General features: G+C 42.3%; 89 protein-coding genes (2 of these 89 running past the window's edge). 30 read left to right on the forward strand and 59 right to left on the reverse strand.

Annotated elements, in window-relative coordinates; translation table 11 throughout:
* The 8 genes from BM176_RS04520 to BM176_RS04555 all read right to left on the reverse strand — a co-directional run.
* Positions 1–4039, reverse strand: partial view of a CheR family methyltransferase gene (locus BM176_RS04520; protein ID WP_090099970.1) — the 5' portion only. It extends 446 nt beyond the left edge of the window; the window shows 4039 of its 4485 coding nt (coding positions 1–4039); the start codon lies at positions 4037–4039; its stop codon lies off the left edge, out of view.
* 129 nt (positions 4040–4168) lie between these two features.
* Positions 4169–4741 (reverse strand): biliverdin-producing heme oxygenase, encoded by a 573-nt coding sequence (locus BM176_RS04525; protein WP_090099972.1) that lies wholly within the window; start codon positions 4739–4741, stop codon positions 4169–4171.
* A 68-nt stretch (positions 4742–4809) separates the two neighbouring features.
* Complete coding sequence (locus BM176_RS04530) at positions 4810–5259, reverse strand: response regulator (RefSeq protein WP_090099974.1); 450 nt, start codon at positions 5257–5259, stop codon at positions 4810–4812.
* Between the two features lie 288 nt (positions 5260–5547).
* Positions 5548–7044, reverse strand: a complete 1497-nt coding sequence (locus BM176_RS04535; protein WP_143097707.1) for a S41 family peptidase — start codon at positions 7042–7044, stop codon at positions 5548–5550.
* A gap of 205 nt (positions 7045–7249) precedes the next feature.
* Positions 7250–8278 (reverse strand): HmuY family protein, encoded by a 1029-nt coding sequence (locus tag BM176_RS04540; protein ID WP_090099977.1) that lies wholly within the window; start codon positions 8276–8278, stop codon positions 7250–7252.
* 35 nt (positions 8279–8313) lie between these two features.
* Complete coding sequence (locus BM176_RS04545) at positions 8314–10368, reverse strand: TonB-dependent receptor plug domain-containing protein (protein WP_090099979.1); 2055 nt, start codon at positions 10366–10368, stop codon at positions 8314–8316.
* Positions 10369–10610: 242 nt separating this feature from the next.
* The gene (locus BM176_RS04550; protein WP_218162145.1) at positions 10611–10928 is read right to left on the reverse strand and encodes a DUF6686 family protein; all 318 of its coding nucleotides are present in this window, start codon (positions 10926–10928) and stop codon (positions 10611–10613) included.
* Positions 10929–11339: 411 nt separating this feature from the next.
* Positions 11340–13283, reverse strand: coding sequence for a glycoside hydrolase family 76 protein (locus BM176_RS04555; RefSeq protein ID WP_090099983.1), 1944 nt, complete (start codon positions 13281–13283; stop codon positions 11340–11342).
* A 199-nt stretch (positions 13284–13482) separates the two neighbouring features.
* On the opposite strand from BM176_RS04555, the gene BM176_RS04560 reads away from it, so the two are divergent.
* Complete coding sequence (locus BM176_RS04560) at positions 13483–14412, forward strand: glycoside hydrolase family 16 protein (RefSeq protein ID WP_090099985.1); 930 nt, start codon at positions 13483–13485, stop codon at positions 14410–14412.
* Positions 14413–14490: 78 nt separating this feature from the next.
* On the opposite strand, the gene BM176_RS04565 is transcribed toward BM176_RS04560, so the two are convergent.
* The 4 genes from BM176_RS04565 to BM176_RS04580 are packed head-to-tail and all read right to left on the reverse strand — an operon-like array spanning position 14491 to position 18237.
* Positions 14491–15522, reverse strand: coding sequence for a hemin-degrading factor (locus BM176_RS04565; RefSeq protein WP_090099987.1), 1032 nt, complete (start codon positions 15520–15522; stop codon positions 14491–14493).
* A gap of 2 nt (positions 15523–15524) precedes the next feature.
* Complete coding sequence (locus tag BM176_RS04570) at positions 15525–16370, reverse strand: heme ABC transporter ATP-binding protein (RefSeq protein ID WP_090099990.1); 846 nt, start codon at positions 16368–16370, stop codon at positions 15525–15527.
* Positions 16370–17413, reverse strand: coding sequence for a FecCD family ABC transporter permease (locus BM176_RS04575; RefSeq protein WP_090099993.1), 1044 nt, complete (start codon positions 17411–17413; stop codon positions 16370–16372). Before BM176_RS04575 ends, BM176_RS04570 begins: the two co-directional genes overlap by 1 nt.
* Positions 17410–18237, reverse strand: a complete 828-nt coding sequence (locus BM176_RS04580) for a heme/hemin ABC transporter substrate-binding protein (protein WP_090099995.1) — start codon at positions 18235–18237, stop codon at positions 17410–17412. The genes BM176_RS04575 and BM176_RS04580 overlap by 4 nt, the downstream gene beginning before the upstream one ends.
* 491 nt (positions 18238–18728) lie before the next feature.
* Between BM176_RS04580 and BM176_RS04585 the strand changes: the two genes are divergently transcribed.
* On the forward strand, positions 18729–18980 hold the full coding sequence (locus BM176_RS04585) for a hypothetical protein (protein ID WP_090099997.1): 252 nt from the start codon (positions 18729–18731) through the stop codon (positions 18978–18980).
* Between the two features lie 6 nt (positions 18981–18986).
* On the opposite strand, the gene BM176_RS04590 is transcribed toward BM176_RS04585, so the two are convergent.
* From BM176_RS04590 to BM176_RS04600, 3 genes are all read right to left on the reverse strand, one after another.
* Positions 18987–19862: a DUF4249 domain-containing protein gene (locus tag BM176_RS04590; RefSeq protein ID WP_090099999.1), complete on the reverse strand. Its 876-nt coding sequence runs from the start codon at positions 19860–19862 to the stop codon at positions 18987–18989.
* A gap of 4 nt (positions 19863–19866) precedes the next feature.
* A complete protein-coding gene (locus BM176_RS04595) occupies positions 19867–22497 on the reverse strand; it encodes a TonB-dependent receptor (protein ID WP_177230295.1) in 2631 nt (876 codons plus the stop codon).
* 90 nt (positions 22498–22587) lie between these two features.
* Positions 22588–22833, reverse strand: coding sequence for a hypothetical protein (locus tag BM176_RS04600; RefSeq protein ID WP_090100004.1), 246 nt, complete (start codon positions 22831–22833; stop codon positions 22588–22590).
* Between the two features lie 19 nt (positions 22834–22852).
* Between BM176_RS04600 and BM176_RS04605 the strand changes: the two genes are divergently transcribed.
* Positions 22853–23944, forward strand: coding sequence for a quinone-dependent dihydroorotate dehydrogenase (locus tag BM176_RS04605; RefSeq protein ID WP_255373435.1), 1092 nt, complete (start codon positions 22853–22855; stop codon positions 23942–23944).
* Here BM176_RS04605 and BM176_RS04610 read toward each other — a convergent pair.
* The 3 genes from BM176_RS04610 to dnaB all read right to left on the reverse strand — a co-directional run bounded on the left by BM176_RS04610 (position 23937) and on the right by dnaB (position 27631).
* Positions 23937–24638, reverse strand: coding sequence for an RsmE family RNA methyltransferase (locus BM176_RS04610; protein WP_090100006.1), 702 nt, complete (start codon positions 24636–24638; stop codon positions 23937–23939). The two genes, BM176_RS04605 and BM176_RS04610, sit on opposite strands and share 8 nt — an antisense overlap.
* A 4-nt stretch (positions 24639–24642) precedes the next feature.
* A complete protein-coding gene (locus BM176_RS04615; protein WP_090100008.1) occupies positions 24643–25998 on the reverse strand; it encodes an MATE family efflux transporter in 1356 nt (451 codons plus the stop codon).
* Between the two features lie 70 nt (positions 25999–26068).
* Positions 26069–27631, reverse strand: a complete 1563-nt coding sequence (gene dnaB, locus BM176_RS04620; RefSeq protein WP_090100010.1) for a replicative DNA helicase — start codon at positions 27629–27631, stop codon at positions 26069–26071.
* 430 nt (positions 27632–28061) lie between these two features.
* On the opposite strand from dnaB, the gene pheT reads away from it, so the two are divergent.
* From pheT to BM176_RS04650, 6 genes are all read left to right on the forward strand, one after another.
* Positions 28062–30485, forward strand: a complete 2424-nt coding sequence (pheT, locus tag BM176_RS04625) for a phenylalanine--tRNA ligase subunit beta (RefSeq protein ID WP_090100012.1) — start codon at positions 28062–28064, stop codon at positions 30483–30485.
* A 5-nt stretch (positions 30486–30490) separates the two neighbouring features.
* The gene (locus BM176_RS04630; protein ID WP_090100015.1) at positions 30491–30799 is read left to right on the forward strand and encodes a hypothetical protein; all 309 of its coding nucleotides are present in this window, start codon (positions 30491–30493) and stop codon (positions 30797–30799) included.
* Positions 30800–30825: 26 nt separating this feature from the next.
* Positions 30826–31119 (forward strand): cell division protein ZapA, encoded by a 294-nt coding sequence (locus BM176_RS04635; RefSeq protein ID WP_090100017.1) that lies wholly within the window; start codon positions 30826–30828, stop codon positions 31117–31119.
* Between the two features lie 137 nt (positions 31120–31256).
* Entirely contained in the window at positions 31257–32822 is a 1566-nt protein-coding gene (rny, locus tag BM176_RS04640; protein WP_090100019.1) for a ribonuclease Y, read from the forward strand.
* Positions 32823–33216: 394 nt separating this feature from the next.
* On the forward strand, positions 33217–33822 hold the full coding sequence (locus tag BM176_RS04645) for a 3-keto-disaccharide hydrolase (RefSeq protein ID WP_177230296.1): 606 nt from the start codon (positions 33217–33219) through the stop codon (positions 33820–33822).
* A 2-nt stretch (positions 33823–33824) separates the two neighbouring features.
* Entirely contained in the window at positions 33825–34649 is an 825-nt protein-coding gene (locus BM176_RS04650) for a purine-nucleoside phosphorylase (RefSeq protein ID WP_090100023.1), read from the forward strand.
* 139 nt (positions 34650–34788) lie between these two features.
* Here the strand turns inward: BM176_RS04650 and scpB are convergent, their stop codons facing one another.
* From scpB to BM176_RS04680, 6 genes are all read right to left on the reverse strand, one after another.
* A complete protein-coding gene (gene scpB / locus BM176_RS04655; RefSeq protein WP_090101639.1) occupies positions 34789–35895 on the reverse strand; it encodes an SMC-Scp complex subunit ScpB in 1107 nt (368 codons plus the stop codon).
* Positions 35896–36046: 151 nt separating this feature from the next.
* Complete coding sequence (atpG, locus tag BM176_RS04660) at positions 36047–36934, reverse strand: ATP synthase F1 subunit gamma (RefSeq protein WP_090100025.1); 888 nt, start codon at positions 36932–36934, stop codon at positions 36047–36049.
* A gap of 103 nt (positions 36935–37037) precedes the next feature.
* A complete protein-coding gene (locus BM176_RS04665; protein WP_090100038.1) occupies positions 37038–37931 on the reverse strand; it encodes a WG repeat-containing protein in 894 nt (297 codons plus the stop codon).
* Positions 37932–37979: 48 nt separating this feature from the next.
* Complete coding sequence (locus tag BM176_RS04670; RefSeq protein WP_090100040.1) at positions 37980–38561, reverse strand: DJ-1/PfpI family protein; 582 nt, start codon at positions 38559–38561, stop codon at positions 37980–37982.
* 149 nt (positions 38562–38710) lie between these two features.
* Entirely contained in the window at positions 38711–40315 is a 1605-nt protein-coding gene (locus BM176_RS04675) for a RagB/SusD family nutrient uptake outer membrane protein (protein WP_090101641.1), read from the reverse strand.
* A gap of 24 nt (positions 40316–40339) precedes the next feature.
* A complete protein-coding gene (locus BM176_RS04680; RefSeq protein ID WP_090100042.1) occupies positions 40340–43333 on the reverse strand; it encodes a SusC/RagA family TonB-linked outer membrane protein in 2994 nt (997 codons plus the stop codon).
* A 242-nt stretch (positions 43334–43575) separates the two neighbouring features.
* On the opposite strand from BM176_RS04680, the gene BM176_RS04685 reads away from it, so the two are divergent.
* The 3 genes from BM176_RS04685 to BM176_RS04695 all read left to right on the forward strand — a co-directional run bounded on the left by BM176_RS04685 (position 43576) and on the right by BM176_RS04695 (position 47645).
* Entirely contained in the window at positions 43576–44940 is a 1365-nt protein-coding gene (locus BM176_RS04685; RefSeq protein WP_177230297.1) for a 3-keto-disaccharide hydrolase, read from the forward strand.
* A 336-nt stretch (positions 44941–45276) separates the two neighbouring features.
* Entirely contained in the window at positions 45277–47046 is a 1770-nt protein-coding gene (locus tag BM176_RS04690) for a DUF885 domain-containing protein (protein WP_090100044.1), read from the forward strand.
* Between the two features lie 248 nt (positions 47047–47294).
* Positions 47295–47645 (forward strand): MmcQ/YjbR family DNA-binding protein, encoded by a 351-nt coding sequence (locus BM176_RS04695; RefSeq protein ID WP_090100046.1) that lies wholly within the window; start codon positions 47295–47297, stop codon positions 47643–47645.
* A 74-nt stretch (positions 47646–47719) separates the two neighbouring features.
* Here the strand turns inward: BM176_RS04695 and BM176_RS04700 are convergent, their stop codons facing one another.
* The 14 genes from BM176_RS04700 to BM176_RS04760 form a co-directional block, all read right to left on the reverse strand.
* Positions 47720–48514, reverse strand: a complete 795-nt coding sequence (locus BM176_RS04700) for a sulfite exporter TauE/SafE family protein (protein WP_090100048.1) — start codon at positions 48512–48514, stop codon at positions 47720–47722.
* 346 nt (positions 48515–48860) lie between these two features.
* Complete coding sequence (locus tag BM176_RS04705; RefSeq protein WP_090100050.1) at positions 48861–50231, reverse strand: alkaline phosphatase family protein; 1371 nt, start codon at positions 50229–50231, stop codon at positions 48861–48863.
* 47 nt (positions 50232–50278) lie between these two features.
* Complete coding sequence (gene eboE / locus BM176_RS04710) at positions 50279–51490, reverse strand: metabolite traffic protein EboE (RefSeq protein WP_090100052.1); 1212 nt, start codon at positions 51488–51490, stop codon at positions 50279–50281.
* Positions 51477–52640, reverse strand: coding sequence for a 3-dehydroquinate synthase (locus BM176_RS04715; RefSeq protein WP_090100053.1), 1164 nt, complete (start codon positions 52638–52640; stop codon positions 51477–51479). Before BM176_RS04715 ends, eboE begins: the two co-directional genes overlap by 14 nt.
* A gap of 102 nt (positions 52641–52742) precedes the next feature.
* A complete protein-coding gene (gene eboC / locus BM176_RS04720) occupies positions 52743–53645 on the reverse strand; it encodes a UbiA-like protein EboC (RefSeq protein WP_218162146.1) in 903 nt (300 codons plus the stop codon).
* A gap of 105 nt (positions 53646–53750) precedes the next feature.
* Positions 53751–54737 carry a TatD family hydrolase gene (locus tag BM176_RS04725; protein ID WP_090100057.1) on the reverse strand — a complete coding sequence of 329 codons (987 nt, stop codon included), beginning with the start codon at positions 54735–54737 and terminating at the stop codon, positions 53751–53753.
* A gap of 84 nt (positions 54738–54821) precedes the next feature.
* Positions 54822–55712, reverse strand: a complete 891-nt coding sequence (locus BM176_RS04730) for an EboA domain-containing protein (RefSeq protein ID WP_090101646.1) — start codon at positions 55710–55712, stop codon at positions 54822–54824.
* Positions 55713–56077: 365 nt separating this feature from the next.
* On the reverse strand, positions 56078–57556 hold the full coding sequence (locus BM176_RS04735) for an FG-GAP repeat domain-containing protein (protein WP_218162147.1): 1479 nt from the start codon (positions 57554–57556) through the stop codon (positions 56078–56080).
* A gap of 70 nt (positions 57557–57626) precedes the next feature.
* A complete protein-coding gene (locus BM176_RS32100) occupies positions 57627–57806 on the reverse strand; it encodes a hypothetical protein (protein WP_143097708.1) in 180 nt (59 codons plus the stop codon).
* The gene (locus BM176_RS04740; RefSeq protein WP_090100061.1) at positions 57796–58377 is read right to left on the reverse strand and encodes a zeta toxin family protein; all 582 of its coding nucleotides are present in this window, start codon (positions 58375–58377) and stop codon (positions 57796–57798) included. The genes BM176_RS32100 and BM176_RS04740 overlap by 11 nt, the downstream gene beginning before the upstream one ends.
* Positions 58378–58461: 84 nt before the next feature.
* The gene (locus tag BM176_RS04745) at positions 58462–60258 is read right to left on the reverse strand and encodes a RagB/SusD family nutrient uptake outer membrane protein (protein ID WP_090100063.1); all 1797 of its coding nucleotides are present in this window, start codon (positions 60256–60258) and stop codon (positions 58462–58464) included.
* A 30-nt stretch (positions 60259–60288) separates the two neighbouring features.
* Positions 60289–63543: a SusC/RagA family TonB-linked outer membrane protein gene (locus tag BM176_RS04750; RefSeq protein WP_090100065.1), complete on the reverse strand. Its 3255-nt coding sequence runs from the start codon at positions 63541–63543 to the stop codon at positions 60289–60291.
* 657 nt (positions 63544–64200) lie between these two features.
* The gene (prfH, locus tag BM176_RS04755) at positions 64201–64815 is read right to left on the reverse strand and encodes a peptide chain release factor H (RefSeq protein ID WP_090100066.1); all 615 of its coding nucleotides are present in this window, start codon (positions 64813–64815) and stop codon (positions 64201–64203) included.
* Between the two features lie 3 nt (positions 64816–64818).
* Positions 64819–66219 carry an RtcB family protein gene (locus BM176_RS04760; RefSeq protein WP_090100068.1) on the reverse strand — a complete coding sequence of 467 codons (1401 nt, stop codon included), beginning with the start codon at positions 66217–66219 and terminating at the stop codon, positions 64819–64821.
* 330 nt (positions 66220–66549) lie between these two features.
* Here BM176_RS04760 and BM176_RS04765 point away from each other — a divergent pair, with 330 nt between their 5' ends.
* Both BM176_RS04765 and BM176_RS04770 read left to right on the forward strand, forming a co-directional pair.
* Positions 66550–66927, forward strand: a complete 378-nt coding sequence (locus BM176_RS04765) for a transmembrane 220 family protein (RefSeq protein WP_090100070.1) — start codon at positions 66550–66552, stop codon at positions 66925–66927.
* A gap of 224 nt (positions 66928–67151) precedes the next feature.
* Positions 67152–67511, forward strand: a complete 360-nt coding sequence (locus BM176_RS04770) for a hypothetical protein (protein ID WP_143097709.1) — start codon at positions 67152–67154, stop codon at positions 67509–67511.
* Between the two features lie 160 nt (positions 67512–67671).
* Here the strand turns inward: BM176_RS04770 and BM176_RS04775 are convergent, their stop codons facing one another.
* From BM176_RS04775 to BM176_RS04800, 6 genes are all read right to left on the reverse strand, one after another.
* Positions 67672–71088, reverse strand: a complete 3417-nt coding sequence (locus BM176_RS04775; RefSeq protein WP_090100074.1) for a ThuA domain-containing protein — start codon at positions 71086–71088, stop codon at positions 67672–67674.
* A gap of 17 nt (positions 71089–71105) precedes the next feature.
* Complete coding sequence (locus BM176_RS04780; protein WP_090100076.1) at positions 71106–71867, reverse strand: ThuA domain-containing protein; 762 nt, start codon at positions 71865–71867, stop codon at positions 71106–71108.
* Between the two features lie 15 nt (positions 71868–71882).
* The gene (locus BM176_RS04785) at positions 71883–72596 is read right to left on the reverse strand and encodes a 3-keto-disaccharide hydrolase (protein ID WP_090100078.1); all 714 of its coding nucleotides are present in this window, start codon (positions 72594–72596) and stop codon (positions 71883–71885) included.
* A 77-nt stretch (positions 72597–72673) separates the two neighbouring features.
* Positions 72674–73087, reverse strand: coding sequence for a c-type cytochrome (locus tag BM176_RS04790; protein ID WP_090101649.1), 414 nt, complete (start codon positions 73085–73087; stop codon positions 72674–72676).
* A 126-nt stretch (positions 73088–73213) separates the two neighbouring features.
* Positions 73214–74266, reverse strand: coding sequence for a sugar phosphate isomerase/epimerase family protein (locus BM176_RS04795; protein WP_090100080.1), 1053 nt, complete (start codon positions 74264–74266; stop codon positions 73214–73216).
* Positions 74266–75429 carry a Gfo/Idh/MocA family protein gene (locus BM176_RS04800; protein WP_090100082.1) on the reverse strand — a complete coding sequence of 388 codons (1164 nt, stop codon included), beginning with the start codon at positions 75427–75429 and terminating at the stop codon, positions 74266–74268. Before BM176_RS04800 ends, BM176_RS04795 begins: the two co-directional genes overlap by 1 nt.
* An 883-nt stretch (positions 75430–76312) precedes the next feature.
* On the opposite strand from BM176_RS04800, the gene BM176_RS04805 reads away from it, so the two are divergent.
* The 6 genes from BM176_RS04805 (at position 76313) to BM176_RS04830 (ending at position 85471) form a co-directional block, all read left to right on the forward strand.
* A complete protein-coding gene (locus tag BM176_RS04805; protein WP_090100084.1) occupies positions 76313–77062 on the forward strand; it encodes a glycosyltransferase family 2 protein in 750 nt (249 codons plus the stop codon).
* Positions 77063–77068: 6 nt separating this feature from the next.
* Entirely contained in the window at positions 77069–78748 is a 1680-nt protein-coding gene (locus BM176_RS04810; protein ID WP_090100086.1) for an LIC_10190 family membrane protein, read from the forward strand.
* 905 nt (positions 78749–79653) lie between these two features.
* Positions 79654–82980 (forward strand): preprotein translocase subunit SecA, encoded by a 3327-nt coding sequence (secA, locus tag BM176_RS04815; RefSeq protein ID WP_090100088.1) that lies wholly within the window; start codon positions 79654–79656, stop codon positions 82978–82980.
* Positions 82981–83201: 221 nt separating this feature from the next.
* The gene (gene deoC, locus BM176_RS04820) at positions 83202–83855 is read left to right on the forward strand and encodes a deoxyribose-phosphate aldolase (RefSeq protein WP_090100090.1); all 654 of its coding nucleotides are present in this window, start codon (positions 83202–83204) and stop codon (positions 83853–83855) included.
* A gap of 10 nt (positions 83856–83865) precedes the next feature.
* A complete protein-coding gene (locus tag BM176_RS04825; RefSeq protein WP_177230298.1) occupies positions 83866–84312 on the forward strand; it encodes an SPOR domain-containing protein in 447 nt (148 codons plus the stop codon).
* Entirely contained in the window at positions 84296–85471 is a 1176-nt protein-coding gene (locus BM176_RS04830; protein ID WP_090100094.1) for a M20 metallopeptidase family protein, read from the forward strand. The genes BM176_RS04825 and BM176_RS04830 overlap by 17 nt, the downstream gene beginning before the upstream one ends.
* Before the next feature lie 191 nt (positions 85472–85662).
* Here BM176_RS04830 and BM176_RS04835 read toward each other — a convergent pair whose 3' ends face one another.
* From BM176_RS04835 to BM176_RS04850, 4 genes are read right to left on the reverse strand one after another with little or no spacing between them, the layout of a single operon-like run.
* Positions 85663–86328, reverse strand: a complete 666-nt coding sequence (locus BM176_RS04835; protein WP_090100105.1) for a hypothetical protein — start codon at positions 86326–86328, stop codon at positions 85663–85665.
* Positions 86329–86334: 6 nt separating this feature from the next.
* On the reverse strand, positions 86335–86706 hold the full coding sequence (locus BM176_RS04840; protein ID WP_090100107.1) for a GntR family transcriptional regulator: 372 nt from the start codon (positions 86704–86706) through the stop codon (positions 86335–86337).
* 31 nt (positions 86707–86737) lie between these two features.
* On the reverse strand, positions 86738–87580 hold the full coding sequence (locus BM176_RS04845) for a hypothetical protein (RefSeq protein WP_090100109.1): 843 nt from the start codon (positions 87578–87580) through the stop codon (positions 86738–86740).
* Positions 87581–88414: an ABC transporter ATP-binding protein gene (locus BM176_RS04850; protein WP_090100111.1), complete on the reverse strand. Its 834-nt coding sequence runs from the start codon at positions 88412–88414 to the stop codon at positions 87581–87583.
* Positions 88415–88668: 254 nt separating this feature from the next.
* Between BM176_RS04850 and BM176_RS04855 the strand changes: the two genes are divergently transcribed.
* Positions 88669–89613, forward strand: a complete 945-nt coding sequence (locus BM176_RS04855) for an NAD(P)H-dependent flavin oxidoreductase (protein WP_090101651.1) — start codon at positions 88669–88671, stop codon at positions 89611–89613.
* 208 nt (positions 89614–89821) lie between these two features.
* On the opposite strand, the gene BM176_RS04860 is transcribed toward BM176_RS04855, so the two are convergent.
* Both BM176_RS04860 and BM176_RS04865 read right to left on the reverse strand, forming a co-directional pair.
* Positions 89822–90862 carry a hypothetical protein gene (locus tag BM176_RS04860; protein ID WP_090100113.1) on the reverse strand — a complete coding sequence of 347 codons (1041 nt, stop codon included), beginning with the start codon at positions 90860–90862 and terminating at the stop codon, positions 89822–89824.
* Positions 90863–90988: 126 nt separating this feature from the next.
* Positions 90989–91981 (reverse strand): sugar phosphate nucleotidyltransferase, encoded by a 993-nt coding sequence (locus BM176_RS04865; protein WP_090100114.1) that lies wholly within the window; start codon positions 91979–91981, stop codon positions 90989–90991.
* 271 nt (positions 91982–92252) lie between these two features.
* On the opposite strand from BM176_RS04865, the gene glyA reads away from it, so the two are divergent.
* Positions 92253–93530: a serine hydroxymethyltransferase gene (glyA, locus tag BM176_RS04870; RefSeq protein ID WP_090100116.1), complete on the forward strand. Its 1278-nt coding sequence runs from the start codon at positions 92253–92255 to the stop codon at positions 93528–93530.
* A 140-nt stretch (positions 93531–93670) separates the two neighbouring features.
* On the opposite strand, the gene BM176_RS04875 is transcribed toward glyA, so the two are convergent.
* From BM176_RS04875 to BM176_RS04900, 6 genes are all read right to left on the reverse strand, one after another.
* A complete protein-coding gene (locus BM176_RS04875; RefSeq protein WP_090100118.1) occupies positions 93671–94975 on the reverse strand; it encodes an ABC transporter permease in 1305 nt (434 codons plus the stop codon).
* Between the two features lie 4 nt (positions 94976–94979).
* Positions 94980–95900 carry an ABC transporter ATP-binding protein gene (locus tag BM176_RS04880; protein WP_090100120.1) on the reverse strand — a complete coding sequence of 307 codons (921 nt, stop codon included), beginning with the start codon at positions 95898–95900 and terminating at the stop codon, positions 94980–94982.
* A gap of 155 nt (positions 95901–96055) precedes the next feature.
* Complete coding sequence (locus BM176_RS04885) at positions 96056–96751, reverse strand: LytR/AlgR family response regulator transcription factor (RefSeq protein WP_090100122.1); 696 nt, start codon at positions 96749–96751, stop codon at positions 96056–96058.
* Positions 96748–98247, reverse strand: a complete 1500-nt coding sequence (locus BM176_RS04890; RefSeq protein WP_218162148.1) for a sensor histidine kinase — start codon at positions 98245–98247, stop codon at positions 96748–96750. Before BM176_RS04890 ends, BM176_RS04885 begins: the two co-directional genes overlap by 4 nt.
* Before the next feature lie 69 nt (positions 98248–98316).
* The gene (locus BM176_RS04895; RefSeq protein WP_090100124.1) at positions 98317–99879 is read right to left on the reverse strand and encodes an NAD(P)/FAD-dependent oxidoreductase; all 1563 of its coding nucleotides are present in this window, start codon (positions 99877–99879) and stop codon (positions 98317–98319) included.
* A 332-nt stretch (positions 99880–100211) separates the two neighbouring features.
* Entirely contained in the window at positions 100212–100601 is a 390-nt protein-coding gene (locus BM176_RS04900) for a DUF3127 domain-containing protein (protein WP_090100126.1), read from the reverse strand.
* A gap of 588 nt (positions 100602–101189) precedes the next feature.
* Between BM176_RS04900 and dnaA the strand changes: the two genes are divergently transcribed.
* From dnaA to BM176_RS04930, 6 genes are all read left to right on the forward strand, one after another.
* The gene (gene dnaA, locus BM176_RS04905) at positions 101190–102623 is read left to right on the forward strand and encodes a chromosomal replication initiator protein DnaA (protein ID WP_090100128.1); all 1434 of its coding nucleotides are present in this window, start codon (positions 101190–101192) and stop codon (positions 102621–102623) included.
* 173 nt (positions 102624–102796) lie between these two features.
* Positions 102797–103363 carry an RNA polymerase sigma factor gene (locus tag BM176_RS04910; RefSeq protein ID WP_090100130.1) on the forward strand — a complete coding sequence of 189 codons (567 nt, stop codon included), beginning with the start codon at positions 102797–102799 and terminating at the stop codon, positions 103361–103363.
* A gap of 139 nt (positions 103364–103502) precedes the next feature.
* A complete protein-coding gene (locus tag BM176_RS04915; RefSeq protein ID WP_090100142.1) occupies positions 103503–104465 on the forward strand; it encodes a FecR family protein in 963 nt (320 codons plus the stop codon).
* Positions 104466–104565: 100 nt separating this feature from the next.
* Positions 104566–107949 (forward strand): SusC/RagA family TonB-linked outer membrane protein, encoded by a 3384-nt coding sequence (locus tag BM176_RS04920; protein WP_090100144.1) that lies wholly within the window; start codon positions 104566–104568, stop codon positions 107947–107949.
* Between the two features lie 22 nt (positions 107950–107971).
* The gene (locus BM176_RS04925; RefSeq protein WP_090100146.1) at positions 107972–109483 is read left to right on the forward strand and encodes a RagB/SusD family nutrient uptake outer membrane protein; all 1512 of its coding nucleotides are present in this window, start codon (positions 107972–107974) and stop codon (positions 109481–109483) included.
* 256 nt (positions 109484–109739) lie between these two features.
* Positions 109740–111569, forward strand: a complete 1830-nt coding sequence (locus BM176_RS04930; RefSeq protein WP_090100148.1) for an alkaline phosphatase — start codon at positions 109740–109742, stop codon at positions 111567–111569.
* Here the strand turns inward: BM176_RS04930 and BM176_RS04935 are convergent, their stop codons facing one another.
* Positions 111570–112160 carry a 2OG-Fe(II) oxygenase gene (locus tag BM176_RS04935; protein WP_090100150.1) on the reverse strand — a complete coding sequence of 197 codons (591 nt, stop codon included), beginning with the start codon at positions 112158–112160 and terminating at the stop codon, positions 111570–111572. It abuts the gene before it with no gap.
* Positions 112161–112293: 133 nt separating this feature from the next.
* Between BM176_RS04935 and BM176_RS04940 the strand changes: the two genes are divergently transcribed.
* Complete coding sequence (locus BM176_RS04940; protein ID WP_090100153.1) at positions 112294–113076, forward strand: fatty acid desaturase family protein; 783 nt, start codon at positions 112294–112296, stop codon at positions 113074–113076.
* Positions 113077–113209: 133 nt separating this feature from the next.
* Here BM176_RS04940 and BM176_RS04945 read toward each other — a convergent pair whose 3' ends face one another.
* Complete coding sequence (locus tag BM176_RS04945; RefSeq protein WP_090100155.1) at positions 113210–113932, reverse strand: HNH endonuclease; 723 nt, start codon at positions 113930–113932, stop codon at positions 113210–113212.
* Between the two features lie 406 nt (positions 113933–114338).
* On the opposite strand from BM176_RS04945, the gene BM176_RS04950 reads away from it, so the two are divergent.
* Positions 114339–114932 (forward strand): DUF6624 domain-containing protein, encoded by a 594-nt coding sequence (locus tag BM176_RS04950; protein ID WP_143097710.1) that lies wholly within the window; start codon positions 114339–114341, stop codon positions 114930–114932.
* A 213-nt stretch (positions 114933–115145) separates the two neighbouring features.
* Here the strand turns inward: BM176_RS04950 and BM176_RS04955 are convergent, their stop codons facing one another.
* Positions 115146–115343, reverse strand: partial view of a M28 family metallopeptidase gene (locus BM176_RS04955; RefSeq protein WP_090100159.1) — the final stretch only. It continues 1434 nt past the right edge of the window; the window shows 198 of its 1632 coding nt (coding positions 1435–1632); its start codon lies beyond the right edge, outside the window — the gene reads right to left on this strand; it ends in the stop codon at positions 115146–115148.

Raw genomic sequence — 115343 nt, forward strand, 5'->3', positions numbered from 1 at the left:
TTATTTCAAGGTCAGATAAGATCTCTTTAATGATCACTTCCAGGTTTACCTGCTCAAAGAAATTCACCTGTGATAACCGGGAAAATTTTAACAAATCATTAATGAGGCTGGTCATACGGGAAGATGAATTAATAATGCGATCCAGATAGTCCATCGCCTTATCTTCCATATTATCCTGATACCGTTCCCTCAGCATATTACCGAACATATGGATCTTACGCAGCGGCTCTTTCAGGTCGTGCGAAGCTACAAATGCATATTGTTGCAGTTCCGTATTGCTGGATTCCAGTTCCTGGTTCGCCTTCTGTAAAGCAGTAGTACGCTCCATCACCCGTTGTTCCATCAGTTCTGCCAGCGTTTTTTGTTCATGGATATCTGTGCTGGTACCTACCCATAAAATAGCCACCCCACTCATATCTTTCTGTGCGCGGCCCCTCATCAGGAACCAGTTATACAGGTTATCATAGCGTTTAAGACGCAATTCCGTAGAAAAATCTTCTTTACTTTTTACTGCAGTATTCCAGGTATCATTCCATACGGACAGATCATCCTGATGAATAATGTCATTCCATCTTTTCTCTTTGATAGATTCGAATGAAAGTCCTGTATAGGTAATGAACTGCTGATTCACGAAATTGATCTCACCATTGGGCATGGCCGTCCACAGGATGAGTGGCATAGATTCAGCCAGGAATCGTTTTTCTTCCATATTAACGATTGCCAGCTCCTCCGCTTCACGGAGGATGGTCACATCCATCATAGACCCCAGCATACGGTAAGGGGTGGCGTATTCGTCCAGCATCAGGTAGCCCCTGTCCAGCACATGCGCATAGGATCCATCTGATCTGCGCAGGCGATACCCTTCAGACCATTGGCTTTGTTTTGTACTGACAGCACGGGTAATACTTTCATGTATCCGGTCGCGGTCATCGGGATGAATGTTTTCCAGCCAGAAACTGCGACCGGATGTTTTATTATCCCTGGAATATCCGTAAACGCTGTAAAAGTTATCACTCCACCATACCTCATTATTGGTAAGGTTCCAATCCCAGATAGTATCGTTGGTGGCCTGGGATACCATACGGAAACGTTCTTCGCTTTGTGTGAGTTCGTGCGTTCTTTCCAGTACTTTATCTTCCAGTGCCGCATTCAGGATGCGTAGACTTTCCCTTGCCTGTACCAGCTCATTGTAATTCCTGCGCAAACGGTCTTCTGTATCTTTCTTCTCTGTAAGGTCATTACAGGTGATCACAATACCATCCTGTGTTTTAACGGCTGCCAGTTCAAACCAGGCATCCTGTCTGTTCAGTTCTGTTTTAAATTCTGTATGCAGCATCCTGCCTTTACCCGCTACCTGTACATATTTTTCAAACAATCCCTGTTGCGTCAACTGGGGCAATGATTCTAACATAGAAACATCCCTGGGCATGTTTTTACCCAATAAACGGGACGCTGCTTTATTAGCAGTTAGCAACCTGAAATCAGTCACAATACCTTTAGCTGATGTAATTGCCTTAAAGGCCATGATCACACTGGTACTGGCATTAAATACGCCTTTTAGCAGCATGTCCAGTTCCTTAATGGCAGTGATATCTACAAAGGTGATCACTACGCCGTCCGTTTGTTTATCCTGACGGATATAAGGCATGATCTTCATCAGGTGTATATTGCCATTGCTCAGCACCATTTCTTTTTCCAGGGTATCCTTATTCAGTATCACCGTATTAATATCATCAATGAGGCTATCCTGCTGAATATTTGTGGAAATATGATTAATAGGACGACCTATATCCGTAGGAATAAGATTGATCATTTTTACTGCAGCAGGATTAAACTTGCGGATGCGGAGCCTTGCATCTACAAATACCTGTCCTATATCCGTGCTACGGAAATAGTTATTCATATCGTCGTTCAACTCTATCAGTTCTTTTATTTTCAGCTGATGTTCGGTGTTCAACGTATGAAGCTCTTCGTTCAATGATTGCAGTTCTTCATTGCTGGATTGCAGTTCCTCATTGGCAGAGAGTAGTTCTTCATTGCTCGACTGTAACTCTTCATTGGAGGTTTCCAATCCTTCGATAGCCATTTGCAGGTTGGTTCTTGTTTCGCCCAGTTCTGCCTCCAATAATAAAATATGCTCGTTTACTCCCCCGGTATGTATATCAGAGATATCTGTATGATCAAATACAATAGTCTTCTCCGGTTCTTCACCAAATACGATAAGTGTGTTAACTCCTGGTTTGATCAGCATATTCACTACCCGTAAGCCTTCTTTTGTATTCAGTTTCACTCCTTTGACGGGCACTTTCTGTTCTGTTTTCCAGGCCTGCCGCAATGCCATATTCAATGTCATAGCAAGATCTGCAGGGACCATTTTCAGCAAATTCAGGTTCAGCTTCTTTTCCGGGAGGGAAAGATATTTTTTATAATTTCCTATTGCTTCGCGGATCTCGTAATTCTTATCTATATAAACGGCGGCATAACCGTAGTCATCTGCCATCACCTGGCGGAACTCTTCAAGCAGTTCAGCAGCTACCCGCTTTTCGGGTGCTACCATTCCATTGGCACTGGTCCGCATTTCACGCGCCTTCCGGATGTATTCTAACGGGCTATACAGATTTTCCGGTGGTGCCCCCCGTAAGTTCTCACTCTTTCTGTAGATCTTCCATTTAGAGCTCACTTCTTCCAGTCCGCCACGAATTACTGTCGCAGACTCGCTGGGACCTAGAAACAGGTAGCCACCGGTATTCAATGCAAAATGAAGAGATGCTAATACCTGGCGTTGCAGCACATTGTCCATATAAATAAGCATATTCCGGCAGGTGACCAGGTCATTTTTTATAAATGGAGGATCTTTCAGGATATTATGCCGGGCAAATACAATCTGTTTACGCAGGCGCGGAACGATCTGATATTTATTTTCTTCTTTCAGGAAGTATTTTTTGAGGATGGCTGGGTCTAACACATTTACCGCAGCTGCCGGATAAGAACCTCTCGCTGCATATTCAATGGCATTACTGTCTATATCCGTAGCAAAGATTTTTATATCCAACCATTTGTTCCGTTTTTGCAAACACTGATCCAGAAGGATGGCAATAGAATATACTTCTTCACCGGTACTACAGGCAGTCACCCATATTTTCAGGATGGCACCTTCTTCTTTCTCCTCTATCAGTTTACTCAGGATCTGATCTTTTATTACCTCAAAGGCACCTTTATCCCGGAAAAAGCGGGTCACGCCAATCAGGAAATCCTGTGCCAGCAGTTTATTTTCTTCAGGATTCTGGCGCAGTACCTGCAGATAATCTTCCAGTGTATTTAAATTAAACTGGGTCATACGCCGGGCAATGCGCCGTGTAATAGTAGGCGATTTATAATGATGAAAATCCTGTCCGCTATTCTCTCTTACAAGTTGGAATACTTCGGGTAACAATTCTTCATCTATTTTTCCATTAAATACCTGTACAGGCATATCCTGGATTAAGTTATAGATCTCTCCGGGCATAAATTCCGGAGCCAGCACATAATCTATATTTTCAGAATTGATAGCACTCCTGGGCATCCCATCAAACCGGGCTGATTCTGGATCCTGCACCATCACCATACCACCGGCTTTTTTTATGGCTCCCGCACCGCGGGTACCATCAGTTCCCGTACCAGACAGGATAATACAGATGGCATAACGACCCTTATCTTTAGCGAGAGAAAATAAAAAAGTATCTATGGCAGTGTTAGGTCTTTTTCCGGCAGGCTTTTGCTGGAGTTGCAAACGGCCCTGGTCAATGATGATTTCTTTATTGTTGGGAATAACATATACACAATCGCTCTCAACAGGCATATCCTTCTCTACTTCCCGTACTTTCATATTCGTATGCTTGGACACCAGTTCCACCAGCAGGCTCTTATAGTCCGGGGATAGGTGCTGTATGATCACGAAAGAAAGATTGCCGTACTCCGGCATATTATCAAAAAATTCATGAATCGCTTCCAATCCCCCGGCTGAGGCCCCAATTGCTATTATGTAGTTAGCTTTTTTCATCAAGGGTTATTTATCCTATTAACCATTTTCATACCAAAAAAACTACTGGTATGAGCATGTATTAATTCAATTATTCCAGGATAAAATTGCGGAGATGTACGGCTATTCTCATTGCCGGGGGATTGCACTCTAGATATTGGATTGTGCCCAGAGTTTAAATTTGAGGAAAGTATCTTCAACTGTCCCGATTAATCTTGCCTTTTGTGCATCGGTACCGTTATAGCCGTCCAGGTAATGAACAAGACTATCCCACATGGTTTGGGTATTGCTGCTATATCCCTCAAAGAAGGTTATGGCCTTGGGTAATTCAGGTATTAACAGGTTATCAGTAAGTATCCGGGCTATCGCTTGTCCACCCAGGGCAAATCGTTCCAGTGCATATAAAGCACCCAAAGCCTGGCAGGCATCAGTTATTTCGGGAATTCCGGTACATAAATGTGATGGTTCAACAGGAGATCCGCTAATAACAGCCATATCCTGCAGCAAGAGGGGAGCCTTTCGCCGGTGCTCAAAGCCTACAGAGAAACTGGTATCCAGATGGGCTGCAATATGCTGCTCTAACGGGTAGTAATATCCGTAAAACAATTGCAGCAGACTCATATATTCAGAAGGTGTACTTACTTGTTTAATTCTGGAAATGAATATGTTTTCCAGTTCCTGGTAAAGCGTTTCAGTGCTTTCCCTTATGTATTTAATCATCATCAAATATAGGTTTAGTACTGATGATTAAAATTACGATGAATAAATATGCTGACGGTGTGGAATAATTTCTACGGGAGTTGTACCACTGTGAACCAGTATGTATGAAGCATGCGGGTGAATGCTACCAGGTCTGAAAAATTTGCGGGTTTAATCGAGTAACTGTTCACGCCAAGTTCATAACATTTAGTGATGTCCTTTGCTTCTGTTGAAGTAGTGAGAATAATGATAGGTACCCATTTCAGGTTGATATGTTCTTTGATTTCACGTAGTGCTTCACGCCCGTCTTTACGGGGCATATTCAGGTCAAGTAATATAATATTGGGGAAGGGATATTTTTCTTCATCAGAATACTTACCATGTCTGTTCAGATAATACATTAACTCTTCTCCGTTCTCCACAAAATGTAATTCTGCTTCAGCACCACTTTCTTCAAATGCAACTTTAATCAGTTCCCTGTCATCTGCGTCGTCATCTGCCACGAGTATACATTTCCTGGTACGTTGCACCTTTCTGATCATCCAATTCTAAAATTTAACGGCTAAATTTACTTAAATAATGTCGCAAAATAGCACGTAAGTGTGAAATTGTGCCTTCGCAGTCCCGGGATATAAATCCCAGGACTACTTTGAAGGACTTTACACTTTTAAGAATGATATTATTGAAGTCAAAATCGGGGGTAACAAGTGTTGTTATTTAAGGAAGCTAAGCAAAGCTACCATCCCTGATTTCAAAAAGCAGATCGGATCGGGAAAAAACATTACGCAATAAGGAAATCCCATGTTTAACAGGGGATTGATAATGATTGCTTAACGGAACTTCGCCCTATTCTCTATCATCCCATTAAAAGAAGACGGTCCCATGTGAATAAGCGGACTGGATTCCACATTTCCTGTACGACCGGAAGGATTCCCACTGATATAAGAAAGGGCCGCAGCCAGACAGTTTTCTGAAGGATCTCCGAAATCATGGGTTATATCATCATTGGCAGAGATATCAGGCGTCATACCATGAAAATAATCTCCTTCACCGCTGGAATTCTGCATGGTAAAACTAGACATGTAAACGGTATAGGCATCTATCTTAATACCAAAGAAACCTACCGGTTTCCCATAGGTTTGCTGTCCTACCAGCTTCACAGGCATATAAGGTTTCAAACTGTTGATAGTGAGTTCACTGGCAGATGCCGTGCCCCCGCTTACAATAAATACCACCTGTTTTACAGTTTGCAATGTGCCTTCTTTTTTAAACGTATAAGTGTTTCCGGACACAGAATAATCTATATCAGCATAAGTAGCATTACGCCCCTGGTAAGTAACTGGTTTACCATTTGCATCCAGGTAAAGTTGTTGCTTCAGAATAGGAGCCTTCCCATTCTGCAGTAATGTGTTGAAATACTCTGTGTACATCACCTTTCCGTTCAGGGCGGAAGGCGCTACCAGATTCACCAGGTCTTCTGCCGCCTGGGTGTACCCTCCCCCATTATACCTGAGGTCTATTACCAATGCCGTAACACCTGCTGTTGCAAAAGTGCTGAACACTTCTTTCAATGCCGGTGTAAAACTGGCAGGTGCAGAAAATCTGCTTACGGCCACATATCCTACCTTTTGTGTACCAGCAGTTAATACCGTATCCTTAAATACAGGATTAGTGGTATAATCATGTTGTGTCAATGTTACATTACTTGTTGTTCCATTGCCCTTCTTTACCGAAAGAGTAACAGTCGATTGCGCCAATGCTGCATCAACATATGAAGATGAACTGGACGAGATTGTATTGCCATTTACAGCCAGGATCTGATCTCCTCTTACCAGGCCGGCATCATCGGCTGCGGAAACCGGATTTACATAACGTATCCGGATATCAGAAGCCGATACAGCCGTCAGTGCAAGACCAAAATCATCTCCCTTATCAGCCAGAGATACAGAACCTGAGGTACCGGTAGTGGGACTTCCCTCTTCCATAAAGGAATACTTGGGCCTACCAGGATACCCTGAATACTCATAAGGATTACCGGTGGAAGGGTTAATTTTATATTGGGTGATGAGGAAAAGTTCTTTCTCATAATTACTCAATACATCCCCACCGGTAGCATACTGCCGTGGGTTAAAGGTGGCGTAATCCGGCAAGGCATCATACCAGAGATACATCTCTTTAGCATAGAGAAAAAGGGAATCCAGTGTAAGCTGTTCCCTGCTACCTTCCGCAGGTGTTACAGGAGCATCATCGGTCTTATTGTCTTTCCTGCAAGCCATGAATGTAGAGGCAAGGAAAATTACTAGTATGAGGGAATAAATCGTTTTCACGGGAATGTATTTAAATGAATCTGGAAATTACGATTATTTACCATGTTATTACAGCAGTTAATATGAATATACAAAAAACCCCGGCAATAATACCGGGGTTTCTGGTGTAGTTAACTGTATCTATACGAAGCAGTTGATCTCAACATTAACTAATCTTCTTATAGTTGAAATGTAAATAGTGATAGTTACCCAGGGTACAGTCACATCAACTGGCTGCCTTTACCAACTTGTATTCAACCACAGGTACGCCTCTGGTTCCTCCATCATTTAATCCCATGCTTACAAATTTCAGTTTGTAATAATTACCGGCAGGATCTTTTACAACAAAGAAATAATTGTAGTAAATCCCTGCGGTAGCTGCAGGACTGGTTGCTCTCCAACTGCTGCCAATAGCATCGCGTGTAGAAGAAAATGTAAGTCCCGATAGATTTGCCGCTGCAAAATTGGTATAACTAATAGTTGTAGTATCTACTTTTACTGCCTGTACACCCGCCAGGTTATTAATCACCACAAAGTCTGAGAAGAAATAAGGGAAAGTAGCTGTATAATATGCTGCATAAGACCATGCAAAATCCCACTCAGCTTTCCTGGGTTCAACTGTTACATTCGCTCCGCTTTCAAGTGAATAAAATACAAAGTTGTAATCAGAAGCCTTTGCAATTGTTGCTGTTTTGATAGTTGTTTCAGCAAGTTTGGCGTACTGCAGTGTATAACCTGTGCTGCTGCGTGAAACACGGATTTTGTACCATGTAGTACCATCAGTAGCACTGGCTGTTTCCGGTTTTACCAGGTATACTTTATTATCAGCATCGGTAGCAGATACTTCTGCAATTACTGTTTTAGTTAAATCTCCGAATACATCATCTATCATGCTCAATGTACCCGCACCCTGACCAATAGCAAGGCTCACACCCGCTGTATCTGCAATACCTACCTGTGTGATATCTGTTTTAGTTAGTGCAACAGCACTCATACTACTAAAGCCATTCAGAATAACCCGGTAAGTGGATCCGCTGTAAAAACCGAGTGACCAGCTGGCACGGGCAACATCCGTCTGTTTATCTGCACTCATATCTGCATACACCGTATTGGGAGCGCCCGTACCACCACCGCCTTCCAGTGTTAGTTGCGATCCGTCTGAAGGTGGTATTACAACTGTTGTATCATCATCATTTGAACATGCACTAAATAATGCGGCAGTAGAAAGTACAAGGAAAAGTCTGCTTAATTTCATAAAATCCTCTTTAAAATTATATGTATGTTTAGTGTTTATTTATTCCAGTTAAAACTTAATCCCAGGAAGTAGGAACGGCCATACCACATAGGTTGCAGGCTTCCTTCGCTATGCGCCTGACCGCTGTTCAATGTTGTATTTTTTAAATTGGTTGTATTAAACAGGTTCCGGGCACCTCCATTAACAGTAACATATTTTGTTACTTTTTTTGTGGCAGTTATTTCCGCATTATGAAATGCGGATGTTTTGGCCAGATGAATATATGTGCTGCCATCAACATTCGTCACCTCCTCATATACAGGTCTGGTTCCATTGTATTTATAAGACAAGTTGAGAGTAGCACCTATTCGGGTAAAACGGTAACTGATATTGCTGTTTACTTCCGGAGTCCATACCAGTTGCGGAGTTGGATAACTTTTATCATAAGCAGCATCATCCGCAAAAGCATTATACCGGCCTATATAAGAAAAGCCAAGTCCAGCCTGGATATTTTTCCAGTTAAGCGTACCGTTCAATGTTCCCCCGGTAGTTTTAAATTTATTGATGTTCACATAAGTAGCAGTATCTGAATTTGCAGGATAAGCAATATCTATCCGGTTATTGAACTGGTTATAAAAACCAGTGGCAGTTAATCCGATCCGCAGATTGTTTGTTTGCAATGCCTGCCATGAAAGCGATCCTGTAAAGCTGTTGGAATATTCCGCTTTCAGATCACGGTTTCCTTTAATAGAATGACTGGCATCAAAGAAATAGAAATACAATTCGCGCAAGGCAGGAGCTCTGAAGCCCCTGGCATAAGACAGACGGAGATCCAGATTTTTCGATAATGAAAATTTTGTATTGAGAGATGGTATAACAGGAGGCGCATCATACAAAGAGTTTTTATTAATCCTCACTCCCGGACGAATATTAATACCTGCAACAGGTTTGATCTCTGATGATATAAATACAGAATAATCGTTGATGACCGGTGTGCCTTCTATACGCTGTCCCGTAGAGGCATCGCGCCGGAATTCAATACCGGGCTGAAATGAAACTGCAGAAGATAATGTGTACTGTGCAGTTCCACGAAAGAAAAGCGTATTGAAAGAAGAAACGTCCTGCGCACCATCATCTGTAGAAAGTACTTCAGCACCTGTATCAAGAGACTTGATAGTTGTTCGGGTACGGCGCTGGTATTGCTGGTAAGAGGCCGTGCCATTAAGGCTCAGATCATTATTCAATTGCCATACTGCCTGCGCCTGATGAGTATACCGTTCCGTGAAGTAATGCTGATCAGTAGCTTTTGCATTGTTATAGTTTATATCTCCCCTGCTGATCAGATCTTCGTTCAGGTAATCAAGACGATACCATACTTTAAAGTTGTTTTTACCATAACCAAATGTTGCATTGGTCATTAGTTGCTCTTTAGGTTTCCAGGCTTTTTTACGGCCAGTAAGTGTATCCGCCCATCCTCCAAAATCATTACGGGTAATACCTCCACCAGCAAAAAAACCTTTCTGTGACCAGTTGACATTCAAATTTTCATTATGTAATCCTTTGCCGCTGAAGGCTGCATATTCCTTTCCCACGGTTTCTTCCTGTACCCTTGCCGCTACAGCAAGTGTATTGCCAGTATTCTTTTTGGTGATGATATTAATAACCCCCGCCAGGGCATCTGTACCATACACCACAGACATTGGGCCTTCCACTATTTCAATACGTTCTATTGTGTTGATATCTATCTGTGTAAGACTCTGGCGGGTACTGCCCCTGTCTACCAGCGGTACGCCATCCAGTAATACTTTCACACTGGCACCGGACATGCCCATCAGTTCCACATCTGTTTCTCCAAGTGTGGCATCTGCAGAGAAGCGCACACCCAGCTCATAATCCAGCACACCAAGTACGCTGGTTGCAGCCCGTTGTTGAATATATGCTGCGGTGATAGTCCGGATCTGGTATACGGAATTCTTTAAAGACTGCGGCTTGTATTGTCCTGTTACAACAACATCATGCAGTAGCACGGAATCCATCTTCACGACAGACTGTGCCCATGTATTGCCGGATACAGCAATAGCAAAGATCAGCACACTAACATGTAACTTCATAAGTATAACGCTGTGATATAGTGCATGCGCAGGCGTTACTACTGTGCTGAAAAAGCACGGCAGCAAAGGCTGTCATAGCCTGTGTCAATAAATATTATTTCCGTATTGTACTGACTGTTTCGGAGTTAACAGCTGTTATACAATACAGGATATTGGCGGAGTAAATTGTACATGCAAAGAAAGCATGTTATGAGCAATTGGCTTTATCCAATCAGGAAAATGATTTACGCGAAAGGGAAAAACTATTTAATCAGTTCATAGACTTCCTTCATCAGGAAAGATTCATCCATGGCTTCTTTGAGATCTATCCATTCTTCACGGGTAAAGGTAAAACTGATATCTTTCCAGGGTGCGTGGACAATTACCCGTTCTTCACCATCAGGGAATAACACACAGCAATCATAAAAATTCTGACGGTTCAGCATCTCTCTGAAAAGTTCGAAATCGTCGGGTGTAAAATTTAGCAACAGGTTATTATGCCAGATATGCATGGTCTGGCAATGGGTACAATGACTGATGTGGGTCTGATTTTTAATACACAATGTTCTGATCTCGCACATAAATTTTGTTTTTGTGACTACCTTATTATGATACCCTGCCTTGTTTGCCAGTCAGCTTTTTTCGCTGCTGGCAAATAAGGCAGTATGGCTTTATTCTAACAGGTATTCATGGATAGTGAATACTTTTTTGGGGGAAACAAGCAATGCATGTTTACAACCGGTATATCAAAAGTAATAAGAACAAATGTGTTGAGATATTCGAATCAGGAAAACGATTTTACTATATGGGAAAAAGATTCTGCTGTAGCTTTGGGTCCAGGTGGGCAATGTCGGGGCTGTACCCATTAATTCCATGACGGAATAATTAAGGGTTAACTGAGTATGTATTCTCCTGCTAATTATATAAAACAGGAATATTACTTCCTACAATTGAAAATCAATCAAAGAAGTAATATTCCTAAAATAGTTTTCTTACTTAACAAAACGTTTAACTGATTGCTCACCATTATGGGTAATCACCAGATTATAAACTCCGGAAGGAAGATGAGAAACATCAATACTACCTGTAGTTGAACGGGGTAACAATACCACTTTCCCCAGCATATCCACGATCTGTATTTTTGCTTCAGACAGATTAAATGATGCTTTCACTGTCAGTACATCGTGTACAGGATTAGGATACAGCGTAAGTGATACCGCATTTTTTGCCGGTGTACTCACATTGGCCAGCCAGGCAGCATTCGCTACTTTTGTGATCCTTATCCAGTTAATATTCCAGCCGCCGGTCTGTGAATATACACCCAGATTATAAGTGCCTGCTGTAACAGTTACATTATGAGAGATGGTGGTCCAGTTTTGCCAGCCGCCGGTAGAAGGAATATCCATGTATCCGAGGATAGTACTCCCTGCATTTAAGTCAAGCGATAACCTACCACCGCCACTTAAACTGGACACCCGGTATTCAACCTTATACGTACCGGAAGTAGGGAAATAAATGCTGTTATAAGCCATCCAGTCGCCAGTATCAATAGCACCTACATTCTGTCCGCCATTTGCATCTGTGGTTGTTTCTGTAATAATGCCTGACATAGAGCTATAGTTCTCTGCCTGGATTAATGTGCTGGAACTTCCTACAGGACTAACAATCAGTGAAGATATACTGTCGTTCCATTCATTACCTATCCATGAATTATTTCCTGTTACTGTTATACTACCACCAGAAAAATTATCATTCTTGTAGAAAGTAACCTGGTAACCCGCAGGGATGGTATAGGAAGTAATATCATTATTCTTTATCCCTTTTGCTACCATCGCAGCGGTATTGTAACTACCTTCTGGCAGTCCCCAGTAAGCACCACCATAATTGATATCCTTATAAAAGAATGACTGATCCAGTGTAGCAGCTGCTTCAATCAACATAACTCCACTTAATTGAGTAGCATAATCTGTTGCCCCTGGAGGAACCGTCCAGTTAGTCCCTACCAGCCCTGCACTACTAATACCACTTGTCCTTAGCCTTTCCGCATTAAATCTGATCGCTTCATTATACCGGGCTCTTGTATCTGCAGGAATATTTCCTTCTCTTGCCAGCAGGGAAAAATAACGGACAAATATACCATTGAACAATCCGCCGTCGCCCGTGCCTGTTGCATTCAAAAAGAACATCCCGTTGGTAATTCTGGATGTCATTACATATTCGGCACTTTTAACAGCATCATTCAGATAGGTAATATCCCCGGTTGCTTTATATAATTCCAGACCAGCGCCAATATAAGTACCTACGTTATAAGAAAAAACAGCATAACCAATGTTCCCAGAGATAGTACTATAATTATCCCATACTGCACCGGTAGCAGCATCTACCAGATGAGCCTTTACAAAACTGTAAATATCTTTTGCCCTTTGCAGATTGGCAGCAACACCAGTGGTACGGTATAACCTCACTCCCATGATAACGGCCGGGGTATTGGCACAGGTGTTTTTACATCCCGGGCAAGCCTTATTCCAGTTAATGGCACCATCGGAATACCCGGTTTGTATATCCGTCCACAATTGGTTGGCAACTGTAAGATACTCAGCATCTCCTGTACTCTGATATGCCCGGAGGCTGGCAATGCCCAGCCATTCCATATCATCATAAAAGTGATTGATGTAAGTATTCCCGTTGAAACTTTTAATGCCGTAAAGCAGGGTCTTCATCCGGGTTTTGTAGATATCCTGCCGGGTGCGCTGATATCCATCTACCAATACATCTACACCGTGTGCACACCACCAATAATTAGCTGTTGGAACACCATATGTATTAATAGTACTTGTTTGTAAGTTTTCAGCTACCGGACCGAAAACATTGAGTTGTCCAAAACTGCGCAACTGCAGGAGGACCATGATCATGGTTAATTTGATGAGGGACTTCATGATATTGGGTTTATGATAAAAAAACTAACAAGATGACGTGGAAATGAATCAAATGTACCATCCATCGGGGGCAATTAAAAAAATTAAAAAAATATTTACCCGGCATCAAAGTTTGACCTTTTTGAGATGTCTTTATGATAGGCAACATAAAATGCGCATTTAACAGAAGCCAGAATTAGATCTTTAAAAACCATTTTTTATGAGAAAAACGATAGCTGTAAGCATTTTATCTTGTTCAGTAACAGCGATGCTGGGAATGACAAGTTGCACCAAAGACAACAAAATTGAACAAAAACTGACTTTACCCACAACTGGCATTGTGAAAGTAAATGCTGTAGGGATCTGTGAGTATGATCAGACTGATGCATCTATACTGGCACAAGGTTATACCAAAGTATATGGCGAAGAATTCTCTACTAACCTGAATAACTGGGAAATATGGAACAGTGGCGCTTACAATGAAGAGTTACAAATGTACAAACCAGCTAACGTTACTTTAGCAGATGGTAAATTAGTACTTACCGCTAAAAAGGAAACAGTTACAGGTGCTACAGATCCTGACAATTCTACCAAAAAGACGTTTAACTATACTTCTGGAAGAATTGAAAGCAATCAGTATTTTTCTGCGTCAACAACTACTCCTAAAGTACGTTTTTCTGCACGTATCAAGCTGGCTGCCGGTTACGGCATGTGGCCTGCCTTCTGGACATATGGCGATACCTGGCCTACAAATGGTGAAATCGATATCCTTGAATCCCAGGGCCAGTATCCTAACGTGTATACTACTGACTACTGGTACGGGTCTAAACCTGAAATTCCAGAAGCTATCACTGCAAAAGATGGTGCTATAATTACATCTTCAGTAAATCTTACCACCTGCTATCATGTATATGAAGCAATCTGGCAGAAAGATACACTCACCTTCTTACTGGACGGTAAAGTAGTGAATACCAAATATAAAAATGATACTACCGGTGGTGGTGGATTTATTCCAAGCTTTTTCGGGAAGAAACAGCGTATAGCATTGAATGCGGCTGTAGGTGGGGCTAACTTCAGCAATCTGGATCCTTCCAAGATTGTAGTTGGAACTACTTATGTTGACTGGGTAAGAGTTTATACTTCTAAATAATCAAAGATACTTTAATAGTTCATGTTAAGGTTAAGGTAGACAAGGCTCGCTCCGTGGTTGGAGCGAGCCTCTTATTTTTTATAACTTCGCTGTTAACGTACGCCAGTCCTCCAGTTCAGGAGATCCCGGTTTACGCTTTCCGAAAAATTGTACAATCATTTCTCCTGTTGCATCAAAAACTTCTACTGAAGTTATCACTCCATCTGCAGAAGGTTTTTCCACTACCCAACATTGGGCAATACCATCTGTTTTTAAATGCAGATTAAAATCAGGATCCATCACATTTATCCAGGAAGGAATTTCAAGAATCTTCTGCACCGGGCCAGTATGAATTTCAATATTACCGGGATTGCCTACAAATACCATGATCTCTAATCCACTCTGAGCAGCATCTTGCAGAATAGTTTTTACACAATCATTTTCAACACGACGGGCAAACTTGCCGGCAGCAATCTCCAATGCATGTACGCGGGATAATTTATACTTCATCAGTAAAGGGAAGAAGTCATGTGTATCCTGCAACACAGACCACTCCTGAAGGAAAGCAGCCGTATCTGCTTCCTGAGCAAACACCTTTGGTTCCGGTGCCGGGCTTACTGTAATAACATTCAGTTGTTCAGCTGTCACAAAATCCCGTTCTAATTGATCCCATGCAGCCAGGTTTGTCAGATCTGTCGGATATATTTTAACAATTGCAGTTCCTTGTGCATCGAAGATCTGCCAGGATCTTTTGAAACCGGTAGCGGCATCATCTCCAACAGAAAAACCAAATTTCCAACGGGAAAAGAACATCCGCAGATCAATATCTTTACCTAATACTGTACCTACATGTTTATTCTCAGTATTGATCATTTCGAATACCCCTTTCCGCTCTATCACACAATTTTCATTGCGGGTAAGCACCATTACTTTTCCGAGCTCCGGCATACGCTGAACGAATGCAGGAAATTCATTTCTGATATGCTTTACAGCTGATCCTGTGCAGGCAGCCACCAGTTCACCTTCGCTCACCTTTAGCTGATTCGCCGCATCACGTATTCTTGTTTTAGGGTTTTGTTCCCTGAAGGCGATCCATCGATCTTTTAATGTTTGTGTTGCAGTTGCGTTCATGTTTACAATTCATTTATTGCCATAGCGGCTGGTGATTGAAATATCCCGGCGGCAGCGGCGGTAACTACCAGCGGATAATTGCAGTGTGGATGTTGCAACACAGCAACATCCACACCAAAACAATGTTTTATGTGTTGTGGAGTAAATACAGTTGCTACTGTACCATTGGCATACATTGTTCCATCCTTCAATAAAAAAAGGCGATGGGCATATGCAGCGGCCAGTTGAAAATCATGCAATACAGCTATTACCAGTACGCCCTGTGCCGCCAGTGTGGCTGCTAGTTGCAGGGATAACTGCTGATGAAGAATATCCATTCCCGTTACTGGTTCATCCAGCAATAACATTTTTTTACCTGCGTAATCTTTTGCATAAAGATCCGGTGCTTCCAGCAACTGTGCCAGCACACGCGCCATCTGTACACGCTGTTTTTGTCCGCCGGATAAAGTAGGATAAGTACGATGTCGCAGGTTATATACCTGCATGGTCTTTAATGCACAGGAAACGATCTCCCGATCAAGAGTTGATAAATGGGAGTCATAAACATAACGTCCCATGTTCACCACATCTATTACGGGAAATGATTGATTCAAGGTAAGCTGCTGAGACAGCACCGCTCGTTTACGAGCCTGTTCTGCCACTGATATATTACGCAGTTCACTGCCAGCAAGGGTCACACTACCTCCGTATTGCAGATACTCTCCTGCAATCACTTTGAGCAGGGAGGATTTACCTGCTCCATTGGCCCCCATGATCACACAAAGCTCTCCTGCACAGGCATTCAGGCTTACCTTGTCCAGTATAGTGGATTTTCCCAATGTGAGCGATAGATCTTTTACATGCAGCATTATGCTAAGATTGTTCGTTTTTCTTTTAAGATCAGCCAGATGAAAAAAGGCGCACCTATAATAGCGGTGATAATGCCCACCGGTAATTCTGCAGGGGCCACTATAGTGCGACACAACAGGTCTGCAACAGAGAGCAGTACGGCGCCCGACAAAGCGGCTCCAGGTACCAGCATCCGGTAATCCGGACCTGTGAACTGCCGTACAATATGTGGTACTATTAACCCGATAAAACCGATGATCCCCGCCACTGCAACTCCTGCCGCTACGGCCATTGTAGCCAGGATGATCAGCTGTATTTTCAACCGTTGTACTTTCACTCCGCTGTGCATAGCTTCCCGCTCTCCCAGTGATAACAGGTTTAGGGCGGGCGCCAGGCGTGGCAGTAAAATCAGAGGAATAACGATGAATGGTAATACCCCCAGAACGGTTTGCCAGCTGGCTCCTCCCAGGCTACCCAGCGACCAGAAAGTAATGCTGCGCAGTTGTTCATTATTCGCCATATAAGTCATCAGTCCCGTTACAGATTCACATAATGCCCTGACTGCGATACCTGCCAGTAGCATAGTAGATATGGCTGCCTGGCCGCCGGTACGGGCAATACGGAAAATGAACAACGTAGTAATGACAGCTCCGGCAAAGGCTGCCAGGTTCAATGCATAAAAATTCAAAGCGGGAAAGTCATGAAATACGGGCAATGCATTCTGTACAATAATCATCACCACAGCCGCCATCGAAGCACCTGAACTGATGCCTATCAATCCCGGGTCGGCCAGCGGATTGCGGAAGAGGCCCTGTAATGCAGCCCCCGCCACTCCCAGGCCAGCGCCAATAAGTACTCCCAATACCACACGAGGCAAACGGATCATCCATAATACGCCGGCCATATTCTCCTCATATGCTACCGGCAAATGAATACCAGCGCGTTCCAATAAGATAGCAATTACCTGTAAAGGTGACATATGCATGGCTCCGGTTCCTGTAGCAATCAGGATAACCAGCACCAACAGGATACTCAAAAAAGTAATACTCAGACTTTTAATCACGCTTCTGCCTTCAGTTTCTCAGATAATTCCTTTACGGCCTGGATTACCCTGGGTCCAAAACCTGTGAGTAATTGTCCGTCCATCACGATCACTTTCTTTTCTTTTCCGGCAGTGGTTTGCGGAACGCCCTGCACTTTCAGCAAACCATCTACCCCACCCATACTTTTCAGTCCTTCATCAAACATCAGGATCACATCCGGGTTGGCTGTTACCAGTGCTTCCGGCGTAAGTGGTTTAAAATCACTGAAACCGGTAGCAGCATTCTGTGCACCTGCCAGACTGATGATCTTATCCAATGGAGTTTCTTTACCGGCTACCATCATGGTGCCAGCTCCACGGGCATATATAAACAACACTTTCTTGCCTTTTGCAACAATATGCAGTTCCTTTTGTTCTTTATCAAGTTGTTTACACAGCGCAATTCCTTTTGCAGGCACCTGTAATGCAGCGGCCACTTCGGTGATTAACTTTTTGGTGCCTTCCACAGAAAATTCCTGTTTCAACAACACTGTTTTCACACCCACATTTTTAAATTGTTCAATAACTGTTGGCTGAATGAAATTATCTGTTGCCAGTATCAGATCCGGTTGTAAGGCCAGTACCGGTTCAGCAGAAATATTACGGTTATGCCCTACTTTAGGAACCTTTTGCATAGTTACCGGGTAAGTACTGGTCACATCCGTACCTACCAGTGTTTTTTCAAAGCCCAGGGCACAAACAATTTCTGTTATAGCGCCATTGAGCGATACTATACGTTTTTGAGCATGCACACTGGCCGATTGCAGAAAGCCTGCAATAAATAATATAATCAGGGAACGTTTCATTATTAATGTGGTATTGAAAGAATGATAAAAATAATGGCTGACCCTACCCGGGGTTTGGGTCAACCATCGCTTACCGGGAGCACTTTACTCCGCCATGCTCCGGCAAGTATCTTAATAAGGTAACAAAAGGTCATAAAGTGCAGCAATGGCACATAAAAATCCCTTACGGAACTTTATGACATTCCGGTGTACGTGTTGAGTTGTAAATAAATGGATCAGTTATCTCATAGAGGTATGCGGATCATACCCTGCAAGCTACTGACAGGTGTGGCGGAGTAATTGAGTGATGCGAAGCTACGTCATAGAAGTGTAAAGTATTGATCAAATCGGGAAATTTTCATGACAATCTTTACGCAAAACGAAATATTCAAATTTCTCAATATTTATGGATTTTCTCAAATTCCACTTTTTATCCTGTGGTTTAAACCAAATACTTTTAAGGATTGTTAACTAATAAAGCCACCTATCATTTGAATAAAAAACATCTGCCCATGGATTGGGATGAATTACTAAATCCACTATCGCCACTTTATCAGGATGCGATGCGCGAGCAACAAAGACTGGTCAACCTGCAGGATGGATTGATTACCGCTACCAAGCGATTGGTTTCTTCTATATACCCACAGATTTATCACCTCGAATCTGCCGGGTATACGGAATTAGATACTACTATTATTGCAGAATGTGTGAAGCTGTCGTGTAGACTAAATGAGATTATTGCGAAACATTATGTTGAAGAGTGAACTGGATTATTCTATATTAAAGTTGAGTACCGTTGCATTTATACCAGCTACAATACCATACCCATTCTGCACATTAGAGTAGATATTTACCGGATTTAACACAAAATCAATATCATCATCCTGCCACTGATCATTAGCAGCAAGCAGATATTTGTACGCCCCTTTTGTTAAACCACATACTTCTATAATGAGATGTGGTGAAACTGATATATCCTTTTCTGTTTGCATAATAAAGATCGCCTCTTTTCCATTCAGCAATACATCTGAAATAATGATATCGCTATAATAAGCGTCTCCTATTATATCGATAAAACTATTCGTAAATGAAGGATCGGGACGACACTTTATTGTATCTTTTTTATTTTTCACCAGTTCTCCATTGATGCTGTCTGCTTTATAAAAACGGATTCGGTAATAATTAGTTTCAGCAGCATTATCAATTAATGTGAAACGGATACGATTAGTATTAGCTTGTGCATGCACATCTTTTATTACCGGACGTGCGGGTGTACTGTCTATAGCAGTAACACTATCCAATCCTTTATACGTTACGCCAATAGTATATTTTTTCCCCTTTAGGGCAACGCTCTCCGATACGTAATAACCATGGCCATTAATCACCTGCCAGTGTGGTGCAGGTAATGCGACTCCATCTTCTTCCAACGTTACAGCAGCACCCTTTAATTCAGGGAATTGCAGATTTCCAGATTCGCGGACCGGCTTGCTCAGCGTAGCACGGATATAAATCAGGCTATCCGGCTGGATCAGACTGTTGAGCACGATTTTATCTCCCTCGTAAGGAATATTAATTTTAGATTCCTTTTGACAACCTGCACATAACAGGATCAGCAATACAACATAAACTAAGTATGTACGTACCATTATTCTAAAATTTTAGAGAGTAAGTTACACTTGGTAAAAGCGGTAACAGACTTATCTCTGAAAGATAACGTTCCTGCTTTGCCCTGTCTGTTACGATACTATAGAACTGAGGATTTCTTTGATTGTAGGCGTTATATAAACTAAAAGTCCAGCTCTTCACCCAATACTTTTTCTTTTTTGTATAAGTAGCACTCAGATCCAGACGGTGCTGATTCCTGCCGCGAAACTGATTACGATTACTTACACGATCCAGAATAGGGACATTTGACGGAGTATCCCACGGCGATGGATTATTGATCCCTTCATAACTGGCTACCGGTAATGTTAATGGCAAACCAGAAGTATATTCCCAGCTGGCAGACATTTCCCAGCATTTACCCAACCGTTGTATAATCACGATTTCCACATCATGACGACGATCATATTTATAAGGAAACGGTTTGCCTTTATTTACTTTTTTGAATTGCCTGTCCGACCAAGCCAGTGTATACCCTATCCATCCTCTTGTAGTTCCGGTCTTCTTTTCCAGTAATACTTCACCGCCATAACTCCGACCAATACCTGTTACTACCTGTTCATCCCAATTTGTATTACCTGTACTAAAAAGAGCTGCATTTTCTTTGTACTCAATCACATTATCCATGGTCTTATAATAAGTCTCTACAGAATACGCAAACATATTATTCCTGCTCATTTTACTAACTCCCAGGGATACCTGACGGGAAAACATAGGGTTTACCCTACTTGTAGAAGGTACCCACAAATCTGTAGGCAAACTGGTACCACCATCAGTCAGCAGATGCAGGTATTGATTCATATGTGTGTAAGACATTTTCAGTGCCCAGTTATGCGGTAATTTATACCTCACTCCCAACCTGGGCTGAATGGAATTATACCAGACTTTATCTATTAAGAATCCTGAAATATGCAGGCCGGCATTCAGATGCAGTGATGATGAGATATCCCAGTCATCTTCTCCATATAAAGCAACTTCTGCCCCCCACGTAGCTTTCTTATTGTAAGCAGTATCTATAGGTGGCCGTTCATTATAATAATTTTTCAGGATAGATACACCAGGATTAAAAATGTGGGAGATTCCACTCATTCCAAATTTAACAGTGTGCTGAGGATTGGGACGATATTCAAAATCAAGTTTTGCTAATCCATCTCTGATCTTTGAATAATACTTCCCATACAAATGGGATGCATCAGCAATACGAACTGAATTATAATTATAACTGAAATCAGTGGAAAAAGAATAGCGGGAAAAATTTAATGTAACATTGGCAAATAACTGTGGATTAAATATATGGTTCCATCGTAAAGTAGCGGCAACATTTCCCCATCCCATACGCGTAAGCTCATTCTCTTTATAATAATCGGAGCCATCAGAATAAGCAACACTTTTCTCGCTCTTCACTGAAAAGTGATCATCACCTATATATCCACTGAAATAAATACGGTTTTCAGGAGAAAAAATATGATTGATTTTTACATTAGCATCATAGAAATAAACAGATGCGGAGTTTCCCGTATTATTATCATCATCGCTGTTAATATCAAGCTCATTGATCAGCAGATCTGTATAAGAACGTCGTGCAGATACGAGGAACGATGTTTTATTTTTTACGATAGGGCCTTCTACCATAAACTTGGCAGCAATCAGGCCTATCGCAGCTTCACCATGATAGTGCTGCATGTCTCCGTCTTTCATGGAAACATCTACAATAGAAGATAACCGTCCGCCATAGCGTGCAGGAAAAGCACCTTTATAAAAATCTGTATTCTTCACAATATCAGGATTGAATACTGAAAAAATACCCAGTAAATGAGAGGCATTAAATACCGGCGTTCCATCAAGCAGAATAAGATTCTGATCAGGGCTGCCACCTCTTACATTCAAAGAACCTCCACCATCCATCCCTCCTGATACTCCTGGCTGTGCTGCAAGGGTTCGCATCAGATCAGCTTCACCCAACAGCCGTGGCATTGATTTTACATCTGCCATCGAAACATTGAGCCGGCTCATCTGCATTTGTGTGGCCTGATGATTAAGGTATGATTCTGATACCACTACTTCCTGTAAACTGTTCAATGGCTGCAATGGAACAATCACCTGTTTCTTGCTGATTCCTGTAACCGGCAACCGTACAGGCGTATAGCCAATGTATGTTACCTGCAGACTGCTGGTATCTTTCGGTAGGGTAAGACTGAAAAAACCGTACTGATTGGTGATGGTACCTGTTTGTTGTGCAGGCGAATAAATAGTAGCGCCTATCAGTCTTTCGCCGGTGCGTAAATCCTGTACATAACCACTCACTGTATACTGTGCATCCTTTTTAACAGTGAGCACAATCTGCTCTCCTATACGGGCAAAACGAATATTGTAGGGGGAAAAAAGATCCTCCAGTAATTTCTTCAGGGGCTTGTCATGTACATTCAACGTTATCCTTCGCGAGAGGTTAACAATATCCCTGCTATAGGAAAAATGAATATTATACTGCTGCTCAAGTAATTCACATACTGCCAGCAACGGTTGATCATGAATTGAGACAGTTACTTTTGTTTGCCAGTCCCACCCAAACACCTGCCCGGGAATGCATATCATTAACATTCCCAACAGTACTTTTCCCATCAGCGACATACTTTATTTTTATTCTTCATGCTACTTTAATTCAATTCCTGTTGTATGCTGTACAACAGGAATACTTAATCATATAGGTAATTACTTCCAGTACATTTCAAACCAGTTCTCCCATAAAAGTGGACGGTTACCTCCTACCCAGTACAGTTGCACAATAAACGGATGAACAGCGCCTGGGGTTACATCAAACATTGCTTTTCCTTCCAGTTTTACCTTATGGTGACGACTTCCAATACCTTCAGATATAATTCGGCAGCCATCAACCAGGTCAGCATGGTTATGAGTGCAAAAATAATACTCCGGCGTAAAGATCAATACCTTAATCAATAATAAAAGTTACTATTTTATGCATGTGGCAACAGGTAACGCTTTTTTTCATACCCCCAAACGTTCTGTATATTATCTTTGTGCCCGCATGTACAATCTTATCAAAAAAATATTGTTCCGCTTCCCGCCGGAACAAATTCACTACCAGGTAATGAAAGGACTGCAGGTGTTACATCATCTGCCGATGGGGAAAAAGCTCGTGCACACTTTTTGTATGCCGGCAAATAAAAGACTGGAAAGACAACTATGGGGACTAACATTTAAAAACCCTGTAGGACTGGCGGCGGGCTTCGACAAAGATGCTAAATACACTGACGAACTGGCCAGCCTGGGATTCGGATTTGTGGAAATTGGAACGGTTACACCAATTGCTCAACCGGGGAACGATCAGCCCCGCTTATTCCGTCTTCCGGCAGATAAAGCCCTCATTAACAGGATGGGCTTTAATAACGGGGGGGCTGTGGCTGCAGCTAAACGACTGCAAAAACGACGGTCGGATATTATCATAGGCGGTAATATTGGCAAGAACAAACTTACACCTAACGATGAAGCGATCAGCGATTACGAAAAATGCTTCCATTCCCTATTTGATGTGGTAGACTACTTCGTTGTAAATGTAAGCTCTCCCAATACACCCAACCTGCGGGCATTACAGGAAAAAGAACCATTGAAACAATTGTTGCATCATCTGCAAACATTGAATTCTCTTAAGTCCAAACCTAAACCTATCCTGCTGAAAATAGCACCGGATCTTACCAACAGTCAGCTGGATGATATCATAGAGATAATCCAGGAAACTAAACTGGCTGGTATTGTAGCCACCAATACCACCATCAGCCGGGAAGGTTTGAAAACACCTGAAAGTGAAGTGACAGCTATCGGTGCCGGCGGATTAAGTGGCCTGCCTGTAAAGGAAAGGGCAACGGAAGTAATTCGCTACATTCATCAGCATACCGGTGGCAATGTTCCTATCATCGCCGTAGGCGGCATCTTCACAGCTGCAGATGCACAGGAAAAACTGGATGCGGGCGCATCACTGGTACAGGTGTATACCGGCTTTATATATGAAGGCCCTACTATTGTGAAGAAGATCTGTGAAGGACTTAAATAACATTTATTGCATTCATCATAGTACACGCTACTACCCCGGCTGTTTCCGTACGCAGCCGGGTATTTCCCAGTGATACCGGCCGGAAACCCTGTTGCAGGGCGCCTGTAATTTCCTCCGGCGTAAAATCACCTTCTGGGCCTATCAACATTAATGTATCTTTTCCTGCCTGCATGGCCTGCCACAAATGGGCCTTTTCTTCCGGTAAACAATGTGCTATAAATAACTGGCTGGCGCCGGGTTGCTGAATCAGTTTATCAAAAGTGGCAGGTGCCGCCAGTTCAGGTAAATAGTATTGTTGCGATTGCAGCATGGCTGCTACCAGGATATTCTCAAAGCGATCTGCCCGGAATTTTTCCTTTTCCGTACGCTGACTGATCAATGGAATCACTGTCTGCACCCCTATCTCCGTTGCCTTTTCCAGGAACCACTCTATACGTGATGTATTTTTGGTAAAAGAAATGGCAATACGTACCGGATTTGTTACCGGCGGGATTAACGTATACAGCGTAATCTTCAGTACACATTTCTTCCTGTTATCATCTGTAATCACTGCTGTATAACGGCCACCACGACCGTCTGTAAGCAATACTTCTTCTCCGGCGGTATGCCGTAATACCTGGATGCAATATTTGGATGTTGGCTCATCCATTGTATAGGTGCCTGCCTGCGGAGAAATATCTTTTGCGTAAAACATATCCTTACACGTTAATTGCTGCAAAATTATCATTTTCAAGGATAGCCTTCTTTGTCTTATGCTGGAACCTGAAAAACAATAGGATTGATGCCGTAAGCAATCCCAGTAATAATCCCCACCAGATACCCTGGACGCCAAAATTTAAGTAGATGCCAAAGAAATAACCTACCGGCAATCCTAATCCCCAGTAAGCCAGAAAGGTAATAATGGTAGGCACCTTCACATCTCCCATTCCGCGTAAAATACCAAGCCCAACTACCTGCGTACCATCGAACAGCTGGAAAAAGGCAGCGATAATGATCAGGTGTGCAGCAATGTCCACCACTGCGGAATCACTGATATACATCAAGGGTAGCAGCCGGCAACTCAGCATAAAGATAAATGCTGTAGTACTCATCATTGCTAATACCATATGATAACTGGCAATGGCAGACAAGCGCAGCTCTTTAAACTGCATGGCACCAAAGTGATTCCCGCTTTTAATACCCGCTGCCGCAGAAATGCCGCTCGCCATCATATAAGTGATGGAAGCCAGGTTGATAGCTATCTGGTGTGCCGCCTGTTCTTTCGCACCTATCCATCCTGCCATAATAATAGCACCACTAAAGGCACTGATTTCAAAAATATATTGCAAGGCTACAGGGGTACCGATGCCCAGTATTTTTTTTATGGCCTCGCCGGATAATTGCCAGTGTCCAAACTGCCGGATATACTGGCGGAAGCGGGGGCTTTTCAGTACATACCAGGCCATGGCAATACCCATTAGTGAACGGTCGGTAAGTGTGGCAATACCTACTCCAACCACTCCCATATTAAATCCGTATACCAATATAATTCCTAAAACGATGTTGAGTACATTTCCCACAATGCTGATATTCATGGCCTGGCGCGTGAATCCTAATCCTTCTGCAAACTGCTTGAAGCTGAGAAAAACCATCAACGGAAAAAACGAAGCACCCAGGAATTGCAGGAAAGGGCGTGCCTGTTCCTGTACATCGGCTTCCTGATGAAGCAGATGCAGATAATTACTACCGATAATAATAGTGGTAGAGAGAACTAATCCCAATATAAGGTTAATGACTAAGCTATGCCGCAGCAGGGAACCACAGGCATCAATATTACCACGACCATGTTCCTGTGCAATAAGTGGTGTAAGTCCGTAGGACATGCCAATTCCCATCACCATAAATACAGAGAACAAACTACTACCCAATGCTACAGCGGCAAGCGGTACGTCACCTTTATGGCCAATGATTATTGTATCTGACAAAGCCACAAGAGTATGCCCTAGTTGGGAGATGACCACAGGGTAGGCTAAACGGAAATTATCTTTATAATACTGTTGATATTTCTTCCACATAGTTATTCAGGGAAAGTAAAAAGGGTGTCCCGTTTAAGCGTGACACCCTTTTTACCTTTTAATTATTTTATTAAAAAGGTGCGTCTTCTTCGAATTCCATGTCATTCATTTTGGAACCCTTCTGGATAAAGAATTTCGCTTCATTATTGGCGCCATCGTTAGGGCTTGGGAAACCAGCATAGGAGTTTCCACCACCGCCACTACCGGGGTTATCTACACTTCCATCATCTTCAAAACGCTGGAACTCCAGTACTGCACGCAGCTTGATAGTATCCAGCTGACCATTACGGTGTTTAGCTATACGCACGTGGGTTTCACCTTTATTGGATTCTCCCATTTCGTTAGTGTTGATCTCATAATATTCAGGACGGTACAGGAACAATACCATATCCGCATCCTGCTCAATCGCACCAGACTCACGAAGGTCACTCAACTGTGGCATCTTATTACCGTCCTTACGTTTTTCCACATCACGGCTTAACTGAGACAGTGCAATGATAGGCACACCTAATTCCTTTGCCATCCCTTTCAGATCCCTGGAGATCTTACTGATTTCCTGTTCACGATTACTTCCTTTTCCATCAGCAGAACCACTCATCAGCTGCAGGTAATCGATTATAATCAGACCCACACCGTGGTTATGTACCAGCCTTCTGGCTTTTGCACGTAATTCGAAGATGTTCAGTGCCGGAGTATCATCTATAAAGATGGGAGCTTTTGCCAAACGTTCAATACCGTGGGTCATCAGCTTCTTCATCTCATATTCTTCCAGCTTACCACGGGAAATCTTTTCCAGTTTTATTTCAGACTCCGCAGACAAGATACGTTGCACGATCTGTCCGGACGACATTTCAAGTGAGAACAGGGCAGCACCTTTCGGGAACCGGGGATGCAGGGCTGCATTCCTGGCAAGGTTCAGTGCGAATGCCGTCTTACCCACCGCAGGACGAGCCGCGAGAATAATAAGATCCGTTGCCTGCCAGCCGTAAGTTACTTTATCCAGGGAAGGGAATCCGGAAGGGACCCCGGTAATATCATCTCCTCTGTTACGCAGGTCTTCAATCCGCTTCATGGTGTTTACCAGAATACGGTCTATACTATCATAGTTCTTGCGAAGGTGATTATTGGTAACCTCAAACAGTTTGCTTTCTGCAGAATCCAGGAGATCGAATACATCCGCAGTATCCTCATAAGATTCACTAAGAATTTCGCCGGAAATGCGGATCAGTTCACGCTGGATAAATTTCTGGAGGATAATACGGGCATGGGCCGCGATATTGGCAGAAGACACCACCATGTTGGTGAGTCTTGTTATATAATATGGACCTCCCACCATTTCGAGTTCGCCCAGGGATTTGAGCTCCTCTACTACAGTAAGGATATCTATAGGCATGGATTTACCTGCCAGTTTGGCCATGGCCGAATAGATCTTCTGGTGTGCCTCTACGTAGAAACACTCCCCTTTCAATATTTCTATTACAGAATCAAACGCCCCCTTCTCCAGCATGATAGCACCTAACACCGCCTCTTCCATTTCTTTTGCTTGTGGCGGTATTTTGCCGTACATCATAGATGAGATGTCAACGGACGGCTTACGACGCACATTGCGGTCCTTCTTTAGATTAAGATCCATTTATCGTTAATTCCTATTAAAAAAGTTAATCAAATAAAGTTATGTCATGGCAATTCCTCGGTTCTTTACAATTCTTTTTGTACCAGTCTTTGAACAAATTGTAAACTTTTCAGGGCTTGAAAAACTAAGGTAACCGCATTTTCCCATTTATTAAGGATTGATTCCTGATATAGTTTATAAGACCACATCCACAGGTTATCCACCAGCAATTTGTCAGTTATCCACTGACTGACTCATACTTATTCACCAAATGCACACTCAATCCCCAGGCAAAGGTCCGCATATTCACAAACTTTGTGCAAAAAGATTTTCCACATAAGTTTTGGGAAAGACGGACAGTGTATTTTTGAACGTTATTCACATTCCATACTTTTCTCCTTTTCACCCTTTGTCCTTATTTATTAACTTTACGCCACTTATAAACATACAAATGACTATTTCGTACAATTGGCTGTGTGACTATTTGCCGGTAAAACCATCACCGGAGGAACTATCTGTTATCCTGACGCGTATAGGCCTGGAGGTGGAAAGCCTGGAACAATTTGAATCCGTAAAAGGTAGCCTGGAAGGGCTTATCATAGGAGAAGTGCTCACCGTAGCACAACATCCCAATGCAGACAAACTAAGGCTGACTACCGTAAATACCGGCAACGGCGAGCCCCTCAATATCGTTTGCGGAGCACCGAACGTGGCTGTAGGTCAGAAAGTAGTGGTTGCTCCTATCGGCGCTACCATCTATCCTGCCAGCGGAGAACCCCTAACCATGAAAAAGGCCAAAATCCGTGGGGAAGAAAGTCATGGGATGCTATGTGCAGAAGATGAGATCGGTCTGGGTGGCAGTCATGAGGGTATCCTGGTACTGGATCCTGCCCTGCAACCGGGTACACCGGCAAGAGAGATCTTTAACCCTGTACAGGACTGGATCTACGAAATAGGATTAACGCCTAACAGGATGGACGCTATGAGCCACCTGGGTGTAGTGAAAGACGTATGTGCCTACCTGAATAATGCAGAGAATACTCTGCAACACAAGGCATTAATACCGGAAATATCCCCTCTGCCCCAGGCAACAGAAGCATTTCCAATTACTGTTACAATAGAAAATACAGATGCTTGTCCACGTTACTCCGGAGTTACCATCTCCGGTGTAAAGATCCAGCCTTCGCCCGACTGGTTGAAGAACAAGCTGCTGGCAATCGGGGTAAGACCTATTAACAACATAGTAGACATTACCAATTTCATCCTGCACGAAACGGGGCAACCCCTGCACGCTTTTGATGCAAAAGCCATCAAAGGCCAAAAGGTGATCGTAAAGAATCTGCCACAAAACACCACTTTTGTTACACTGGATGAAAAGGAAAGGAAACTGGATGCTGCCGATCTCATGATCTGCAATGCTGAAGGTGAGCCAATGGCAATAGCCGGCGTATTTGGAGGCCTCCATTCAGGAGTTACAGCAGATACTCAACATATATTTCTGGAAAGTGCCTGCTTCAGCCCGGCAAGTATCCGCCCCACCTCTTTCAGGCATGGTCTCCGTACAGATGCAGCTGCCCGTTTTGAAAAAGGAGTGGATATATCAGGTACTGTATACGTATTACAGCGTGCAGCAGCACTGATCTGCGAACTGGCCGGCGGACAGATAGCATCTCCCATCATTGATGTATATCCTTTTCCAAAGCCACAAACAGAGGTAGAAACTACCTGGGCATATATTAAAAAGCTAAGTGGTAAAGTATATCCTGCTGATAAAATAGAACGCATCCTCACCAGTCTGGGTTTCACCATGATGTCCAAAACAGCAGAAAAGTTCCGCGTAGCGGTGCCTTACAGCAAGCCCGACATCAGCCTGGCACCGGATATCGTAGAAGAGATCATGCGTATTGACGGACTGGATAACATCGAAATACCGTCCCAGGTAACGATCACTCCTGCCCCGGCACAACGCCCAGACAAGGAAAAGATCCGGGAAAAGGCAGCTAACTATCTCGCCTCCAACGGTTTCAATGAAATTTTTACCAATTCTATCACTAACAGCAAGTATTTTACACCTGAAGTACTGGCCTATTCAGTGAGGATGATCAACAGTCTGAGTGCCGACCTGGATATAATGCGCCCTTCCATGCTGGAAACCGGTCTGGAAAGCGTTTCTCATAACCTGAACAGGCGGAACGAGAACCTGTTGTTCTTCGAATTCGGCAATACCTATGCTACTTATAAGCCAAACGAATACGAAGAAACACCTCATCTGTGCCTGTACCTCACAGGATCCAAAAAAACAGAAAGCTGGCTGCATAAAGCTCAACCGGTAGATTTCTATTTCCTGAAAGGTTATGTACAGAACGTATTACAATTGCTGGGTTTAACCGGCCTCCAATGGAGTGAACCTGAAACCGGTGGTTTCTGGAAGATCAGTATCCGTAACAAGGAGGTGGTAAGCCTGGGAGCGGTGCCTGCACAGAAGCTTAAACAGTTTGATATCAAACAACCAGTATGGTTTGCCGACTTCAACTGGACGAATGTGTTGGGATTACTGCAAAAAAGCAATAACTTTTACAAGGAAATACCAAAGTTCCCGGCCGTACGTCGCGATCTGGCACTGGTACTGGACAGGAAAATACAGTTTGTAGCGGTGGAAGCAGCCGCCAAAACGGTGAAATCACCTTTGCTGCAACAACTGAACCTGTTTGACGTTTTTGAAAGTGAGAAGCTGGGTGCTGATAAAAAGTCATATGCAGTGAGCTTTACATTCCAGGATGCCCAAAAGACCCTTACGGATAAGGAAATTGACGGTGTAATGGAAAAACTGGTAAAAGCATTTGAAGGACAATTGAATGCTGAAATCAGGAAATAAAAAATATGGCTTTAGAGCAATACATACAACGCATTGAGGATAAACTGCAGCTGCTGGTAAGAAAGTTACAGCAGGTGCAGGGGGAAAATGTATTGTTGAAAGAGCAGATCCGTTTAAATGAAGAAGAACTGAGCGCGCAGAACGACGCCATCGCTACCCTGTCGAACAAACTGCAAATGACCAAAATTGCAGGTAATACCCAGGGAGCCCCGTCAAATAAAGAAGATGATGATGAGTTCAAAAAGGAGATGCGGAGCAAGATCAATGACTATATCCGGGAAATTGACCGCTGCATCGCCTTGCTGAACAGCTAGTTAAGCCGCCTACAACTAAAAACAACATGGAAAATCTCATCCCTATTAATATTGTAGTGGCCGATCGCTCCTACCGCATTAAGATTAATCCGGAGGAAGAGGAGGAAGTGCGCCGCACCATGAAGGAAGTCAACGAAAAGATCATTGAGTTCAAAACCGCTTATGCCGGCAAAGATCTCCAGGATTATATCGCTATGGCCCTTATCATGTATTCCACCCATCCTGTTACCAGCGGAGGAAAGGAGCAAGCCGGAATGGCTCCCTTTTTACAGGAAAAATTGCAACATCTGGAAACATTGTTGGACGAACATCTGAAATAATCTGCTTCTCAGCGCATTATCTCATCATTTCACACATCATTTTTGTATTTTCGCAAATCAAGTTCTCACCCTCTACCTTTTCCACGGAATGGGAATGTGGCTAGGAATGCAACATAAATCAAGTTTAAATTTTTTGTATGGATGGTACCTTAATAACGACAATAGCCGCAGTGGTGGCTTTGATCATAGGCATTTTGTTAGGTAAAGTGATTTTTGCCAAAAGCACACAGCAAAAGATACAGGATGCAGAATTACAAGCTCAAAAGATAATAGCAGAAGGACAAACAACCGCAGAGAACCTTAAGAAAGACAGGTTACTGGAAGCCAAAGAGAAATTCCTGCAACTGAAGAGTGAACATGAGAAGGAAACAATGCAGCGGAACCAGAAACTGGCAGATGCGGAGAACAGGATCAAACAGAAAGAACAGGGCGTAACCCTTAAAACTGAAAGTCTTCAGAAGCAAATGCAGGAAAATGAGGCGATTAAGGAGAATCTGAACCGCCAGATGGAATTAGTAGCTGTGAAGCGTACAGAACTGGAAAAACACCAGGAAGAACATATCCGCCGCCTTGAAAAAGTAGCGGCCCTTACAGCAGAAGAAGCACGTCATCAGTTAATTGAAAGTCTGAAAGATGAAGCCCGTAACCAGGCATTATCACATATCCAGGAGATCATTGAAGATGCCAAGCTGAAAGCAAACAAAGAAGCTAAAAAGATCATTATCCAGTCTATCCAGCGTACAGCAGCAGAGCATACCATTGAAAATGCAATCACTGTATTTAACCTGGAAAGCGACGAAATCAAAGGCCAGATCATTGGCCGCGAAGGTCGTAACATCCGCGCTATTGAAGCAGCTACCGGTGTTGACCTGATTGTAGATGATACCCCTGAAGCAATTGTATTATCTTCCTTTGACCCATTACGCCGTGAAATTGCACGTTTATCACTTCAGCGCCTGGTACAGGACGGACGTATTCACCCTGCCCGTATTGAGGAAGTAGTTGAAAAGACCAAGAAGCAACTGGAAGAACAGGTAATGGACATTGGTGAAAGAACTGTAATAGAACTGGGTATCCACGGTTTGCATAAAGAACTGGTTCGCCTGGTAGGTAAGATGCGTTTCCGCTCTTCTTATGGTCAGAACCTGCTGATGCACTCTAAAGAAACTGCCAACCTTTGTGGTGTGATGGCTGCCGAATTGGGATTAAATCCTAAACTGGCAAAACGTGCAGGTCTGTTGCATGACATTGGTAAAGTACCCGATGAAGAAACAGAACTGAGCCACGCCCTGCTGGGAGCCAAACTGGCTGAGAGATATGGTGAACATGCTGCGGTGGTAAATGCCATCGGTGCCCACCATGATGAAATGGAAATGCAATACGTGATCTCCCCAATCATTCAGGCCTGTGATGCCATCAGTGGTGCACGTCCCGGCGCCCGTCGTGAGATCATGCAAAGCTACCTGCAACGTATCAAAGACCTGGAGAACCTGGCACTTGCACATGAAGGTGTGGAAAAAGCCTACGCTATCCAGGCGGGTCGTGAACTGCGCGTGATTGTAGAAAGCGATAAGGTAACTGATAGCGATGCAGACCGTCTTTCTTTTGAGATTGCGACCAAAATACAGAATGATATGCAATACCCCGGTCAGATCAAAGTAACAGTAATACGTGAAAAACGTGCTGTGAACGTTGCCAGGTAAAAGCATAAGCAATAACATATTTGATTAAAAAGAGGCATCCTGAACGGTGTCTCTTTTTAGTTTTTAAGGGCTTACCTTTTAAACCTTTTCCAGGCGACTCCGTAGTGAGTCTATATACTGGACAGACGTTGAACAGACGTTAGACACACGTTGGACACCCTTAGTTCGCATATAGACAATCTAAGAGTGTCCAATGTATGTTCAACGTATGAAGCAACTATAGACTCACTATTAACTTGCTATCAACTTGTTACCTACTTCAAATCTCTTTAACCAGCGCATCTTTTTAACATCTTGCAGATACTCATTTTTAATTATCTTTTATATTTACTCCCGTAATAAAAGCTCTTTAAATTCTTTATTGTTGTATTTTTTGGTATAAAATCTCCAGATTATGAAGAAACTCACTTGGATAATTGCTGCCAGCTTGTTAATTACAACGGCCCCCACTTTTGCTCAGAAAGCACAATCTCTCTTTAACGGGAAAAACCTGGATGGCTGGAAAATATACGGTACCGAGAAATGGTATGCAGATAATGGCACCCTGGTATGCGAAAGCGGTCCGGATAAAGAATATGGTTACCTGGGAACCGACAAGGAGTTTAAAAACTTCGAACTGACCGTAGAATTTAAACAGGAAGCCAATGGAAATAGTGGTGTGTTTTTTCATTCATCTATAGAAGGAACCAAAATAGCCGGCTGGCAGGCAGAAGTAGCTCCTCCCGGACAGCATACAGGAGGTATTTATGAGTCTTATGGCCGTGGATGGCTGATACAGCCGGATTCAACAAAAGAGCAATACCTTAAAATGGGAGAATGGAATACTATGAAAGTACGTGTGAATGGCGATGATGTAACTACCTGGCTGAATGGCCACGAAATGATCAACCTTAAAGATGCGAAAATCGGAGAGAAAACAGGACAGATAGCTTTACAGATTCACTCTGGCGGCGGTATTAAAGTGAGATGGAAAAACATTAAGATTACACAACTCAAATAAAGATGCATAAACTGGAAGAACAGATCAACACAGCAGTTTCGTACTTAAAAGGATTCAACTATGATCGGGCCCGTGTAGGTATTGTATTAGGTACCGGACTCGGTCAGCTGATAAGCCATATACAGGTAGAAAAAAGTATTCCTTATAATCAGATTCCTCACTTCGCGGAAAGCACCGTGGAATCACACAAAGGGCAGCTCATCTATGGTAAAATCGGGGATACACCTGTTATTGCCATGCAGGGACGCTTTCATTATTATGAAGGTTACTCCATGCAGGAGATCACCTTTCCGGTTCGGGTAATGAAAGCCCTTGGTATTCAGCAGCTATTGCTGAGCAATGCGGCTGGTGGTATGAACCCTTCTTACAAGAAAGGCGATATAGTGTTGCTGGATGATCATATCAACCTGCAGCCTGAAAATCCTCTGCGTGGTTTGAACTCGGCTTTTTTCGGTACCCGTTTCCCGGATATGAGCCAGCCTTATGATCTGCAACTGGGAAAGCTGTTAAAGACAGCGGCAGCAGATAAAGGATTAACCCTGCATACAGGAGGAGTATATGTATCTGTAACGGGACCTAACCTGGAAACAAGAGCCGAATACCGTTTCCTGCGCCTTATAGGTGCTGATATAGTAGGGATGAGCACTGTCCCTGAAGTTATAGTTGCTAACCAGTTACAACTCCCCTGTGCGGCTGTATCCGTTATTACTGACGAATGTGATCCTGATAATCTGAAACCGGTATCACTCGAAGAGATCATTGCAGTTGCCGGTACAGCAGATAAAAAGCTGAGTGAGCTTTTTGTAGCTGTGATAAAACAGCTCTGATTAAAATGTAATGGCTACGGTATAATCTTTGCCGACCCTCTTTTTATCACAACAAATTGCACTTTAAATACAAAAGCCGCCCGCATATCATTCAGTTTTACAACTGATGGTTTGCGGGCGGCAAATATTTTACTTATAATTATTTTTTCGTTTCGTCGTTATCATCATCTTCATCACTTTCTTCATCGTCTTCCTCCTCATCATCATCACTGTCATCATCATCTTCGTCTTCGTCTTCGCTATCATCATCATTGTCCCCATCTTCGTCTTCGTCGTCTTCGTCATCATCATCACTATCATCATCATCATCTTCGTCTTCGTCATCGTCCTCTTCTTCATCTTCTTCCTCAGGATCAACTTCTGTATTATCTGTGGCGGCTTCGGGTATTTCTACAGTCGTAATTTCTTCTTCCTCCACAACCAGCTCATCAATAACATCCCCTTCATTATCCACAGTCGCTTCCAGCACCACATCATCTGTAGCTTCCAGGATCTCTCCTTCTTCTGCCAGTTTTTCCAATGTTTCATCTGTTACCACACCTGCTATTACCGGGGATAATGTCTCTTCTATTAAGTCCGTTTGTTCTACCAGTTCACCGGTTTCAGAAACGATCATGTTCAGTGGTTCATCTGTCAGCAGCTCTTCTTCGGAATGACCGTTTCCTTCCAGATCCAGCATCAGTGTAGGAGCAACATCTTCATCAAATACTTCTTTCAGCTTAGGAAGATCTTTGGGAGAGTTTAACCCGAAGTAATCCATAAATGCTTTGGAAGTAGTATATAATAATGGCTTACCCGGTAAATTCTCGCTACGGCCGGAGATGACAATCAGTTCCTTTTCCAGTAACTTCTGGATGGAATAATCGGTACTTACCCCACGGATATGTTCTATTTCCCCTTTGGAAATGGGTTGTTTATAAGCTATGATAGCTAAGGTTTCCAGCGCAGCAGTAGACAAGCGTTTCAGGAACTTCTCCCCGTTCAGTTGTGCCACTGTCTGGTAATAATCCTTTTTGGTAAGGAACTGGTAACCACCTCCGCTTTCTCTTACTTCAAAAGCGTAGAATTCAGAGCTATATTTCTCCCTGACAGCTTCCAGTGCTGTTTCAACCTGGTCCAGCGTGGCCCTGTCTTCCAGGAAGGCCATTGCGTTATTTAACAGATCTGTTATTTCCAGAACAGGAAGTGGCCTGTCTGCTGCAAATATCAACGATTCAACATGCGGTATTATCTGTGAGATTTCCATTGTCCGATTTTCAATTGCAGGAATTTCCTGGCCTGCAGCCATTACTATACCCCTGTAAACAAAAAAGTCAAAGGCCGAAAATACAGCCTTTGACCCTTATGAAGAAATCAAAATATTTTGATGTTAATTTGATGTGTATAAGTTCCTGGAATTATCCGTTCAAGGCAGCTGCACCACTCACAATCTCAGTCAGTTCGGTCGTAATTGCTGCCTGACGAGCACGGTTGTAGCTAATCTTATAACCACGTAACAGTTCATTCGCATTCTCAGTAGCCTTATCCATTGCCGTCATACGAGCACCATGTTCGGAAGCGCTGGCATCCAGCATAGCCTTGAACAACTGCGTATTCAGGATCTTAGGCATCAGTTCTGCAATGAGGGCCTGTTTTTCAGGTTCAAAGATAAAATCTGCACGGGTTTCCTTTTTACCTTCAGCTGTTTCCACTTTAGCAATAGGCAGGAACTGCTCAGCTACAAAACGCTGGGTAGCAGCATTTTTGAATTCGCTGTATATGATTTCCACTGCATCAAAATCACCTTTGGTAAAACCATCCAGTGCTACAGCTGCAGCTTCTTTAACATTTTCAAAATCAAGACGGGTAAACAGGTTCCAATATGTTTCGTTCTGTTTGTAACCGCTCTTGGCAAAGAATTCCCATCCTTTTTTACCAATAGGCAGAATCTCTACCTGTCCCTTCGCAAACTGTTCCGCATATTTTTCACGGATCACCTGCTTTGCCAGCTTAATAATGTTGGAGTTATAAGCACCACACAATCCTCTGTCGGAAGTAATCACGATGATCAGCACCTTTTCTACCGGACGCTGGGCTGCCAGTGCCAGTTCAATGCTACCTTCACTGTTAGAAACAATATTCTGTAACATTTCCTGCAGTTTAACGGCATAAGGACGCATGAGCAGGATAGCATCCTGTGCACGACGCAGCTTAGCAGCACTCACCATTTTCATGGCTTTCGTGATCTGAAGGTTGGACTGTGTAGACTTTATACGGTTGCGAACTTCTTTAAGCTGACCGGACATAATGTTTTATGTATTACTTTATATTTGTATAACAATAAAGCCTGTAGGGCCCTTTAAATTTGGGTGCAAAGGTAAAGAATTTCTTGTTAAGTAAGAATCAATACTACTTATTCCCTCCAGATGGGACTGCCGCAACTGTTGTTCCGGGAACCGATTCTGTCCATGACTCATTGCCCTGTTTATCTACATAACCTACTCTACCATTGAGTTTTATCAGCCCTTTGCCCTCAGAGAAAACAAAGGCATCATCATATTTTTGTGGGATCACCATATGATTGGATTTATCTATAAAACCAAATTTCCCTCCAGTACCAACCGCTGCTAATCCTTCATTGAAATCCCGGGCATTATCATATGAAACCGGAATCACCAGGTCGCCTTTTGTATTAATAAACCCAAATTTCTTATCCAAGCGCACCCAGGCCAATCCATCTTTAAATGTACCTACCTTATCATAAATCGTCATCACCACCTTTCCTTTTTTCAGATCTGCACGGCCGCATTTTCCATCTATGTATACTATTACAGAGCCATTATCCACAATACCAACCATATCATAGATGGGCTTCAATATTGCCTTTCCTTTTTCGTTAACCACACCATACTTATCTTCCAGCTCTACAGTGGCATACCCCTGCCTGAAATGTCTCACCTCATCATACAAAGGCGGAACGATTTCCCTGCCGGTAGTATCCAGCGCTCCTTTCTTCCCCTTCAGCCCTATTGACGGATGTAAAGGATCTGTTGCCCATACAGTATCATATTTCACAGCGGAAACATGCCCGTTCTTAAAAGCATAACCAAACTTATGTTTAAGTCTTACTACGGTATAACCGTTCCTGAAAGTACCTACAGAGTCGTACTTTGCCGGAATTACTACCTTTCCCGCAGCATCACTGAATCCGTATTTCCCGTTTTTTTCGATCTTTATTAACTGAGCGTTGGCTATGCCTGCCAGGAGAAGCAGGCAAATGGATAATAAATAACTCTTTTTCATAGGAAGCTGATTATTATACCAAAAATAACAAAAAACCGGGGTATTTCCCTATAGCTCGATCTTTGTTCCCAGTACTTTCAAAAAAGCAGCTATCCACTGAGGATGAGCTGGCCAGGCGGGTGCTGTTACCAGATTACCGTCCGTAACGGCTTCATACACATTCACTGCTTCAAAATGCCCTCCGGCAATGGCTACTTCCGGTCCTACAGCAGGATAGGCTGTTAGTCTTTTTCCCCTTACTACGTCTGCGGCGGTCAGGATCTGGATACCATGACAAACAGCAGCAATGGGTTTGTTTGCAGTTGCAAAGTGTTTCACAATCTCAATCACCTTTGGATTTAAACGCAGGTACTCTGGCGCTCTCCCTCCTGCAATCATCAGGGCATCATAAGAAGTTACCTGTACATCGGCAAAAGATGCATTCAATACAAAATAATGCCCCCGTTTTTCGCTGTATGTCTGATCGCCTTCAAAATCGTGAATGGCTGTGATTATTTTATCACCTGCTACTTTTTCAGGACAAACAGCATGCACAATATGTCCTACCATTTGTAGCATCTGAAATGGAACCATTGTTTCGTAATCTTCCGCGTAATCGCCTGTAAGAAAGAGAATTTTCTTCTGTGCCATGGGGGTTATGTTTTTTTTGGGTGAATATTAAAGTTACAGATTTTAGGTGGGGTTTTGTATATGATGAATTCTGAAAATGAAACAGGATGTATGAAGTACGGTGGCATCGTACTTCATACATCCTGTTGTTTTGATGGAATTTCTATTTATCAATAGCCCGGGTTCTGCAAAAATTCATTACTTGTCCTGTCAATCTGATCCTGTGGAATTGGCCGTAACTCATGCTTACCTTCAATATTTGGTCCACCTTGCGGATTATGTAACCGTACACGTTCCACCAGTTTGTGGGTACGCACCAGATCAAACCATTGCTGCTGTTCTCCTACCAGTTCACGTCCGCGTTCATCCAGGATAAAGTCCGTAGTAAGCTGGGCTTCTGAGATCTTCATTGCTTCCCTGTATGCGGTAGTTTCCGCCTCGTTAGCGCCTACTCTCGCAGCACGCATACGCAGGGTGTTGATATACCCTATGGCGTCCGTTTTCTTACCGGTCATCATCAATGCTTCCGCAGCAATCAGGTAATCTTCAGCCAGGCGGAATGCAATGAATGGCCTTACACCCGAAGCCTGGTTGTCCGGACGAAGTGCATCAGCAAATTTGTTGAGTGAAGGGTATAACTTTTCAGTGTACTTATCGGGAGTTACCAGTAAATAATTTTTAACTGTATCCGTTGTTTTATAACCTGGCATCCATACGGATGTATCTCCAACTTTCAGTTTAGCAGTAGCAACATTAGCAAACCAGACAGTCGTGAAAAATTTCTCATAACGTGTGTCATTTACCCTATCTGCAAAGAGTGTATCTAACAGGAATTTTGTAGGGCGAAAACGTTTCCAGGGTGTACCATTTGCCAGATCGCGCTTCATACCGGCAAGCACGTCGTACTGCATCAGGAAGAAGCGGCAGGCATTATTATCAGTTGAATTATATAATGCATCGGTAGTATATTGTACTGCAAATACTGTCTCTGTATTATTCTCTTTCCCCTGCTCCCATACCTTTCCAACATCTGTTAACAACTGAAATCCATACTGACTAATTACACGGGTAGAATAAGTAGCAGCACTGTCATAATCTCCGGCAACGGCCACTGCAGATGAAGCTCTGGTTAAGAACACACGGGCCAGCAGATGTTCTGCTGCAGGTTTTGTAGCGCGTCCCCATTCTATTTGTGTAGCTGGTAACGTTTGTACAGCATAGCGCAGGTCTGCTATAATAGTATTGTAAATAAGGTCAACAGGATCACGATGTGATTCCGTTACGATCTCCTTATTTTCATTTAACTGTAATGGAATAGCACCAAACAGCTGTACTAAAATGAAATAATAATTTGCACGGCAAAAACGGGCCTGTGCTATACCCAAATGTTTGACGGTACTATCCAGTCCGGGAATGAGATCAGCTCTGTCCTCTACAACATTACAGGTATTAATCGTCTGATAAAAACTATTCCATAGATCTCTCAGATGTATATATCGCGGATCAAATTGCGAAGTGTACTGATTCGCAAATTTAAAATCGCCGTCTGAGCCATTGGTATAAGTATCTGTACCAAATACAGAAAGACTCATACCTCGTTCAGTACTGTAAAAGCTGCGCAGCCCCAGGTAACTGGCAGTTACGGCACTCTGGAAACCACCAGGTGTATTATAGAAATCGTCTACAGCAGAAGATACTACCTTTTCATCCAGCATTTTATTACAACTACTGCTCACACACAGGCAAAACAGCAGGCACCATAATATGTTTTTCATCGTCTCTTTTTTAATGATCATAAATTAAAATGTAGCATTGATACCGAATTGCAGCATCCATGTAGCAGGAGCATCTACAGCTATCGTATTCACATCTTCCGGATCAATTCCTTTATATTTCTGACGGTAAGGCGCCAGGATCAGAGGTTGCTTAACGTCTACAGAAAAACGTAATGCTTCCATTTTCCAGCGTTCCATCATATGCTTGGGCATTGAATACCCCAGGGTGATATTGCGGATCTTGAAGTAAGAACCATCAAAATAACTCAGCGTATTATAGTTGTTAGGACGCTCCTGGTTAGAGTTAGGACGAGGGAAATCGTTTGTCGGATTCGAAGGTGTAAAGTAATGTATGTCCAGATTATTATAACGGCCTTGCAGCGTGTTAAAAGTAGAATAGAAATCACTCTTGACCGTACTACCGAAACGGGCAAACGCTACTACAGACAGATCAATGTTTTTATAAGAGAACCGCTGTGTCATACCACCAGACCATGTTGGCTGAGGAGTGCCCAGGATACTCCTGTCCTTATCATCTATCTTCTTATCATTGTTGAGATCAGCCAGCCTTATCTCTCCCATATGTTGTTTATATACCTGCGCTTCCGCTTCCGTTTGCCAGATACCCACCTTTTTGTAGTCATAGTATACATAAGTAGGCGAACCAACAAACCAGCCATTACCCACATCCTGTTTTTTGCCTTCTCCCAATGCCAGTATCTTTTCACTATTCTTAAATGCATTCACATCCATCGTCCAGCTAAAGTTTTTCGTTTCAACGATTACGCCGGAGAGACCAATCTCAATACCTTTGTTCTGTGTAACACCTGTGTTTTCCAGGACATAGTCGAATCCGTTACTGAATGGCAGGAAACGCTGTAATAACAGGTCAGTTGTTTTTTGCTTATAAACATCTATCGTACCTGTAATACGTCCTTTCAGGAAGCTGAAATCAACACCGATATTGGTAGAAGATGTTGTTTCCCATGTGAGGTTAGGATTATGTAATAATAGTGGTTGATAACCGATAGATCCTTTGTTACCGAATGAATAAGGTGAACGGGACAGCAACCCCTGTGTAGCATAGGGAGGAATACCTGTGTTACCTATTTTACCATAGCTGCCGCGTAGTTTCAGGTTGTCGACAAATGATACGTTCTGCATAAAACGTTCGCTGGTAATGTTCCAGCCCAATGCTACGGAAGGGAAATACCCCCATTTATGTCCGGGAGCAAAACGGGAAGATCCATCTGCTCTCAGGGTCAATGTAATCAGGTAGCGATCGTCATATCCATAATTCACACGCCCCATATAAGAGAGGATTGTCCATGTACCTAACTGACTACCGAGTGCTGTAACATTTGCAGCCTGCCCCAGATTATAATATTGCTGCTGTTCTATAGAGATACCTCTTACACTTGCCGTAGAACTATCCTCACGTTGCCGTTGCACACTATACAGTCCTGTGAAATTAAATGCATGTTTTTTCCTGAAAATTTTATTGTAGGTAAGCAGGTTCTCCACCGTATAGGCCCATACGAATTGACCCTCTTTTTTAGCTGTAGCATCTCCTCCACCTATCAGCAGGTTAGTATTATTTTTCCCCTGGAAAAGGCCATTGTTATTCTGCATCAGGTCACCACCCAGGTTCAGCCTGTATTTGAGTCCATCTGTAATGCTCACTTCTCCATACACGCTATTGAAGAATCGGATGTGACTGAGATTCTCAATGCGGTTGCCAGGTACATAATCCAGCAGGGGATTAGGCTGCTGATTATCACCGGTAGGATAAGTGACCAGTTTACCAGTAGAATCGTAAGGTGTTCCGATAGGTAACATTTTCAGTGCAGCATCCATCCCATTGTAGGTGGCACCTTTTCTCATACTGTAGGTGGCCAGTGTAGAAGCTCCTACATGAACCCGCTTGCCAATCTGCTGATCGATACTTACATGAAGGTTATACCTTTCATAGCTTTGCGGTTTCAGCACACCCTGGTCTTTAAAATATCCTCCGCTCAGTGCATATTTAGTTTTATCACTACCACCACTTACACCCAGAGAATGCCTTGTTTGCCAGCCCGGGCTAATCATCAGGCTTTGCCAGTCGGTATTCACACCTTTTTGAATGTTTGCCAGTTCTGTAGAGTTGAATATCTTGATATCGGAAGCAGCGGGGTTACTGTCGTCATATATACCGGAGGTGCGAAAGGCTTCGCGTTTCATGGCCAGGTATTGCTGACTGTCCATCATATCGGTACGGCCCAGGTTATGTACAGAACCATATACACCGTTATAGGTTACCACTGCACGACCATTTTTTCCTTTCCGGGTAGAAACCAGTACTACACCATTGGCACCACGGGAACCATAGATGGCGGTAGCAGAAGCATCTTTGAGGATGTCCATGGAAGCAATATCCTGGGGATTGATATCATTAAGGTTGCCTGCGAAAGGTATCCCATCCACTACATACAGCGGATCATTACCGGCAGATAAGGAGCGTGTACCCCTTACTCTCACGCGAGGCTCATCACCTGGTTTGTTACTGTTGTTAATCACCTCTATACCAGGCGTTCTGCCCTGCAGAGCCTGTTGCGCATTAGTAACAGGCACCTCCATAATGGATTTACCGCTGAGAGAGGAAATGGCGCCTGTTATATCTTTTTTCTTTTGTTGCCCATATCCGACTACCACTACTTCGTCCAGTTTTTTCTGGTCTGGGGATAGTTGAATATTGATTACACCACGGCCATTAACCGGCACTTCCTGTGATAAAAAACCAATAAAAGAAACGATCAGTACGCTATTACGGTCAGCGTCCAGTTTGTAATTGCCCGAAATATCTGAGGCTGTCCCTGTTTTTTGTCCTTTTACCGCAATGGTGGCCCCAATAACCGGCGTACCATCTGAGGCTGTAACTTTCCCCTTAATTGTCATAGATGATTGTGCCCGGATGAGCGTTCCGGATAATAGCAGGCATAGAAGCATGGCTCCTGCTCTTGATAACGTGTTTTTCATTCGTGAAATTTTTTTTCGTAACGGAATACCTCCTGCCCACGTGATTTAATAGCTACTTCCTAAGGTTTTATCACAATATTCGGGGCAGGGAACGATACAAGTTAAGTAGATTCGTTATAAATTGCAAACGATTGCATAAATTCGAAAAAAAGAAATTATGCCGCTCATCACAAAATGATGCAATCGGTTGAATAAGTTCTAGGCATTTTTATATTTTTAGAAAATACATTAGATCTATTGTTATGAAAAACACGTTATTATGCGGTGTCATGCTCATCAGCAGCCTGACAATGGCACAAAGTAAAAAAGCTCAATGGCAACCACTTTTTAATGGTAAAAACCTTGATGGGTGGAAAGAAGTGAATGGGACAGCACTCTATGAGGCAAAAAACAATGAAATAATAGGGACGTCTGTACCTCAGAGCCCGAATTCTTTCCTTGCTACAACAAAGGATTATGGTGATTTTATCCTGGAACTGGAACTGAAACTGGATGCTGCAATGAACTATGGTATACAGTTCCGCAGTGAGAGTAAACCGGACTATAACAACGGCCGTGTGCATGGTTATCAGATGGAAGTAGATCCCAGCGACCGTGCCTGGAGTGGTGGTATTTACGATGAGGCTCGCCGTGGCTGGTTATATCCACTGGAATTAAATCCGGCAGCTAAACCTGCTTTTAAAAAGAGCGACTGGAATAAATACCGTATAGAATGCAGGGGCTCAGAAATACGCACCTGGGTAAACGGAGTGCCGGCGGCTCACCTGATTGATGATCTGACATTGAAAGGGTTTATTGCCCTGCAGGTACACCAGATTTACAAACCGGAAGATAAGGGTAAGACGATTCACTGGCGTAATATCCGGATCCTTGAAAATCCGGCACCGGAGCAATATTCACCTTACGATAAGATCTATGTTGTAAATGATATTCCCAACGATGTATCTACCCAGGAAAAGAACAACGGCTTCCAACTGCTGTGGGATGGGAAAACAACCACCGGATGGAGACGTGTGAATCAAGATAAGTTCCCGGACAAAGGATGGGGCATCGAAAACGGGGAACTCACTATTCACCAGTCAAACGGGGATGAAATGGGTTCCGGTGGAGACATTGTTACAACTAAAGAATATGGGGCTTTTGAGCTGGAATTCGATTTCAAACTGACTGAAGGCGCTAACAGTGGTGTTAAATACTTCGTAAAGGAAGATTATGATACCAAAGGTAAATCAGCCATCGGACTGGAATACCAGGTATTGGATGATGAACGCCATCCGGATGCCAAACTGGGTCGCGATGGAGACAGGACACTGTCATCTGTATACGATCTTATTACCCGGAAAGATAATAAGATGGCTATCAAGAAGATAGGAGAATGGAATAAAGGGCGGATTATTGTATATCCCAATAATCATGTAGAACATTGGCTCAATGGATTCAAAATGGTGGAATACGAAAGAGGGTCAAAAGAATTTAATGACCTGGTGGCTATTAGTAAATACAAAAATTGGAATAACTTTGGACTTTGGCCAGAAGGACACATTCTACTTCAAGACCATGGGAATACTGTATCATTCCGTAGCATAAAGATTAAAAATTTAAAATAGGTTAACAGTTTAACTTTATAGAATAAATTAACTTAGAGCCTTTAAAATGATGGCTCCTAACGGACCGTCAGATAATAATTCCAACAGGGAGTTATTATCACACACCATGTTATAACAATACAACAGACTCCGTTATGAGTAGGAAAACGAGCCATGGCGGCTAGTTCACTATGCCGGGAGTTAATCATTTGTACATGTTATAGCACTTAAAAAGTTTTCATTGTTCACTGTTCTATATAAAACATTCCGATTCTTCGGAGTGTTTTTTTTATTTTCAACTGTTGTTACACCTGTTAATAACATCTTAATTTATCAACAAAATCACCTTAACCAAACATGAGCTTTCCAAAGAACCGTCTTTTTCTGCTGGCTATCGCTTTGTTCGCTGCCGCCTGTACCCGTACAGGTAAGCAGACTGGTAATAGTACGGACTCCTTACATCACCTTGTTCAGCATTATTATGATGAAAAAATGCTCCTGTTCCCGCTGGATGCTACTATGAATGGGGAACATCAATATGATGGGCTATTGCAGATCGATATCAGCGAGCATTTCCGTGAAAGGCTTGATAGCTTTTATTCCCGCTACCAGGAATCTTTACAGGGGGTAGATACAGCTTCTCTGGCGCCGAATGACCTTATCAGCTATTCCATGCTGTTACGGGAGGTATCTATTGGCAAAGAAGGTCTCCAATTTCCGGATCACCTGATGCCCATTCAACAGTTCTGGGGACTTACACTTACCCTGCCCCAACTGGGTTCCGGGACCAGTGCACAGCCCTTCAAGAACAAAGAAGATTATGAAAAATTCATGCACCGCATGAAAACCTTTGCAGAATGGACAGATACTGCCATCGTAAATATGCGTAAAGGAATGGCTACCGGCTATGTACTCCCGCGGGCACTGGCGGTAAAAGTCATCCCCCAACTGGCAGACCTGTCTAAAAAGGACACCGGGAACATTTTCTATGCTCCTCTTAAAACATTGCCCGCAGAGCTGGACAGTAACGCACGTGTGCAACTCAAGGATGCATATACGGCTACCATTGAACAATATGTATTGCCATCATACACCAAACTACACAAGTTCTTCCTGGAAGAATACCTGCCTAAAGCACGTAATAGTAGTGGATATGACAGCCTCCCTCATGGAAAGGAGTGGTACGCATACCTGATCAGATCATGGACTACCACCCACCTCACTCCGGATGAGATCTTTGCCATTGGCGAAAAAGAAGTGGCCCGCATAAGAGAAGAAATGGAAACCGTGAAAGCAAGCACCGGTTTTAAAGGTGACTTGCCCGCTTTCTTCAAGTTCCTGCGCACAGATAAACAATTCAAAATATTCTCTACCCCTGGTCAGGTACTGGACTCCTTCCGGGCCATAAAGGATAAAATTATGCCGGCTGTAAAACAGCTCTATGGCCACCTGCCCAAAACTGGATTTGAGGTACGGCAAACGGAAGCCTTCAGGGCTGCTTCTGCCAGTGCAGAATATCTACAGGGCAGCGCAGATGGTACCCGCCCCGGCGTTTTCTATGTACCTATTCTCAATCCAAAGGAATTTGGATATACCGGTATGGAATGCCTGTTTCTACATGAGGCTATTCCGGGACACCACTTCCAGATTTCTATTCAGCAGGAAAACGATTCTTTGCCTAAATTTCGCCGCTTCTGCTGGATAGGAGCCTATGGCGAAGGGTATGCACTATATTGTGAAAGTCTGGGTAAGGAGCTGGGCTTATACACTAATCCTTATATGTACTTCGGACGGCTGGGCGACGAGATCCATCGTGCTATCCGGCTGGTAGTTGATGTAGCTATGCACAATAAAGGCTGGACCCGCGAACAGGCTATCAAATATATGATGGACAATGAGCCGGTAAGCGAGCAGGAAGCTACTGCAGAGATAGAACGTTATATGGCAATACCTGGTCAGGCGCTTTCTTATAAATTAGGAGAGATGAAAATCAGGGAATTACGCAATAAATATTCCCAACAACTGGGAAGTAAATTCAACATTAAGGACTTCCATGATGAACTACTGGGTGATGGCTGTGTACCGTTAGATGTACTCGAAGAAAAAATGGCAAGAAGATTTAAATAAGAAACCTGATTAAAGGGTCCATAGAAATGCAACGTTCGCTTGCTTTTCTATGGACCCTTTTTCTTTGCCTGTTTAACAATTAATACACATGCTTTTTGCTAAAAGATACTTAAATTTATAGTGGAGATAAATATTCAGGGAACTCTAAGGGTTAAGTTGCCATATAGTTAATCTTAGCCATACGTATATTGATGCTTTTATATATTCCACCAAGCAACTAATTTGTTCACTTTTAAGCTGCCAGTATTATGTTTGACATGACCCTTAATTACTGCCTCTCTTTTCCTGCGGTGACAAAAGAGGAAAAGTGGGACGATGAACTCCGGTTCTTTGTAGGAGAGAAATTATTCTGCATGGTGTCCAAAACACATCCACATCAGGTATCTATTAAATGCCGGCTGGAAGATTTCCACCGTCTTATTTCCCATCCGGGCATTGTTCCTGCTCCTTATCTGGCCCGCTACCACTGGATCCAGATCAAACAACTGGATACATTGCCTCTGATCGAATTACAATCATTACTTCAACATGCATATGACCTGGTAGTAAGCACATTGCCACCGGAAGAACAGGCGCAAATATTAAAAGCACGGGTGTGATCCTGAATTTCACACAACACAAGAAACTGTAACTCATAACGCCAGGCAGCGTGTAGTTATCTTATGCCTATTGATTACCCCCAAACAGTATAGATAATATCATAGATTCCAAATAGTACCAACGTACAGGCAAAAATCTTTTCCAATAACGGTGATTTCATTTTAATGGCAGTCTTGGCCCCAAGGTAAGAAGATGGGATAGCTGTTAATGACAATAACAACGCTATATTCCAATCGATATGCCCTAACCACCAATGGATCAATGCACCGGGTACAGATAATAAGGCAGATAATACGATGGAGCAGGCGAGCGCTTGCTTGATGGGCATTTTAAGCCTTTTGATAAAGAATGAACTGAACAACACCCCTCCTGCATTTGCCAGCAATCCTGACAAAAGCCCGATACCCAGCGCAGCACCTATAATCAGGCGATTATCAAATACAGTATTACAAACAGCCAGCGCTTCAGACTCCTGCCTGTTTTTTTTCAGAAAAGAAAACAGCAAAGTGCCTCCAATAGAAACAATGAAGACTGCTGTTAGAATCATCAGCGTTTTGCCAGGCAGATAACGGCTCAGATAAGCACCGGCAACAGTTGCCGGGACGCCAAACAAGGCGCCCATGATTATCACGCGCCTGTCGAATAACTTTTCACGGCTATATACAGTGGTAGCAGATATTGTACTGGTAATAGCTGCCGGCAGTGGTGATGCCAGAGCAAAGAATGGATTTACTCCGGCAAAAATCTGCAGAGCAGGTGTACTAACAGCACTTCCTCCTTTACCCAGGAGACCGGACAGGTATCCTACTATCAGGCCAATAAACAAAATGGCCATGTAATTGGTGTTCTCTAATAATAATGCGGTCATAATAGACTATAGCAGCAAGTACTCCGGGTGCGGCGGGTATTTGTATGGTTGGTGAAAATTGGTTGCAGACTGTCAGGTATTGCCGGCAACGGGAATTACGTGAATTACAGGTGTCCTGCTTTTTTACATCGATGTTTATAAAAGGACAATTCAAAAGTACAGAGATCACACTGGGTCAACAAATAAACAGGATATAACAAACGATCACTTAAAGTTATGCTGGATAACCTAAGGTTATAGATTGGCCAGGCCTGGGTAAAACCTTCCTATAGCCTATAAAGCCTACTAAATCTACTAAATCTATGTTTTGGATACTCCGAAGGATTTTTGAGTTAAAAAGATAAATCTATACTTTCGTCAGTGCATTCCATATCACACGGTATACATCAGTTGCCTTCACCTGTGGAGTAACCTGTACCGTGCTGGTGATCAATACAGGATGATATGCTGAGTTTTCGGTCATACGTCCGTGTGAGCCTTTGATAAGGGTAGCATCCAGTGGTATCACATTCATCAGATAACGGAAGCCCAGTTTTTTCTTTAGCAGCTTAAAGCCAGCCTTCATTTTTATCAACGGATCTGCGGGGTTCATGAACATTTCCACAGGATCATAACCTGGCTTGCGGTGAATATCCACCAGCCGTGCAAAGTCGGGCGCTTTGGCATCATCCAGCCAGTAATAGTAAGTAAACCAGCTGTCTGCATCTGCTACCAGGATCAGTTCCCCACTACGGGAATGATGCATATTATGCTGGCGTTTGCCTTCCCGGTCAAGGACCAGTTGCACACCAGGCGTATTCTCTGCAATGCTGCGCACTTTCTTATAACTGGCAGGATCGTTCACATATACATGTGCTATCTGATGATCTGCTACTACAAATGCTTTGGATGCACCTGCATCCAGCAATTCTAATCCTCTCTCCTCACGGATCTGGATCAATCCTTCCTGCTTGAAAATGCGGTTTAGGTGAATAGGGTGGTTTACATTGGTAATACCATATTCTGATAAAATGATCACTTCACATCCTTTCTGCTCATAGAAGTCTACCAACTGCTTGCACACATTATCTATTTCGCCCAGTTCCTTACTAATGCGGGTCAGATCCTGACCAAACTTTTGCAGGCAGTAATCCAGGTGTGGCAGGTATATGAGTGATAAAGTAGGATCATACAAATTATCGGTGATGATGGACGCATCTGCAATCCATTGTGTAGAACGGATATTTGCACCGGGTCCCCAGAACTGGAACAGCGGGAAGGTGCCCAATTCTTTCTGCAGATGGTCCCTCAGGGATGATGGGTGTGCATAGCAGTCCGGCATTTTACGTCCGTCTGATAAATAGTCTGGTCTTGGAGTAACGGAGTAATCGGCAGTAGAATACATGTTATACCACCAGAACATTTTTGAGCAGGTAAAAGAGGGGTCTAATTTACGGGCCTTATCCCATATTTTAGAACCTTCTACCAGTTTATTAGATTGCTTCCAGAATTTCACTTCACAGTCGGCCCTGTCATACCAGCCATTGCCTACAATTCCATGTTCTGAAGGCCATTCCCCTGTAACATAAGTACTTTGTACAGCGGTGGTGACAGCGGGCACCATGGGAGTAATAGTGGCCAGGTGATTCCGTTTTACATACTGTTGTAAAAAAGGTGTATGCATTCCTATTAGAGAGGACGAAAGTCCTACTACATCAATTACAACTGTTTTTTTCATTTTAGCGATGTGGTTAAAAAACTGTGATCAAAGCTATCATTCCCTCCTCAATATTCCAACTGCTGTAATACCCATCCCAATTCCCGTGAAACGGACTGGCTCATAGGTAGTTTAAGATCTGCTGGTAATACATCCCAGGTATATGTTTCTATTTCCAGATGCCTGGTAAAAGGTTCTTTTACCTGCAACTGTAATACTTCCCGGATGTCTGTTTGTGTAGATGATAACAATCCGTAATGATCTATAAACACAGGAACATGAAAGTGAGAGCGCCATTCTTTCACTGTAATATTATCTGCATCTGATATGGCTTCCGGCAAATCAGGATAATGCAGGTAACCGGTAGTTGTACGTGCTATTACCTGGTGTAAATACGTAGGTTCATTAAATGTGCGGAAGGAGTTGATGACAGCCTCCCTATCTATAGTGCTTTCAGGCAATATTGCTTTTAAAGCAGCACTGATCTGTAGTTTACCAATGCGAAGTCCGTATTGGCGCATCGTTTCCAGCACAGCAGCAGGTGATTCATATACCAGTGCAAAATGACAAACATCATAACACAGCTGGATATGCACTTTCACTTTTTCTGCCGCCTCTTCATCCGTAAAGCCGAATTTATCTTTCAGCATAGGGATAGCGGCAGGTAGCAGGTAATCAAAGAACCAGCGGATATATTCCTGTGAGTTTTCCAGCATTCCATCTGGTTCCGGTTCAATATCCAGGTGCATGAAAGGACCTCCGCTCCGGTGAATACTTACCAGTTGCTGTACCACTTGTAACATATTCAGGGTGGCATTTTCCATGACGGCTTCTTTTTCCGTTTCACAACGTACATGCCACAACTTATAAGAAAGTGGTGCGGTAGAGATTCCTCCTTCCATGCCTTCCGGCAGCAGTGCTGCCAGCAAACGAAACAAACGCATGGTATAGTCCACTCTTTCTGTGGTAGTCCAGTCGGGGGTATGTACCTGGTCTTTCACCCTTGTATGATGAAAGCCTCCGTATGGGAACCCGTTCATGGTAAATACATAACAATTCTGCTCCTGCAGCCATGCTTTGAAAGCATTTAATGCAGGTTCCTTACTGAGTTCAAGACTGGCGGTATTTGATAACCGCAGTCCTATGCCAAAAGGTTTATCTGGTGATATACTGGCTTTTATAGCCGGTATATGCTGTTGCAGTTGTTGAAAGTGCGCTGCCCAGTTTTCACCAGGGTGTATGTTAGTGCAATAGGTAAGATGACTTTCAGCTATTTGCATATCTGTTCTTTAGTTTTTCTACGGCCTGATTTAACAGGACGTGATCCATTTCATGTACTTCTGCACCCTGACCGATGGCTTTCAGCAGGCAGATAGTTAGTCGCCCACCCAGGTGTTCCCGAAACTCCTGTAATCCTTTGACCACGGGAGAAGGCATCCCATCCTGCATTTCCAGCAGCGGATGATACACCGGCAGTTGTAACTGTTCCAGCACATCTACAATCCGGTTCGCGGATGCCTCATCCAGCATACCTAACAACGAAGCGTATACGCTGTCAAGAGCCATGCCAATCGAAACGGCTTCTCCATGTCGCAGAGCAAATCCCGTGAGCTGTTCCAGTTTATGTGCACTCCAGTGTCCGAAATCCAGCGGGCGGGAGGAACCACTTTCAAATGGATCACCTGCGCCACCAATATGTGCCATATGCAAAGCAGCACAACGGTATACCAGTTCCTCCATCGCAGGCAGATCTCCGGCGGCGAGCGCGAAGGCATTTACCTCGAGCCATTCGAAGAAAGCTGCGTCTTTGATCAGCGCTACTTTTATTGCTTCTGCAATACCTGCACGCCAATCCAGCGGATCCAGCGTAGTCAGGAAATGGGAGTCATTGAATACAGCTGCAGGAGGAGCGAATGTGCCGAGAAAATTCTTTTTCCCTTTGTAGTTGATCCCGTTTTTCACACCTACTCCTGAATCATTCTGTGATAATACGGTAGTGGGTATACGTATATGCCGTACTCCCCTGTGAGACACTGCTGCAGCAAATCCTACCAGATCTAAGACAGCACCACCCCCTATTGCCAACACAAAAGAATGCCGGTCGATTGCATATTTATCAATGGCATCTACTAACTGATAAAAAAGCGGTTCATCATTTTTAACTGCCTCACCTCCTGGAATAACCATCACTGGTGCTGCCAGCTGATAACCTTCTATAGCGGCACAATATAAATCTATCTGTTCGGCAAGCGAAGAGTGTTTGCTGATCACTCCATTATCTACTATTACGAGTAACTTTTTTTTATACCCCGGAGATGCCTGAGCTAATAAAAAATCCTTCAGATGAGGATTGGAAAGATCAAAAAGATGTTGTGTGAAAAATACTCCGTAAGTGAAATTCACACTGAATGATTGTTGAATTTGTGGCATGACTAATGATTCTTCTAACCTGGAAAATTGAACCTGTAACTCCTAAAATACTAAATTATCAATATAAATATGGGTCCTATAAATGCAGCGTTACAACATTCTTTATGTAACAGCAAAAACTTTGGCCAGCAATAAAGATACAGGAAGCAGTATTAATACCAGCATAGCATGCGGCAGAGAGGAAAAAGCTGCCACCCAGGCGGCATTCATAACAATTAATGCTATGATCCCTCCTTTTACGGCTTTGCCGATATTAGGCCCTGAAGGCTCCTTTATAGCTGCAAACAGCGGGTAATTAATCATAAATGCGAATAACAGAATAAAGGGAGTGGCTTCCCATATATGACCATTTATAATAGCCAGAACCAGCATTGTACAATATACCAGGGCATAACATACTGCTGCAAAACGCAAAGTCCGTTTATTTCCTCCATGTACCTCTCCTCTGCTAATGACAGTGACTGCGGCAATGTATAAAATGGGTATCAGCCCCATCCACCAGTAACAGGTTAATGCGGGCACTACAATACTGATGCCCATTAACAGGTTCAGTCCGCGGCACAATCCCATGTTCACTGGTCCCCATGACAAATGTTTCCCCCATTTATTATATACCAGGGCTGAAACGGTAATGCCCAGCGCCAGGTAACCTGTGATACGGCCTACGGTAAATGCTGCCAGTACTCCTACCAGCAGAAGGTAACTACCCAGTACAATTGCCTGTGTGCTGGAAATAAGTCCGCTGGGGATAGGCCGTTCCGGACGTTCTTCTTTATCCAGCCGTGCATCCATCACATCATTTAATACTACCCCACCACCATAAAGACCTATTGTAGCCAGACAAAGGCACATAACAGGCAACAGGTGATCAAGGTAATTTACGACTGCCAGCCCCAGGAAACCGGAAATGGCAATTCCAGCCAATATATCTGCAACAGCAGTCACGATATTGGCAGGCCGCATTAAACGTATGTATCCTAACAATTTGCTAATAATATAATTCACCTGGCATACGGGTTTTTCATGAACAACTCAGACAATGCACAATGAAGCCAGTTGCGATAGCACCACGCGCAATTTACAAGATCCTAAGTTGTAAGTTAATTGCTGTTATCTGATGATATTAGATAGATTGTTTCGTCTTGGTTGCTGACCACCTCTCAGCACAGTACTTCCGTTGAACTTCAAACTTTGATCTATTTCTTTATCTCCTTCAAAATCTGTTTCGTTAATCTGACCACTTTGTGCGAAGGCAGATATAGCATTGCGGAAAGTTACCAAATGAATATCATTCAAGTCAATACCACTTTCGTGCATGAGGGCTGCTGTTTTGGGTACTGCCAGGGGGTCACTGATACCCCAGTCTGCTGCAGAATTAATCATAATACGTTCACTCCCATACTGCTTTACAATTTCTACCATTCGCTCATTTCCCATTTTGGTAAATGGATAAATGGTAAATGCGGCCCAGAAACCGCGGTCCAGTACTTCTTGTACAGTTTCTTCATTGTTATGGTCTACGATCACCATACGCGGATCAATTCCATGTTCTACGGCAATGTCCATACTCCGTTGGGTTCCTTTCTTTTTATCACGATGTGGAGTATGAATCTGGACGGGTAAACCTGCTTCCTTAGCGAGTTCCAGCTGTGCACGATAATATTTTTCTTCAGCCGGTGTTTGATCATCAAAGCCAATTTCACCAATCCCCACAACGCCTTCTTTGTATATAAAAAGTGGCAATAATTCCATTACGGCAGCTGCAAGTTTTTCATTATTAGCTTCTTTCGAATTAAGCCCGATGGTGCAGTAGTGCTGAATCCCGAACTGAGAGGCCCGGAAGCGTTCCCAGCCTATGAGGCTGTTAAAGTAATCACGGAATGTATCTGCACCTGTACGAGGCTGTCCCAGCCAGAAAGAGGGCTCTATAATGGCCTTGATACCGGCATCTGCCATAGCCTGGTAGTCGTCGGTAGTACGTGATGTCATATGTATATGCGGATCAAAAAAACGCATTCCTTTTATACGTTCCAGGAAAGCTGGATTAACGGTAAGTGGCTGTAAATTCTTTTCTGTTAGTTCATGACTACAACACATGTCGATTACAATTTGGTTGAAACCTGTTTTACAAACTTTGCGACTGCAAGTTTAAATTATATACATTGAAGGTGTGATACACGTTTATGCTATACGCCGGGCAATGGTGTCCCATGTTAACCGACCACCAGTAATCTCCTGCTTTAATGCGGGTGACCCTGACAGCAATTCCTGCGCGGGTTTAAAAGTGGTGGCTGCACATGCCAGCGCAGCGGCCTCTTTCTCTGTATCATTACCGGAATTCCATACGTTTATTATATCACGAAAAAAGACCTCATCAATAAAAGGGCCTATCAGCCGCCAAAGCAGAGGGTTTACCGGCCTACCGGCCGCCCAGCGCTCATGCGCATAATCATGGAGTACCATTGCCAACCGTGGATTAGCACGCTCATCGAGACCTGATATGAGGTGTACCGGTTTGTCTGTAAAAATAGCTTTCATCACCAGCTGATTCCAGGCAGCCTCATCCAACCAGGAAGCAGGATAAGGATTATTCAGCATAATGGCGTCCTGCACAGATCCGATATTGGAGCGAATTCCTTCTGCAGTACGCAGCTTCCATTCCTCCGGCCATGCCAGTAATGGCAATGCGCTGTATAATGCTACCAGTTCATTCATATCAGCAGCATTAAATAAACTCTCTATGGCTTGTATATATTGTTCCCTGTCATTAGCTGACAACTGTAACAGCCACCATATGCGGGCAAGTTTGTCTAACGCATAACCTTGTATGAAAAATCCGGGCATAAGAGCCAGTGCCGTAAGGTCTGATGCAGAGAGCTGTATAACATTTTTACCCGTGAACCGTGGTATTGCGGTGAATGTAAGGTTGAAACGCTGCAATGCTCCTGTCTCCTCCAGTTTATCTTTTTGCTGTTGCAACCACTGCTGTATCTGGCTGCTACTATTCCTTTCAATTATCGAGTATAGCAATGCATCCATCCTGGTCCTGTCATAGTGATATAGTTCATTCATTCGTCTGGTTAATATTTCCGGTGCTAAAGTTAGCAGAATATGATAAAAAATAAGTGAAACTGTTACAGAAGGCATTTAAAATAAAAGAGAGGCACAATGTGCCCCTCCTTCCGCCATTCTAAAACCTGATTAGTTCAATCAGGAGTATTATTAGAAGACAATATCCCCTTCCGGGTATATTGCTCTGAGTTTCATTAAATAACCAGGAAAAACAGTAGCTATTTGGGTTAAACGCCGGATAGTAGCATCGATTTTGCCTGTAGTTCTACTGCAATATAGGAATTTATTTGTTACAACTATAATCGTTCATGTTAAATCCGTTTAGCGAACAATACTATTTTTAAAAAGAGTATGATATTTCCTGCCTATTTTTTACTATTATCCAGCAGAATAATGGGTTGATTGATATTCCAATCCGGCCTGACACCATCCTGGATAATAAAGCCGCGGGAATAATTGCCCAGTACAATATCAAGGTCACCATCCTGATCATAGTCTCCGGCATCCATACAAATCCACCTTCCCTGTTCCACCAGTTGTGGTACAGCATGAGGTAAAAATTGCAGGCCACCGGTTTGCTCGAAATAAATGAACTTTTCTGCGGGTCGGTGTTGCAGATCTGCGAAAAAGGCAATAGATCCAATATCCAGATCTCCATCGCCGTCAAAATCTGCGGCTATTGCTTTGGTACAGCCATTTACAGGATAAAAATAGGCTTGTTCATAGGTAAAGTCTCCTTTGTTGAGATACACATATACTCCATGATAAGGCTTCAGTATCATAGAATAATCAGCATTGTCTCCTGCTGTATACAGGATGTCTGGCTTGCCATCCTTATTCCAGTCTACCACCTGAAAACTGGTAGATCCATATACTGGCGGGAAACGCAGCAGGTTCTTTGATTTAAAACCCCCTTTATGATCATTCAGGAACAACCAGATCCCTTCGTCAGCATAAGCAAACAGTGTCATGATATCAGGCCAGCCATCACTGTTAAAATCCCCGGTAATGGCATGTATAGCACCAGCGACTTCCCATACAGTGCGTTTTTCATATTCACCATCCGGCTTTTGTTGTAAAAGGTATAGCCCACCGTAATTATGACCAAAACCACATACCACATAGTCCATTCTCCCGTCTTTATTAAAATCGGCGGCCACACTTTGCACCGGACGCGGTAATCCTAATCCGATTGTTTGTACCTGCTCATTTGCCGGAGCATCCGGAATCACTTTCCATAATGTTCCCTTTGGTGCATCTACAGCACGCAGATTACCAATACAGGTCAGTAAAGCGGTATCCTTCCCCTGCCACGACAAATCTACACCAGCTGATTCCAGCTTCATTACAAGGGATGGTTGTAACTGCCGGTTCCATACCTGCAGGGATGCTTTTTCGTCTGAAGAAGAATAAATCCTTCCGTTATTTACAGATACCAAAGTGGTTGTGGCGACTTGTGCAGTATCCTTCCATACAGGCTTCTTTATGCTGAACAAGTTCCCATCTTCCTTCAGGGGCACCGGAACTTTTGCAGGGAGTAAGCTATCGGGAGCAAGGGCCTTATAATAAGCGACTATTTCCATCCATTCTTCAAAACTGACAAGACCAGCCTTTTTTATGGTAGCAGGATAATACTCATCGTCATGCCATACACCAATGCCCAGTTTTGGGGCCATAGCGGGTAATACATGTTTAGTCCAGGTTACTTTGTCCAGTAATGTTGGTGATACTGGTAAATGGCAGCTGCCGCAATATTTTGTAGCTAAAGCTTTGCCCTTTTCGTGTGGCTCCGGCGGATTGCAGGCAATAAGTAGTAATAAGATAAAAGCGGATAGTGATTTCAAAATATAGCAATTAGGAATGCATAATTGGAATCTTAGATTATGGGAGGTTAACAAACTTAATAATATGGTATTAGTCCAGCCTGTGCAACAGATCTTTAGCCGGCACCCTATGGGGCTTCCCATCTTTGCCTTTTATAACCAGCTCTTCATTATTAGCGGCACTGGTTTCAACAAGTTTCTTGCGGGCTTTTTTTATCCCCACTAAGATTCTTTCGAATAATTCGTCGGTATATATTTTTTTATCTTCCATTATGCTCACTTTGTCTTAAAATCGTTCCCCAAATATCGTTATTAATTATCATTTCGTCAAAGTCCTCCTTTTTCCGGGCAATTACCTGTACTTCGTCCCTATTATCTACCACATACCAGTTATCACAAACAGGAATGTATAAATTTATCAGATTGTGAATACCTCTGTAATATCTGCGAATAATTACATCAGAGGGAATATTATGCCCTCCTTGTTCAACTCTTTCAGCCACCCGTTCAATTGCAAACTCCGGAGAGTCCAACCAGAAATAAAGTAATGTTACAGTATATCCCAATCCCTGTGCCTTCTTCACAAACGATACATAACTTCTGGTAGACAAAGTTGTTTCAAATGCGAAGTCAGCTCCTTCTACCAGTAAATGATCAATTCGTTGCAACATGATCCTTCCTGCTTCAAATGCCACACTTTCAGGATTGAAAGGAGAGAGTCCTGCTGCAATGCCATCTGCATTCACAAATTCTTTACAGTCGAGCACCTCCGGCAATACAGTATAACTGGCAGTTGTTTTTCCTGCGCCATTACAACCCGCTATGATATACAAATTCGGCATAGTATAAATATAACGAGGAATGACGAATTACAAATGAAAACTCATTCGCAATCCGTCATCCGGTATTCATCACTCACCAAAATTTTAGTACCCTTTGTTCTGGTCCAGCGTTTTAACACCATTCTTAAAGCTCAGATCTATCTGGCGTTGTGGAATGGGATAGTGTTCATTACGATCTACAACAAATTTAGCACCTGCAAGATCAGTTGTAATCTTGGACTCGTAAGTGTAGAAACTCGTCAGTACGGTAGAGGCAATACCCCAGCGTACGATATCGAAAAACCGTTGGCCTTCCATCGCGAGTTCCAGTTTACGCTCATGATAAATTGCTTTTAATGCATAAGCTTTACCCCCTCCGGTGAAAGCACCTGCAGGATACGGATTAACCACATAATTCGCTGCCGGAGTGGTAGAGAAGCCTGCCATCGGAGTAGCATCATTAATATATTTATACACTTTCGTAGCAGGATTTCCTGCCCGGATTCTCACCTGATTCACATACCCTTGTGCAACATCAAGATTGCCCAGTTCGGCTTCTGTTTCCGCAGCCATCAGCAATACATCTGCATAACGGATCAATACAACATTAATAGCAGAACCGGGAGCCCATGAGTTAGCATCCTTGTATTTATCCTGATTAAACTGCCAGTATACATTCTTCTTGGGACCATAAGGACCGGCATAAGTCTGATCACGAATCCATGTCTGACCCGGATGATTACCCCAGTCCAGATAAGGAATACCACGACGACCAACCGTCCAGTCAAGACGTGGATCTATAGGGTCTGTATCAGGAGTGAAAGGATCTGTAGATAATAATTTCATATCGCTTTTAACAGCATGATCATTAAAATCATCCAGATAAGGTAAACCGGCAGCATCTGTGCGGTAAGAATTTACCAGGTCCTGAGTAGGCTGATAAAAACCGCAACAGCCAAAAGGACTGTTATACGGGAAGTTCAACATCTCTCCCTGGTTACTTCCTGCTATCTGTCCTGTTCCATTATTGGCTGACATCTGGATAGCAAATACAGATTCTGAATTATTCTTCTTATCTGAATCGAAGTTATCCTCAAAGCGGGCTGTTAATGCATACTTTACGCCTAATGGAGTTTTACCTGATGTTATAATAACATCAAACAATAGCTTAGCCGCTGCATACTTTTTCTCATACACATATGCTTTAGCCAGATAAGACATTCCTGCCCATTTATTCGCACGGCCAACCTGGGATTGTAATTCAGCCAGACTATCTGTTGCAAACTGAAAATCCGCTTCAATCTTTGGCCAGATATCAACGTTGTTGGGTTGCTTATAATCAACTATCATTGTTTCATCTACCCAGGGCACTTTGTCAAACATCTTTTTGAGTTCGAAATAAAAGTGTCCGCGCAGAAAACGTGCTTCTGCTTTTACCTGGGACTTCTCTGCAGCAGTCATACCAGTAGCATTCGGCAATAATGCAAGCAAGTTATTAGCACGTACAATGCCATCAAATAATACCTTCCATTTGGTATTAAAGAACCCGTTGCTTGGATCAAACTGTCCTGTAGCAATCTGGCTTACAGGTGGCTGATCACTCGCATCACTACCTTTATGTGCATCACCACCGGCAACACTACCATAGATCCAGTTAGTTGGCGTAGCTTCCCATGGGTTTCCACCACCGATAGCTGTCTGAGCCGGCGCCTGACCATCCAGTGCAGCATATACACCTATCAGCAAAGCCGCGATACCATCTTTACTGGAAACATCTCCGGCGGTTAATGTACCCAGAGGAGCGCGCTCCAGGAAACTCTTACTACATGCATCCAGTAACAAACCTGCGGCTACTACTGAGATGATGAAAATATATTTTGATTTTATCAGATTCCGTTTCATCTTAAAATGTTTTAAACATAACCGTTTACGTTAAAAAGCAACATTTACACCTACCAGGAACTGGCGCTGATTAGGATATCCCCCTTCGTCCAGACCAAAATTGGTAGTACCACCTGAAATCTCAGGATCTATACCAGTATATTTTGTGATCGTAAATAAATTGGCTGCCTGTACATATACGCGGAATTTTTCAATACCAGCACGTTTTAAAGCGGCAGGTGCAATGGTGTACCCCAGCACCATATTCTTTGCTCTCAGGTAAGAACCATTTTCCACGAGGAATGAATTAGGAACTCCGTTAGTACTGAACGTACCGGCGTTTTCCTGTATAGGAGCTTTTGCATTCATATGATCTGGTCTCCAGGAATCATACAATGCTGTTTTGCTTTTTGCACCTGCGAAAGAAGGATAAAAATCTGTCCACCAGCGAACCTGGTTCCAGATATCATTACCCTGTACACCATAGAAGAATACAGTAAAGTCAAAGTTTTTGTAGTCCAATTCAAGGTTCAGTCCATAACTGAAATCCGGGTTAGGACTACCTAAGAAAGTACGGTCAGCTTCTGTGATAATACCATCCTTATTCGTGTCTGCATAACGGAAACGACCAACCCCTAATGCTGTCTGGTAAACAGCATTCGGATTATTCGTTGCTTTCTGCGCCTGTTCATTTAATGTTGCAATTTCCTGTGGTGTATTAAAGAAGCCATCTACCTTGTAACCAAAGAAGCTGGAAATAGGCTGGCCAACTGCATTACGGATAATGAAGCTACCGTTAAAGCGACGGGATTCCAGATCAAAGTATGGAGCATCATAAGAGATGCTTTCGATCGTATTCTTATAGGTAGTGAAAGTAGCATTCGCTTTTAATACCAGATCTTTCGTAAGATTAATACCTGTAGCCGTAATAGAGAGATCAATACCATGATTCTTCATTTCTGCAATATTCACAGTAGGAGGATCTGTTCTGCCCGCAGTAGCAGATATTTCTGGTTTATATAACAAATCCTTTACTCTCTTTTGATAGTAATCTGCACTTACTTCCAGTTTTCCTTTGAATAAAGTTGCATCAATACCAATGTTGGAGTTGATGTTACTTTCCCATTTAGCATTCGGGTTGCCGATATGTGTTTGAAGGAATCCAGTCATAATGCTGTTGGAAGTACCCGCAATATCATAGAAAGAAGAACCCTTATTCAAACCGTACTGGGTGAAAGCATTAGATGCTTCAACATTCAGCTGATTACCCATGATGCCATAACCACCTCTGATCTTCAGATCAGAGAGCCAGGAAATGCCTTTCATGAAGTTTTCCTGGGAAATACGCCAACCGGCACTCACTGCCGGGAATACACCGTAGCGATAATTAGAACTGAACTTACTGGAACCATCACGACGAACTACTGCACCTAACAGGTAACGGTCATGGAAACTATAATCCAGTCGTCCAAACACAGAAAACAATCCATCAGAATAATTACCACTGCCGCTGGTCACGGTACCGGTACCGGTAGACAGATTTGTGAAGTTAGGATCGAAGATAAAATAACCCTGTGTGGTACCGGTGAGTGTACGTCCCCTGTTATCATATGCTTCCGTACCTGCTACTACTTTAATATCATGGAGGTTGTTAAAGTTCTGATGATAGGATAAAGTATTTGTCCACGTATAATTCCAGCCATGGCTTGCACCTTCTGTAAAGGAATTTACTTTATCATTCTCTACGTTTTCATATTCCGGATAGGTAAAAGAATTTACGGATGCTGCAAATATTTCACCACCAAAACTGGTACGGAAAGTTAAATGTTTCAGGAAGTCTACTTCTCCGTAAACATTACCAAATAAACGATTTCCCAATCCTTTATTATTACGTATGCGATCCTGTATAGCAACAGGGTTTTCTGCATTACCCAACTGCGCACCATTGGTACTGAAAGAACCCGCATAATTACCTTTAATATCACGTACAGGAATAATAGGCTGTTCACGAAATGCCATACCAATAGCACTCCCTTCATCCAGATCTGTGATCTGCGGATTATCAATCACGGAGAACTCCAGGTTTTCCCCGATACGTACATGCTTACTTACATTGAAACGGCTGTTAGAGCGGATAGAATAACGCTTCAGATAAGTATTCTGTAAAGTACCCTGCTGATTATAATAATAGAATGACAGATAGTAATTACCCTGGTCTGAACCACCACTTACAGAAACGTTATGACTGGTAATAGATGCCGGTTTAAATATTTCATGGAACCAGTCTGTTCCCCCTTTATTAGCTCTGGTAATGCGATAGAATTTATCAAGATCCGATGGATTCTTGTAATTCGGATCTACAAAATACAGATCAGGATTGGTGCCGGGATCTCCTTCATGAAGTCCGCCAGGTGCAATATAATCAGGCAATACAGGACTTGTTCCTGTACCATATAATCCATCGTTATACACAACGTTCGGATCTGTATTTTTTAACGCCATCCATTTCAGATTGGCGGTTTCCTGTGGATTCAGGAGATTCCATACATTCCCGCCTTTAGGACGCTGCGTACCATAATAACCATCATAGGTAACTCTTGCTCTTCCCTTACCTACTTTACCACCTTTGGTAGTGACGATGATCACACCATTCGCGGCTCTTGCACCATAAATAGAAGCAGAACCCGCATCTTTCAATACCTGCATCGTTTCTACATCATAGGGGTTCAGATCCACGATGTTCTGGGTAGGTACTCCATCTATTACATATAGTGGTGTGTTATTACCAAAAGTATTTACACCACGGATGCGTACCTGTGGCTCTTCACCTGGTTGTCCCGAACCTAATACCGTAATACCGGATACCTGCCCCTGTAGCTGGTTACTTACTTGTGCAGTGGGTTGCCTGTTGATCTGAGCTACATTTACAACAGATACTGCACCTGTCAGATCTTTTTTACGTTGTGTAGCATACCCTGTTACTACTACTTCATCCAGGGAACCTACTTTTTCACTCAATACAATAGATAACTGGGATCCATCTCCCAGTGGTACTTCCTGTTGTGCATAACCAACAAATGAGAATATCAGTATCTCCCCCTTTTTTGCTTCAATACTAAACACTCCTGTTGGAGCGGTGGCTGTTCCCCTGTTAGAGCCTTTTACTGCTACAGTAACCCCGGGCAGGGGGTTCCCTGTTTTTTCGTCCGTGACTTTGCCCGTAAACTTTGTTTGGGCTAATGCGCTGCCAGCAATAAGTAACAACAGCCAGCACCACGCAACCGTGCGGTAGACGTGTTTGTTCATAACGTGAATCGTTTTTTTATGGTTAATAAATGGCCTATTCCTGGCCCGTTTCTACCTGGCGGTAAATACGGGCACAGCAAAAAGTACCGGGTTAAATCCTGATCTGGTCTTAACTGGCTCTAAAGTACAGTTCCTCTCTGTTGACTAATTAATAATGCAGTTGCACCACAATATCAATGCATTACATACATCCGGGCTACTCTATAAAATTGGAATTCTTTCTACACACAGCTTAGATTTCATACGTGTTAACACTAAAGATTTAGGTTCATGGAATTTAGATTTCGGTTTTCTTATGGGCTAAAAATTCAAGTGTTAACTGGCAGCCAAGATAATACATTCGTTTAATTAATACAAGTACAGGGATAATATTTTATCACAATTGGATGGAAAGATATCATCAGAAGGATTTTGTCGTACCTAAAAGAGCCCATATTACACTTCTAAGTTCTTATGTTTGAAAAAAAAATATGACTTCGGATGAAATGTTATTTTAATCACCAAGCCTCTGAAATACAGGCTCTTTGAATCGGAGCTATGCTGCCATTTAAGCAACTCATTTGTTTTTGGCACATCTCCTTTTATAAAACAAATCACAAGCCTCCTGACGAAAGCCTGTGATTTGTTAGTGAGATTGATTTAATAACAAACTCTCTCTTACAAACGTTCTGTAATGGTTTTCACGGCCTTGCCTCTCTCCAGCTCATTATGTTCCTGCCATTGGTTTTGCTGTTGCTGTACCAGCTTCTCCATCTGCCAGGCCATAAATTTCGCTTCCAGCCTTTCCATGCAAAGTTTCTTATTCTGGAGTTGCGAACGACTGTCCATTGCCAGCACCTGAATACCGGAAGGAATATGAATCCCTCTTACTGCAGTTTCTACTTTGTTTACATTTTGTCCACCCGGACCCGAAGCCCTGCAGGTTTCAAATTTCACATCTCCTGCACGCCACTGTAATTGTTCCTTTACATCAAAAACTGCGACTCCGACAAACCAGTTTTTACGCTTATGAAACTTCCGGTAAGGACTTTGTGCAATCCACTGTACAGTACCTTCCCATTCTTTCACAAAGGGTGCCAGTCCTTCTCCGGCAGCCAGTAATGTGGCAGATAATAATGTACCATTCAAATCTCCTTTTTTACTTTCCAGTACGGATATTGTGATGCCTGCACTTTTTGCATCTTTCAACATTATTTCAGCTACCCGTGCTACTACTCTGCAACATTCTACCGGACCTCTTCCGGATGTTATCTGTATGATTACTTTGTCCATGATTTACTCTTTATTCATTCTTACAATACGGGGCAAAAAGCGCCCCTCTACTGCTACCAACTCCTGTTGTGCAGCGATGACCTTTTCAATGTCTTTATAAGCCAGCGGGTTTTCTTCAACGCTTCCACCAATGAGTGTTACACCTGCATCGGACAACATTTTCTTCAGCCCGGAAGCAGTCATATTCTCCCTTGCTCTTTTCCGGCTCATCGCTCTGCCTGCACCATGCGATGCGGAAAACAGCGCATTATCGATACCTTTCCCTCTCACCAGGTATGCCGCTGTTGTCATACTTCCCGGTATGATACCCCATTCTCCTGCATGGGCAGGTGTAGCTCCTTTCCTGTGAATGATCACCTGCCGTCCATCGGCCAGAGTATCTTCCCACGCAAAGTTGTGATGATTCTCTATTGTTGCCAGGCACTGTAATTTCAATGCTTTCAGCAGGTTTGCATGGATCCTTTCATGACATGCTTTTGCATAATCACCTGCCAGGTTCATGCTGAGCCAGTACTCCTGTCCCGCTTCGCTATTTAGATCCAGCCATGCCAGTTGCTGCGCTTCCCTGGGTAATTTACAGGTGTCCATCGCAATTTTGGTATAATGCTGTGCAATGTTTGCACCCAGTCCACGGCTACCGGAATGTGATAACAATGCGAGATAATCTTTGGCTGGAAGCCCCAGTGAATTATCTTCTGCTAATGTGATGATTCCAAATTCAACAAAGTGATTACCACTGCCGGAAGATCCCAGTTGCCGCAATGCTTTCGCCTGCAATTTTTTCAGCAATTCTGTTGACTGAAATACCGGGCTATCTATTACTGCATGCTCCTGATAAAATTCCAGTCCGCCTTCGTTACCGAAATGTGTGTACTCCTTTATTGCCAGTTTTATCTGGTGAGAATATCGTTTCAGAAAACTCTCTCCTTCATCTATAATAGATAAAGCCATACGGCAACCGATATCTACACCAACTGCATAGGGCACTACTGCCTGGTGAGTAGCCAACACACCACCGATTGGTAATCCATAACCTGTGTGTGCATCGGGCATCAATGCTCCTTGTACTGTGATTGGTAAAGACATTGCCAGCTCCATCTGTTTTTTGGCGGAATGCTCTATTTCCTTTGCACCATAGATTTTCAGTTGTCCTGTTTCTTCTAATAATGAAAAGGATTTAAAATTGCAGACTTCTTCTTTGTCGATAAAAGTAGCTGCGATAATGCCTGTTATTGCATCATTGATAAATAACTGCGGATCATTTTTAATACTGGTTAATAATGCAGTAATCTGATCTTTTGTATGATGTTTGAAATGTTTGGATATAATATTAATGACAAGGCTTCTTGTCCTGTCATTTGTATAACCGATTTTACTCAGTTCTTTTGCTTTTAAACTGCCCATATCTGGTGCGGATAATATTTTGTAAATGATAAGACACAAAGCTCCTGACGGAACCTTTTTGTCCCATAATGCTGTAGAGATAGCAATTCCCTTCCGCAGGCGCAGATATAGCAGGCAATAGCATTTCAGCGTATTGATAATAGATCACTACTGGTGCTTATCCAGATAATTTAAATGGAAATGATGCCTGTTAGGCAGCGGGCGAAAGGGGCGATATGTGAATACGTTCTGTCATGATTCCTTGAATTTTAGAAGTGAATAATAAGGAATGCGGACGCAAAGATATATCTTTTATCTATTATCTTCGCGTATCGCTCATAAAATTTCTTTATGAAAATATTCAACATCTTTTTCTGCGTCGTGTTTATCATTTTTGCAGGACTGCAATACAATGATCCTGATCCATATGTATGGATGCCTATCTATTTATATGGGGCCTTCTTTTGTGCGCTGGCAGCCAGAAAGAAATTTCACAGGAAAGCATACCTGCTGGGTGTTTTCGTTTACCTGGTATATGCAGCTTATCTCTTCTTTGATAAAACCGGTGTACTCGACTGGGCAATAGAACATCATGGTGAGAATATTGCAGGTACGATGAAAGCATCTACACCGTGGATAGAGGAAACACGTGAGTTTTTCGGGTTGTTTATTGTAATCATCGTGCTAATGATCAACTACTTTTATGCAGGAAAGTTTTCTAAGAAATAAGCGCTTTAAAAGCGTTTATTTCTTAGAAAACCTGAGAATCAATATGCAAAAAAATAATCGTGGATTTACAAAAAAACATGTAAATTCAGTCTATCATTTAACCCATAGACACATTACAAAAGCGTTGTTCCCACTGGCACTGCAAGAGTTCCAGTTTATTGCATACCATTTTTAAATTACCATTAAACCATTTTCAAAACCCACAATCACAAACCATTATTACTATGAAAAAGTTACCCGTTTTCGCACTATTTGTGTGCGCTTTGTTTGCTATGTCAAGCTCTTCAGCTCATAGCCCTGTTGAAAAAATTAAACTCAATATCAAACATGCTACCAGAGCCGGGTATGCAAGTAGCGGTACTTTACCCAATGGCAATACTTATTCGGTAGTTGGAGGTAGTACTCCTAGTTCTATTAGCTTTTACAATAGCGGAGGTTCTTTCCTTGGCTCATATTCCTTTAGCCGGGAAGGTACTTATTATTACGTAGCACATCCAACAAAAGTGCCTACAGGTTATGTTCGTGTGGACATCGTTGATTCTCCAACACAAAGTACGATCACTTTTTACACTGAACTACCTTAATAAGAACAAACTCATTTCCCATAAAGAATGTACAATAACTTCTTATTTCCAGGTGGAAATGATAATATCTCATACTGAGAATTATATGTACTTTAATTCTCAGTATGCATAAAAAAGCCCCGGAAAATTTCCGGGGCGTTTTTTATTATAGCATGTTTTTTTACTTTGTCTGTAACTGGAACGATGTTATTCCCAACGATGTTTTCTCATTCGCATTGGCCGCTTTAATACGGAAATACAATGTGTGTCGTTTGCTATCTGAAACAGGTGCAATGGAAATGATTGCGTTATTAGGCACTTTCTCTTTTGCTCCAGGGCCTATCGTTACTTCTCCCAGTTTAGTACCATCCATCTTATCCAGAAATGCTTCTACCACATAACCATACAGCAGCGGCCCTTGTGAATGATAGATAATGTTGATACCGCTGACTGTTGTCAGATCAATATCATGATAAGCAACCCATCCGTTTGCAGTAGGGATCAGCAATTTCAGCCCATCCATTTCAAAGGAAGATACACCATCTGAATTATCTGATTCTGTAGCACCCAGTTTAGGATTACGCAGCATAATTACATCACTGCCGGTAATAGGCTTGATACCAGGACCACCTTTATCGGTATAACTGGCCATGATATACAAGATACCCTTATCCTTTTCTGGATTACCAACAGTGGCATCTATAGTACCTACCAGTGGCAGGGAAACCGGTTTCTTTACATTTCCTCCAAGAGACATTACATATTCTACCAGCTGATGCGCTTCTCCCTGTGTTAAGGTAGGATGTGCAGACATCGCCGTTTCACCCCATACTCCACTACCGCCTTTGATAATCTTGTTTATCAGATATTCGTATACGTTAGGGTCATCTTTATATTTATCTGCCACCTGTTTAAAGGATGGGCCGATAGATTTTTCATCCGGTTTATGACAGGTTTTACAATCTCCGGATTCCACCATATTCTTACCGGCAATAGCGCCTGTTATGATCTGGTGTCCCTGCTGAGGAATACCTGCTTTATCATTGCCTTCCATATACTCTGCCCGGATAAATACATTGCCCATATCAATCTTCTTGTCTGCAACAGAACCATCTTCCTTATCATTCACCACAACACTGTAATAAACAAATTTACCAGGGAAGTAGAACATTTTATTACCGGTGATATTCACCTTTACATCAGGTGTTTCATTTCCGGCATATAGTTCAACGCCCTTGCTGCGGGTAGTAGTTCCCTTATCATCCCTTACTTCCACAGACACCGCATATTCTCCGGCAGTTGTGTAAGTAAATTCTAGTTCAGGTTCTGTTGTTTCCTTTTTAGTACCATTACCGAGATACCAGAGATAAGTCAGCTTATCACCATCAGGATCTTTTGATCCTTTGGCACTCAGTTTTACCTTAAATGGTAAACCTCCGGATAATTTACTGGCTTCCAGCTCCGCAACAGGAGCACGATTACCACCATTGTAATCAATACGGGCCAGGCCGGCATCCTTATTTTTGCTGAACCAACCATTACCATATTCCAGTATGTAAATGCGACCATCAGGTCCCATTTCCATATCTATTATGGCATTGAACTTAGTACCTGGCATAAATGGCTCCATCTTGGAGAGGTCATTATTCTTATCAAAAGTTACCGCCTTGATCCATCCACGCATCCAGTCATAAATAAAGAACTTACCATTATAGTAATCCGGGAAACGGGTTTCCTGAGGATAAAATTCATTATAGTATACAGGGCCTGCCATCGCATTACGGCCACCACTACCTATAGAAGGGAAGTCGGGCGATTTGGCATATGGATACCATATCATCGCTGGTTGCGCCGGAGGCAGATTTTTTAACCCGGTATTATTACGGGAGTTGTTCACCGGCTTGGCAGGATCAAAAGCAGGGCCGCTTTCACCAGTTTCATAATTGTATAAACGGTAAGGATAGTTGTTACCCACAAACATCGGATACCCGTAGTTGCCTGGTTTCTTTGCCTGGTTGATTTCATCATACCCGCGCGGACCGCGGTTAGGATCATCATTATTGGCATCCGGCCCTACTTCACCCCAATATAAATAACTGTTCTTGCGATCTACTGAAATACGGTAGGGGTTACGTGTACCCATTGCATATATTTCAGGTTTTGTATTTGGAGTTCCTGGCTTGAACAGGTTCCCTTCAGGAATGGTATAAGTACCATCTGCGTTAATTTTTATACGCAGGATTTTACCCCGCAACTCGTTGGTATTTGCAGATGTACGTCGACCATCATATTGCAGATGACCAGGACGGTCATCCAACGGAGCAAAACCATTGTTTACATATTTCTGTCCGGGTTCATCAAACGGGGTACTGTTATCACCGGTAGAGAGATATAACAATCCTCCGGGACCAAAAGCAATAGACCCACCGGTATGACAACAGATATTACGTTGTGAATACAGTTGCAGAATTACTTTTTCAGATGCCGTATCTATCACATTATTCTCAAACTTGAAACGGGATAATCTGTTCACAGAAGTATCTGCAGGAGAATAATAAATGTAGATGTAATGGTTCATGGTGAAATCAGGATCGGCACACAATCCGAGTACGCCTTCTTCAGCATTTACATTCGGTATTTCTGTTTTATAATATACCCGCAGGAAACCTGCCTGCGATAATTTACGCGTTTTCTGGTCGAAGTACATGATTTCACCACGACGTTGTGCTACCAGAATATTCAGGTCTGGCAATACCGTCATTTCCGTAGGTTCAAAGAACTCACCAGAAACAAGTACGTTCTTGGTGAAGCGATCTTCTTCAGGTACACGTAATGTGTTCGCCTTACTGTAATCCAGAATCTGATTATTCCCTATGGCATACTTGATCCCACCCAGGATATGTGCCAGGTAATTCGCTTCTGTGTAAGATTCTTCCGTATGGCCTAATTCTGTGTAGAAGGCACGGCCACCATCATACTCATGATACCAGCTGATTGGATGATCAGCACCATTGGTACCACCCTGGTATGTTTTTTCATCTACGGTGATCAGTACATGTGTACTCTTATTGATCTTCTTAAAATTGTACCACTCGTCTGCATGTTCCCATTTTTCAGGCAACTTAACAGTAGCTGCAAATGATTTATCCTTTACCGTTAGCGTGGCTTTGTGTATGCCTGCAGGATGATTATCGAAATAAGCACCTACCAGTAAGCCATACCAGCCCCATTCATACTCTGTATCTGTAGCGGCATGGATCCCTACGAAACCACCGCCCGACTGGATATATCTTTCAAAATCTGCCTCCTGATAGTTGTTCAGTACATCTCCGGTGGTATTCAGAAAGATAACGGCAGCATACTTTTGCAGGGTATCTTCTGTAAAATTGGCAGCATTCTCTGTGGTGTCTACATCAAAACCATTTTCTTTTCCCAGCTTTTGAATGGCTTTAATACCGGTAGGGATAGAAGCGTGCCGGAAGCCGGCCGTTTTGGTAAATACCAGCACCCTGGGATTGCCGGGGCGGATTTTCTTTTCGCAACTGGACATTACTGTTCCCAGTAATACCAGCAGCATACATACGTACCTGATTTGCATGTTAGTCTATGTTGAATCTATGATTTCTTCTTATCGGCCTTTATGCCCATTGCATAACGGAGTCCTCCTAATACATGTTGCAGGTATACGGGGTCTGCATAGGATTCTTTTGTATGCCCCATTTCTGTATAAAACGCACGTCCTCCTTCAAAATTATGATACCAGCACATGGGATGGTTATCCCCATTTGTTCCGCCTTCATAGGAATGTTCGTCTATTTTAATCAGTACATGCACATCCGGATTCAGGTTCTTGAAATTATACCATTCATCCCAGCGTTCCCATTTTTCACCCAGGTGGCGGGTAGCATCGTTATCCCGGTCAACCACCAGTAATGTAGCGTTTTGTTGTTTAGGATGATTAGAGAACCAGGCTCCTACCAGTTTATTGTACCAGGGCCAGTCGTACTCTGTATCAGAAGCTGCATGAATTCCCATATATCCTCCACCGTTATGGATGTATGTTTCCATCGCAGTTTGTTCTTCTTCATTAAGCACATTACCGGTAGTGTTCAGGAAGAGGATAGCGGCATATTTTTTCAGATCCTTAAGATTAAATACGCTGGCATTTTCTGTAGTATCTATTTCGAAACCATTTTCCTGTCCGAGTTTTGCTACAGCCAGCTTACCTGCAGGGATACAGTCATGGTGGAAACCTGCTGTTTTATAAAACACCAGCAGTCGTGGTTTGGGCTTTGCCTGAACAGGTATGAGGGGCAAAACTGCCAGCACTAATATAAATGCTGGCAGTAATAGTTTTTTGACGTGGATAGTATTCATAAGTTATATTGTAAATTATAATACAAGGATTTTGATATCACGATACCAAACCTGGTCGCCATGATCCTGTAATGCTATATGTCCTTTTGCATATTCACCAAAGCCTTTCCAGTTTTTGAATTTACTGTTTGCCAGCATTTCTTTCCACTCTGCACTACCGATTGTAGTTTCTACTGTTTTAGTACCATTGAGCCAGAAAGTAAGGTGACCGTCTTTCTTCAGGATTCTTACTTTATTCCATTCGCCCACTGGTTTTGCGGCATTGCTTACAGCCTTCTTCAGGTCATACAGATCACCGGAATTGTGTTTGGTGATTTTACCATCCGGATGTTTTGCATCGTCCAATACCTGCATTTCGGGACCTGTCAGATAGGTAGCACCAAATTTTGGATCTTCATGTACACTGAAAATGATTCCACTGTTTCCACCTTCAGAGATTTTCCATTCCAGTGATAATTCATAGTTTTCATATTCATCGTTGGTAACGAGATCGCCACCTTCGGCACCATTCTTTTTAGCAGCTTCGTCGGTGGTTAATGCACCATCCTGTACCTGCCAGGAAGCGGTTGCTTCACTTTTCAGATAAGTATGCCAGCCGGCTTTATCAGTACCATCAAATAGTAATTTCCATCCTGCTTTTTTTTCTTTGGCAGTGAGGGTATTAATTTGCTGGGCAGCCGTGGTTAATGAGATCAGGCTGAGCGCCAGAACGGGAACAATATTCTTCATGATGAGTTTTTTTATAGTTGGACCTGAACGTGAAAAGTAAAAAGAGGCTGACTAAATTAGTCAGCCTTTATGTGTAATTATCTCAAAGACAGTATGTACTTCACCATTTCTTTAGCATCGTCTTTTGGCAGATCAGCATGAGGAAGCATTGCTACTTCACCCCAGTTACCGCTACCACCTTTGATGACTTTATCTACCAGCATATCAATGTTGGCATCTGTAGCTTCATACTTCTTGGCTACATCTTTGTAAGCAGGACCTACCAGTTTCATGTCTACCTTATGACAGGTTTTACAATCTTTCTGCTCTATCAAAGCTGCACCTTTAGAAGCTGCGGCCTCAGCTGCACCTGCTTTTACCATGGAATTATCTACAGGAGTTTCACTGCTCGCTGCTTCTTCTTTCTTTTCGCTGTTTGAGTCTTTACCTCCACCGCAGGATGCCAGGAAAATTGCACTCAATACCAATGGCGCCAAAAAACGCATTCTCATTTTTAATTCATTTATAAGTTTCCGAAATTCAAATTTGACCTGCAAAAGATAAAAATAATTATTATGACGAATATTCAGGGATGAATATGATATCCGGTAGCCTCCTTCAATCATAATATTCATACATTACAATCCTAATATTTTCTTATTCAATGCTTCATCCCCTCCACTACCGGCAAAGTCGTCGAACGCTTTTTCGGTAACACGGATAATATGATCTTTGATGAATGGTGCACCTTCCCTGGCACCATCTTCTGGATGCTTAATACAGCACTCCCATTCCATCACTGCCCAACCGGCAAAATCATACTGGGTTAGTTTACTGAAGATAGATTTAAAATCCACCTGTCCGTCGCCCAGGGAGCGGAATCTGCCCGGACGGTCAATCCATCCCTGATAGCCTCCGTATACACCGGAACGGCCGGTGGGATTAAATTCTGCATCCTTTACATGGAACATCTTTATTTTCTCATGATAGATATCTATGTATTGCAGATAATCAAGGCATTGCAGCACAAAATGGCTTGGATCGTAGAGCAGGCATGCACGGGAATGGTTACCGGACGCTTCCAGGAAGCGTTCGTAAGTAGCTCCATCATGCAGGTCTTCTCCCGGGTGAATTTCATAACATACATCTACCCCATTTGCATCAAACTCATTCAGGATAGGCAGCCAGCGTTTTGCCAGTTCTTTGAATCCGTCTTCCACCAGGCCCGCAGGGCGTTGTGGCCACGGATATACAGTATGCCACATCAGTGATCCGCTAAAGGTAGCATGTGCATTTAATCCCAGGTTTCTGCTGGCCTTTGCTGCATATTTCAACTGGTTTATTGCCCATTCTGTTCTTGCAGCAGGATTCCCTCTTTTATCTGCCGGTGCAAATCCGTCAAACATATCATTATAAGCGGGATGTACTGCCACCAGTTGTCCCTGCAGGTGCGTAGACAATTCAGTGATTTCCAGTCCGGCAGCATTCACGATTCCTTTGATTTCATCTGCATAGGTTTTGCTTTCCGCAGCCTTTTGCAGATCCAGGATTTTAGGATCGTTGGTAGGGATCTGCACGCCTTTAAAGCCAAGGCTTGCCGCCCATTTACAGATGTTTTCCAGTGTGTTGAAAGGCGCTTTGTCACCAAGGAACTGCGCCAGGAATATACCAGGTCCTTTTATCGTTTTCATTATATTTCAAATTTTGTCCATTTCTGCTCACTTTGTCCGGATCTCACAACGTTATCAATAAATGCCATACCGCGCACACCTTCTGCTACACTTGGGAAATCCAGTGCTTCAGCTGAAGGAGTGGTACCGTTTATTTTAGCTTGTAATGTAAGTGCAAAATTGCGGTACAGGTTACCAAATGCTTCCAGGTATCCTTCCGGATGACCTCCCGGAGTACGGGAGTTATGAGTAGCATAGCTGCTCTGATAACCACCATAGTTGTTACCCGCACGGTATACCTGTGTTGGCTTATCAGACCATTTTACCAACAGGGTATTCGGCTCCATCTGTGACCATTCAAGACCGCCATTTTCGCCATACATCCTTATTTTCAGGGCATTTTCTTCACCGGCAGCTACCTGTGATGCAATCAGCACTCCGGAAGCACCATTGTCGAAACGCAATAGTACAGCTCCATCATCATCCAGACCACGGCCTGGTACTACAATGTTCAGATCGGCACACAACTGTTCAATTTTTGCGCCACTGATATATTCTGCGAGATTAGCAGCATGAGTTCCGATATCTCCCATACAACCACTCTTACCAGAGCGTTTAGGATCTGTTCTCCAGGCAGCACCCGCATTATCCTTTTCAGTAGGCTTGCTCAGCCAGCCCTGCGGATATTCTACATAGACCTTGCGGATCTTTCCAAACACACCTTCTTTTACCATCTGGCGGGCCTGTTTTACCAGTGGGTAGCCGGTATATGTATGTGTAAGTAATAGTGTAAGTCCAGTTTCTTCTACTTTCGCCTTCAGCTGTTTTGCCTCATCGAGGGTAAAAGTGATCGGCTTTTCCACTACTACGTTAAAGCCTTTATCTAAGGCCATCATAGCGGGTTCAAAGTGTGCGAAATTGGGTGTTACAATGGTAATAAAGTCCAGTTTTTCAGCTGCGGGTAAAGCTGCTTCTTTTTCCAACATGGTCTTATAGTCCGTATAAGTACGGCTGGGGTCCAGGAATAACATTTTCCCTGACTCTATAGCCACTTCCGGGTGTACACTCAGGGCACCTGCTTTGAGTTCTACAAGTCCATCCATGTTAGCTGCAATACGATGAATTGCACCGATGAAGGCATCTTTTCCGCCTCCGATCATTCCCATTCTTAACTTACGGTTCATTAGCAAAACGTTTATTCTTTAGACGATTGAGTTGCCTGTTTAAAATTCCCGGGCATGCCGGAGAGGATTATTTTTGTTTTTCACGCGGACTGGGCTACTCTAATTTTAGCTTAATTCCGGAATCTAATATATAAAAAAGTAAAGGCAACGATCAATATAATAGGAAATTTCATACCCTTCATATAGTCGGTTATCGGTCAAAATCAATGCAGCAGGGATTTTGGACTACAAATCAATTTTACAAAAACCTGGCGCCGTTGCTCCCGATTCCCCTTATGTTGAATGCTGAGTGCTGTTGATCATCAAATACGCTGAATCTGCCTGTTTTGTGCGCTATTGGGCTTTAGAATAAGGTTAGAGATTAGTTTGACAATTATGCTTCACCAGTTAATCACGGCAGATAAGGCGTATTTATATGATCAACAGCTGCCCATGCCTGGTATTCTTTTGAAATGACGACCGTTATGGTATTGCCATGTCTTTGGTATGGCTTTCCCGATAATAACAGGTAAAGAGGCTAGCGGACACAGCACGTTGATACTTAAGTGTATAATCAACACTTTTTAGTATATTTTGTACACGCTATTAAATAGTAAATGGAATATAATTATCAGGAAATTGAAAGAATAATAGGATAAAGGCCAATATGTTATAAAAAATAAAGAGCCGGATAAGACTACCCGGCTCTTGTTTACTATCCTATGAAAACCCTAATACTGTAAAGGTAGAGTGTTGTAACAAATATAGGTGTTAAACAGTCGTTAATATTGTAACTTTTTTATATCTACCTCTTTATATAGATGATGAATAATTTTTTTTCTACATAACTTTTTTGCTTCTTTGCACACGTTTATCGGTGGTATACCATTAGAAAATTGTCATTATGTCAGAACATCTGCTTTCCGTGATCATTCCCGCATTTAATGAGTCAAGGTTTATTTATGATATCCTTGAAAGGGTAGACGCTGTACAACTTATTGAAGATGTACAAAAAGAGCTGGTTGTGGTAGATGATCATTCTACTGATACTACTGGTGAAGAAGTGGCTCGTTTTAGTGCAAAATATCCGCATGTAAAGCTGCAGTATATCCGTCATGAAGTGAATCAGGGTAAAGGTGCAGCCATCCGTACCGGTATTCAGAAGGCCAGTGGTCATTACCTGATTATCCAGGATGCTGATCTTGAATACAATCCGGAAGAATATAACCGTTTGCTGAAGCCTATATTGCAGGGCGTAGCCGATGTTGTGTTTGGTAGCCGGTTTATGGGCGATGGTCCTCACCGGATTCTTTTCTTCTGGCATACCATTGGCAATAAGTTCCTGACCTTCCTGTCCAATGCGCTCACGAACCTGAACCTGACGGATATGGAAACCTGCTACAAGTTGTTCCGCAGTCAAATCATCAAACAGGTAGAGCTGAAAGAGAACCGTTTTGGATTTGAGCCGGAAGTAACGGCCAAAATCAGCCGTATTCCTAAAATAAGGATCTACGAAGTAGGTATTGCTTATTATGGCCGTACCTATGAAGAAGGCAAGAAAATTAATTATAAGGATGGGTTCCGGGCTATTTACTGTATCCTGAAATACAACCTTTTCGCCAGACAGAAAAGCCCGATCGTCATCGAAAAATAACTTACCATGCTGTTCCTGTTACTCAAGTTCCTGTATATTATTATACTGTCTTTTCTGTATGGATACTTCCCGCAAAAGTTTCTGAGCAGAATCCTGAAAAATGAACAGGAACAGCCCTCTTTCCCGCTAACAGTGCTAACAGGACTATTCTGGATATGCATTTTCGCAGCTATTCTATCCATCTTCATTCCGTTAAGTGCAGGTGCCCATGCATTGATTCTGGTGGGAGCACTTCTGAATTTCTTCTTTTACAGACAAGCAATCATCCAGCAGATCCGTGCTTATATACAAGCTGCCCGTGCTGCTTCTGGTGGCCTCAAGGCATTCTTTGCTGCGGCTGTGCTGTATGTATTATACTTATCGGCACAACCTTCTTTTACATATGATGAAGGCCTGTACTACGCTCAGTTCATCAAATGGATGCAGTACTATCCTACTGTTCCCGGACTGGCCAACCTGCATGTGCGGTTCGGCTTTAATTCGCACTGGCATGTATTGGCGGCCGTTTTTAACTTCTCATGGATTCCCGGAGCCGCCGGCAATCATCTGAATGGAGTACTCTATCTGATGGTAGTGCTATATTTACTACCACGTAAACAGGACACTACGTTTATCCGTGCCCTTAAAGCAGGACTGCTGATCCTGATCAATATGCCGCAGGTATGTGTATATAATATCATTGCCCCTGCGGCAGACCTCCCGGTGTTTTACCTTGGCTGTTTGATAGTTGTGGTGTGGCTGGAAAATAAATCAACCGATCTGCTGGCTGGTCCTGGTGCTGTGTTTCTTTTATTGGCACCTTTATTCCTTGTCACAGTAAAAGTTTCTGCGGTACCGGTATTACTGCTTACAGCGCTTTTTTTACTACAATCGTTACGCAAGCACTATTACACCAGGGTGTTAAGCATTCTTAGCATTGGAGTGGTGATGTTAGTCCCCTGGCTGATACGTAATATTATATTATCAGGTTATCCGCTGTTCCCGATGGAATTACCTGATCTGTTTCACACCGGCTGGAGAGTACCTCTTTCCGTAGTTCATGCTACCCGTCAGGATATTACCGCATTTGCCTTTTACCGCGCTGCGGATATTGCGAAATTTATGACTGATAGCTGGTCGCAACGATTTGTGACATGGTTTGGACAGCACCTCCGGGTGTATGACAAGCTCCTGTTGCTTGTTACGATTATATCTCCGCTGATCGTTTATCTGCGCCGCAAATCTCTTCCTGAAAATTTCCTGCCCTTATATGCATTCCTGATGCTGGGCTGCTGCTTCTGGCTAAGCCAGGCACCAGATCCCCGTTTTGCATATAGCTATCTGGTACCGTTATTAGTAATAACCTTCCTTCTCGGCTTTCCGCTGTTACAAAATACCCGTTATGTATTAGCGCTGTCATTGCTTGCAACATTGTTGTTCCAGGCAGGGACTGTTGTTTTACAGAAAAGACTACATCAAACATTCCTTACAGAAGGAATGGTAAAAGATACACCACATCAGCTGTGGCTAACACCTACACCTTACACGCAACAGGCTGTTGCCGTCCATGAGACTCCTTTTCATCTCTATGTCCCGCTTAATACAGAATTATGTTGGGATACTCCTCTCCCCTGCGCAGATCATATGCCCCAGGGTGTAAAAATGAGAGGAACTTCTCTGAGGGATGGGTTTGTAAATGAGAAATAACTTCTTCAGTGCTATAAACTTGTTGGTTTATAGCTAGTTCACTTTGTCATTGGACATTATAAACCGGATTTCGGATTAACGATTTCTCTTGTCTTATCTCATAAGGCCAGGACATTGATTTATCTTGAAATCCTATATGCTTATAAGCTGCTAGGCCTGTTCCTATAAGGTTCTACCTAGGTTTATATAAGCTTAGCTTATAGGAACCTTATAAGAAGGTTATAGGAAGGTAGGTAGCAGCTTATAAGAAAAGAGGATTTATACAGTACCATAGCAGGTTTCAGGGGGTATAAAGTGAGAGTAATAACAGATTTCAGAGTGTCTAGCCTATTCTTTGTAAGGTTTTTGATCAAAAACCTTACAAAGAATAGGCTAGAAGTAAAGTTGTTTAATCTCTTACATTTTGTTGCCAAATCTTAGCGCTGACAATCGAAATATCAAATTGATTTTCTCATGTTAACTAATTGATTATTAGCGATCATGGAACAAAAATATTTCTCCTGAACTTGATTTTTCATAAAAAAAGCACCTACATTTACATAGTACTTATCACGCTACTTTGTTAGATCAGCGTTCCGCGGTAAGACTTTTACATTTAAATTTTACTTTTCTCATAATCCTTCCTTGGCTAGTGGTTTCATCACTATGTTAAGGGGGGATTTTTATTTAGAAAGAATTGTCGCTCCTTATTTGATACAATACCTGGTCATTTTTGAGAATATCCTAACTGAGATCATTATGCGCTCAACTATGTGCAAATTATTCCTAATTTTACAGGCCTCACAAGAACCGGAGATAATATGACACCTTGTCATCGGAGTGTTCCAAGCATAATATTTGGATAGTGTGGGAGACCGACAACTGAGAGAACAACTATTTTAACAATCATTAGTAATAAATTAGACATGTTAGGTTTTTTAACAAAACTTTTTGGCGGGCATAAATCGGAGAAGGATATCAAATTGATCCTGCCCGTTGTAAAGCAGATCAATGACGCGTTTGAAAAACTGCAATCCCTGCCTGTAGACCAATTGCGTAACAAAACACAGGAATTCCGTCAACGTATAAATGCCCATCTGGAAAAGATAGACAGTGTTATTGCAGAACGGCAATCCACAGCTGAAACAGCGGAGGACGTTACTGAAAAAGATACTGTTTACCAGGAAATAGATAAGCTGAAGAAAGACCGTGACAAACAACTGGAAGAAGTATTGGAGCAACTGTTACCAGAGGCTTTTGCCGTGGTAAAAGAAACCGCCCGCCGCTTTACACAGAATACCACGATCACAGCGAAAGCTACTGAACTGGACCGCCAATTGGCAGTGAAGAAGGATTATGTCACTATTCAAGGTGACAATGTGACGTGGAAAAATACCTGGACGGCAGCCGGAAGCCCTGTTACCTGGAACATGATTCATTATGATGTACAGTTGATCGGTGGTATGGTACTCCATCAGGGTAAAATATCCGAAATGGCTACGGGTGAAGGTAAAACACTGGTGTCTACCCTCCCTGCTTACCTGAATGCTCTGGCAGGGCAAGGGGTACATATCGTAACCGTGAATGATTACCTCGCTCGTCGTGACTCCGAATGGAACGGTCCGATCTTCGAATTCCTGGATATTACTGTTGATTGTATAGATAAACATCAGCCCAATACACCGGAACGCCGCAACGCTTATCTGGCAGGCATCACTTATGGAACCAATAACGAATTCGGTTTCGACTACCTGCGTGATAACATGGTGCATACTCCGGATGAAATGGTACAGCGCAAACACCACTATGCTATGGTGGATGAGGTGGATAGTGTACTGATCGATGATGCGCGTACTCCGCTGATCATCTCCGGCCCTATCCCACGTGGTGATGAACAGGAGTTCCATGCACTGAAGCCCCGCGTTCAGCGCCTGATGGATGCACAGAAAAAAGCAACTACACAATACCTGCTGGAAGCAAAGAAACTGATAGCTGAGGGTAAAGATGATCCTAAAACAGGTGGTCTGGCCCTGATGCGTGCATGGCGTGGTTTACCAAAGAACAGCGCACTCATTAAATACCTTAGTGAACCAGGTATCAAAGTGCTGCTGCAAAAAGCAGAAAACTACTACCTGGCAGATCAGCAACGCGAAATGCCGAAAGTAGATGAAGAACTGTACTTCAGCATCGATGAAAAAAATAACAGTGTAGACCTGACCGATAAGGGTATCTCCCTGATCACCCAGTCCGGAGAAGATCCACACTTCTTCATCATGCCGGATGTAGGTTCTGAGATCGCTGAGATCGAGAAACTGGAACTGACTGCAGACGAAAAACTGCATCGTAAAGATACCCTGCTGCAGGACTTTGCACTGAAATCTGACAGGATCCACTCCGTACAACAATTACTGAAAGCATATACACTGTTCGATATCGACGTGGAATACGTGGTGATGGATGGTAAAGTGAAGATAGTAGATGAACAGACTGGTCGTATCCTGGATGGCCGCCGTTATTCCGACGGTTTACATCAGGCGATAGAAGCAAAGGAAAACGTAAAAGTGGAAGCTGCTACACAGACCTTCGCTACCGTTACTCTTCAGAACTACTTCCGTATGTATCACAAACTGGCCGGTATGACCGGTACAGCAACTACAGAAGCTGGTGAGTTCTGGGAAATATACAAGCTGGACGTGGTAACCATCCCAACCAACCTGCCTATTACCCGTAAAGACTCTGAAGATCTTGTATACAAGACCAAACGCGATAAATATAAAGCTGTTATTGAAGAAGTGAAGCAGTTACAGGCAGCCGGAAGGCCCGTACTGGTAGGTACTACCTCTGTGGAAGTATCTGAACTGCTGAGCAAAATGCTCACCTTCGAAAAAGTACAGCACAACGTATTGAACGCTAAACAGCACGCCCGTGAAGCCCAGATAGTGGCAGAAGCTGGTCTGGCTGGTGCCATCACGATCGCTACCAACATGGCTGGTCGTGGTACGGATATCAAGCTGGGAGCTGGTGTCAAAGAAGCTGGTGGTTTGGCCATCATTGGTACAGAACGCCATGAAAGCCGTCGTGTTGACCGCCAGTTGCGTGGTCGTGCCGGTCGTCAGGGAGATCCGGGAACGTCACAGTTCTTTGTGTCCCTGGAAGATGACCTGATGAGGATGTTCGGTTCCGACCGTATTGCCGGACTGATGGACCGTATGGGCTATAAAGAAGGCGAAGTGATCCAGCACAGCATGATCACCCGTTCTATTGAAAGGGCGCAAAAGAAAGTGGAAGAAAACAACTTCGGCATCCGTAAGCGTCTCCTTGAATATGATGATGTGATGAACAAACAGCGTACTGTAATTTATGCTAAACGTAACCACGCCTTGTTTGGCGAACGTTTGGCCATAGATATAGACAACGCTTTTTATGATGTGGCATTAAGCCTGGTAACCAGTCACAGGGAAACGGCAGATCATGAAGCATTCAAACTGGATGTGATCATCAATTTCGCTGTTGATACTGATATTACTCCGGAAGAACTGGTAAAAGGAGATATTAATGCGCTGGCATCCCGTCTATACCATCAGGCGAAAGATAATTACCAGCGTAAAACGCAGGAACTGGCAGATAACACCCTGCCTGTAATCCAGCAGATCCATAAAGAACAGGGCCATCAGATAGAGAATATCTCTATTCCTTTTACAGATGGTAAAAAAGGCATGAACGTACTGGCCAACCTGGAGAAAGTGGTAAGCAGCAAAGGCTTTGAAACCATCAATGCATTGGAACGCAGTATTACCCTTACCCTCATAGATGAGTCATGGAAAGAACATCTGCGTGCTATGGACGACCTGAAACAATCTGTACAGGGTGCCGTATACGAGCAGAAAGATCCATTACTGATCTATAAATTCGAAGCGTTCAACCTCTTCAAACAAATGGATGGCGACACAAGCCGTGAAATCGTTTCTTTCCTCAGCAAATGCGGTATCCCTACTCAGGATGATAACCGTCAGCAACAACAGCCGGTGCAGATCCGCGAAGGCCGTGAAGAAAGGACTGATATGAGCCGTATGCGTGCTTCCCATCAGGAATTTGAAGGTGCTGTACCTGCCGATGTGCAGGAATATGCTACCAATGCAGAACCTGTGAAACAAGACCCGATTCGTAACACTGGTCCAAAAGTAGGCCGTAACGATCCTTGTCCTTGTGGAAGCGGTAAGAAATACAAACAATGTCACGGTAAAGATTTTTAACCGTACAGTATAAATTATAAGAGTCCCGTCCCGGTATACCCAGGACGGGATTTTTTTTAGGGACTGAACTAAAGTAAAATGATGTTGTTAAGAATTATGTAAAAGCGGTTTAGTCTCCATCCCCACTCCCGGGAGAATATCCCTTTTTAGTCAGCGGCTTCCGCCAGAAGCCGGTTGTTTGTAGAAAACATATTACTTTCGTAGCAGAAATCTGTCACAATATGTTGCTGAATAAATATATAGACCATACGATTTTAAAACCTACGACTACACTCGATAACATCCGCCAACTGTGTATGGAAGCTGTGGAGTATGATTTTGCAGCGGTATGTATCCCTCCCCCTTTTGTAAAACTGGCCAAAACATTTGTGGGCAATACCAATACCAAAGTAGCAACGGTTACGGGGTTCCCATTCGGATATTCTGCTATTGAGGCCAAAGTAGCCGAAACCGTATTAGCGATCATTGATGAAGCAGATGAACTGGATATGGTTGCCAACCTGCTGGCTATACGCAATGGCGACTGGGAATATCTCGAAAAGGAAATAGCCACCATTATGCCTATTATCCGTAATAAAGGCAAAGTGATCAAAGTGATCATAGAAAGTGGCATATTATTGGAAGAAGAGATCATCAGATGCTGTGGGTTGTATACTAAATACCAGGTGGACTTTGTTAAAACGTCTACCGGTTATGCTGAAAAAGGGGCAACTGTTGCAGCCGTAAAATTGATGCGCGCAAATTTGCCGGCAAATATTCAGATAAAAGCTTCCGGCGGGATTCGTACCTTTGAGTTTGCCAAAGAACTGATAGATGCCGGAGCCACAAGATTAGGATGCAGTGGAAGTGTGGAATTAATGAAGGCATCAGTTTAACCTTATGACAATGAAACAATTAATATTATTATTCTCGGGATTACTGATCGGCGGAATTGCTGCTGCACAGGAAAATGTTCTTGCAGCCAACACTGAAGGTGGTGTTAAAGTAGTAAAAGACAGCCGGCTCGATCTGCTGGTGAGGAAACAGATCTACATTAACACACTGGCAATCCGTAATCAGCCAGGATTCAGGGTACAGATTATTTCCACCAACAAAAGGAATGAGGCCACTGATATGAAAGCAAAAGTAATGCAGTTGTACCCCGAATACCGTACTTACCTTGATTATCAGCCCCCGTACTTCAAAGTACGTATAGGTGACTTTAAATCCCGCGACGAAGCAACGGATTTCCGGGAGAAATTATCTACCAATTTTCCTGGTGGTGTTTTCGTAGTGCCTGCTATTATTAATGTGTCACCAGAGAAAGAATCGGGAAATGAAGAGTCGAATTAAGGAGCTGGCGCATAAATATGCACCGGAATTTATAGGGATCAGACAACACTTACATGCTCATCCAGAGCTCTCTTTTCAGGAATTTGAAACGTCTCAGTTCATACAGCAGAAGCTGGATGAATTTGGTGTTACTTATACTGCCGGCATTGCCGGTACAGGGATAGTAGCGATCATTGAAGGAAAGAACCCATCTTCCAAAATAATTGCTTTACGGGCGGATATGGATGCTCTTCCTATTACGGAGGCGAATGATGTTCCTTATAAATCACAGCATAACGGTGTAATGCATGCCTGTGGGCATGACGTACATACTACTTGTGTACTCGGTGCTACCCGAATTTTACAGGAGCTGAAAGATGAATTTGAGGGGACTATCAAGATACTGTTTCAGCCGGGGGAAGAAAAACATCCTGGCGGGGCCAGTCTGATGATCAAAGACGGTGCATTGGATAATCCACGCCCTGATGCCATTCTGGGAATGCATGTGCAGCCTCCCCTGGAAGCAGGTAAACTAGGCTTTCGCGATGGCAAATATATGGCCAGTGCTGATGAGATTTATATCACCATCAAGGGGAAAGGCGGACATGCCGCTTTACCTCACCTCACGGTAGATACTATTCTCGTTGCTTCTCATCTTGTAGTGAGTTTGCAACAGGTAATCAGCCGTAATACCAACCCTTTCTCTCCTTCTGTACTTAGTATCTGTGCTTTCAATGGCGGCTACACGACCAATGTAATTCCCAGTGAAGTAAAACTGATGGGAACCTTCCGTGCTATGGATGAAACCTGGCGCTTCAAGGCACATGAGATCATCAAAAAACAGGCAACAGAACTGGCACATGCCATGGGAGCTGAAATTGATATTGAGATCCTGGTGGGTTATCCCTGCCTGTATAATAATGAAGCTGTAACAGCCCAGGCCCGCGGACTGGCAGAAGATTACTTGGGGATTGATAAAGTAGAAGATACAGAGATCAGGATGGGAGCAGAAGATTTTGCTTTCTATTCCCAGATAGTGCCTGCCTGCTTTTTCAGGTTAGGGACAGGTAATATTGCCCGTGGTATTACTTCCGGAGTACATACACCAACCTTTGATGTAGATGAAAGTGCTATTGAAGTTGGAATAGGTACAATGGCTTATCTCGCAACACAATTATAAAAATATAGAGAAAATAAATGAGGGTTTGAAGATTGCTTAAACAGAGCATCGCCTCCATCAGTGATCCGAATAAAAAGAGGCTGTATTTCTACGATACAGCCTCTTTTTATTCGGATCAAACTTCAGAAAAAAGTAATTTACTAAACGATCCTCAAGTCGTTTGTTTTTGACCCGTCCTCTTCTTTTATAAACTATTTGATTTCTTTTAACGCTTCCAGGGATCTACCTCTAATTTCAAACACCTTTATACTATCTATCTTCATCGAAGTATATTTATAAGGTATATCATCAGAGATAAATGAACTGTACTTACCCAGTTTCAGATGAAGAGAATCAATTGCAGCCCCTCCATTAATACGTAAATAGTTCTCTGTTCCTCCTGTAAAATGAAATGATCCTATACTTGTTCCTTCCAGAGTAGTGTGGCATGAATCTGCCGATATGATATTTAACCGGGCAAGCTTCATGTCACTCATAATCACATTTGCATTAGATAACAGGATTGTCTGGATATCCGGGCAATATAGGATAACACTCCTATCTTTATATGGCTCCAGAAAAAGTGTATCTCCGTGTTGTGAATACATTAATTGCAGTGTGCTATCCCCAGAATAACTTAACGCGTATTTGTCTGACTTTTTTATTTCTACGTCATAGTTGCCATCACTTTTCATCTGCAATACTCTAGCAGGTTGTAATGCAATTGTATGATGCAGATCGGATTGCAGCTTTTCGTATAGCTCTCCATCTCCCGATTTTCCTCTTTTGAAATTGGCCCATAATACTATGTCTGAGAGCAGCATCAGCAACACAATGAGTGCTACAAAAGAGAGTAATAATTTATTGCCGGTACGCATAGTTAATTATTTGAAATTTGATTTTTTATATTTCTCATAGTGCGTTTTCAATTCATCCAGTTCTATATCCAGCAAGTAAATATTACGGAAGAATTGTGGCAGTTCATTTGCCAGGAAGCGTTCCTTTTTCAGCTGTTTTATTTTCTTACCAGCACTTACAGCAACGAAATAGCCGATACCTCTTTTATTGTAAATAATCTCATACTGCTGAAGATACTCACAGGTACGCATCACCGTATTAGGATTTACTTCCAGCTGTACTGCCAGTTCGCGGACAGAAGGAATACGGTCGTCCGGCTTCCATTTATCCAGTAATATCTGTTCGCATATATGATCTGCAATTTGCAGATATATTGCTTGTGACTCTTTAAATTCCATGATCTGTTTTTTTATCCTACCACACAGTAATTTATATTTCTTTATCTCTCAGTCTGAAATATGCAACTGTCCAAAGTATTGGTGCTACCATATATTTTACCATAAACAGTAATACATCGCGTACCTTTTCCGGCAGCATCAGCATCACATGATTATGATAAATATTACCTGATACCATCACCGTGTAATGTTTCTGTTGTTCTAGTTCTATATTTACACCAACGAAAGGGATATGAGTTCTCCAGTCATCCATATATTTATGAAAAAATATTTGTGCAAATACTGCATGGATCAGGTATAGGGCCAGTACAAATACAATAAAGAAGAACGCTGTTTTTATAAGACTGTATTTATGGAAATAAATGGCTCCCAGGAAAAAGACAGACTGTGCTATGAACCATACAATATAACTCCACTTCCATTCATCAGAATTAAAATGGCGGGTCAGATCATTTTCCATATGAGCACCTGTACGGATACCGATAATAGTATCCAGTACTTTTGCAGCAAGAAAAAATGCCAGGTGATAAACAAGGAGAAAACCTATTGTTGTTATCAGCAGCGTAGTCAGGAATTTTTCCAGATGAGAGGCCGGTAGCAGCAGATAATCTATTCCATGGGGTTTATTACCCAGTTCATTGAATGACATGCTGGTGAATATGAGGCCCGATACATATAATCCTATCAGGTAAAAAGGCACCAGATCACCATAATGAGAAAAATGAGTGTCAGTGATCCCTACGAATATCAGCAGGAGCAATAATAATCCTGTGACCACTACTATTGACATCAGGTAAAAACGGTAATTATCAACCAGGTGCTTTTTTAAGTAAGCACCAAAACGGCCGGCGCTGAGAATATTATTTGCTTGCATTTAGTTGAATATTTTAGAGATCTTTTCAGGTTGATCAAGTACAGCATTAAACAACATTTCCATATCGATGCGGCTTTGTTCCATGCCCGCATTTTCTGTTATTACTGAATGTCCGCGCAGAGAGCTGCTTGCAAACAGTACATCACCCACATCTTCCAAATTGCTTACCGTTTTAAAACATAGTTTATCCGTCACGGCTGCTACATCCTGCTGGAAAATAATTCTATGATCTTCGATGATCACAATATTATTGATCAGGTTATCCAGATCGCGTACCTGGTGTGTGGAGATTACAATACATTTCTCGTCGCTCACTGCAGCAGCAATCACTTTGCGGAACTGGCTTTTAGAAGGAATATCCAGCCCGTTGGTAGGCTCATCCATGATCAGTGCCTTTGTATTGGTAGCCAATGCAAAACTAATCAGCACTTTTTTCTTCTGCCCGTAAGACATATCCGTTATCCGCTGATCCAGTGGGATCTGGAATTCTGACAGATAATTATTGAATGCTTTATTGTCAAAATCCGGATAAAAGGGAGCATATGTTTTTACATAGTTTTTAATGTGCACCTGAGGCAGATAAAACTCTTCCGGTACCATGAACAGGTTCCGCAGGAAATCCGGCTGCCGGTAACGGGCCTCATATCCCATTACCCTGCACACGCCTCCCTGAGGGAAAAGTAATCCAGCCATCTGTTTCAGCAAACTGGATTTGCCTGCGCCATTTTTTCCAAGTAAACCATAGATCTGACCGGCTTCAAGCTGCAGATTCAACCCCTCAAACAAGGGTTTGTTCTTCCTGTAACTGAATGAAAGATTTTGAATAGAGATCATAGTATGTGATTTAGTGCACTACATACCTAGTACACTGTAAATGTAAGGGGTATTTTTTGATATTTCCAAGAGAGGGATAAAAAAATATTTTTCGCTGGAGAGTATTTTGCAGCTATTTGTTAGTTCAAATCCGTGGTTGTTGTTAGAAATTAGCAGTTTAAAGCGAATCTCCATTCAATCATTATCTCTCAGAATTACGATGGTGTTTTTGAGAGATAATGATTGAATTACAGAAATATCCTATTTTCACTTACATGAATCCCGTTACACAACTATTCCACATTCAATATCCCATCATTCAGGCTGGTATGATCTGGGCCAGCGGCTGGCGACTGGCAAGTGCTGTCAGCAATGCGGGCGGGTTAGGTTTGATAGGTGCTGGCAGCATGTACCCCGACGTTTTACAGGAGCATATCGTTAAATGTAAACAGGCCACCTCCAAACCTTTTGGCGTTAACATCCCATTACTCTATCCTGGCGTTGACCGGCTGATTGATATCATTATCCGGGAAGAAGTGCCGGTAGTATTCACCTCTGCCGGTAATCCAAAAACATGGACACCTGCGCTGAAAGCTGCCGGGATCAAAGTTGTACATGTAGTATCCAGTGCTTCTTTTGCAAAAAAGAGTGAAGCTGCAGGCGTAGATGCTGTGGTAGCAGAAGGATTTGAAGCAGGTGGGCATAACGGAAGAGAAGAAACAACAACCCTGGTACTGATTCCTGCGGTATGTGAACAAGTAAATATTCCCGTGATTGCAGCAGGTGGTATTGCCTCAGGAAAATCAATGGCTGCAGCATTTGCATTAGGTGCTACGGGCGTACAGATAGGCAGCCGGTTCGTTGCTACGCCGGAGGCGTCTTCCCATCCTCTCTTTAAACAGGCTATTCTTGATGCAGGAGAAGGAGATACTGCGCTTACAATGAAAAAATTAACACCGGTACGTTTACTGAAAAATCACTTTTACGAAGCAGTTAAAGCTGCTGAAGATAATGGTGCTGATAAGGAAACACTCGCTACACTTCTGGGGCGTGCCAGGGCAAAAACCGGTATGTTTGAAGGACATCTTGCAGAGGGGGAATTGGAAATCGGGCAGGTAAGTGCATTGATTAACGCCATTCAACCTGCAGCAGAGATAGTGGCTGAAATATGGGCTGAGTTTGAATTCACCCGGAAAATGCTTTCCGCATTAAAGTTCTGATGATTCGATTTTGTAAATTCTTGTAGTGACTCTTATATCGATTCTGTAAGCCTGATCATTTATGATTATTCTTATAACCGTTGTTTTATATTCCTTTATCGGTTCTGTAAGCCTGATCTATAATGGTCATGCTGATGATCTTTATTGATTTTGTAAGGCCAGATCTTTCACGAGGCCCTGATCTTACAAAACGCCGGCTCTTTTATAATTATTCTTTCATCGATTTTGCAAAATTCTTAATATCCTGATTTCTGATCTTTTTAAAACCCACCATTGATTTTCCCATTTGGGGAATCAGTGAAAAGCCCCATGCCTGGAACATCTCATCGCTGATATCTGTGTGGCACAATGGCATTCCGTTAACAGGGTCAAACACTACCGGAACATTCACTTCCATACTGGGGTAGTTCATATCAAATGTGGAAAATACTCCTGCCGGAATGTAGGCAATTGCACTACCATCAAATGTATCCTTTTTAAATAGCTCATCCAGTTCTTCTTTGCTAACAAAACGGATGGGATAAGGGTAATCACTCTTTGCCATTGATTCTACAAAATCATCATCCAGCCAGTTTTTGCACAATACCAATGTCTTATCCTTCAGGTACATCGCATTGTGTTTTATTTCCTGCTGCATACTGCGTTCCGGCCGTCCTCCCAGTTGCTCGGTAAAAACATAAGTCGCCAGGCGAAGTCCTACGGCGAGATCAGTATAATCAGGGAACCTGTCAGACATGTTTTGAATATAGAACGGATATTGCACATCGTTCTCTATAAAATACATGTTGATTACGGGAACACTGAGGTCTTTATTGTCGAATTTCCAGGAGAGGGAGGAAGTGTAGGTACGGGCATATTTGGAACGCCGCGACCTGCTGCCGGGTTTCACTTTCATTGACTGGCAGTCGAATACGATATAGTTCCGGTTATTTCTTGTGCGCAACCGCGCCACCTCTTTTTCTGTTTTCTGCTCTACAGTGATAGCGCCATTCAAGGCCCAGTACTGCTTAACTACTTCCGGGAAATCCCGGTTTAATTGCTTAATAGCCTGCTTATAATCAGCCACCTGATCAGGAGCTTTTTGTCTCAGCAACTTTATTATCTTTTTGTCCGGCCGTTCTTTTACCACAATAAAGCTGGTCCGTTTCTTCATTTTCTCTATATCCTTCGTTTTTACGAACTGTGCTGAGGCATTAACTACTGATAATATGAGGCTTAAACCAAGCAAGGCGGACAGGATGCCTTTCATAGGATATTTAATTTAAACCTTATGGCAAATATAATGTTTTAAAAATACCTAATATGTAGAAATACGCCTACAATTGTATTAATAATATAGGGATTAAAAAAGGCCCCTTACGGAGCCTTCATAACTTTAACCAAGATCTATTTCAGTATTATCCCCAATATTCAGGCTCTGGCTGAGTCCGCGGATATTGGCATCGCTACCGATAAGGGAGGATTTAAGTACAACTTCATATAAATTGCTGAAAGAGCCGATAATAGAATCTTTCACGATAGAATAATTGATCACGGTATTATCGCCAATGGCCACGTTAGGGCCAATAATAGAATTTTTGATATTACATCCCTCTCCGATACTTACCGGGGGAATGATGATCGTATTCTCATAAGGCAACACAGGATTATTAGCCAGCTTATATTTGCTTAACAGAATGGCATTGGTTTCCAGCAGGGTATCTTTACGCCCGCAGTCGAACCAGTTACTTACCTTAAATGGTTTGAACACCACTCCATGTTCTATCATGCACTGCAGCGCATCCGTTAGCTGAAACTCATCATGCGACTTCTTATGCTCCAGCATATTTTTCTCAAGGCAATCATACAGCTGCGATGTTTCCTTGATCTTATAGACACCCACCAACGCCAGATTCGACTTAGGGATCTGTGGTTTCTCCACTACTTTACAAATATCTCCGCCATCACTTAGTTCTGCTACGCCAAAGTTGCGTGGATCATCCACCTTTTTAAGTCCCAGCAGGGAGATAGGTGAATTGATCAGCTCCTGGAAGTTTCCTTCACAAATGGTATCCCCTAATACAATCAGTATTTCATCGTCTTTTACCACATTCCGGGTAAGTAATATAGCATGTCCTGTGCCTTCACGACTATTCTGCTGCACAAAATGGCAGGTGAGATGCGGATATTTTTTCAGTATATAATCCTGGATTTTTTCGCCCAGATAACCTACTACAAAAACAAATTCCGTAATGCCGGCGTCTACCAGCTGATCGACTATTATACTGAGTATGGTTTTTCCCGCCAGGGGAATTAATGCTTTAGGCTGTGTATATGTATGCGGTCGTAGCTTGGTGCCAGCACCGGCAACTGGTATAATGGCCTTCATGTAAGCAATAATTAGATTTAGATGTTGATTCTCTTCTCGTCCTGAGCGCGTGAAGGTAGTACAAATTTTAAAAAATCCATAGTTGTCATCAGCCGGTACGTTTCAATAATAACGGGGCTGCGGACAGTTTAAACCATTGATAATATAGTGATCAATAGTATATATAACTATATCATGTCATTTATATAGGAAAAATATCTACAAACTATCCTTTAATGTCTATGGACTATTCACAAATTCGATTACCTTTGCAGCAAATTTTCAACATACAATGCAAAGAGATCAGCAAATATTTAATATCATCGGCCAGGAGCTGGAGCGTCAGCGTCATGGCATAGAATTGATCGCATCGGAAAACTTTACCAGTCTGCAGGTTATTCAGGCCATGGGAACCGTTCTGACCAATAAATATGCAGAAGGCTATCCGGGACGTAGATATTATGGTGGCTGTGAAATTGTGGACATGAGCGAACAGCTTGCAATAGACAGGGCTAAAGAAATCTTCGGTGCTGAATATGCTAACGTACAACCTCACTCCGGTGCACAGGCGAATGCAGCAGTAATGCTGGCAATTTTAAAACCAGGTGATAAAATCCTGGGACTGGATCTGAGCATGGGCGGACATCTTACACATGGTTCTCCTGTAAACTTCTCAGGTAAACTGTACCAGCCTTTCTCCTATGGTGTAAATAAAGAGACCGGTCTTGTTGAGTACGATAAAATGGAAGAAATTGCCATGCGCGAAAAGCCAAAGCTGATCGTATGCGGTGCTTCTGCTTATAGCCGCGACTGGGATTACAAACGTATCCGCGAGATCGCTGATGCTGTTGGTGCTTTCGTAATGGCAGATATCGCCCACCCGGCCGGACTGATTGCGAAAGGTTTACTGACTTCTCCTTTCGAACATTGTCATTTCGTTACTACTACTACACATAAAACATTACGTGGGCCCCGCGGTGGTTTAATCCTGCTGGGTAAAGATTTCGAAAATCCATTTGGCCTGAAAACACCAAAAGGTGAAATCCGCATGATGAGCTCCCTGCTGGATACAGCTGTATTCCCTGGAATCCAGGGTGGTCCGCTGGAACACGTGATAGCAGCCAAAGCAGTTTCCTTCTTCGAAATCCTGACTGACGAATACGGCGATTACGCTAAACAGATCATCAAAAATGCCCAGGCTATGTCCAAAGCATTTGTAAGTAAAGGATACGAAATCGTATCTGGCGGTACAGATAACCATCTGATGCTGATAGATCTGCGTAACAAAAACATTTCCGGTAAAAAAGCAGAACAGGCACTTGTGAAAGCAGATATCACCGTGAACAAAAACATGGTACCGTTTGATGATAAATCAGCTTTCGTTACTTCAGGGATCCGTATAGGTGTTCCTGCTATCACTTCCCGTGGTATGACTGAAGGACATATGGAACAGGTAGTATCCTGGATCGATGAACTGCTGATGGATGCTGATAATGAAGCTAAGATTACTTCTATTAGAGGTGCGGTGAACGACTTCATGAAGCAGTTCTCTTTGTATCCTGAATTGTAGTATTAAATACCACAAGATTGAAACATAGTCAATGATTTGTTGACTAGTATAATTAAAAAAGCCTGTAGCGGAAGTCCGCTACAGGCTTTTTTAATCGGGCCCCTGATGGAGTAAGCAATTCTCCGGCCCTTCATTTATTTTTAATTTCTTTTTCCGATCCATTTAAGGGCTTCCTTCCACGTGATTTTCTTTCCATACATCAATATACCTGTACGATAAATCTTCCCAGCCACCCAGGTAGTACCTAAAAATCCAAGGATCAGTAATACCATCGACAATATCAACTGCCAATAAGGAACGGTCCCTGGAACACCATAGGGTAATCTTGCCATCATCACCATCGGCGAAGTGAATGGAATAATACTTCCCCAGAAAGCTAAGGTACTGTCAGGATTATTCACAGCAGAGATCATCACCATAATTCCTATAATAATAGGCAGTGTTACAGGAAAGGTCAGTGACTGTGCATCTGTAGGATCTTCATTCACCAGGCTTCCTACAGCTGCAAATAATGCAGAGTAGAAAAGATAACCTCCCAGGAAATAAAATACAAAACAACCAATAACGAGTGTCCAGTTAATACTTCCCAATACATACTGGATCTTTTCAAATGCTTCGATAGCTGCAGTATTACCACCTCCCTGCATCATGCCACCCTGACTGGCAGCATGGATCGTATCTGCCGAAAAGAATAACGGTAATACCAATTGGATACAGATGATCAGTGCCACCCATATCAGGAACTGCAACAGTCCTACACCGGCAATACCGATAATCTTTCCCATCATCAGTTGAAAAGGTTTTACGCTTGATATCATCACTTCCGCAATACGACTTACTTTTTCTTCCATCACTCCACGCATCACAGCCATCCCAAAGAACATGAGAATAATATAAATGATGAATCCACTTGCATATCCAACACCATAAGCCACTGCAGAATTGCCTTTCTTACCGTCAGTACTGGATTTAAAATCGATACTGATATCTGACTTTGCTGCATTCAGCTTACTTCTGTCAATGCCTGATTCTTCTAGTCTCTTCTCTTCTATAATATCATTTATATGCCGGGTAATCCCTTTTTCCACACTAATACCTGGTTGTCCGCTGCTGTAATAAGTAATACCCGACGGACGTTTGATATCTATATCCGGAATGTATAGTAAGCCTGAATAACCGTATTCCTCATACTTAAAAGTATCTGCGCGTGTATTTTCAAGGTACTTGTAATAGATGCCATTATCATCAGGGAAATGATTAAAAAACAGATGGCTTTCATCAATAACGGCGATGCGTTTTGTATCTTTTGAGCTGGTGGCTACCAGGATAGGAATGATGAGCAGTGCAGCAAAAAGGAGCGGCATCAGCAACGTTATCACCAGGAAGGAACGCTTGCGTACCCGTGTTGTAAATTCTCTTTTTATAATGAGCAGGACCTTATTCATATAATTAGTTTAGTGGTTGTTCCATCTCCTGGACTTTGTTGATGAAAACTTCATTGATGGAAGGCAGGATCTCCTGGAAATAAGTAATGGGAATTTCATGTTTGATAAAGTGCATCAGGATATCATTGGTGGTACTGCCTTCACTCAATTTCACTGTATATGCATGGTCTTCCTGTTTAATAATACTGAAGTGCCAGGTGGCCATCTGAGCAAAGTTGGGCATCGTACCTACACCAATGCGGAACAGGTGTTGTTTAAAATCATGCCTGATCTGTTTCACTTCTCCATCCAGTATTTTCTGTCCTTTATTGACAAGGATGATCCTGTCACAAATTTCTTCTACCTGCTCCATGCGATGGGTAGAAAAAATGATGGTGGTACCTTTTTGGCTTAGGTCAAATATTTCCTGCTTGATGAGATTTGAGTTGATAGGGTCCAGACCGGAGAAGGGTTCGTCCAGGATCAGTAGAGAAGGGCTATGCATGATGGTAGAGATGAATTGTACCTTTTGCTGCATGCCTTTACTCAGCTCTTCTACTTTCTTGTTGTACCATGCATTAATCTCGAACTTGTCGAACCAGTATTTGATTTTCTCTTTAGCTTCCTTTTCACGCAACCCCTTTAATTGTGCCAGGTATAGTACCTGCTCCCCCACTTTCATCTTTTTATACAGGCCTCTTTCTTCCGGCATATAGCCGATAGACCGGATATCCCGGTCAGGATCAAAGCGATGGCCATCAAATAATATTTCACCCTGATCCGGATAAAAGATCCCGGTGATCATACGTAGTAGTGTAGTTTTGCCGGCGCCATTAGGGCCAAGCAATCCAAAGATGCTGCCCCGGGGTATAACAAAGCTGATATCATCTACAGCCTTATGCGTTGCATAGTCTTTTCGCAGGTTTTTAACTTCAATGAGGTTCATATATTAAATGTAAAGCAAAAAAATCGGCTGTAAAAGCAGGTTCATCAAAAATGCTGTTATCAGTGTTCAAACAAGCATCTTAGTTTGTCTTTACATTCTGTTTATCAGGATCTAATAGAAGATCCCGGTATTTTTATTTGTAGGTCTATCGAATTTTACCCTCTCAGAATTTTCCCTACTTCATCTGCATATGCCGCGCCAATACTCACGGGCACGGAGCCTATGTATAAACAATTTCTGTCTGCCTTTTCTATTTTATTATTGGCGACAATAAAAGAACGGTGCACGCGGGTAAACTGTGCAGGAGGCAGCAAGGCCAACGCTTCCTGCATAGACAGGCGGGAAAGGAGCCGCTTGTCTTTCATTACAAAACTGATATAATTACCCGCACTTTCCAGGTACAATATTTCGTTCAGCGGTAGTTTATATTGTTCATACCCGCTTTTTATTACGATATAAGTGGGAGTATCCTGTCTGCTACTGTTCTGCATTAATTCCAGTAACGCTTTTGCTTTATTACAGGCCTTTGAAAACCGTTCTGAAGAAAAGGGTTTCAGCAGATAATCAATTGCATCCAGTTCAAAGCTTTGTACAGCATGTTCGGAATAGGCAGTGGTGAAGATGACTAAAGGAGCACCAGGCAGCACAGTCATCAGTTCCAGTCCTGAAATATCCGGCATTTTTATATCAAGAAAAACAAGGTCTGTTTTTTCCTTTTTTAAGTAAGCAAGCGCTTCATAGGGATCTGTAAAAGATCCTTTCATTTCAAGAAAAGGCACCTGTTGTGCATGTGTGCTGATGACAGATAAAGCGACCTGTTCATCATCAATAGCAATTGCATTTATTTTCATACTATCTGGATCGTGAGATGTACAAAAAACTCTGTTCCTGTTTCACGGATACTCAGCTCATGCCTGTCGGGATATAATAAAGCCAGACGCTGCCGTACATTATTCAAACCTATGCCCATGCTATCTTCTATATCGCTACTCCTGTTGAGATGTATAGTATTATAAACATCAAAATAGATTTTATCTGATGTACATGATAAGGATACTGCAATACGAGATCTGTTCCGTTGGCTCACTCCATATTTAAATGCATTTTCTACAAAAGGTATTAGTAACATTGGAGCTATCTCATGTTCACAATTTGTTTCATTAATATTTACTTCAATGAGTATATCCGGCGAACCCTGTGTACGAAGGCGTTGCAGTACGATATAGTTTTGGAGATATGCAATTTCTTTATCCAGTGGAATACTTTCAAGTACATTATCATGCAACATAAAGCGCATCATATCTCCCAGCTTCTGAATACCTTCTCCGGTAGCGACTGCTTTTTCCTGCAGGGCTGTACCATATAATGTATTCAGTGCATTAAATAAAAAGTGGGGGTTGATCTGCCAGCGTAGAAAATCCAGTCCTGCCTCTGAATGATCCAGTGCTTTCTGCAAACCTTTGAATGCGATTGTTCGCTGATGACGTGCCCGGTAGATCCACCATGAAATCGGTAGTATTACTGCTATTTCGATAGCATATACGGCCAGCATAACAGGAATAATTATCTGTGCCAAATGACGATCTACCAAGGCTATAAATATTGCCAATACGAATCCTGTGAGAGAAATAAAGACCAATTCACGTGCCAGTTCCCGTTTGTTTTTATGCCGTTCGTAATTCGGATAGGTTTTGTATTGGCATATGAAATAAATGAACCCATAATAAATACCAATAAAGAAGAAGACTATCATCTCTCTTTTCCCTTCACCAGCCATGCAGATCATTAACAGCACCAGCATTGCCAGTATCACCACCAGCTCTGTTCTTATTTCTCTAAACCACGGTTTAGTGATTATGTTTCTATGCACGAAGTCAAAATACAAACGTCGCACAGCATAATATAATGCGTAAACAGTTGAATAAAATGTGGTGATAATAAATGCATATTTTACACAATGGGAATATACGCCCCTTACGGTTTTGTATACACCAAACAGGTATCCGAAATACCATGTGTAAGCGATCATTATTGTAAGGAATACTATACCTATGGTGCCCCCCAATAATAATACACCAATAAAGAAACGTTGCCTTTCAAGATATACGGGTACTATACGGGCATGAATGAACAGGAAAGCTGCATATATAATTGTTATATGTGCCAGCAATGGTAACAGGTAATGTTTATAATAATCAAATACCTGATTGTAGTGCTCGAATTTGTATCCATATTCATGTTGCAGTTCAAATACATTATTACCAATGCTTCTGGCAACTAACATGAATATGATTAACAGGTAAATACCTGTGGCGGCAGCAAGCTCTGTTTTTCTGAATTGATTCATGAGGATTAAACTTTCAGCAATGATAATTATCCCTTACGCACTTTTTTAATATATGTGACTAAAGTATAATTATCGGGTGTAAAAACCTATGATCATCTCTGCTACACGCTCTCCATCCATTGCAGCAGATACAATACCACCAGCATAACCAGCACCTTCTCCACATGGATATAACCCACTGATTTGCGGATGCATGAGGGTATCATCATTCCTTGGTATGCGTACCGGCGAAGATGTGCGTGATTCTGTTGCTACTACAATAGCATCTTCTGTATAATATCCTCTCATCTTTTTTCCGAATGCCTGAAATGCTTTTGCCAGCCGGTTATGTACACTCGCTGGCAATACTTCACGCAGGTTGGTACTATTTACGCCGGGAAGATAAGAGCAGGAAGGCAATGACCCGGATACTTTACTACGAACAAAATCAGTCATGCGCTGAGCGGGCGCAACAAATTGTCCGCCTCCGGCATTAAAAGAATCCTGTTCTACCATTTGCTGATAATACATAGCGGACAGTGGACCTTTATCTGCAAAAGGAATGAAGTCTGTTTCATCTACTGTTACCACCATACCGGAATTGGCATAGGGGTTATCCCGTTTGGATGGTGACCAGCCATTTACGACAAGTTCTCCCGGATCTGTAGCAGCAGGTGCGATGATTCCGCCCGGGCACATACAAAATGAAAATACACCACGGCCATCTACCTGTTCTACCAGGCTGTAACTGGCAGGCGGCAAGAGTTCATCGCGTAAAGGATTATGATATTGTGCGCTGTCAATTAATTCCTGCGGATGTTCTATTCTCACACCCAGTGCAAAAGGTTTGGCACTTATTAATATATTCTTTTGTGCTAATAAACGAAAAATATCTCTGGCAGAGTGACCGGTTGCAAGAACGACCTGTTCGGCAGTATATGTTTGTCCGGTAGCCGTTTGCACGCCGGTTACCTGATTGTTCTTTACATGAATATCAGTGACCTTCTGTTCAAAGTGTACGGCACCTCCACTATTCTCAATCTGTTCACGCATAGCAATAATGATATGCGGAAGTTTGTTAGTTCCGATATGAGGATGTGCATCATACATTATTTTTTCAGTTGCCCCGAAATGAACAAAGATGCTGAGTATCCTGTTGATGTCACCTCTTTTATTGGAACGGGTATATAATTTCCCATCAGAATAGGTTCCCGCCCCACCTTCCCCAAAACAATAGTTTGAATCGGGATTTATGGTGCCTGTTTTATTTAATGCTGCCAGATCCCGGCGACGGGCCCTAACATCTTTCCCTCTTTCAAGAACTATCGGTTTAATACCGGATTCTATTAGTCGCAGAGCAGCAAATAATCCCGCAGGGCCGGCACCAATAACAATTGCAGCCGGGGCATCTGCAGGCAGTGTATCATATAGAGGTATGACCCTTTCGCGTTCAACAAAAGGTTCATCAATAAATACTTTGACTGTCAGCATAAAATACACTTGCCTGGAACGTGCGTCAATAGAGCGTTTCAGCAAATGAAAACCCGTGATGGTTGTTCTTTTTATGCCAATAGCAGCAGCGGCTTGTGTAATAATAGCATCATCAGATGCGGCCTGGGAAGGCAGGAGTTTGAGAGAGATTTGCTGTATCATACTGAAGGTTAGGTATTTATCCTAAAACACTGCGAAGATAATGATTTTCGTTATGATCCCATTACGGGGGCTTGCACTAAGTATTGTTACCTATTACAGATAAGGAATGTGGGGCGACAAAGTGATAGTAATGTAGAAATATATGGGGATTGGTTTAATCTGATGGTTACATTATATATTAAAGCATCTACCAGTTATTGTTTATAAGAGAGCACGCAGGATCTACCTGGTGAAAGATTCCGGGGAGATAAAACCGTAAATACAAAACGGGTACCTGGATTATCACAGGTACCCGCTAAGATATTTTGTTAATGAGTTGTTATTGCAACGTCTTAAAACGGCAGATCATCTGCCTGTGAACTACTACTTCCTGAAGATACTTCCTGAGATGTATTGTAATTCGGCTGAGGATCAGTTGTCGGACCGCCTGCAACTACAGACTCCATGCGCCATGCATCCAGGTTGGTGATGTAGTTAACACGACCATCTTTTTCCCAGCGGGTACCTCTTATATTAAAGTACACCTTTACGGTTTCGCCTTCATTAAAACGGTCTACGATAGCGGTTCTATCCTGTACCGCCTGGAACTTGATAAAGTTGTTTATAACACGGCCATTGATATCATCAGACTTTTCGATAACGAATTCCCGTGTCTTAAAGGTTTCGCTACGTTGCATCGTATTATACTTCACGATCAGCTTTCCGGTTATTTCAAAACTCATATAAAAAATTTTAACTGTTCTAGAGGGCCAAAGATAGGTTTTTTAAAAGAAGTGACACGCAATAAAATTTAAAACAATTAGTTATCAGTAGTGTAAGGAAAATACAGGCGCGTATATAAGAAATTTGCATGGTATTTGCATTGTTAAAGCACATTTTTTTAAGTGCAATTACTAACATAGTTTTGCACGCCCCAGGGGAATTATTAACATCGGGTATAGCCATAAAAGATGGTTTATTATCCTGTTTGTTATCATACAATATTATTTTATCTGTAAGTATACATATCTATGGGAAACGAGGTAATGCCAACTAGAAAGGCCTGTATATCAAAGCAGTGTGGTACTATATTTTATCTTATTAAAAAGACAACAAAAACAGCGTGATAACAATGAACAAAAGGGCAAAAATCATAGGCGACGATCTGTAATCAGGGAATCAAAAACAAGGGGAGATAAATTTTTTTTTTCAACATTTTCTACAGATATTCGTCGTCCTGTCTGAAAAATCTCTCAACTCCCCACGTTGACTGATTTTAATTTTCGAGAAACAATCCTTAATTCAAGAACAACGTAATCTTTAAAATCTCAATGAATAAAACTTGCGACCAAGTTTGGGAAAGGTGTCTTAATATAATTAGGGATATTGTGGAATGGCAGCCATTTAAAACCTGGTTTGAACCTATTAAACCAATACAACTTGAAAACAATGTTTTAACCATTCAGGTCCCCAGTCAGTTCTTTTATGAATATCTTGAAGAGCACTACGTAGGATTATTGGGTAAAACAATTAAGCGTGAACTGGGAAAAGAAGCCCGGTTAGAGTATCGTATCGTGGTGGAAAACGGTACTCCTCATCAGCATCCTAAAACGGTGAACATGCCAACGCAGTTTACCAAATCAAAAAAAGATAGTGATGTTGATTTTCCGCTGACCATTCAAAACCCGGTTAAGAACCCATTCGTAATACCAGGCATCAAACGTGTACAGATAGATTCTCAGCTGAATCCTCATTATACTTTCGAATCTTATATTGAAGGTGACTGTAACCGTGTTGCCCGCAGAGCCGGTAAAACGGTTTCTGAAAAACCCGGTGGCACCTCTTTTAATCCGTTGGTTATATATGGTAGTGTAGGATTAGGTAAAACACACCTGGCGCAAGCCATCGGTAATGAAGTGAAACGCGTACATCCCACCAAAGCGGTATTGTATGTAAGCGCTGAAAAATTCATCAACCAGTTTATCGATCATTCCAAGAATAGTATCATCAATGACTTCATTCACTTTTACCAGTTGATTGATGTATTAATAGTAGATGATATCCAATTCTTTGCCAGGGCAGAAAAAACACAGGATGCCTTCTTTGCTATCTTCAATCACCTGCATCAATCCGGTAAACAACTCATATTAACATCCGACAAACCACCCAAAGATCTGGATGGCTTACAGGAAAGATTACTGAGCCGTTTCCGCTGGGGACTAAGTGCAGATATGCAAATGCCCGACTTTGAAACACGCATGGAAATATTAGAAATGAAAATGCGTAATGATGGTCTGGAAATGCCAAAAGAAGTAGTCAAGTATGTTGCCTATAATATTCAAAGTAACGTACGTGAGCTGGAAGGTGCACTAATCTCCTTATTGGCACAATCTTCCCTTAACAGGAAAGAAATTGACCTTGAACTGGCTAAACGTGTACTAAAATCTTTTGTAAAAACTTCTTCCAAAGAAATTACCATCGAAAGCATCCAGAAAATGGTATGCGAGTATTTTGATGTGCCTTATGATAAACTGCTGCAAAAAACACGTAAACGTGAAATTGTACAGGCAAGGCAGATTACTATGTATCTCGCTAAATCATTCACTAAAAATTCATTAAAAACCATCGGTGAACATTTTGGCGGCCGCGATCACACTACCGTGATCCACTCCTGCCAGACTGTAAAAGACCTGATGGATACCGATAACACATTCCGTGACAATGTGATCGAATTGCAACAAAAAGTGCAACTGGCAGCTATGTAAATTACCCCCCTATATAAACCTTATTAAAAAAGTCCCCGCAAATCCTGCCGGGACTTTTTTTTTTGCTACCAGTTTTGCGATTAACTTTATTATATTGTGCTTAACAATTTCATAATTCACGTATAGAGGAAGCTTAGATAACAACCAATAACTTTGTGGCACGTAATTGTCTTATGCCAAAAGAATATCAACATAGTTTATGGAATTCTATCCGGCTTGGTAATGAAAAGGCCTTCCGACAGTTATTTGATGAATACTGGGAAGCCCTCTATTGCTATGCCTGTAAGATCACCAGAGATCATTCACTCGCACAAGACATTGTTCAGGGATTGTTCATTCACCTTTGGGAAAAGCATTCTTCCCTTCCGGAAGTAAAAGTGGTTCTCCCTTACCTGCACAGCGCACTGAAAAACCGTTTGCTAAATGCTCTCCGTGACGAAAACCTCTATCAACGCCACGTAGACATCTTTAAAGAAACAAATAAGGAAAACGATCATTCTGCCGTTGAACACCTGCAGTTTAAGGAAACTGAAAGATTATTGCATCAATCCATTAATCAGTTACCAGGGAAAATGAAGGACGTATTTTACCTTCACCGTATAGAAAATCTTTCCGTAGCAGAAATTGCCCTGCTCCAGGGCACTTCCCCCCAAACTATCCGTAACCAGCTGAATACAGCCCTGCAAAAAATAAAATCTTTCTGGGTCATAGAAATACTGATTGTACTCTGGTTATTATAAGACTCCTATTCAATATTTCATTATAACATTCTGCAAACGGCTGGCTCCGGCAGGACTTTTTTGTTACCAAATTGTTAACGACTCTACCCAGATAGTTATTCCTCCTTCCTGAAGTGTCTTCTTATAAACCAACTTAAGTTTGGACAAAGGGACATTATCGTTATTACTGAAAAAATTCAGGCAGGGTACCTGCACTCCGGAGGAACAGCAGCTTTTATACAAATGGCTGGATGCTCTGGAACAGGACGATACCTCTCCTGCATCATTATCGGCTGCTGAAAGGCAAACCATTAAACAGGAAATGCAGCAACAAATATTTCCTGTTGCAAAAAACAATACGCGCCTCCTTTTAATGAGGGTGGCAGCCGTAGTATTACCATTGGTGATTGCCAGTTATTTCATTTTGCATTATAAAGAAGACTCTCGCAGTAAACAATACGTTGCAGACAAAACATGGCATACCGTACATAATACTGGTAACCATCTGCAAAAGGTAATATTGCCAGACCATTCTATTGTATTATTAGGGCGCTACAGTACCATTCAATTCCCGGAACATTTTTCCGGTCCGGAAAGACCGGTAAAGATCCTGGAAGGAAAGGCCTTCTTTGAAACGGTAACTGATACCCGGCATCCATTTATAGTAGAAGATGCCTCAGGAATCCGAACTACGGTATTAGGAACTTCCTTTACTGTAGAAACCAGCCGCACACTCCGGATATCCAGGGTTGCCGTTGCTACCGGCAAGGTGAAAGTGCAGGGCGTGGGAACCAAACCCACTGTATTACTGCCTGCTCAGCGGCTTACTTTCAGAGAGAATAATACTACTCCCAGGCAGGATAGTATCAGTACTGACGATCTCATGGCATGGACAAAAGAAGAGATCGTATTACGCAATGCGACACTACAGGAATTGCTACTCACAATAAAGAATCAATACGGTATCACGGCCACAACATCCCTGAATGTAAACCAGGGAAATTACACTATCCGCTTTCCAGCGACAATGGCGCTACCGGAGGTATTAGACATCATTCAAAAAATCAGTTACAAACCAAAAATTCATTTTACTATGCAAAAGGATCAACTGAGTATCTACTAAAAATTCAATAATCGATTTTCAGATTACGATCTATCCAACTTATCACGGCATTAAAACACCGGACTGACATTGTCATGCCTTTACCTTAACAAAAACTGATATGCAAAAGGACAACCGCTTTTTCTCTACACGCATCAAATCCGCTTTCACGGTCGGGATGGCATTGCTGCTACTCGCCTCAGAAGCAATCGCACTGCCTACAACGGCACAGGCGCTGCACAAAATGCTACAAAAATTTCAGGTACAGCAGGGCAGCCTTTCTGCTGCACTAAAAAAATTAGAATCTACAGCACAGATCAACCTGGCTTATGATGAAGAAGCCCTGAAAAAAATTCAGGTACATGCCAGTACTTATCAGCGTAAAACTGTAGTCAACATTTTACAGGACCTGCTAAGCCATTCATCTTTAAAATATGAAGAACGATATAATACAGTTCTTATTTATGACAGTACCACAATGCCCTCAGCATCTTTACAACAAAAGGCTGCTGAAAAAATCACACTGACGGGGTTGGTATCAGATAAGAATGGTCCGCTGATCGGAGCTACGGTACTGATAAAAGGAACCACCAATGGTACAGGTACCGATGGCAGCGGACAGTTTAAACTAACTGCAGACGATGGCGGCAACCTTATTCTGGCAATCAGCATGATCGGATATAAAACACAGGAAATAACCGTCGGCAACCAACGCAGCTTCCAGGTAGTACTGGTGGAAAACAGTCTGAACCTGAACCAGCTGGTAGTAGTAGGTTATGGTACACAGCGCAAAGCCACCGTATCCGGTGCAATAGCAGATGTACAATTGGATAAACTCAGCTCCCGTTCACTCAATGATATGGCAGAGGCCTTACAGGGAAAAGCGCCTGGTGTATTTGTTCAGAATAACGGAGGAGATCCAACCTCTACACCTAAGGTATATATCCGCGGTATGGGCGGTATAAACGGAGAAGAACCGCTGTATGTAGTAGATGGTTCTATCTACACAGGTGGTCCGTTAAACCCGAATGATATTGAATCCATGAATGTATTGAAAGATGCGTCTGCAGCTATTTATGGTGCAAGGGCTTCCGGTGGTGTGGTATTGATCACTACTAAAAAAGGGAAGGAAGGCACTGCGACTGTTACCCTGGATGCTAAAACAGGATGGCAGTATGCGGCTAAAAAACTGGATGTATTAAACGCGAAAGAATTTGCAGATGTAGAGAACACTGCATATGATGCAGCCGGAATTCCACGTGCAGATGCATTCAATGCCAGTATCTACCCCGACGGACAAATTACCCGCACCAACTGGCAGGATGAAATTTTCCGTACAGGTAAAATTCAGGACTATAATGTAGGTGTTAAAGGAGGTACAGATAAAGCAAGATATTATATGGGCTTTGGATATCGTAACAATGAAGGTATACTGCTGAATACAAAATCAGAACGTTACTCCTTCCGTATGAATTCCGATGCACAGATCAAACCATGGTTAAAAATAGGAGAAAATCTCTCTTACACCTATACCAATGGAAATGGTGCAAATACAACCAGCCCATATACTGGAGCTATCTACACCGCATTGGGCTATCCTACTAATGTTACGCCTTACACAGCAACCGGAGCATTCAGTGGAATGCCAGTTGCATATGCAGCATCTTATGGAGACCTTGCCAATCCGGTAGCGATATTGAGCAGACTGGATGATCACAAACCAGTAAATAACATCAATATCAATCCATATGCAGAAGTGCGTATTACAAAAAATCTGTTGTTCCGTTCCAACTTTGCGATCACTAAATCATTCAGTGATCAGAAAACATTCACCACGCGTGCATTGGAAATAGGTAAGATTAATTCTACTAATGAACTCTATGAAGAGATCAATAATTTTACTGAGCTCCTGTCTGAACAAACGCTGACCTACACCAAACAGTTTGGATATCACAATGTAAATGCAGTGGCAGGTTATACGTACCAGCATCATGATGGGACCAGTCTCACTGCTGATGCCAGTGGATTTAATGATGAGAGGAATGCGTACCGTTATTTTAATAATGCCACTTCATATGTAGCCCCGACCAGCGGCAGGGATCAGAGCGCATTGGAATCTTTTCTGGCACGTATAAACTACGACTACAAAAGCAAATACCTGCTGACAGTACTCGGACGTCGTGATGGTAGTTCCCGTGTATCTTCTCTGAGCCGTTACCAGAATTATTATTCTGTTTCCGGTGGTTGGGTATTAACAGAAGAATCGTTTCTACAGCATAATGATGTGCTAAGCTTTTGGAAATTACGCGCCAGCTACGGTTTGCTGGGCAACCTGGCTAGTTTGCCTTCAAACGTTCTCGACATACCACTTAAATCCGTCAATATCTACACAGGTGCAAATGGTACACAGGCGGCAGGTCTGGCTCAGGATGCATTATCTAATCCTTACCTGAAATGGGCAGATTCAAAGCAGGTGAACTTCGGTACAGACATCGCACTGTTTAAAAACAGTCTTTCTGTAACTGCAGATTATTTTATCAAGACAACCAATAATATGATCCTGCTGACAACTTCTCCAAGCACATCAGGCGTAAGCACTGGTATGTATAAGAACATGGGTAATGCACGTGATAATGGTATTGAATTAGGCATCACTTATAATGGCAAAGCAGGTAAAGACCTTACCTATAATATAGGTGCTACGCTGAGTAAAATAAATAATAAACTGATATCCCTGGAAACCGGACGTGATGAAATGCCTGGCACTGCCACCATATACGTGCGTGGTACGCTGAATCCGCTTGTTACCCGGGTAGGCAATCCTATTTATGCATATAGTGTTATTAAAACTGCCGGTATCTTCCAGACACAGGCTGAAATTGATAATTACAAAAGCAAAGATGGTACGGTAATCCAGCCGAATGCAAAACCAGGCGACCGTAAATTTGTTGACCATGATGATAATGGTAAAATTGATAACAAAGACAGACAGATTGTAGGTAGTCCTTATCCTGGTTTTACCTATGGATTCAGCCTTAACCTGAACTATAAAGGTTTTGATCTGAACGTATTTGCACAGGGCGTACAAGGTAACAAACTGTTCAACGCGTTGAAATATACCAATATGAACCCCAGCATAGGTACCAATTATAACATGCTGAAAGGGATCTTAAATGCATGGACTCCTACTAATACCAATACTGATGTAACACGTGTTATTGCTAAAGATGCAAACGGCAACTATGGAAATACATCTGATTGGTACATAGAAAACGGTTCTTATCTGCGTATTAAAAACGTAACACTGGGTTACACGCTTCCAGCTAGTCTTACCAACCAGGCCCACATTGGCGCTGTTCGTTTGTACGTAACTGCAAATAACCTGTTCACATTCACCAAATACAAAGGATATGATCCTGAAGTTGGGATGGATGAATTGGGTATAGATTCAGGACGTTACCCTCAGGCAAGAAGCATATTAATGGGACTGAACGTAAATTTCTAATTAAGTACAAATGTTGACGACAATGAAACACATCATAAAGAATATCGTACTTTCTCTGGCAGGTATTTCCCTGCTGGCAGCATGTAATAAAAAGCTGGAGATTACTCCGGAAGGTGCTCCTACCAGTAGTAACTTCTGGCAAACGTCGGGAGATGCTGTATCCGGTTCGAATGCTATGTATGACCAGTTCGACAATGAGAATTTTTACGGACGTGGTTACTGGTGGTTTATCAATGCCAGCGATGATATGGTAACCGGACGTGTAAAAGCTGAAGGTGATAATATCAAGAACTTTAACAGCACTTTCATTGGAGGATCTTATACAGAAACCCAATGGAAAATGAGATACATCGTGATTAAGCGTGCGAACGATGTAATCACTCATGTTCCATCTATCGTGATGGATGAAGCCTTGAAAAACCGCATCCTGGGTGAAGCATATTTCTTAAGCGGATTGATGTACTTTGAACTGGCTTACACATACGGCGATGCACGTGCTGGTGTTCCTATCGTATCACGGGATAGTGTTCTCTCAGATAAGGCTATTGCCCGTTCTGCAAATGTGAACCTTGTGTATGATTATGTAGAGAGTGAACTGAAACAGGCAGCTGCACATTTGCCATACTTTGATACATATGGCGCAGATACATATGGCCGTCCTCACAAAACTGCCGCTTATGCATTCCTGAGCAAAATGTTTCTTTACAAAAAGGATTATGCCAATGCAGCAAAATATGCAGACTCTGTTATACTGAGTGGGAAACATAAATTACTGGACAACTTTGCAGATGTATTTACAATCGCGAACAACTGGACAAGTGAATATATCTGGTCAGTCTATTCTAATGTTAAAGGTGCCAGCGGATGGGGGAGCATCTTACCAGGTGTAATGCTGGAAAACAAAGGATGGGGCGCATACAATGGCTGGGGATATTACATGCCTACCAAAGAACTGTATGATGCCTATGAATTTGGTGATAAAAGAAGAGAAGCTACCATCCTGAAACCTGGAGATGTATTTACTTACTTCGGTGAAGAAAAAACATATGCATCTACCAACAGCCTGTCGGGTTACCAGTTCCGTAAATATATGGAACCATTCTCTTATGCAAATAAGATTCACGTCAGCCCTAACGGAGACCACCCTACTACAGATCTGAACCTGCCATTGATCCGCTACGCAGAGGTAATACTGATCAAGGCGGAAGCGAAGCTGATGCAGGGACAGAATGCTGATGCGGAGATCAATATGATCAGGCATCGTGCCGGCCTGGCAGATACTACCAATGCAGACATGAATGAGCTAAAGATCCAGCGTCGTTGCGAATTAGCAGGCGAATGGGCCAACCGTCACTTTGACCTGGTTCGCTGGGGCGATGCACAGGCTACTTATGCTCAGCCATTGCATGGAGCTTCTGGTAGCGTTGTATGGCCTGCACGTACTTTTGATCCTGCTAAACACAATGTATGGCCCATACCTCAGGTTGAGGTAATCAGCAGCAACGGTGTAGTAACCCAAAATGTTGGTTGGTAATTATAATTGAAGATCTTAAGAATACAGGGGGATAACATAATTGATGTCCAACTATTTCCAGGGGCGTATCAAAGTCTGATACGCCCCTAAATTTTTAGTCCTCTTTTGATGTAATAATCAGCTCATGATTTATTATATTTCGGAGCCGGTTTAAAAATCTCGCGTAGGTAATCGCTTTTACACAATTCCTAACGCGTTCATTTTACTTTTTAATCGACCCACTATTCTTATTAATTAACAAACTGCTTATACTCTCATGATCAGAAACAGCTTTATTTCTCTCTCCCTTCTGACTGTAGCCTCCCTTGCCACAGCCCAGGAAAGGGTATACACACCAATGAATGCACATGCGCATAATGATTATGAACACTCCATTCCATTCTACACCGCTTACTATCGTAACTTTGGTTCTATTGAAGCCGATGTTTATGAAAAGAATGGACAATTATTAGTTGCTCATGAGGAGAAAGATATTGACAGCGACCGTTCTTTGGAAAAGCTTTACCTGCAACCATTAAAAACGATTATTAAAAAGAATGGCGGCACTGCTTATAAAAACAGTCAGGATACATTACAACTGTTAATAGATTTTAAAACAGCGGGTATTCCTACCATAAAAGCATTGGTACAAATACTCAACCGTTATCCGGAGATCAGCAAAAACCCAACTGTACAAATATTAATCAGCGGTGAACAACCGGCTCCGGCTTTATGGTCACAATACCCTGCATACATTCATTTCGATGGTAAACGTACTATACAATATACTCCTGCTCAGGCAGCACGTATACCTCTCTATAGTACAGATATCAAAACATTTACCAACTGGAATGGAAAAGGGATCATCGTAAAAGCAGAGAAAGATCATTTGCAACATTGGATAGATAGTGTTCATCAGGCAGGTAAAAAGATTCGTATCTGGGGAACAGCGGATAACGCGAATACCTGGAAAACCCAAATGAATATGGGTGCTGATTATATTGGTACAGACAAGATAGAAGCTCTATCTGATTTCCTCTCCAACCGTTCCAATATAGAATATCATGGTAGTGCAGCACCACACGCCTTATACAAAGCCCGTTATGTAAATAACGATAGTATGACGGCTGTGAACAATGTAATCCTGCTCATTGGTGATGGCATGGGATTAACACAGATCTATGCGGGATTTACAGGTAACCGCGGACAACTAAACCTCCTGCAGATGATCAATATCGGATTTTCAAAAACCTATTCTTCCGATAGTTATATTACTGATTCTGCTGCAGGTGGTACCGCAATGGCTACCGGTCATAAAACGAATAACCGTTACATCGGGGTAGATGCTACAGGTGTAAAGTTACCGGCGATCCCTGATGTTTTGGAACCTTCCGGCATAGTAAGTGGATTAATCAGTTGCGGAGATATTACTGATGCAACTCCGGCAGCTTTTTATGGTCATGTATCAGATAGAAGTGGAGAAGATGATATTGCAAAAGACTTCTTAAGCAGCCCTGTAAAGATCATGATTGGCGGAGGTTCTAAACATTTTAACAAACGTGCTGACAGTCTTAATATGCCTGCTCTGCTCAAAGAGAAAGGATATACGTTCAGTACCCATTTTGATGACATCGATACTATTCAGTCGAAGAAGTGGCTGCTGTTACCTCCGAGTGCTGAATTATCTATGTTAAACGGCAGAGGAGAATTTCTAAGCAGGTCATTGCAGAAAACAATCCGGACATTGGGCAATAAGTTCTTTATTATGGCGGAAGGTGCACAGATTGATTACGGCGGGCATGTCAACAATCTTCCTTATGTGATCACAGAGATGATGGACTTTGATAAAGCAATAGGTGAAGCCATGAAATTTGCAGATGAAGATGGTCATACTTTAGTAATCGTAACAGCAGATCATGAAACCGGCGGTTTAAGCCTGTTAGATGGCGATATCAGCAAAGGCTATGCTGACGGTAATTTCAGCACCAATGATCACACATCTGTAATGGTTCCTGTATTTGCATATGGACCACATTCATTAGAATTCAGAGGTGTGTATGAGAATACCGAAATATTTGAAAAGATTGTCCGCTTGCTGAAGAAGTAGTTATCGCTTCAACCAACCAGTGATACTCATTCTTGGCTTATTGGTGATCAGCACTTCATGCTCCAATTCACTGCTTTTAAAAAAAACGCTCTTACCTCCGGTAGGAGCGATTTTGTATACTTCCTCTTCGTGGTAAATAGATAACTGTCCGCCATCTCCTTCCATCCAGTTCTCATTCAGGTAAATGATCATTGAATACTGGCGGCTTTCATTATTCCGGAACTGATCCAGATGCTTTTTATAAAAGCTACCCGTTTCATAGAGTGCATAATGAAATTCATATCCGGTAATACCGGTATAGCAACTGCTGTTCAGATAACTCACAAAGTTATCCATCAGATCAAAAAAAGCATTTTCGTGTTGATTGTTATGTTCTTTGTCCAGCCAATAGATCACATCACTTCTCACCAGCTTATTCTGTACTACAATACTATCATTCCCTATTCCTGCAGCCTGCATATGTTTTTGTTCATATAGGTTGTTCAGGTTATTCTTGAGGTGACCAGCCAGTTGTTCACTTAAAAAGTTGTTGGCAATCCCTACTTTAGTTTCTATGAAACTATTGATGAGTACATCAAAGATCTCTTGCAAAGAACGATAGATTAGATCTGACTGTATTGTCAGCAGAGGGCAAGGTAGGCTTAATAAGTGATAAGGTGATTTTTATCATATGCCAGTATTACATGATCCGTAGTTTTGTAAGATCTTATCTAAATCTTCAGATATGACACATCCCGAAATCCTGAAAAGAGTTGAGTGGAAAGACCTGAAAAGCCTTTCGATAAAAGAAATGCTGATTGAGAACAACCTTACCATTCCCTGGGCACTTACTTCCTGGATACTTGCCTACTTTGGTTATTACATCCTTACCCTCCCCTTTTCTGCGTTCTTCTTTTTAACGGGTTTACGACAAGTACATAACGGGTTTCATAATTCATTGGGAACAAACAGGTTTCTTACCTGGTTCTCCCTGTACTCCAACAGCATATTAATGATGGCATCCATTCATGCAGTTAAATTCAATCATATCAGGCATCATAAATATTGTTTGTCTGAAGAAGATTATGAAGGAAAATCAGCGGGAATGAGTTGGTATGGAGCCATCTTTTACGGGCCTGTTCATATGTTCCTGATCCACAAAGTAACCCTGCAGCTGGGTAATAAAAAGTATGTAAAAAATGTGTTAATAGAATTAATATCCATTGCTCTCTTTACTTTCCTGGTCTTTTATTTCAACATCCACTTCCTCATCTATCATATTATTGTAATGGTAATCGGAGAGTTCCTGATGGCTTTCTTTGCTGTATGGACTGTCCATCATGATACGGAAGAACACCCTGAATTCGCCAGAACACAAAGGGGTGGCTGGAAGAATAAAATCACATTCAGTATGTTCTACCACCTGGAACATCATCTGTTTCCCGCTGTACCAACTATTAAACTTCCTGAATTAGCTAAAAGAATAGATCAGGTACTACCTGATCTGGAAAAGAAAACCACTTTCTGATGGATAAATGGATTCTTTCGAGGCCTTTTACATTACTTATAGATCAAAAGAATATCTTGACAGCATATTGGTACTCATCACATAAATAGCTTCAATAAAGGCTTTTCCAATAAGTAAGCTGTGCTATCAATCTTTAACACAAGCGTTTTTGGATGAGCGCTTTAATTTCTTCAAAGTGATGTGTTTTGAGATTTCTATGTATTATTCTATGGCAATTTGCGCAGACCAACGCTAGGTCAGATAGTGACGTTTGTGCACGTACGCTTATCTGTGCTAGCGGCGTACGATGGTGGCATTCTATAAACCCATTACCAATTTCCCCATAAAAATTTTCGAAATCAAAATCACAGATTTCACAGCTCAGTTTCCCATATATTTCGATAACGCGCTCCTTTTTCTTTTTAACTATTGTAGAATTTCGTTCTATAACCTTATGTAATTTATATAAGATACTCCCCTCTAAAACAGTAACATCATCATCTTCCACTAATGAAATTGCAGTTTTCACATCTATATTACTGATGGCTGCTTTAATACTAGTAGCAATGATTTTCAACTCTGACCTTTTATTTGAGAACTCAATAAATAATTCCTGATCCAGTATCGATCCTCTTGTCATTCCTTTTCCATTATAGTCATTATCAAAGGGAAGAAAATTGCACAGTTTAAGAGTGACACCATTAGGATTTCTAAATCTTTGTTCATCAGGCTTATGAGCAAAAAGAGGTAATTCATTGAGTATTCTACTCAAATTTATAATATTAGGATTATTACTATCTAAGGAGCCTCTGTCAGGGTTGAAATATAGATCAAGCGCTAGAATAATTTCATCCCTGTGCCATTTAGGATTTCTCATTCAAAAAATACGTGGGGGATTATGAATTCGATACTACAAGTACAAATTTAATTGATTAGTGGCGATTATGATTATTTAATTGCGCATTTATGTAAATCAACTTTAGTTCTAATACGAAGGAGTAATCATTTAGACATATTTGACAAGGACAAATAGTGGTCAACGTCCTCCGGAATCTACAGCAAGGGAAGTATTTGCCAGTTGGCGTAGTATTTATAAATGTTTCTGACTGTGGACATCCTATTTTGTTTGTAGTCATTCGATCAAACATCTTTAAGAAGATCCCGTTTGATACTGTTAATCCATCGGATAGCATGTAGTGCTTTGTTCATCATATGAAATTCAGTAAATTGGGGGGAGGCTTTAGTGCGGTTGAAAAGATAAACCCTCATACAATATTATAGTTATGAACAAGAGAGCTCTTTTACTATTGTTGTTATTCCCCTCCTGCATAAGCAATAACAATAAACATCTGAGGGATGAGCTATTGTTCATCTTCCACCAGGATCAACTTTACAGAGCGCAACTTTCACACTCAAATAGTGAAGCAGAAACTAATAAACTCTGGGAAAAACAGGGTCTCATAGATTCACTTAATTTAATCAGAGTTGTAAAAATACTTGACTCCATGGGCAACCCTGGGAAATCTATTGTTGGGGATCTTGCAAATGAAGCCTGCTTTTTTGTTATTCAACATGCGGATCTTAAATACCAGGAAAAATATCTGCCTATGTTTATGGATGCTGCCAGTAAAAACGAACTGCCTTTAAAATCTGTTGTAATGATGATTGACAGAGTACGGATTGAAAAAGGAGAAAAGCAATTGTATGGTACGCAAATGATCCCCGTACAGGATCCCAAAACAGGTTATAACACAGATCAATATCAATTTGCTCCAATTGAAGATGAGAAGAATGTAAATAAAAGGCGACTGCCCGCAGGATTAGATTCTATAGAAGTACAGGCCAGGGAGAACAATATTAAGTATGTTCACATATGATATTAATTAAAGATTTCAATGTCGGAACTTAGACAACTACTTGGACAAAATGTCCAAGTAGTTGTCTAAGTTCCGACATTTTAGTATACGATTTGATTATAGGTTGGACAACTTGTCCAACTTATTGTCTAAGTTACTCTCCCTAGTCTGTGTGTAACAAAAAAGCGAATGAAGCATACACCTCATTCGCTTTTTCATTATAGTATTAATCACTTATTTCCTCTTATCCTTAAACTCTGATCCCTTTTTCCATCCCGGGAACTTATTTTCATTACTCAGTGTCACGCCTACATCAAAAAGGAATCGTACATCTTCTACCATTCCTGAAAACTCCCAGGTACTATCCAACTGGTCAAAAGGGGAATGATAACGTTCACGTCCATATGCAGAAGCGTGCATAGGTGCCCATGC

Source organism: Chitinophaga sp. CF118 (assembly GCF_900112615.1).
Classification (GTDB): Bacteria; Bacteroidota; Bacteroidia; order Chitinophagales; family Chitinophagaceae; genus Chitinophaga.

Coding starts and splice junctions, on each gene's coding strand:
- BM176_RS04715 (WP_090100053.1), bottom strand. CDS start 52,640: ATGCCACAAATTCAACAATCATTCAGTGTGAATTTCACTTACGGAGTA.
- BM176_RS04610 (WP_090100006.1), bottom strand. CDS start 24,638: ATGTTTTACGCAAAAGATATTTCTCCGCAGGCAGGCACCTATACAATG.
- BM176_RS04670 (WP_090100040.1), bottom strand. CDS start 38,561: ATGGCACAGAAGAAAATTCTCTTTCTTACAGGCGATTACGCGGAAGAT.
- BM176_RS04570 (WP_090099990.1), bottom strand. CDS start 16,370: ATGCTGCATGTAAAAGATCTATCGCTCACATTGGGAAAATCCACTATA.
- BM176_RS04840 (WP_090100107.1), bottom strand. CDS start 86,706: ATGGAATTTAAAGAGTCACAAGCAATATATCTGCAAATTGCAGATCAT.
- BM176_RS04930 (WP_090100148.1), top strand. CDS start 109,740: ATGATCAGAAACAGCTTTATTTCTCTCTCCCTTCTGACTGTAGCCTCC.
- BM176_RS04590 (WP_090099999.1), bottom strand. CDS start 19,862: ATGGTACGTACATACTTAGTTTATGTTGTATTGCTGATCCTGTTATGT.
- BM176_RS04850 (WP_090100111.1), bottom strand. CDS start 88,414: ATGATCTCTATTCAAAATCTTTCATTCAGTTACAGGAAGAACAAACCC.
- BM176_RS04800 (WP_090100082.1), bottom strand. CDS start 75,429: ATGAACCGTAAGTTAAGAATGGGAATGATCGGAGGCGGAAAAGATGCC.
- BM176_RS04685 (WP_177230297.1), top strand. CDS start 43,576: ATGAAAAACACGTTATTATGCGGTGTCATGCTCATCAGCAGCCTGACA.
- BM176_RS04690 (WP_090100044.1), top strand. CDS start 45,277: ATGAGCTTTCCAAAGAACCGTCTTTTTCTGCTGGCTATCGCTTTGTTC.
- BM176_RS32100 (WP_143097708.1), bottom strand. CDS start 57,806: ATGGAAGATAAAAAAATATATACCGACGAATTATTCGAAAGAATCTTA.
- BM176_RS04740 (WP_090100061.1), bottom strand. CDS start 58,377: ATGCCGAATTTGTATATCATAGCGGGTTGTAATGGCGCAGGAAAAACA.
- BM176_RS04940 (WP_090100153.1), top strand. CDS start 112,294: ATGACACATCCCGAAATCCTGAAAAGAGTTGAGTGGAAAGACCTGAAA.
- BM176_RS04525 (WP_090099972.1), bottom strand. CDS start 4,741: ATGATGATTAAATACATAAGGGAAAGCACTGAAACGCTTTACCAGGAA.
- BM176_RS04560 (WP_090099985.1), top strand. CDS start 13,483: ATGAGAAAAACGATAGCTGTAAGCATTTTATCTTGTTCAGTAACAGCG.
- BM176_RS04825 (WP_177230298.1), top strand. CDS start 83,866: ATGAAACAATTAATATTATTATTCTCGGGATTACTGATCGGCGGAATT.
- BM176_RS04760 (WP_090100068.1), bottom strand. CDS start 66,219: ATGGGCAGTTTAAAAGCAAAAGAACTGAGTAAAATCGGTTATACAAAT.
- BM176_RS04810 (WP_090100086.1), top strand. CDS start 77,069: ATGCTGTTCCTGTTACTCAAGTTCCTGTATATTATTATACTGTCTTTT.
- BM176_RS04730 (WP_090101646.1), bottom strand. CDS start 55,712: ATGAATGAACTATATCACTATGACAGGACCAGGATGGATGCATTGCTA.
- BM176_RS04775 (WP_090100074.1), bottom strand. CDS start 71,088: ATGCAAATCAGGTACGTATGTATGCTGCTGGTATTACTGGGAACAGTA.
- BM176_RS04700 (WP_090100048.1), bottom strand. CDS start 48,514: ATGACCGCATTATTATTAGAGAACACCAATTACATGGCCATTTTGTTT.
- glyA (WP_090100116.1), top strand. CDS start 92,253: ATGCAAAGAGATCAGCAAATATTTAATATCATCGGCCAGGAGCTGGAG.
- BM176_RS04785 (WP_090100078.1), bottom strand. CDS start 72,596: ATGAAGAATATTGTTCCCGTTCTGGCGCTCAGCCTGATCTCATTAACC.
- BM176_RS04830 (WP_090100094.1), top strand. CDS start 84,296: ATGAAGAGTCGAATTAAGGAGCTGGCGCATAAATATGCACCGGAATTT.
- BM176_RS04550 (WP_218162145.1), bottom strand. CDS start 10,928: ATGTGCGAGATCAGAACATTGTGTATTAAAAATCAGACCCACATCAGT.
- BM176_RS04865 (WP_090100114.1), bottom strand. CDS start 91,981: ATGAAGGCCATTATACCAGTTGCCGGTGCTGGCACCAAGCTACGACCG.
- BM176_RS04745 (WP_090100063.1), bottom strand. CDS start 60,258: ATGAAACGGAATCTGATAAAATCAAAATATATTTTCATCATCTCAGTA.
- BM176_RS04680 (WP_090100042.1), bottom strand. CDS start 43,333: ATGAAAAACACGTTATCAAGAGCAGGAGCCATGCTTCTATGCCTGCTA.
- BM176_RS04530 (WP_090099974.1), bottom strand. CDS start 5,259: ATGATCAGAAAGGTGCAACGTACCAGGAAATGTATACTCGTGGCAGAT.
- BM176_RS04925 (WP_090100146.1), top strand. CDS start 107,972: ATGAAACACATCATAAAGAATATCGTACTTTCTCTGGCAGGTATTTCC.
- BM176_RS04945 (WP_090100155.1), bottom strand. CDS start 113,932: ATGAGAAATCCTAAATGGCACAGGGATGAAATTATTCTAGCGCTTGAT.
- BM176_RS04765 (WP_090100070.1), top strand. CDS start 66,550: ATGAAAATATTCAACATCTTTTTCTGCGTCGTGTTTATCATTTTTGCA.
- BM176_RS04885 (WP_090100122.1), bottom strand. CDS start 96,751: ATGAAAATAAATGCAATTGCTATTGATGATGAACAGGTCGCTTTATCT.
- dnaA (WP_090100128.1), top strand. CDS start 101,190: ATGAATAAAACTTGCGACCAAGTTTGGGAAAGGTGTCTTAATATAATT.
- BM176_RS04900 (WP_090100126.1), bottom strand. CDS start 100,601: ATGAGTTTTGAAATAACCGGAAAGCTGATCGTGAAGTATAATACGATG.
- eboE (WP_090100052.1), bottom strand. CDS start 51,490: ATGCAAATAGCTGAAAGTCATCTTACCTATTGCACTAACATACACCCT.
- BM176_RS04645 (WP_177230296.1), top strand. CDS start 33,217: ATGAAGAAACTCACTTGGATAATTGCTGCCAGCTTGTTAATTACAACG.
- secA (WP_090100088.1), top strand. CDS start 79,654: ATGTTAGGTTTTTTAACAAAACTTTTTGGCGGGCATAAATCGGAGAAG.
- BM176_RS04650 (WP_090100023.1), top strand. CDS start 33,825: ATGCATAAACTGGAAGAACAGATCAACACAGCAGTTTCGTACTTAAAA.
- deoC (WP_090100090.1), top strand. CDS start 83,202: ATGTTGCTGAATAAATATATAGACCATACGATTTTAAAACCTACGACT.
- BM176_RS04675 (WP_090101641.1), bottom strand. CDS start 40,315: ATGAAAAACATATTATGGTGCCTGCTGTTTTGCCTGTGTGTGAGCAGT.
- BM176_RS04705 (WP_090100050.1), bottom strand. CDS start 50,231: ATGAAAAAAACAGTTGTAATTGATGTAGTAGGACTTTCGTCCTCTCTA.
- BM176_RS04605 (WP_255373435.1), top strand. CDS start 22,853: ATGCATGTGGCAACAGGTAACGCTTTTTTTCATACCCCCAAACGTTCT.
- scpB (WP_090101639.1), bottom strand. CDS start 35,895: ATGGAAATCTCACAGATAATACCGCATGTTGAATCGTTGATATTTGCA.
- BM176_RS04860 (WP_090100113.1), bottom strand. CDS start 90,862: ATGAAAGGCATCCTGTCCGCCTTGCTTGGTTTAAGCCTCATATTATCA.
- pheT (WP_090100012.1), top strand. CDS start 28,062: ATGACTATTTCGTACAATTGGCTGTGTGACTATTTGCCGGTAAAACCA.
- BM176_RS04845 (WP_090100109.1), bottom strand. CDS start 87,580: ATGCAAGCAAATAATATTCTCAGCGCCGGCCGTTTTGGTGCTTACTTA.
- BM176_RS04595 (WP_177230295.1), bottom strand. CDS start 22,497: ATGGGAAAAGTACTGTTGGGAATGTTAATGATATGCATTCCCGGGCAG.
- BM176_RS04910 (WP_090100130.1), top strand. CDS start 102,797: ATGCCAAAAGAATATCAACATAGTTTATGGAATTCTATCCGGCTTGGT.
- BM176_RS04635 (WP_090100017.1), top strand. CDS start 30,826: ATGGAAAATCTCATCCCTATTAATATTGTAGTGGCCGATCGCTCCTAC.
- BM176_RS04615 (WP_090100008.1), bottom strand. CDS start 25,998: ATGTGGAAGAAATATCAACAGTATTATAAAGATAATTTCCGTTTAGCC.
- BM176_RS04895 (WP_090100124.1), bottom strand. CDS start 99,879: ATGATACAGCAAATCTCTCTCAAACTCCTGCCTTCCCAGGCCGCATCT.
- BM176_RS04555 (WP_090099983.1), bottom strand. CDS start 13,283: ATGAAGTCCCTCATCAAATTAACCATGATCATGGTCCTCCTGCAGTTG.
- rny (WP_090100019.1), top strand. CDS start 31,257: ATGGATGGTACCTTAATAACGACAATAGCCGCAGTGGTGGCTTTGATC.
- BM176_RS04805 (WP_090100084.1), top strand. CDS start 76,313: ATGTCAGAACATCTGCTTTCCGTGATCATTCCCGCATTTAATGAGTCA.
- BM176_RS04630 (WP_090100015.1), top strand. CDS start 30,491: ATGGCTTTAGAGCAATACATACAACGCATTGAGGATAAACTGCAGCTG.
- BM176_RS04585 (WP_090099997.1), top strand. CDS start 18,729: ATGGATTGGGATGAATTACTAAATCCACTATCGCCACTTTATCAGGAT.
- BM176_RS04835 (WP_090100105.1), bottom strand. CDS start 86,328: ATGCGTACCGGCAATAAATTATTACTCTCTTTTGTAGCACTCATTGTG.
- BM176_RS04750 (WP_090100065.1), bottom strand. CDS start 63,543: ATGAACAAACACGTCTACCGCACGGTTGCGTGGTGCTGGCTGTTGTTA.
- dnaB (WP_090100010.1), bottom strand. CDS start 27,631: ATGGATCTTAATCTAAAGAAGGACCGCAATGTGCGTCGTAAGCCGTCC.
- BM176_RS04890 (WP_218162148.1), bottom strand. CDS start 98,247: ATGAATCAATTCAGAAAAACAGAGCTTGCTGCCGCCACAGGTATTTAC.
- BM176_RS04540 (WP_090099977.1), bottom strand. CDS start 8,278: ATGAAATTAAGCAGACTTTTCCTTGTACTTTCTACTGCCGCATTATTT.
- BM176_RS04545 (WP_090099979.1), bottom strand. CDS start 10,368: ATGAAGTTACATGTTAGTGTGCTGATCTTTGCTATTGCTGTATCCGGC.
- BM176_RS04580 (WP_090099995.1), bottom strand. CDS start 18,237: ATGAAACGTTCCCTGATTATATTATTTATTGCAGGCTTTCTGCAATCG.
- BM176_RS04695 (WP_090100046.1), top strand. CDS start 47,295: ATGTTTGACATGACCCTTAATTACTGCCTCTCTTTTCCTGCGGTGACA.
- BM176_RS04855 (WP_090101651.1), top strand. CDS start 88,669: ATGAATCCCGTTACACAACTATTCCACATTCAATATCCCATCATTCAG.
- BM176_RS04725 (WP_090100057.1), bottom strand. CDS start 54,737: ATGTGTTGTAGTCATGAACTAACAGAAAAGAATTTACAGCCACTTACC.
- atpG (WP_090100025.1), bottom strand. CDS start 36,934: ATGTCCGGTCAGCTTAAAGAAGTTCGCAACCGTATAAAGTCTACACAG.
- BM176_RS04790 (WP_090101649.1), bottom strand. CDS start 73,087: ATGAGAATGCGTTTTTTGGCGCCATTGGTATTGAGTGCAATTTTCCTG.
- BM176_RS04950 (WP_143097710.1), top strand. CDS start 114,339: ATGAACAAGAGAGCTCTTTTACTATTGTTGTTATTCCCCTCCTGCATA.
- BM176_RS04920 (WP_090100144.1), top strand. CDS start 104,566: ATGCAAAAGGACAACCGCTTTTTCTCTACACGCATCAAATCCGCTTTC.
- BM176_RS04780 (WP_090100076.1), bottom strand. CDS start 71,867: ATGAATACTATCCACGTCAAAAAACTATTACTGCCAGCATTTATATTA.
- BM176_RS04770 (WP_143097709.1), top strand. CDS start 67,152: ATGAAAAAGTTACCCGTTTTCGCACTATTTGTGTGCGCTTTGTTTGCT.
- BM176_RS04875 (WP_090100118.1), bottom strand. CDS start 94,975: ATGAATAAGGTCCTGCTCATTATAAAAAGAGAATTTACAACACGGGTA.
- BM176_RS04565 (WP_090099987.1), bottom strand. CDS start 15,522: ATGAACGCAACTGCAACACAAACATTAAAAGATCGATGGATCGCCTTC.
- BM176_RS04665 (WP_090100038.1), bottom strand. CDS start 37,931: ATGAAAAAGAGTTATTTATTATCCATTTGCCTGCTTCTCCTGGCAGGC.
- BM176_RS04795 (WP_090100080.1), bottom strand. CDS start 74,266: ATGAAAACGATAAAAGGACCTGGTATATTCCTGGCGCAGTTCCTTGGT.
- BM176_RS04880 (WP_090100120.1), bottom strand. CDS start 95,900: ATGAACCTCATTGAAGTTAAAAACCTGCGAAAAGACTATGCAACGCAT.
- prfH (WP_090100066.1), bottom strand. CDS start 64,815: ATGGACAAAGTAATCATACAGATAACATCCGGAAGAGGTCCGGTAGAA.